General features: G+C 73.7%; 98 protein-coding genes and 1 riboswitch (1 of these 99 cut by a window edge). Of the genes, 28 read left to right on the forward strand and 70 right to left on the reverse strand.

What is annotated here, in order from left to right:
* Positions 1-173 precede the first annotated feature (173 nt).
* Positions 174-1,859 carry a ribonuclease J gene (locus tag V1L54_RS20550; protein WP_330119540.1) on the reverse strand — a complete coding sequence of 562 codons (1,686 nt, stop codon included), beginning with the start codon at positions 1,857-1,859 and terminating at the stop codon, positions 174-176.
* A gap of 103 nt (positions 1,860-1,962) precedes the next feature.
* A complete protein-coding gene (gene dapA / locus V1L54_RS20555) occupies positions 1,963-2,862 on the reverse strand; it encodes a 4-hydroxy-tetrahydrodipicolinate synthase (protein WP_330119541.1) in 900 nt (299 codons plus the stop codon).
* Between the two features lie 417 nt (positions 2,863-3,279).
* Here dapA and V1L54_RS20560 point away from each other — a divergent pair, with 417 nt between their 5' ends.
* Positions 3,280-3,831 carry an SCO5741 family PH domain-containing membrane protein gene (locus V1L54_RS20560; RefSeq protein ID WP_330119638.1) on the forward strand — a complete coding sequence of 184 codons (552 nt, stop codon included), beginning with the start codon at positions 3,280-3,282 and terminating at the stop codon, positions 3,829-3,831.
* A gap of 275 nt (positions 3,832-4,106) precedes the next feature.
* On the opposite strand, the gene V1L54_RS20565 is transcribed toward V1L54_RS20560, so the two are convergent.
* The 6 genes from V1L54_RS20565 to eccD form a co-directional block, all read right to left on the reverse strand.
* Positions 4,107-4,577 carry a tetratricopeptide repeat protein gene (locus V1L54_RS20565; RefSeq protein WP_330119542.1) on the reverse strand — a complete coding sequence of 157 codons (471 nt, stop codon included), beginning with the start codon at positions 4,575-4,577 and terminating at the stop codon, positions 4,107-4,109.
* 17 nt (positions 4,578-4,594) lie between these two features.
* Positions 4,595-5,347, reverse strand: coding sequence for a 4-hydroxy-tetrahydrodipicolinate reductase (dapB, locus tag V1L54_RS20570; protein WP_330119543.1), 753 nt, complete (start codon positions 5,345-5,347; stop codon positions 4,595-4,597).
* A gap of 60 nt (positions 5,348-5,407) precedes the next feature.
* A complete protein-coding gene (locus tag V1L54_RS20575; RefSeq protein ID WP_330119544.1) occupies positions 5,408-6,838 on the reverse strand; it encodes a M16 family metallopeptidase in 1,431 nt (476 codons plus the stop codon).
* Positions 6,835-9,081 (reverse strand): polyribonucleotide nucleotidyltransferase, encoded by a 2,247-nt coding sequence (locus V1L54_RS20580; RefSeq protein ID WP_330119545.1) that lies wholly within the window; start codon positions 9,079-9,081, stop codon positions 6,835-6,837. The genes V1L54_RS20575 and V1L54_RS20580 overlap by 4 nt, the downstream gene beginning before the upstream one ends.
* Before the next feature lie 284 nt (positions 9,082-9,365).
* Positions 9,366-9,653 (reverse strand): 30S ribosomal protein S15, encoded by a 288-nt coding sequence (rpsO, locus tag V1L54_RS20585; protein WP_330119546.1) that lies wholly within the window; start codon positions 9,651-9,653, stop codon positions 9,366-9,368.
* A 238-nt stretch (positions 9,654-9,891) separates the two neighbouring features.
* On the reverse strand, positions 9,892-11,370 hold the full coding sequence (gene eccD / locus V1L54_RS20590) for a type VII secretion integral membrane protein EccD (protein WP_330119547.1): 1,479 nt from the start codon (positions 11,368-11,370) through the stop codon (positions 9,892-9,894).
* A gap of 310 nt (positions 11,371-11,680) precedes the next feature.
* Here eccD and eccCa point away from each other — a divergent pair, with 310 nt between their 5' ends.
* A complete protein-coding gene (eccCa, locus tag V1L54_RS20595; protein WP_330119548.1) occupies positions 11,681-15,655 on the forward strand; it encodes a type VII secretion protein EccCa in 3,975 nt (1,324 codons plus the stop codon).
* Between the two features lie 213 nt (positions 15,656-15,868).
* Complete coding sequence (locus tag V1L54_RS20600; RefSeq protein ID WP_330119549.1) at positions 15,869-16,102, forward strand: DUF397 domain-containing protein; 234 nt, start codon at positions 15,869-15,871, stop codon at positions 16,100-16,102.
* 105 nt (positions 16,103-16,207) lie between these two features.
* On the opposite strand, the gene V1L54_RS20605 is transcribed toward V1L54_RS20600, so the two are convergent.
* The 7 genes from V1L54_RS20605 to eccB form a co-directional block, all read right to left on the reverse strand.
* Entirely contained in the window at positions 16,208-16,495 is a 288-nt protein-coding gene (locus tag V1L54_RS20605) for a WXG100 family type VII secretion target (RefSeq protein ID WP_330119550.1), read from the reverse strand.
* A gap of 30 nt (positions 16,496-16,525) precedes the next feature.
* Positions 16,526-16,897 (reverse strand): WXG100 family type VII secretion target, encoded by a 372-nt coding sequence (locus tag V1L54_RS20610; protein WP_330119551.1) that lies wholly within the window; start codon positions 16,895-16,897, stop codon positions 16,526-16,528.
* Positions 16,898-16,977: 80 nt separating this feature from the next.
* Positions 16,978-18,237, reverse strand: coding sequence for a S8 family serine peptidase (locus V1L54_RS20615; protein WP_330119552.1), 1,260 nt, complete (start codon positions 18,235-18,237; stop codon positions 16,978-16,980).
* A gap of 19 nt (positions 18,238-18,256) precedes the next feature.
* On the reverse strand, positions 18,257-19,903 hold the full coding sequence (locus V1L54_RS20620; protein WP_330119553.1) for a hypothetical protein: 1,647 nt from the start codon (positions 19,901-19,903) through the stop codon (positions 18,257-18,259).
* Between the two features lie 16 nt (positions 19,904-19,919).
* On the reverse strand, positions 19,920-20,345 hold the full coding sequence (locus V1L54_RS20625; protein WP_330119554.1) for a DUF2563 family protein: 426 nt from the start codon (positions 20,343-20,345) through the stop codon (positions 19,920-19,922).
* 316 nt (positions 20,346-20,661) lie between these two features.
* On the reverse strand, positions 20,662-21,951 hold the full coding sequence (gene mycP, locus V1L54_RS20630; protein ID WP_330119555.1) for a type VII secretion-associated serine protease mycosin: 1,290 nt from the start codon (positions 21,949-21,951) through the stop codon (positions 20,662-20,664).
* Between the two features lie 20 nt (positions 21,952-21,971).
* Positions 21,972-23,477 (reverse strand): type VII secretion protein EccB, encoded by a 1,506-nt coding sequence (gene eccB / locus V1L54_RS20635; protein WP_330119556.1) that lies wholly within the window; start codon positions 23,475-23,477, stop codon positions 21,972-21,974.
* Between the two features lie 203 nt (positions 23,478-23,680).
* Between eccB and eccE the strand changes: the two genes are divergently transcribed.
* The 3 genes from eccE (at position 23,681) to V1L54_RS20650 (ending at position 28,424) form a co-directional block, all read left to right on the forward strand.
* Complete coding sequence (gene eccE, locus V1L54_RS20640; protein ID WP_330119557.1) at positions 23,681-25,003, forward strand: type VII secretion protein EccE; 1,323 nt, start codon at positions 23,681-23,683, stop codon at positions 25,001-25,003.
* Entirely contained in the window at positions 25,003-25,740 is a 738-nt protein-coding gene (locus tag V1L54_RS20645; RefSeq protein WP_330119558.1) for a hypothetical protein, read from the forward strand. The genes eccE and V1L54_RS20645 overlap by 1 nt, the downstream gene beginning before the upstream one ends.
* A gap of 251 nt (positions 25,741-25,991) precedes the next feature.
* Positions 25,992-28,424 carry an SCO5717 family growth-regulating ATPase gene (locus tag V1L54_RS20650; protein ID WP_330119559.1) on the forward strand — a complete coding sequence of 811 codons (2,433 nt, stop codon included), beginning with the start codon at positions 25,992-25,994 and terminating at the stop codon, positions 28,422-28,424.
* Between the two features lie 83 nt (positions 28,425-28,507).
* On the opposite strand, the gene V1L54_RS20655 is transcribed toward V1L54_RS20650, so the two are convergent.
* The 8 genes from V1L54_RS20655 to rimP all read right to left on the reverse strand — a co-directional run bounded on the left by V1L54_RS20655 (position 28,508) and on the right by rimP (position 37,023).
* A complete protein-coding gene (locus V1L54_RS20655; protein ID WP_330119560.1) occupies positions 28,508-29,446 on the reverse strand; it encodes a bifunctional riboflavin kinase/FAD synthetase in 939 nt (312 codons plus the stop codon).
* Between the two features lie 339 nt (positions 29,447-29,785).
* The gene (truB, locus tag V1L54_RS20660) at positions 29,786-30,700 is read right to left on the reverse strand and encodes a tRNA pseudouridine(55) synthase TruB (protein WP_330119561.1); all 915 of its coding nucleotides are present in this window, start codon (positions 30,698-30,700) and stop codon (positions 29,786-29,788) included.
* Between the two features lie 3 nt (positions 30,701-30,703).
* Entirely contained in the window at positions 30,704-31,240 is a 537-nt protein-coding gene (gene rbfA, locus V1L54_RS20665; protein WP_330119562.1) for a 30S ribosome-binding factor RbfA, read from the reverse strand.
* A gap of 76 nt (positions 31,241-31,316) precedes the next feature.
* On the reverse strand, positions 31,317-31,610 hold the full coding sequence (locus V1L54_RS20670) for a DUF503 domain-containing protein (RefSeq protein ID WP_330119563.1): 294 nt from the start codon (positions 31,608-31,610) through the stop codon (positions 31,317-31,319).
* Between the two features lie 212 nt (positions 31,611-31,822).
* A complete protein-coding gene (gene infB, locus V1L54_RS20675; protein ID WP_330119564.1) occupies positions 31,823-34,906 on the reverse strand; it encodes a translation initiation factor IF-2 in 3,084 nt (1,027 codons plus the stop codon).
* A gap of 187 nt (positions 34,907-35,093) precedes the next feature.
* On the reverse strand, positions 35,094-35,369 hold the full coding sequence (locus V1L54_RS20680; protein WP_100201030.1) for a YlxR family protein: 276 nt from the start codon (positions 35,367-35,369) through the stop codon (positions 35,094-35,096).
* 71 nt (positions 35,370-35,440) lie between these two features.
* Complete coding sequence (gene nusA, locus V1L54_RS20685; RefSeq protein WP_330119565.1) at positions 35,441-36,457, reverse strand: transcription termination factor NusA; 1,017 nt, start codon at positions 36,455-36,457, stop codon at positions 35,441-35,443.
* A 2-nt stretch (positions 36,458-36,459) separates the two neighbouring features.
* Positions 36,460-37,023, reverse strand: a complete 564-nt coding sequence (rimP, locus tag V1L54_RS20690; protein ID WP_330119566.1) for a ribosome maturation factor RimP — start codon at positions 37,021-37,023, stop codon at positions 36,460-36,462.
* Positions 37,024-37,763: 740 nt separating this feature from the next.
* On the opposite strand from rimP, the gene V1L54_RS20695 reads away from it, so the two are divergent.
* Together V1L54_RS20695 and V1L54_RS20700 are read left to right on the forward strand one after the other, a co-directional pair.
* Positions 37,764-38,372 carry a ferritin-like domain-containing protein gene (locus V1L54_RS20695; RefSeq protein WP_443076725.1) on the forward strand — a complete coding sequence of 203 codons (609 nt, stop codon included), beginning with the start codon at positions 37,764-37,766 and terminating at the stop codon, positions 38,370-38,372.
* A gap of 96 nt (positions 38,373-38,468) precedes the next feature.
* Entirely contained in the window at positions 38,469-39,386 is a 918-nt protein-coding gene (locus V1L54_RS20700; protein WP_330119567.1) for an aminoglycoside phosphotransferase family protein, read from the forward strand.
* Positions 39,387-39,417: 31 nt separating this feature from the next.
* Here V1L54_RS20700 and V1L54_RS20705 read toward each other — a convergent pair whose 3' ends face one another.
* From V1L54_RS20705 to dxr, 6 genes are all read right to left on the reverse strand, one after another.
* Complete coding sequence (locus V1L54_RS20705; RefSeq protein WP_330119568.1) at positions 39,418-41,124, reverse strand: proline--tRNA ligase; 1,707 nt, start codon at positions 41,122-41,124, stop codon at positions 39,418-39,420.
* A 94-nt stretch (positions 41,125-41,218) separates the two neighbouring features.
* Positions 41,219-41,755, reverse strand: a complete 537-nt coding sequence (locus V1L54_RS20710; RefSeq protein WP_330119639.1) for a GNAT family N-acetyltransferase — start codon at positions 41,753-41,755, stop codon at positions 41,219-41,221.
* Between the two features lie 84 nt (positions 41,756-41,839).
* Positions 41,840-42,685, reverse strand: coding sequence for a GNAT family N-acetyltransferase (locus V1L54_RS20715; RefSeq protein ID WP_330119569.1), 846 nt, complete (start codon positions 42,683-42,685; stop codon positions 41,840-41,842).
* Positions 42,686-42,782: 97 nt separating this feature from the next.
* Positions 42,783-43,937 (reverse strand): flavodoxin-dependent (E)-4-hydroxy-3-methylbut-2-enyl-diphosphate synthase, encoded by a 1,155-nt coding sequence (gene ispG, locus V1L54_RS20720; RefSeq protein WP_330119570.1) that lies wholly within the window; start codon positions 43,935-43,937, stop codon positions 42,783-42,785.
* Positions 43,938-44,179: 242 nt separating this feature from the next.
* Complete coding sequence (locus tag V1L54_RS20725) at positions 44,180-45,484, reverse strand: M50 family metallopeptidase (RefSeq protein WP_330119571.1); 1,305 nt, start codon at positions 45,482-45,484, stop codon at positions 44,180-44,182.
* Positions 45,481-46,824, reverse strand: a complete 1,344-nt coding sequence (dxr, locus tag V1L54_RS20730; RefSeq protein ID WP_330119572.1) for a 1-deoxy-D-xylulose-5-phosphate reductoisomerase — start codon at positions 46,822-46,824, stop codon at positions 45,481-45,483. The genes V1L54_RS20725 and dxr overlap by 4 nt, the downstream gene beginning before the upstream one ends.
* Before the next feature lie 558 nt (positions 46,825-47,382).
* Here dxr and V1L54_RS20735 point away from each other — a divergent pair.
* Positions 47,383-47,910: a GNAT family N-acetyltransferase gene (locus tag V1L54_RS20735; RefSeq protein WP_330119573.1), complete on the forward strand. Its 528-nt coding sequence runs from the start codon at positions 47,383-47,385 to the stop codon at positions 47,908-47,910.
* Between the two features lie 42 nt (positions 47,911-47,952).
* Here V1L54_RS20735 and V1L54_RS20740 read toward each other — a convergent pair whose 3' ends face one another.
* The 4 genes from V1L54_RS20740 to V1L54_RS20755 form a co-directional block, all read right to left on the reverse strand.
* The gene (locus tag V1L54_RS20740) at positions 47,953-48,372 is read right to left on the reverse strand and encodes a PIN domain nuclease (RefSeq protein ID WP_330119574.1); all 420 of its coding nucleotides are present in this window, start codon (positions 48,370-48,372) and stop codon (positions 47,953-47,955) included.
* A complete protein-coding gene (locus tag V1L54_RS20745; RefSeq protein ID WP_330119640.1) occupies positions 48,369-48,578 on the reverse strand; it encodes a type II toxin-antitoxin system VapB family antitoxin in 210 nt (69 codons plus the stop codon). The genes V1L54_RS20740 and V1L54_RS20745 overlap by 4 nt, the downstream gene beginning before the upstream one ends.
* Positions 48,579-48,730: 152 nt before the next feature.
* Positions 48,731-49,372, reverse strand: coding sequence for an NAD(P)-dependent oxidoreductase (locus V1L54_RS20750; RefSeq protein ID WP_330119641.1), 642 nt, complete (start codon positions 49,370-49,372; stop codon positions 48,731-48,733).
* A gap of 14 nt (positions 49,373-49,386) precedes the next feature.
* Positions 49,387-50,301 carry an EamA family transporter gene (locus V1L54_RS20755; protein ID WP_330119575.1) on the reverse strand — a complete coding sequence of 305 codons (915 nt, stop codon included), beginning with the start codon at positions 50,299-50,301 and terminating at the stop codon, positions 49,387-49,389.
* A gap of 86 nt (positions 50,302-50,387) precedes the next feature.
* Between V1L54_RS20755 and V1L54_RS20760 the strand changes: the two genes are divergently transcribed.
* A complete protein-coding gene (locus tag V1L54_RS20760) occupies positions 50,388-50,885 on the forward strand; it encodes a MarR family winged helix-turn-helix transcriptional regulator (protein ID WP_330119576.1) in 498 nt (165 codons plus the stop codon).
* A 33-nt stretch (positions 50,886-50,918) separates the two neighbouring features.
* Here the strand turns inward: V1L54_RS20760 and V1L54_RS20765 are convergent, their stop codons facing one another.
* Positions 50,919-52,835, reverse strand: coding sequence for an acyl-CoA dehydrogenase family protein (locus V1L54_RS20765; RefSeq protein WP_330119577.1), 1,917 nt, complete (start codon positions 52,833-52,835; stop codon positions 50,919-50,921).
* A 230-nt stretch (positions 52,836-53,065) separates the two neighbouring features.
* Between V1L54_RS20765 and V1L54_RS20770 the strand changes: the two genes are divergently transcribed.
* From V1L54_RS20770 to V1L54_RS20785, 4 genes are all read left to right on the forward strand, one after another.
* On the forward strand, positions 53,066-54,079 hold the full coding sequence (locus V1L54_RS20770) for a LacI family DNA-binding transcriptional regulator (RefSeq protein WP_330119578.1): 1,014 nt from the start codon (positions 53,066-53,068) through the stop codon (positions 54,077-54,079).
* 146 nt (positions 54,080-54,225) lie between these two features.
* Entirely contained in the window at positions 54,226-56,250 is a 2,025-nt protein-coding gene (locus V1L54_RS20775; RefSeq protein ID WP_330119642.1) for a glycoside hydrolase family 31 protein, read from the forward strand.
* Between the two features lie 73 nt (positions 56,251-56,323).
* Complete coding sequence (locus V1L54_RS20780; protein WP_330119579.1) at positions 56,324-56,617, forward strand: ArsR/SmtB family transcription factor; 294 nt, start codon at positions 56,324-56,326, stop codon at positions 56,615-56,617.
* Positions 56,614-57,000, forward strand: a complete 387-nt coding sequence (locus tag V1L54_RS20785) for a VOC family protein (RefSeq protein WP_330119580.1) — start codon at positions 56,614-56,616, stop codon at positions 56,998-57,000. Before V1L54_RS20780 ends, V1L54_RS20785 begins: the two co-directional genes overlap by 4 nt.
* Here V1L54_RS20785 and V1L54_RS20790 read toward each other — a convergent pair.
* The 4 genes from V1L54_RS20790 to V1L54_RS20805 all read right to left on the reverse strand — a co-directional run bounded on the left by V1L54_RS20790 (position 56,991) and on the right by V1L54_RS20805 (position 62,853).
* Complete coding sequence (locus V1L54_RS20790) at positions 56,991-59,012, reverse strand: beta-galactosidase (protein ID WP_330119581.1); 2,022 nt, start codon at positions 59,010-59,012, stop codon at positions 56,991-56,993. The two genes, V1L54_RS20785 and V1L54_RS20790, sit on opposite strands and share 10 nt — an antisense overlap.
* 27 nt (positions 59,013-59,039) lie before the next feature.
* Positions 59,040-59,984 (reverse strand): carbohydrate ABC transporter permease, encoded by a 945-nt coding sequence (locus V1L54_RS20795; protein ID WP_330119582.1) that lies wholly within the window; start codon positions 59,982-59,984, stop codon positions 59,040-59,042.
* Positions 59,981-61,099 (reverse strand): ABC transporter permease, encoded by a 1,119-nt coding sequence (locus V1L54_RS20800; protein ID WP_330119583.1) that lies wholly within the window; start codon positions 61,097-61,099, stop codon positions 59,981-59,983. The genes V1L54_RS20795 and V1L54_RS20800 overlap by 4 nt, the downstream gene beginning before the upstream one ends.
* Before the next feature lie 74 nt (positions 61,100-61,173).
* Entirely contained in the window at positions 61,174-62,853 is a 1,680-nt protein-coding gene (locus V1L54_RS20805; protein ID WP_330119584.1) for an extracellular solute-binding protein, read from the reverse strand.
* Between the two features lie 357 nt (positions 62,854-63,210).
* Between V1L54_RS20805 and V1L54_RS20810 the strand changes: the two genes are divergently transcribed.
* Positions 63,211-66,123, forward strand: a complete 2,913-nt coding sequence (locus V1L54_RS20810; RefSeq protein WP_330119585.1) for a glycoside hydrolase family 3 C-terminal domain-containing protein — start codon at positions 63,211-63,213, stop codon at positions 66,121-66,123.
* A gap of 139 nt (positions 66,124-66,262) precedes the next feature.
* Positions 66,263-66,781, forward strand: coding sequence for a hypothetical protein (locus tag V1L54_RS20815; RefSeq protein ID WP_330119586.1), 519 nt, complete (start codon positions 66,263-66,265; stop codon positions 66,779-66,781).
* A gap of 75 nt (positions 66,782-66,856) precedes the next feature.
* Here the strand turns inward: V1L54_RS20815 and V1L54_RS20820 are convergent, their stop codons facing one another.
* The gene (locus V1L54_RS20820; RefSeq protein WP_330119587.1) at positions 66,857-68,311 is read right to left on the reverse strand and encodes an aldehyde dehydrogenase family protein; all 1,455 of its coding nucleotides are present in this window, start codon (positions 68,309-68,311) and stop codon (positions 66,857-66,859) included.
* Positions 68,312-68,643: 332 nt separating this feature from the next.
* Between V1L54_RS20820 and V1L54_RS20825 the strand changes: the two genes are divergently transcribed.
* Positions 68,644-69,984, forward strand: coding sequence for a M14 family metallopeptidase (locus tag V1L54_RS20825; RefSeq protein WP_330119588.1), 1,341 nt, complete (start codon positions 68,644-68,646; stop codon positions 69,982-69,984).
* Positions 69,985-70,020: 36 nt separating this feature from the next.
* Here V1L54_RS20825 and V1L54_RS20830 read toward each other — a convergent pair whose 3' ends face one another.
* Entirely contained in the window at positions 70,021-71,805 is a 1,785-nt protein-coding gene (locus V1L54_RS20830) for a PucR family transcriptional regulator (protein WP_330119589.1), read from the reverse strand.
* A 214-nt stretch (positions 71,806-72,019) separates the two neighbouring features.
* Positions 72,020-74,191 (reverse strand): ATP-binding protein, encoded by a 2,172-nt coding sequence (locus V1L54_RS20835; protein ID WP_443076721.1) that lies wholly within the window; start codon positions 74,189-74,191, stop codon positions 72,020-72,022.
* A gap of 296 nt (positions 74,192-74,487) precedes the next feature.
* On the opposite strand from V1L54_RS20835, the gene gabT reads away from it, so the two are divergent.
* From gabT to V1L54_RS20855, 4 genes are all read left to right on the forward strand, one after another.
* Positions 74,488-75,840 (forward strand): 4-aminobutyrate--2-oxoglutarate transaminase, encoded by a 1,353-nt coding sequence (gene gabT / locus V1L54_RS20840; protein ID WP_330119590.1) that lies wholly within the window; start codon positions 74,488-74,490, stop codon positions 75,838-75,840.
* A gap of 249 nt (positions 75,841-76,089) precedes the next feature.
* The gene (locus V1L54_RS20845) at positions 76,090-76,848 is read left to right on the forward strand and encodes a phosphatase PAP2 family protein (RefSeq protein ID WP_330119591.1); all 759 of its coding nucleotides are present in this window, start codon (positions 76,090-76,092) and stop codon (positions 76,846-76,848) included.
* A 63-nt stretch (positions 76,849-76,911) separates the two neighbouring features.
* Positions 76,912-77,985, forward strand: coding sequence for an adenosine deaminase (locus V1L54_RS20850; protein ID WP_330119592.1), 1,074 nt, complete (start codon positions 76,912-76,914; stop codon positions 77,983-77,985).
* The gene (locus tag V1L54_RS20855; protein ID WP_330119593.1) at positions 77,973-78,677 is read left to right on the forward strand and encodes a glycerophosphodiester phosphodiesterase; all 705 of its coding nucleotides are present in this window, start codon (positions 77,973-77,975) and stop codon (positions 78,675-78,677) included. Before V1L54_RS20850 ends, V1L54_RS20855 begins: the two co-directional genes overlap by 13 nt.
* Positions 78,678-78,723: 46 nt before the next feature.
* On the opposite strand, the gene V1L54_RS20860 is transcribed toward V1L54_RS20855, so the two are convergent.
* Positions 78,724-80,172 (reverse strand): gamma-aminobutyraldehyde dehydrogenase, encoded by a 1,449-nt coding sequence (locus V1L54_RS20860; RefSeq protein WP_330119594.1) that lies wholly within the window; start codon positions 80,170-80,172, stop codon positions 78,724-78,726.
* A gap of 272 nt (positions 80,173-80,444) precedes the next feature.
* Here V1L54_RS20860 and V1L54_RS20865 point away from each other — a divergent pair, with 272 nt between their 5' ends.
* The 3 genes from V1L54_RS20865 (at position 80,445) to V1L54_RS20875 (ending at position 82,930) form a co-directional block, all read left to right on the forward strand.
* Positions 80,445-80,888, forward strand: coding sequence for a hypothetical protein (locus V1L54_RS20865; RefSeq protein ID WP_330119644.1), 444 nt, complete (start codon positions 80,445-80,447; stop codon positions 80,886-80,888).
* Between the two features lie 150 nt (positions 80,889-81,038).
* Positions 81,039-81,815, forward strand: a complete 777-nt coding sequence (locus V1L54_RS20870) for an ABC transporter ATP-binding protein (RefSeq protein WP_330119645.1) — start codon at positions 81,039-81,041, stop codon at positions 81,813-81,815.
* The gene (locus tag V1L54_RS20875; protein ID WP_330119595.1) at positions 81,797-82,930 is read left to right on the forward strand and encodes a hypothetical protein; all 1,134 of its coding nucleotides are present in this window, start codon (positions 81,797-81,799) and stop codon (positions 82,928-82,930) included. Before V1L54_RS20870 ends, V1L54_RS20875 begins: the two co-directional genes overlap by 19 nt.
* Positions 82,931-82,944: 14 nt before the next feature.
* Here V1L54_RS20875 and V1L54_RS20880 read toward each other — a convergent pair whose 3' ends face one another.
* The 4 genes from V1L54_RS20880 to rlmN all read right to left on the reverse strand — a co-directional run bounded on the left by V1L54_RS20880 (position 82,945) and on the right by rlmN (position 88,131).
* The gene (locus tag V1L54_RS20880; protein ID WP_330119596.1) at positions 82,945-83,997 is read right to left on the reverse strand and encodes an ABC transporter ATP-binding protein; all 1,053 of its coding nucleotides are present in this window, start codon (positions 83,995-83,997) and stop codon (positions 82,945-82,947) included.
* 2 nt (positions 83,998-83,999) lie between these two features.
* Positions 84,000-85,739: an ABC transporter permease gene (locus tag V1L54_RS20885; RefSeq protein ID WP_443076722.1), complete on the reverse strand. Its 1,740-nt coding sequence runs from the start codon at positions 85,737-85,739 to the stop codon at positions 84,000-84,002.
* Positions 85,715-86,797 carry a thiamine ABC transporter substrate-binding protein gene (locus V1L54_RS20890; protein ID WP_330119597.1) on the reverse strand — a complete coding sequence of 361 codons (1,083 nt, stop codon included), beginning with the start codon at positions 86,795-86,797 and terminating at the stop codon, positions 85,715-85,717. The genes V1L54_RS20885 and V1L54_RS20890 overlap by 25 nt, the downstream gene beginning before the upstream one ends.
* Positions 86,792-86,925, reverse strand: a riboswitch (TPP riboswitch). It overlaps the preceding gene by 6 nt.
* Before the next feature lie 99 nt (positions 86,926-87,024).
* Positions 87,025-88,131 carry a dual-specificity RNA methyltransferase RlmN gene (rlmN, locus tag V1L54_RS20895; RefSeq protein WP_330119598.1) on the reverse strand — a complete coding sequence of 369 codons (1,107 nt, stop codon included), beginning with the start codon at positions 88,129-88,131 and terminating at the stop codon, positions 87,025-87,027.
* Positions 88,132-88,160: 29 nt separating this feature from the next.
* Here rlmN and V1L54_RS20900 point away from each other — a divergent pair, with 29 nt between their 5' ends.
* Together V1L54_RS20900 and V1L54_RS20905 are read left to right on the forward strand one after the other, a co-directional pair.
* A complete protein-coding gene (locus V1L54_RS20900) occupies positions 88,161-88,649 on the forward strand; it encodes a trypsin-like serine protease (RefSeq protein ID WP_330119599.1) in 489 nt (162 codons plus the stop codon).
* Entirely contained in the window at positions 88,646-90,016 is a 1,371-nt protein-coding gene (locus V1L54_RS20905) for an FG-GAP and VCBS repeat-containing protein (RefSeq protein WP_330119600.1), read from the forward strand. Before V1L54_RS20900 ends, V1L54_RS20905 begins: the two co-directional genes overlap by 4 nt.
* 149 nt (positions 90,017-90,165) lie before the next feature.
* On the opposite strand, the gene V1L54_RS20910 is transcribed toward V1L54_RS20905, so the two are convergent.
* The 5 genes from V1L54_RS20910 to rpsB all read right to left on the reverse strand — a co-directional run bounded on the left by V1L54_RS20910 (position 90,166) and on the right by rpsB (position 94,883).
* Positions 90,166-91,308 carry a phosphatidate cytidylyltransferase gene (locus V1L54_RS20910; RefSeq protein ID WP_443076723.1) on the reverse strand — a complete coding sequence of 381 codons (1,143 nt, stop codon included), beginning with the start codon at positions 91,306-91,308 and terminating at the stop codon, positions 90,166-90,168.
* Positions 91,309-91,322: 14 nt separating this feature from the next.
* The gene (frr, locus tag V1L54_RS20915) at positions 91,323-91,880 is read right to left on the reverse strand and encodes a ribosome recycling factor (RefSeq protein WP_330119648.1); all 558 of its coding nucleotides are present in this window, start codon (positions 91,878-91,880) and stop codon (positions 91,323-91,325) included.
* Positions 91,881-92,052: 172 nt separating this feature from the next.
* Positions 92,053-92,823, reverse strand: a complete 771-nt coding sequence (gene pyrH, locus V1L54_RS20920; protein ID WP_330119601.1) for a UMP kinase — start codon at positions 92,821-92,823, stop codon at positions 92,053-92,055.
* A 184-nt stretch (positions 92,824-93,007) separates the two neighbouring features.
* The gene (gene tsf / locus V1L54_RS20925) at positions 93,008-93,844 is read right to left on the reverse strand and encodes a translation elongation factor Ts (protein WP_330119602.1); all 837 of its coding nucleotides are present in this window, start codon (positions 93,842-93,844) and stop codon (positions 93,008-93,010) included.
* Positions 93,845-93,956: 112 nt separating this feature from the next.
* Complete coding sequence (gene rpsB / locus V1L54_RS20930; protein ID WP_330119603.1) at positions 93,957-94,883, reverse strand: 30S ribosomal protein S2; 927 nt, start codon at positions 94,881-94,883, stop codon at positions 93,957-93,959.
* 392 nt (positions 94,884-95,275) lie between these two features.
* Between rpsB and V1L54_RS20935 the strand changes: the two genes are divergently transcribed.
* The gene (locus tag V1L54_RS20935) at positions 95,276-95,992 is read left to right on the forward strand and encodes a murein hydrolase activator EnvC family protein (RefSeq protein WP_443076724.1); all 717 of its coding nucleotides are present in this window, start codon (positions 95,276-95,278) and stop codon (positions 95,990-95,992) included.
* A gap of 122 nt (positions 95,993-96,114) precedes the next feature.
* Here the strand turns inward: V1L54_RS20935 and V1L54_RS20940 are convergent, their stop codons facing one another.
* The 17 genes from V1L54_RS20940 to proS form a co-directional block, all read right to left on the reverse strand.
* Positions 96,115-96,672 carry a TetR/AcrR family transcriptional regulator gene (locus V1L54_RS20940; RefSeq protein WP_330119649.1) on the reverse strand — a complete coding sequence of 186 codons (558 nt, stop codon included), beginning with the start codon at positions 96,670-96,672 and terminating at the stop codon, positions 96,115-96,117.
* A gap of 54 nt (positions 96,673-96,726) precedes the next feature.
* Complete coding sequence (whiG, locus tag V1L54_RS20945; RefSeq protein WP_330119604.1) at positions 96,727-97,563, reverse strand: RNA polymerase sigma factor WhiG; 837 nt, start codon at positions 97,561-97,563, stop codon at positions 96,727-96,729.
* A 264-nt stretch (positions 97,564-97,827) separates the two neighbouring features.
* Entirely contained in the window at positions 97,828-98,958 is a 1,131-nt protein-coding gene (dprA, locus tag V1L54_RS20950) for a DNA-processing protein DprA (RefSeq protein WP_330119605.1), read from the reverse strand.
* A complete protein-coding gene (locus V1L54_RS20955) occupies positions 98,955-100,562 on the reverse strand; it encodes a YifB family Mg chelatase-like AAA ATPase (protein ID WP_330119606.1) in 1,608 nt (535 codons plus the stop codon). Before V1L54_RS20955 ends, dprA begins: the two co-directional genes overlap by 4 nt.
* Before the next feature lies 1 nt (position 100,563).
* The gene (locus V1L54_RS20960; protein WP_330119607.1) at positions 100,564-100,938 is read right to left on the reverse strand and encodes a YraN family protein; all 375 of its coding nucleotides are present in this window, start codon (positions 100,936-100,938) and stop codon (positions 100,564-100,566) included.
* 187 nt (positions 100,939-101,125) lie between these two features.
* A complete protein-coding gene (locus V1L54_RS20965; RefSeq protein ID WP_100201074.1) occupies positions 101,126-101,449 on the reverse strand; it encodes a DUF2469 domain-containing protein in 324 nt (107 codons plus the stop codon).
* A gap of 13 nt (positions 101,450-101,462) precedes the next feature.
* Entirely contained in the window at positions 101,463-102,212 is a 750-nt protein-coding gene (gene lepB, locus V1L54_RS20970; RefSeq protein WP_330119608.1) for a signal peptidase I, read from the reverse strand.
* Positions 102,213-102,282: 70 nt separating this feature from the next.
* A complete protein-coding gene (gene lepB / locus V1L54_RS20975) occupies positions 102,283-103,236 on the reverse strand; it encodes a signal peptidase I (RefSeq protein ID WP_330119609.1) in 954 nt (317 codons plus the stop codon).
* Complete coding sequence (gene lepB, locus V1L54_RS20980; RefSeq protein WP_330119610.1) at positions 103,160-104,209, reverse strand: signal peptidase I; 1,050 nt, start codon at positions 104,207-104,209, stop codon at positions 103,160-103,162. The genes lepB (V1L54_RS20975) and lepB (V1L54_RS20980) overlap by 77 nt, the downstream gene beginning before the upstream one ends.
* Positions 104,202-104,837 carry a signal peptidase I gene (gene lepB, locus V1L54_RS20985; protein WP_330119611.1) on the reverse strand — a complete coding sequence of 212 codons (636 nt, stop codon included), beginning with the start codon at positions 104,835-104,837 and terminating at the stop codon, positions 104,202-104,204. The genes lepB (V1L54_RS20980) and lepB (V1L54_RS20985) overlap by 8 nt, the downstream gene beginning before the upstream one ends.
* Before the next feature lie 92 nt (positions 104,838-104,929).
* Positions 104,930-105,277: a 50S ribosomal protein L19 gene (rplS, locus tag V1L54_RS20990; RefSeq protein WP_330119612.1), complete on the reverse strand. Its 348-nt coding sequence runs from the start codon at positions 105,275-105,277 to the stop codon at positions 104,930-104,932.
* A 132-nt stretch (positions 105,278-105,409) separates the two neighbouring features.
* On the reverse strand, positions 105,410-106,225 hold the full coding sequence (gene trmD / locus V1L54_RS20995) for a tRNA (guanosine(37)-N1)-methyltransferase TrmD (protein WP_330119613.1): 816 nt from the start codon (positions 106,223-106,225) through the stop codon (positions 105,410-105,412).
* On the reverse strand, positions 106,222-106,821 hold the full coding sequence (gene rimM / locus V1L54_RS21000) for a ribosome maturation factor RimM (RefSeq protein WP_330119614.1): 600 nt from the start codon (positions 106,819-106,821) through the stop codon (positions 106,222-106,224). The genes trmD and rimM overlap by 4 nt, the downstream gene beginning before the upstream one ends.
* Before the next feature lie 113 nt (positions 106,822-106,934).
* Positions 106,935-107,174 (reverse strand): RNA-binding protein, encoded by a 240-nt coding sequence (locus V1L54_RS21005; RefSeq protein WP_330119615.1) that lies wholly within the window; start codon positions 107,172-107,174, stop codon positions 106,935-106,937.
* A 2-nt stretch (positions 107,175-107,176) separates the two neighbouring features.
* Positions 107,177-107,623, reverse strand: coding sequence for a 30S ribosomal protein S16 (gene rpsP, locus V1L54_RS21010; protein WP_330119616.1), 447 nt, complete (start codon positions 107,621-107,623; stop codon positions 107,177-107,179).
* 206 nt (positions 107,624-107,829) lie between these two features.
* The gene (locus V1L54_RS21015) at positions 107,830-108,420 is read right to left on the reverse strand and encodes a hypothetical protein (RefSeq protein ID WP_330119617.1); all 591 of its coding nucleotides are present in this window, start codon (positions 108,418-108,420) and stop codon (positions 107,830-107,832) included.
* Between the two features lie 232 nt (positions 108,421-108,652).
* Positions 108,653-110,068, reverse strand: coding sequence for a proline--tRNA ligase (gene proS / locus V1L54_RS21020; protein WP_330119618.1), 1,416 nt, complete (start codon positions 110,066-110,068; stop codon positions 108,653-108,655).
* A gap of 217 nt (positions 110,069-110,285) precedes the next feature.
* Between proS and V1L54_RS21025 the strand changes: the two genes are divergently transcribed.
* Positions 110,286-111,095, forward strand: a complete 810-nt coding sequence (locus V1L54_RS21025; RefSeq protein WP_100201084.1) for a class I SAM-dependent methyltransferase — start codon at positions 110,286-110,288, stop codon at positions 111,093-111,095.
* A gap of 111 nt (positions 111,096-111,206) precedes the next feature.
* On the opposite strand, the gene ffh is transcribed toward V1L54_RS21025, so the two are convergent.
* Both ffh and V1L54_RS21035 read right to left on the reverse strand, forming a co-directional pair.
* Positions 111,207-112,769: a signal recognition particle protein gene (gene ffh, locus V1L54_RS21030; protein WP_330119619.1), complete on the reverse strand. Its 1,563-nt coding sequence runs from the start codon at positions 112,767-112,769 to the stop codon at positions 111,207-111,209.
* A 73-nt stretch (positions 112,770-112,842) separates the two neighbouring features.
* Positions 112,843-114,610: the 3' portion of a [protein-PII] uridylyltransferase gene (locus V1L54_RS21035; protein WP_330119620.1), read on the reverse strand. Its footprint extends 731 nt past the window's final position; only the last 1,768 of its 2,499 coding nucleotides appear in the window; the start codon falls outside the window, past its right edge — the gene reads right to left on this strand; it ends in the stop codon at positions 112,843-112,845.

Consider the following 114,610-nt stretch of genomic DNA (forward strand, 5'->3'; position numbering starts at 1 on the left):
TACTCCACCGTACCAGAGTCGTTTTCGGATCCGTTCCCGGCCCGTTTCCCGACTCCGGCACACAAGAGCGACCAGTGCATGAACTGCTTCTGGTTCCCCTGCGGCGGAGGCTTAAACGTACTGGAGCGAGGCGCCCAAGTGCAAATCCGGGCGCCCCGCTCGCGGTTGAGGCCTCAGACCTCCACGACCACGGGAAGGATCATGGGGCGGCGGCGGTAGTTGTCCGAGACCCACCTGCCCACCGCCCGGCGTACGAGCTGCTGCAGCTGATGGGGTTCGGAGACGCCGTCCTGAGCCGACTTCACCAGGGCTTCGTCGACCTTGGGGATCACCAGCTCGAAGTCGCTGTCGTCGATACCCGATCCCCGGGCCTGGATGTACGGACCGCCCACGATCTTGCCGGTACTGCTGTCCACCACCACGAAGACCGAGATGATGCCCTCCTCACCCAGGATGCGGCGGTCCTTCAGCGAGGTCTCGGTGATGTCCCCGACCGAGAGGCCGTCGACGTAGACGTATCCCGCCTGCACCTTGCCGACGATCTTGGCCCGGCCGTCGACCAGGTCGACCACCACACCATCCTCCGCGATCACGATGTGGTCCTTGGGTACTCCGGTCTGCGCGCCCAGCTCCGCGTTGGCCCGCAGATGGCGCCACTCGCCGTGGACCGGCATCAGGTTCTTCGGCTGGCAGATGTTGTAGAAGTACAGCAACTCGCCCGCCGAGGCGTGGCCCGAGACGTGGACCTTGGCGTTGCCCTTGTGGACGACGTCGGCGCCCCACCGGGTCAGGCCGTTGATCACCCGGTAGACCGCGTTCTCGTTGCCCGGGATCAGCGAGGAGGCGAGGATCACCGTGTCGCCGGGGACGATGCGGATCTGGTGATCCCGGTTGGCCATCCGCGACAGCGCCGCCATCGGCTCGCCCTGCGAGCCGGTGCAGACGAGCACCACCTCGTCGTCCGGCAGGTCGTCCAGCGTCTTCACGTCCACGACGAGGCCGGCGGGCACCTTGAGGTAGCCCAGGTCACGGGCGATGCCCATGTTGCGGACCATCGACCGGCCGACGAAGGCGACCCGGCGGCCGCGTTCGTGGGCCGCGTCGAGGACCTGCTGGATACGGTGGACGTGGCTGGCGAAGCTGGCCACGATGACGCGCTTCCGGGCGCCCGCGAAGACCTGGCGCAGCACCTGTGAGATGTCGCGCTCGTGCGGGGTGAAGCCGGGCACCTCGGCGTTGGTGGAGTCCGCCAGCAGCAGGTCGATGCCCTCCTCGCCCAGCCGTGCGAAGGCGCGCAGGTCGGTGAGACGGCGATCCAGCGGGAGCTGGTCCATCTTGAAGTCACCGGTGTGGACGACCAGGCCCGCGGGAGTGCGGATGGCGACCGCGAGCGCGTCCGGGATGGAGTGGTTGACCGCCACGAACTCGCAGTCGAAGGGCCCGATGCGCTCGCGGTGCCCCTCGGCCACCTCCAGGGTGTACGGCCTGATGCGGTGCTCCTGGAGCTTGGCCTCGATCAGGGCCAGCGTGAGCTTGGATCCGATCAGCGGGATGTCGGGCTTCTCCCGCAGCAGGAACGGGACACCGCCGATGTGGTCCTCGTGCCCGTGTGTCAGGACGATGCCGTCGATGTCCTCCAGCCGGTCCCGTACGGAGCTGAAGTCCGGGAGGATCAGGTCGACGCCGGGCTGCTCCTCCTCCGGGAAGAGGACGCCGCAGTCGACGATCAGCAGCCGGCCGCCGTATTCGAAGACGGTCATGTTGCGGCCGATCTCGCCGAGCCCGCCCAGCGGGGTGACGCGCATACCCCCCTCGGGCAGCGCCGGCGGGGAGCCGAGTTCGGGATGCGGATGGCTCAAAAGTCTCTCCTCACCACGCGCGCCACGCACCCTGACGGGGCACGTGGCGCGCGGTCGTCGTGCACTTGCGGTTGTCGGTCCTTATGTAGTTGTGAAGTCTGTTTCAGAGCTGTACCCCGCCCGCCGCGAGATCGCGCCTGAGCTGTTCCGTCTCCTCCGGGGACAGCTCGACGAGCGGCAGGCGCAGCGGTCCTCCCGGCAGGCCCTGGAGGGCGAGGGCCGCCTTGCTGGTGATCACGCCCTGGGTGCGGAACATCCCGGTGAAGACCGGCAGCAGCTTCTGGTGGATCTCCGTCGCCTTGGTGACGTCACCGCTCAGGTGGGCCTCCAGCATCGCCCGCAGCTCGGGGGTGACGACATGGCCGACGACCGAGACGAAACCGATGGCGCCGACGGACAGCAGCGGGAGGTTGAGCATGTCGTCGCCGCTGTACCAGGCGAGGCCGCTGGTGGCGATGGCCCAGCTGGCGCGTCCCAGGTCGCCCTTGGCGTCCTTGTTGGCGACGATCCGCGGGTGCTCGGCCAGCCGGACGATGGTCTCCGTGTTGATCGGGACACCGCTGCGCCCGGGGATGTCGTAGAGCATGACCGGCAGACCGGTGGCGTCGGCGATGGCGGTGAAGTGCCGGTACAGGCCCTCCTGCGGGGGCTTGCTGTAGTACGGCGTGACGGCCAGCAGACCGTGGGCGCCGGCCTGTTCGGCCGCGCGGGCCAGCTCGACGCTGTGCCGGGTGTCGTTGGTGCCGGCTCCGGCGACGACGTGGGCACGGTCGCCGACCGCCTCGACCACGGCCCGTACGAGCCGGGCTTTCTCTCCATCGCTGGTGGTCGGGGACTCGCCGGTGGTGCCGTTGACGACGATGCCGTCGTTGCCGGCGTCCACCAGCTGGGCGGCGAGCTGCTGCGCGCCGTCGAGGTCGAGGTCGCCGTCCGCGGTGAACGGCGTGACCATCGCGGTCAGAACCCGCCCGAAGGGCGTCTGCGGTGTCGAGGTCGGAGCCATGGGTCCCACGCTACTCGCAGCCTGCGGTGCGACGCTCCCTCGGGAGGCCGGTTGCGGAGCCCGACACTGCCCGCTCGGGGGTTCAGACAGTGCCGGGTCCGTAGAACGAGCCTAGACGAACCATGCTCAATGCCGCAATTCGGACAGAAGTCGAAGAGTGGCGCCCAGCCCGGCACGGCGCGGCTCCCCTTCCGCTCTCCCGCCGCGCCCGCACCCGGCTCCCCCCGGACACCGGACGGCGTTCCCACCGGGCCGACCGCGGCCGGCGGCCTCGTCGGTCCCCTGTCTCCGGGGGCACCCGCTCCGGAGACACCGGACCCGCGCGGTGGCGGGCCGGACCGGCCCGCCACCGCCGAAAGCCGCTGATAACCTCCTGCCTCACAGGCCCCACCGACCGTGCCCGTGAGCGAGGATCCCGTGCCCCTGCACTTTCTGACGGCCGACGGAGAACCGGACACCGCCCCCTCGGACGCGCCCCTGCCCCACGAGGAGCGCGAGCGGTGGCGGCGTCCGTACCGGCCCGGTCCCTGGCGGGTCGCCGGAGCGGCCCTGCTCCTGCTGCTCGCCTCCTACATGCTGCTCTCCACCCTGATCATCGCCATGGCCGGCACCCTCACGGCGGCGGGCGTGTCCGTGGCCGTCTCCGCGCTGGTCATCGCGTACGCACTGCGTCTGCTGCGGATGGGGGTGTGGGTCAGCGCCCGGGGAATACGCCAGGTCGGTCTGTTCACGACGGTGACGCTGGACTGGAAGGACGTGGCGGCCGTGCGGACCGTCCAGCAGCCGGTGAAGTGGCTGGGCACGCCGCGCTCCGTACAGGGCCAGGCGCTGGTCGTCGAGCCGCGGGGCCGTGAGACCCTGCGCACGGTCCTCACCGACCACAACGCCGACTTCCTGGCCCGGCCCGAAGCCTTCGACCGGGCCGCGGACGTGGTGGAGGGCTGGGCCGCGGAGTACCACCGCCCGTAGGGGCGGAAGGGCCCCGGTGGGGCGCCCCGGCCCTTCCCCGGACCCTCGGGACGTCCGGGGCGCCCGACGGGTGCCCCGGCGTTCCCCTCTCAGCGGCGCGCCGGGGGCACACCGGGGCGGTTGCGGGGCAGACCACGGGATCCCGGGGTCACGGCCCCCTCCGGTCGGCTCCGGCCCGGCCGACGGGTTCTCCGTCCGGCCCTGACTCTGCGAGCCCGGGCCTTCCTTGACCGGTCTCCGGCCAGGAGCTGGTCGGTTTCTGCCGGGGCCGTCGCTCAGGCGGCGGTCTTCCCGTTCTCGCGCACCGGTTTGCCGTCGTGCAGTGCGATGGCCCGCTGCATGGCCCGGCGGGCGCGCGGGGTGTCCCGGGCGTCGTGGTAGGCGACGGCCAGCCGGAACCAGCAGCGCCAGTCGTCCGGTGCCTCCTCCGTCTCCTTCCGGCGCCGGGCGAAGACCGCGTCCGCCGCCTCGCGGTCGACACGTCCGCCAGGGGTCCGGGGAAGGTCGTCCGCCGGCAGCCCGCCCTCCGCCTCCAGCTCCCTGACCAGCCGGCCCGCGTTCCGGGCGAACAGGGTGTTGTGCCACAGGAACCAGGCGCCGACGCACGGCAGCACGAGAGCCGCCACCCCCATTCCCACCCCGGCGGGCTCGCCGGTCCTCAGCAGCAGCACGCCCTGCACGGCCACCACCGCGAAGACGACCACCAGCGCGGTGGCGAGGAAGGCGTAGGTGATCTTTCCGCCCATGTCCGTCGGCCCGCCCGTCAGTCCAGGTCCAGGAAGTGCTCCAGCCCCACGGTGAGGCCGGGGGTGCCGACCACCCGCCGCACGCCCAGCAGGATGCCCGGCATGAAGCAGCTGTGGTGCAGCGAGTCGTGGCGGATGGTGAGGGTCTCCCCGGTGTCGCCGAGCAGCACCTCCTGGTGTGCGAGCAGCCCGCGCAGCCGCACCGCGTGCACCGGCACCCCGTCCACGTTCGCGCCTCGGGCGCCGTCGAGGGCGGAGGTGGTGGCGTCCGGCTGCGCGGGGCAACCTGCCTCGGCCCGCGCGGCGGCGATGAGCTGCGCGGTGCGGGTGGCGGTGCCCGACGGCGCGTCGGCCTTGCCGGGATGGTGCAGCTCGACGACCTCGGCGGACTCGAAGAAGCGGGCGGCCTGCCGCGCGAAGCGCATGGTGAGGACCGCTCCGATCGAGAAGTTCGGCGCGACCAGCACCCCGGTACCGGGCGAGTCCGCCAGCCAGCCGCGCAGCCGGTCGAAGCGCTCGTCGGTCCAGCCGGTGGTGCCGACGACGCCGTGGATGCCGTGGCCGACGCAGTACTCGAGGTTGCCCAGCACCGCGTCGGGGTGGGTGAGGTCCACCGCGACCTGGGCGCCCGCCCCGGTCAGCGCCTCCAGGCTGTCGTCCTTGTCCAGAGCCGCGACGAGCTCCAGGTCGTCGGCGCCCTCCACGGCGCGTACGGCCTCGGAGCCGATCCGGCCGCCGGCGCCGAGGACTGCTACGCGGAGCTTGCTCATGTGCGTGTTTCCTTCACGGGTGCGGAGGTTACGAGGGTACGGCCGGGCCGGACGGCGGCGTCAGACTACGGCCTCGTCCAGCCGGGCGGCCTGTTTGTCGGTCAGCGGGCCGATGACCGACAGCGAGGGCCGCTGGCCCAGGATCTCGCGGGCCACCGAGCAGACGTCGTCCGGGGTGACGGAGGCGATCCTCGCCAGCATGCCGTCCACCGACAGCTGCTCCCCCCAGCACAGCTCGCCCTTGCCGATGTGGTTCATCAGCGCCCCGGTGTCCTCCAGGCCCAGGACCGTGGAGCCGGAGAGCTGGCCCATGGCCCGCCGCAGTTCCTCGTCGTCCAGGCCGTGCTCGGCGACGTGGTCGAGCTCGTCGCGGCAGATCTTCAGCACGTCGTGCACCAGGTTCGGGCGGCAGCCCACGTACACGCCGAACAGGCCGCAGTCGGCGAAGCCGGAGGTGTAGGAGTACACGCTGTAGGCCAGTCCGCGCTTCTCCCGCACCTCCTGGAACAGCCGGGAGCTCATGCCGCCGCCGAGGGCCGCGCTGAGCACCCCGAGCGCCCAGCGGCGCTCGTCCGTGCGGGACAGCCCGGGCACGCCGAGGACCACGTGGGCCTGCTCGGTGCTCCGGTCCAGCAGATCGACGCGGCCCGCGGTGCGCACCCGGCGCGTGCCGGTGCGGGGGCCGACGGGCTCGGCGTCGGTGCGGGTCAGGGCGCCGGCCTCCTCGAAGGCCCGGTGCACCTGGCGTACGACCTCGTCGTGGTCGAGGTTGCCGGCGGCGGCGACGACCAGATGGGTCGGGTCGTAGTGGCGGCGGTAGAAGCGGGCGAGACGGTCGCGGGTGAGGGCGCCGACCGTCTCGTTCGTGCCCAGCACCGGGCGGCCCAGCGGGCTGTCGCCGAGCATGGTCTTCGCGAACAGGTCGTGGACGCAGTCGCCGGGATCGTCCTCGGTCATGGCGATCTCCTCCAGGACGACCCCGCGCTCGGCCTCGACGTCCTCGGCCCGGATCAGCGAGCCGGTCAGCATGTCGCAGACGACGTCGACGGCCAGCGGCAGGTCGGTGTCCAGGACCCGGGCGTAGTAGCAGGTGAACTCCTTCGCCGTGAAGGCGTTCATCTCGCCGCCGACCGCGTCGAGCTCCGCGGAGATGTCCAGGGCGCTGCGCCGTCTGGTGCCCTTGAACAGCAGGTGCTCCAGGTAGTGGGTGGCACCGCCCAGCGCGGGCGTCTCGTCCCGGGAGCCGACCCGGGCCCAGATGCCGAAGGTCGCGGAGCGGACGTCCGGCACGGACTGGGTGACGACGCGCAGGCCGCCGGGGAGCACGGTCCTGCGCACGGCTCCCGCGCCGCTCGCGGCCCCGGCCGGGACCGCGGTCCCTCCCCGGGCGCGGACGGCGGGGCCGGGGAGGCGGGAGGCGGGATGGTGATGGGCGACGGCCCGCCCCACCGTGGCGGTGGGGCGGGCCGTCGTACGGGGCGTACGCGTCACTTGGTCGCAGCGTCCTTCGCGTCGGCGGCCTCGGCGGACGTGCCGTCGGCGTCCTTGCCGTCTTCCTCGTCCAGCACGGGGATCAGCGAGAGCTTGCCCCGCTGGTCGATCTCGGCGATCTCGACCTGGACCTTCTGTCCGACTCCCAGCACGTCCTCGACGTTCTCCACGCGCTTGCCGCCGGCGAGCTTGCGGATCTGCGAGATGTGCAGCAGGCCGTCCTTGCCCGGCAGCAGGGAGACGAAGGCGCCGAAGGTCGTGGTCTTCACGACCGTGCCCAGGTAGCGCTCGCCGACCTCGGGCATCGTCGGGTTGGCGATGGCGTTGACGGCGGCACGGGCGGCCTCGGCGGACGTACCGTCGGCGGCACCGATGTAGATGGTGCCGTCGTCCTCGATGGTGATGTCGGCGCCGGTGTCCTCCTGGATCTGGTTGATCATCTTGCCCTTGGGGCCGATGACCTCGCCGATCTTGTCCACCGGGATCTTCACGGTGATGATCCGCGGCGCGTTGGGGGACATCTCGTCCGGGACGTCGATGGCCTCGCTCATCACGTCCAGGATGTGCAGCCGGGCGTCGCGGGCCTGCTTGAGGGCCGCGGCCAGCACGGAGGCCGGGATGCCGTCCAGCTTGGTGTCGAGCTGGAGGGCGGTGACGAACTGGCGGGTGCCGGCGACCTTGAAGTCCATGTCGCCGAAGGCGTCCTCCGCGCCGAGGATGTCGGTGAGGGTGACGTAGTGGGTCTCGCCCTCGATCTCCTGGGAGATCAGGCCCATGGCGATGCCGGCGACCGGTGCCTTGAGGGGCACACCGGCGTTCAGCAGCGACATGGTGGAGGCGCAGACCGACCCCATGGAGGTCGAGCCGTTGGAGCCCAGCGCCTCGGAGACCTGCCGGATGGCGTAGGGGAACTCCTCGCGCGCGGGCAGCACCGGGATGATCGCCCGCTCGGCCAGCGCGCCGTGGCCGATCTCGCGGCGCTTGGGGGAGCCGACGCGGCCGGTCTCACCGGTGGAGTACGGCGGGAAGTTGTAGTTGTGCATGTAGCGCTTGCGCGTCACCGGGGAGAGGGTGTCGAGCATCTGCTCCATGCGGAGCATGTTGAGGGTGGTGACGCCCAGGATCTGGGTCTCGCCGCGCTCGAACAGCGCCGAGCCGTGCACCCGCGGGATCGCCTCGACCTCGGCGGCCAGGGTGCGGATGTCGGTCAGGCCGCGGCCGTCGATGCGCTTCTTCTCCTTGATGACGCGCTCGCGCACCAGGGACTTCGTCAGCGCGCGGTAGGCGGCGGAGATCTCCTTCTCGCGGCCCTCGAACTGCGGCAGCAGCTTCTCGGCGGCCAGCGCCTTGACCCGGTCCAGCTCGCTCTCGCGCTCCTGCTTGGCGGCGATGGTGAGCGCCTGGGACAGCTCGTCGCGGACGGCCTGGGACAGCGCCTCGTACACGTCGTCCTGGTAGTCCAGGAAGATCGGGAACTCGCCGACCGGCTTGGCCGCCTTGGCGGCGAGGTCGGACTGGGCCCTGCACAGGGTCTTGATGAAGGGCTTGGCGGCCTCCAGGCCGGCGGCGACGACCTCCTCGGTCGGGGCCTCGGCACCGCCGGCGACCAGCTCGACGGTCTTCTCGGTCGCCTCGGCCTCGACCATCATGATCGCGACGTCTCCGTCGGGCAGGACCCGGCCGGCGACGACCATGTCGAAGACGGCCTCCTCCAGCTCGCTGTGGGTGGGGAAGGCCACCCACTGGCCGCGGATCAGGGCGACGCGGGTGCCGCCGATCGGGCCCGAGAAGGGCAGGCCGGCCAGCTGCGTGGAGCAGGAGGCGGCGTTGATCGCGACGACGTCGTACAGGTGGTCGGGGTTGAGCGCCATGATCGTCTCGACGATCTGGATCTCGTTGCGCAGACCCTTGCGGAAGGACGGGCGCAGCGGCCGGTCGATCAGGCGGCAGGTGAGGATGGCGTCCTCACTGGGGCGGCCCTCGCGGCGGAAGAAGGAGCCGGGGATCTTGCCGGCGGCGTACATCCGCTCCTCGACGTCGACCGTCAGGGGGAAGAAGTCCAGCTGCTCCTTGGGCTGCTTCGAGGCGGTGGTGGCCGACAGCACCATGGTGTCGTCGTCCAGGTAGGCCACGGCGGAGCCGGCGGCCTGGCGGGCCAGCCGGCCCGTCTCGAAGCGGATGGTGCGGGTGCCGAAGGAACCGTTGTCGATGACGGCCTCGGCGTAGTGGGTCTCGTTCTCCACCAGGAAAATCTCCTCGTCTGCGTCCCTGCCCGGGTGGCGGGGACGGTGGTGGTGGAGCGTCTTCCCGTACGGGCCGGTCTTCGATCGAAGCTCCCGGGACGGGTGCCCGGGGGCCACTACCGAGGACCGGCGGCGTGAAGGCGCTCCGCCTCGTCGGTATGTCGTTGTGGAACCAGACTACAAAGCTTCCGCCTGCCGTGGCTCCCGGTGAGTACGGCAGGTCTCCGGCGAGTACGGCAAAGGGAGCGGTCCCTTCTCCTGGGACCGCTCCCTCTCGCCGGGAACTACCGGGCGCCCGCGGCTCCGCGGCGGATGCCCAGCCGCTCGACCAGGGCGCGGAAGCGCTGGATGTCCTTGCGTGCCAGGTACTGCAGCAGGCGGCGGCGCTGGCCGACCAGGAGCAGCAGGCCCCGGCGGGAGTGGTGGTCGTGCTTGTGGGTCTTCAGGTGCTCGGTGAGGTCCGAGATGCGGCGGGAGAGCAGCGCGACCTGGACCTCCGGGGAGCCGGTGTCGCCCTCCTTGGTGGCGAACTCGGCCATGATCTGCTTCTTCGTAGCGGCGTCGAGCGACACGCGTACTCCTCTTGGTTCTTCTCGTCGATGCCACCGAGTGCCCCTGGTCCGCTGTGCAGGGGATCTTCCATGACTCGGGAGGCGGGGTCCGCTGGGCGCTGTTTCCAGTGGTGGTCCCGGCGCGGCCCCCTGGGGGCTCCCCGGGAGACCGGGGTGCGGTGCCACCGCGCTCCGGAAACGCGTACGCAAACGGCCGTCGGCCAGCCTATCAGCCCCGCGACGGCCCGCTCACCGCCGGTCAGCTGCTGGTCATGCTCCGGGCCGCGGTGTAGACGTCCAGCACGGCCAGGCACAGCGGGACCAGCGACAGGAGCACGAAGCCCTCGGCGATGTCCAGGAAACGGCCCCAGAAGGGGGTGACACCGCGCCGCGGCACGATCAGCCCGATGGCGGTGAACAGGGCCGCCGCGGCGGCGAGCGCGGCGGACAGCCAGATCGTCCGCAGGTCGAGGGCGCCGCCGCCCCCCGCCAGCAGCTTCTGCAGCAGTTCGGCGGGCGGGTTGAGAGCCAGTCCGAGGGCGAGCAGGGCGAGGGCGGCCAGACCCGCGCCGAGAGTGCACGCGACCTGGGCGGTGTACGGGAAGAGCCGGGCCCGCATCAGCATTCCCAGCCCCGCGGCCAGCGCCAGGAGCAGGCCCCAGCCCGAGTCGGAGAAGCCCAGGACGGCGGCCGCGGCGACGACGACGACCGCGCAGCCGCCGACGAGACCGAGCAGCGTCTCGTGCCCGCGGCGGGCCTGCGCGGCGATGCGGTCGGCGTCGACGGGGCCGCCGGTGTCGGGCGCGGCGTCCGGGTCCTCGTCGTAGCGCAGGGCGCCGGTGCGCGGCGCGGTGTAACCGACGGGCAGCCGGGCGAAGCGGGCCGACAGGCCCGGCAGGAAGGCCACGGCGCCGACCGCCACCGGTACGCACAGGGCCGCGGTCTCCACCGGGGAGAACTCGGCCAGGATGCCGGTGAAGGTGGCCAGGGTGCCCACGGTCGCGGCGAAGGCCGCGGCGACGAACGGGGCGTCGCCGCCGGGTGCGGCGGCGATCAGGGCGACGGAGGCGACCAGGACCGCCACGCAGCCGAGCAGGAACTGCAGCCTGCCGATGCCGCTCCCCTCCGCCAGGGGCAGCAGCCCGGCCCCGGCGATCATGACGTGCGGCAGGGCTGCCAGGCCGAGGGCGACCGCGCACGTCCGGTCGTCGTACACCCGGGCCCGTACGGCCGCGAAGGCGATCAGCAGCACCCCGGTCACGGCGGCGATGACGCCCGGCAGGCCGTGCATGTCGTGGCGGACCGGGTCGGCGAACCACAGCACGAAGGCCATCAGCACCAGCAGCACCACGCCGCCCAGCAGCCCGGCGCCGCGCATCAGGTCGTCGCTCCACATCCTGCGGTCGCGGCTGACGGCGGAGGCCACAGCGTCGGAGACGTCGTCGAAGACCGCCGGCGGCAGCGACTCGGCGAACGGGCGCAGGCTGAGGACCTCGCCGTCCAGGATGCGCTGGGCGGCGAAGGAGCGGGCGCTGTCCAGCACACCGCCGTCGCGGCGCACCAGGTGGTAGCCGACGGGCGCGCCCTCGGCGGGGGTCTGGCCGCTGAGCCGGAGGATCTCGGGGTAGAGATCGGCGACCGGGACGTCCTCGGGGAGGGCCACGTCGATACGGCTGTCGGGCGCGACGATGGTGACCCGGCAGAAGCCGGTGGCGGCAGCCGGTGCGGTCGTACTCACCTCGGTATCCCCCTTGTGTGCTGCTCACTGGTTCCACACCGCGCCGGGACCGCCGCACGGACCTTCCCCCGGCCCCGTGGCCCGCCGCGGTTTCCGCCTGCGGCCGTGTCCTCGCGGTCCTCGCGGTTCTCGCGGTCTTCGCGGTTTCCGCGGCCTTCTCGGTGCTCTCCCGGCTGCGCGTGTGTCGCGCGCCACCCTACCGCCCCCCGCCCGTCCGGTGGTCCCAGTAGGATCGCCCCCCGCGGACGGAGTCCGTCGCCACGGGGGCGTCGGCAGGAACTGTCCCGTCCATCCGAGGGATTGATGCGCCGTGAGTCAGATCGTCGTCAAGCGACCGCCACGGGTCCTGCCGCCCGGTGTGCCCAGCGAGGATCTGCAGCTTCAGCCTCCCCCCGAACTGCCGCGCGGGCAGCAGGAGGGCGTGCTGATGCAGCTGCTGCCGATGCTCGGCATGGGCGGTTCGGTGGTGTTCTTCTTCATGCCGAACGCCCATCCGTTCATGCGCATCATGGGCATGGTGATGATCGCCTCCACGATCGCCATGCTCATCGCCACCCTGGTGCGTTTCCGCAGGGGCACCCAGGGCGAGATGGCGCAGCTGCGCCGGGACTACCTCAAGTACCTGGCACAGATGCGCCGCAGGGTCCGCAGGACGGCGCACCGGCAGCGCGACGCCCAGTTCTACCTGCACCCCGCGCCGGACCAGCTGTGGGCCCTGGTCGCCGAAGGCAGCCGGGTGTGGGAGCGGCGCGCCGGCGACGACGACTTCGTGCACGTGCGCGTCGGGCTGGGCACCCAGCGGCTCGCCACCGCGCTGGTGGCGCCCGAGACGGCGCCGGTGGACGAACTGGAGCCGCTGACGGCCGGGGCGATGCACCAGTTCCTGCAGACGCACGGCACCGTCGACGGCCTGCCGATGGCGGTGTCGCTGCGTGCCTTCTACCACATGACGGTGAGTGGCGCGGCGGAGTCGGTGCACGGTGCCGTCCGCGCGATGGTGGCCTCCCTGGTGGCCCTGCACTCCCCCGACGACCTGGTGGTCGGGGTGGTGGCCGGGCGCGGGGCGGAGGAGCGCTGGGAATGGGCCAAGTGGCTGCCGCACGCGCAGGCCGCCGGGACCGCGGACGGCGCCGGCACCCGGCGGCTGATCACCGGTGACGTGGCGGAGCTGGAGGGGCTGCTGGGCGCGAAGCTGGAGGGCCGCCCGCGGTTCAACTCCGCCGGGCAGCCCCTGCTGGACCAGCCGCACGTGCTGATCGTGCTGGACGGCGGCGCGACGGTGCCCCCGGGCTCGATGCTGGCCTCCGCCGAGGGTCTGCAGAGCGTCACGGTCGTCGAGGTGGTGCCCGGCGAGATCGGCAGCCCGCGCGGCGGTCTGTCGGTGGTCGTCCACCCCGACCGGCTGCGACTGGAGTCGGGGCACGGCGCGGTGTACGAGGGCCGCCCCGACGCGCTGTCCCCCGAGGCGGCCGAGGCACTGGCCCGGCAGCTCGCCCCGCTGCGCATGGGGACGGGCGGCGACGGCGACGAACCGCTGCTGGCGAACCTGGAGTTCACCGATCTGCTGAACCTGGGCGACGCCGCGTCGGTCGACGTGCGCCGCACCTGGCGGCCGCGTTCGACGGCCGAGCGGCTGCGCGTCCCGATCGGGGTCGGCGAGGACGGCCAGCCGGTCATGCTGGACCTGAAGGAGGCCGCACAGGACGGCATGGGCCCGCACGGCCTGTGCGTCGGCGCGACCGGCTCCGGCAAGTCGGAGCTGCTGCGCACCCTGGTCCTGGGTCTGGCGGTCACCCACACTTCGGAGGCCCTGAACTTCGTGCTGGCGGACTTCAAGGGCGGCGCCACCTTCGCCGGGATGTCGCAGATGCCGCACGTGGCGGCCGTCATCACCAACCTGGCCGACGACCTCTCGCTGGTCGACCGCATGGGCGACTCGATCCGCGGCGAGCTCAACCGCCGCCAGGAGCTGCTGCGCGACGCGGGCAACTACGCCAACATCCACGACTACGAGCGGGCCCGCGCGGCGGGCGCGCCGCTGGTCCCGATCCCCTCGCTGGTGCTGGTCATCGACGAGTTCAGCGAACTGCTGACGGCCAAGCCCGACTTCATCGACATGTTCATCCAGATCGGCCGCATCGGCCGTTCGCTGGGCGTGCACCTGCTGCTGGCCTCGCAGCGGCTGGAGGAGGGACGGCTGCGCGGTCTGGAGACGTACCTGTCGTACCGCATCGGTCTGCGCACCTTCTCCGCCTCCGAGTCCCGCGCCGCGCTCGGCGTGCCGGACGCGTACCACCTGCCGTCGGTGCCCGGCTCGGGCTACCTGAAGTTCGGCACCGAGGAGATGCTCCGCTTCAAGGCCGCCTACGTCTCGGGCGTCTACCGCCCGAGCACCTCCGGGGCCGGCACCCCCGCCGGGCCGCTGCCCGCCGACCGCCACCCGGTGCTGTTCACGGCCGCTCCGGTTCCGGTGCGGCACGCCGAGCCCGCACGGCGGCCCGCTCCGGAACCGGAGCCCGCCGCCGGCCCGGACGACGACGCGCTGGCGGACACCGTCCTGGACGTCATCGTGCGCCGCCTGGAGAACCAGGGACCGGCCGCCCACCAGGTGTGGCTGCCGCCGCTGGACGAGGCGCCGCCGCTGGACGAGCTGCTGCCCGGTCTGACGGCCGTCCCCGACCGCGGTCTGACCCAGCCCGACTACCCGCACGCGGGTCGGCTGACCGTACCGCTGGGCCTGGTGGACAAGCCCTACGAGCAGCGGCGCGAGACGCTGCTGCGCGACTTCTCCGGCGCCGCGGGCCACATGCTGGTGGTCGGCGGCCCGCAGTCCGGCAAGTCCACCCTGCTGCGCACCCTGGTCTGCGCCTTCGCCCTCACCCACACCCCGCAGGAGGTCCAGTTCTACGGGCTGGACTTCGGCGGCGGCGGTCTGACCGCCGTGGCCGGTCTGCCGCACGTGGGCGGAATCGCCTCCCGGCTCGACCCGGAGCGGGTCCGGCGGACCGTGGCGGAGGTCGCCGGGATCCTCGCCCAGCGCGAGGAGTACTTCCGGGCGAACGGCATCGACTCCATCGCCACCTACCGGCGCCGCCGGGCCCGCGGGGAGATCACCGACCAGCCGTGGGGCGACGTCTTCCTCGTCGTCGACGGCTGGGGCGCCTTCCGGCAGGAGTACGACATGCTGGAGGAGACCGTCACCGCCGTCGCCGCGCGCGGTCTGGGCTACGGCATCCACGTCGTCATCAGCGTCGCCCGCTACATGGAGGTGCGCCCGGCGCTCAAGGACCAGCTGATGAACCGCCTGGAGCTGCGGCTCGGCGACACCTTGGACTCGGAGTTCGACCGCAAGGTCGCCGCGAACGTCCCGGCGGACACCGCCGGCCGCGGCCAGACGCCGGAGAAGCTCCACTTCATGACCGCGGTGCCGCGCATCGACGGCGTCTGTTCGGACGAGGAGCTCTCCGAGGCCACCGCCGCGCTGAACCGCGCGGTGGCCGACGCCTGGCACGGTCCGTCGGCGCCGCAGGTGCGGCTCCTGCCCCGCGAACTCCCCGCCCACCAGCTGCCCAAGGGGAGCGACTACCCGCAGCACGGCGTCGCGTTCGGCATCGACGAGAACACCCTGCAGCCCGTCTTCGTCGACTTCGAGACCGACCCGTTCTTCCTCGTCTTCGGCGAGAGCGAGTCCGGCAAGACCGCCCTGCTGCGGCTGCTGGCCAAGCAGATCACCGAGCGGTACACACCCGACGAGGCGCGCATCGTCGTCGCCGACTACCGGCGCGCCCTGCTGGGCAACATCCCGGACTCGCACCTGATCGTGTACGCGGCCATGTCGAACGCCATGGACTCGCACATGGCCGCGATGAAGGAGCTGATGGAGAAGCGCACCCCGCCGGAGGACGTCACCCCGCAGCAGCTGCGCGACCGCAGCTGGTGGGCCGGGCCGAAGATGTTCCTGATCGTGGACGACTACGAGCTGGTCTCCACCTCCAGCGGCAATCCGCTCGCCGCGTTCACCGAGCTGCTGCCCTTCGCCCGTGACATCGGGGTCTGCCTCATCATCGCCCGCAACTCCGCCGGTGCCTCCCGCAGCTCCTTCGAGCCCTTCATGCAGCGCGTCAAGGAGCTCGGCGCCCAGGGCGTGGTCCTCTCCGGCGACCCGTCCGAGGGCGACCTCCTCGGCAACGTCCGTCCCCGGCCCATGCCGCCGGGCCGCGGCTACTACGTCTCCCGCCGACGGGGGACGCCGCTGGTGCAGGTGGGCTGGCTGCCGGCGCGGTGAGACCCGCCGGGGGCGGTCGCGGCCGGCGCCGTCCACCGTCCCGATCCCCTGGGTCCAGGGCATCGGGACGGTGGACGGCCTCGTCCCTGTACGACGGGCATCTGAGTCACGACGGACTGTTATCTTGAGACCTCGGCAGACACGGAGCCGCACAGCCACCGTGCGGCACGGGAACGTCTCCGTCGCCGCCGGCCACGAAGGGGAGAATCGCTGATGGGGACTCAGCAGGAGAAGGACGAGCTCTACGCCATGGACATCTCCGGCGCCGTGTGGGAGAGCGCGCCCGGCGGCCCGGAGGACGAGCGGGTGGAGATCGCGCACCTGCCGGGCGGAGCCGTGGCCATGCGCAACTCCAAGGACCCGGACACCGTGCTGCGCTACACCGCCGCGGAGTGGCGGGCCTTCGTCCTCGGTGTGCGCGACGGGGAGTTCGACCTCAAGTCCTGAGGGCCCCGGCGCCGCAGGAGCACAGAAGCAGACGGGCGCCCGGCCGGTGAGCCGGGCGCCCGTCTGGCGCGTTCGGTGGGAGCTCGCTCCCGGGAGTCCGGGGACTCAGAACTGGAACTGCTGCGCCGCCTTGTTGTCCGTGCGCTTGTAGCCGGAGGCCGCGCCCTCCAGGCCCTGGGAGATCCTGATGAGCGTGTCGCGCAGACCGGTGACGTTGTCGCTCCAGCCCCGGTGCTTGGCGTAGAAGGCAGCCTTGGCCTCACCGTCCCAGGTGTCCACCGTGGCCTTGACCTTGCCCTCCAGTGCGTTCAGCTGGCTCTCCAGAGTGGTGGCGACCCCCCTGATGTCCTCCGCGGCGGCATGGACGGTCGCATACGTGATCTTGATGGTCATGTCTCCCCTTCCCTGTCTTCCGTGTGATCGTTACTTGGTGGTCGGGGTGACGCCCACGCCCGTGAAGTCGCTGATCGGGCTCGCCTTGGCGATCTGGTTGAAGCTCTCCATCTGGTCGATCTCGTTCGCGGTGAAGCCGTCCTTGCTCGCCCGGAGTGCCTCCTCCATCATCTGGAGCTTGCCGTCCAGGGCCCGCGCGAAGTCGTTGGCCTGACGCTGGAGGGTGTCGTAGGACCGGTGCGCCTCGCCCTTCCAGGCCCCCTCGATCGTGTCCACCACGGCGTTCAGGTTGGCGATCTTGGTCTTCAGCGTGGACTGCATCGACTGCACTTCAGAGATCAACTGCTGGAGTTGAGCATCATCTGACTGGAAGTTGCCGCCGCTGCCGCCTTCTCCGGACATACCTTTTTCTCCTTGTTGGATATGAGTTGCTGCTTTTCACGGACCGGCCTGCGTCGGGCGCACGTCGAACGCGCCACCCACTACGTGCGGCGCGTTCTCCGCACGAGGACGAAGGCGCCGACCGCCACCACGGCCGCCGCGGCACCCGCTCCCAGGTAGATCCACAGGTCGTTGTCGCTCTCTTCGGCCGCCGCCTCGGAACTCGCCTTTTCCACCCGGTCGTTGCCGGCCTTGTCACCGCTTTTCGCGTCGTTTCCCTCCGGGGAGGGTGACGCGGGCGGCGACGCGTCCAGTTCCACCGCCTCGATCGGGTTCTTGTCCGGGTCTCCCGGATCACCCTCGCCTTCGAGGAGGTGGATACGCGGCCGGACGGCACCGTAGCCGATGTACCTGCTGGCCACGTCTTTCTTGCCGTCCTTGCGTCCGGCGGTGTCGACCAGGACGCGGAGGACCTGGTTGGCCGTCCAGTCGGGGTGCTTCGACCAGATCAGGGCCGCGGAGGCGGAGGCGATGGCGGTGGCCATACTCGTGCCGCCGCTGTCAGTGCAGTACGACTGCAACTTCTCGTCGCACCACACAGGAATGTCGACCCCGGGTGCACTCAAGTCGACGTAGTCACCGGACTGGGAGAATTCTCCGACTTCCCCCTCCTTGTCGCTGGCGGCGACTCCGACAACCCCTGGATAACCGGCGGGGTAACTCGGCAGGTTGTCCCCTTTCCTGTCGTTTCCCACACCGGCGAAGACGAGTTTCCCCTTGGACAGGGCGTACTCGACCGCCTCCGCTGTGTCGGCGAAGGGCATACCGGCAAAGGAGAGGTTGAGAATCTGCGCGTCCGTGTCCGCGGCTGCCCGAATGGCGTCGCTCGACCTCTTGGTCGTCTTCTCCCACTCCTTGAAGCCGTCGAGGACCGCACGGACCGGGATGACCTTCGCTCCAGGGGCGAGCCCCTGGAGTCCGCCGTTCCTCCCCGTCCCCACGATGTACTCGGCGATGGTGGTGCCGTGTCCCGCGTAGTCGTCGGTGGCCTCCCCGGGCAGCCCGGTGGCGTCGATCCCCGGCAGGACCTGTCCTCGCAGGGAGTCCGTGGTGGAGTCGACTCCGGTGTCGACCACCGCGACCTTGATGCCCTTACCCGTGCTGACCTTCCACATCTTCTCGGCCTGCATGGCGTCCAGGTACCACTGCTGCGAGCGCGCGTCGTCCGCCCGGGCCACCGGGACCGGGCCCATCAGACAAGCGGTCAGCACTCCGGCCAACGCCGGTACCAGGAGCAGTCGCCGCCGCGCCATGTGCCACAGCGGCCACCCGCCCGGCCCAGGGTTGTGTCCTGCCGTCATCGTCGCTCTCTCGTGGGGGTCAGTCGATGACCGGGGGAACGGTGTTGTTCCTCCCGACGGTCCATGTCTCTTCGTCCTCGGTCAGATAGTCGGGGCGGCGGGACTCGTTCCTGGACTCCTCCCGGGGACCGGGTGATCCGGTACGCGCCGCCATGCCCGTCGGGTTCCGACCGCCGTCCGCCGTACCGCCCCGGGTGAGACCGGTACCACCAGGTGTGAACGGACGAGCCGTACCTCCCGGTGCGGGAGCCTGCCGGGGAGCGCCGGTGATACCGCCCGGTGCCGGGGCCGTCTGCTTGCGGCCGGGGTTGTTGTTTCCCGCGCCGATCGCGGACGCACCCGTGGCACCCGCCGGAGGACGGCCCGTCATTCCGTGCTCCGTTCCGACCACGGTCCCGCGCGGAAGGTGCGAGCTGCCGACCCCACCGCGCTGGGCCTGCGGGGTGCCGCCGAAGACACCGGTGTTCGGACGGCCGGCCGGTGGCTGTGAGCCCTGGGGGGCGCCGCTGACCGGTCCCGCGCCCGTGACGGGACGTGCCGGGCCGTTGCCGTTCCCGGGCGGGATGTTGGACGTGTTGCCCAACGGCCCCTGGGCGCCGCTACGGATCCCCTGGTACGGACCCGCGTTCCGGGGGCCTCCACCTCCGCCCGACCGGTTGTTGTTCAGCGGGCCGTTGTGGGTGAGGGGAAGGGGGGCCATTTGAGCGGGGCCGGTGCCGCCTCCGCCGGTCGTGGGAAACGGAGTACGCGGTCCGGGGTCGGTCGTCGGCGGGGCGACCAGAGCCACGGTGTTGAGGTCGGTCCGCACGTCCCGCCCGGGAGTGGTCCCGCCGTCCGGGACCAGCACGGTGTGCTTCCCCTCGGGCACCGTGCCCCGCACCACGGTGCTCTCACGGCGTTCCCCTGCCTGAGACACGGGTTCCGCCGCCCGGTACTCCTCCGCCGACCCGCGGGAGCTCTGCCGGGAGCTTCCGGAACCGTCCTGCCGCACCGGCCGCTCGGGAGGCACCCCGACCCTCGGCATCGGGCCGAACCTCGGCTCCTCCGCGGCCCGCATGTTGTCGTGCGAGACCGTGTAGTAGGAGGCCAGGCGGTTCATCTGGTTGATGGCCTCCTGGCGGTCCTCCTCCTTCTTCTTGGCGAGCCTGTACCGCTCGTTGGTCTCGACCCGCTCCTCGGCCGGGATCGCCTCCACCTTCGGGGCGCCCAGGACGCTCGCGTCGCGCTTGGGCATGGCGCTCCGCACCGTGGCGAGGCCGGCTCCGGCCGCCTTCAGGTGGATGCTCGCCTGTTCGGTGTAGTCGGCCAGGACGAGGGTGTTCTTGCTGAGATCGCGCCCCCACGCCCGGAAGTTGTCGCCGAACTCGCCCTCCCAGTCGACCCTGTCGATGTGCGTCCTGAGGTCGTCGCCGATCTCCTTGATCTTGCCCGCGGCGTCCCAGAGCGCGTTCGCGGCGTTCTCGATCTCCCCGGGCCTGGCGTCCTCGACCAGGTCGAGCATCTCCTCGAGGTCCTTGCCCTCGAAGTCCGTGGAGCCCATGACACCGGCGCGCATCGCGCCACCGAGGCCGAACGGGAGGAACATCCCGTTCCGCCGCAGGTCCGTGAAGACCAGCAGCGGAGCGACGTTCGGCTCGTCCGGTCTCTCCTGCTGCTCGTCGCTCATGGTCTCGCCTCCCCCGTCAGTAGGCCGTTCCGGTGGCGCCGTCCCTGGTTGGCTGTTTCTCCGTCTGTTGCTGGTCCTGCTCCCGCCGGTGCTGCTGTGCCTGGTGCTGGAGCTGCCAGAAGCGCCACTTCAGGTCGTCCTCCAGGTTGCCGAAGCCGACGTCGGCGCCGTGCACGGCGATGCTCATGGCCTCGATCTGGGCTCCCAGCACCCGGGAGAGCCCGGTCAGGTGGGTGTGGACCCGGGTGTACTCGCGGTAGACGCCGTCGGCCTCGGCGAACTCCCCGCCGAAGGCGGCCCGGCTGACCTCCTGCTGCCCGACCTTGGCCGGGGAGGCCGGGGACTTCTCCAGGTCGCCGAGGATCCCGTCGACCCGCTTCTTGAACTCCTTGAGGGATTCGAGTTCGCCCTTGAGTCCCCCGGAGTCGGCCGGCAGCACCATAAGGCTCCCCCTCCACCCGTCGGCCGTGTGCACGCTTCCTCGCGCACGGTCAACACTCTAGCCATCGCGTATGACGACACCAACTGTCATTCGGCCGAGGACGGTTGGAGCACGCCTCCGGAACGGTGCGCGGAACCGGCGGGAGCCTCCGTGTCAACCCGTCCTCCGCAACAGGAGTGCACCATCCCGCCCTCGTCCCGCCGGGCCGGCCGCCGCGGCGCGGCCCCGGGAGGCCCCGGGCGGGCGGTGCGTCCGGTTCCGGTGACCGTTGTAAGGGTTCTGCAACCGTCGGCCGGGTGGTGAACCCCGGACACCGTCACCGCATCGGCCACCGTGCGCGCCGGCGGCGCCAGTCCCGGTAGACCAGGGAACCGCCCGCGATCACCGACACCAGGACGCCCCCGCCGAGCACCGTGTACGTGCCCAGTCGCTCGTCGCGCTCCTGGGGCGTCTCACCGAGGTGGAGCTCCGCCGGGGTGGGCGGCTCGCCCCGGTCGATGCTCTCCGCCACCGGCTCGTCGATCGGCCGGTCGTCCTCGGTGAGGGCGCGGACGGGGTCGATGACCCCCCAGCCCACATGGCGGTCGTGCCCGGAGATGGAGCGCTCCGCCGTCTGCATGAGCTGGGCGGCGATCTGGTGCGGTTTCCAGTCCGGGTGCTCGGCCACCAGCAGCGCCGCGACACCCGCGACGTACGGGGCCGAGAAGCTGGTGCCGTTGTCGGCGCAGTGGCCGCCGCCGGGGACGGTGGAGATCATGTCGACGCCCGGGGCGGCGATGTCCACGAAGTCACCGGACTGGGAGAAGAGGGCCCGTTCGTTGTTGCGGTCGGAGGAGGCGACGGCGATGACGTTCTCGTACGAGGCCGGGTAGGTCTCCTTGACGTTGCCGCCGAGGCCGTCGTTGCCCGCCGAGGCCACGACGACCACTCCGGCCGCCACCGCCGCGTCGACCGCTCTCTCCAGCGCGGAGTCGGGGTTGAGGGCCTTGGCGGTGTCCTGGGAGATGTTGATGACCTTCGCCCCGGCGTCCACCGCGTACGCGATGGACTCGGCCAGGGTCTCCGCGGTGCCGTTGCCCTCCGCGTCGTTCTGCTGGATCGGGATGATGGTGGCCTCGGGAGCGATGCCGACGAAGCCGGTGCCGTCGGCCGGGCGCGCGGCGATGATGCCGGCGACCTTGGTGCCGTGGCCGACGACGTCCTCCGTGCCGTTCTTCGCCAGGGGCTCGGGTTTGTTGCCGTACTTGTCCTTCTTGGGGTCCGGCAGGGTCCTTCGGCCCAGCCCGGCGTCGACCGCGTCCTTCAGCTGGGGGTGGTCGTCGTCCACTCCGGTGTCGATGACCGCGACCTTGACCCCCTTGCCCCTGGTCTTCTCCCAGAGCTGGTCGAGGAGCACTCGTTTGAGTGACCACGGTCGGCCCTCGTAGGGCTTGGCGGGGAAGGTGCACTGGCCCGCCTCGGCCGCCGCCGGCGGGGCCCAGGCCAGGGGTACGGCGAGGGTGGCCAGGGCCGTCAGGCCGACCGCCGCGGCCGTGGGCGGCGCCGTCCACCCGCGGAGCCGGTCCGCGGCACGGACGCGCCGCGCGGTGGCTGTGACTGTCCTCATCGCGTGAGTCTCCCCCGTCGTCAGGAACCCTGCGGCTGCCTGGCCGCGCTCTCGCTCAGCCGCGGCCCCGTCGGCAGGAAGCCGGACCAGGTGGCGGGCACCGGCACGGGCCGGGCGTCCCGGTAGCCGAGCCGGATCTGCGCCCGGTTGCCCTCCTGCGCCTCCTCCTGCGGGTCCTTCTTGCCGTCCGTGCCGATCCCGGCGTCGTCCTGGCCGCTGTCGGTGTTCGCCTGCACCGCGTAGCGCAGGCCCGTGTCGGTCACCAGGAAGACGCCTCCGGAGCCGGTCTCCCGGCCCTTGATCTGCCGGAAGAGCAGTCCGGAGCCGGGAGTGACGTAGGAGTTGGTGGCCCTGTTGGGGAGGGTCGCGGGGTAGTCGTCGGCGGCCCAGGTGCTGAGCGTGGTGGTGCCCTTCTCCTCGTCCACGTCGCGCAGCACGCTGCACAGCGTGTCCCGGCCGCTGTCGGCGGTGTTGACCGGCCGGGCCTCCGCCTCGGGCCACTTCAGCTCGCTGCCGTAGAGGGCGTTCTCGGGCCGGATGGCGCCGGCGCTGACCTCCCTGGCCTTCCCCTGCTGGCCGAGCGTGGTGGCCTCCGGGGAGTTCAGCAGGAGCTTGGCCATGAAGTCGGTGACCGGCCGCACCGTGCCCTTGAGCACCACGTAGTGCTGGAGGCCGGTGCCGGAGGGCGCGCGCAGCACCATCCCGATCCGGTTGGCCTCGGCGTCCAGGTTGCCGGGCGCGCCGGCCGGGGTGCCGATGCCCTCGATGCCTCCGGGGAACTGGATCCTGCTGCCCGTCTTGAGGGTCTTCAGCCAGTCCTCGGTGACGTCCTGCGGCTCGGTGCTGCCGACGACGGTGCGCAGCAGTGTGTCGTCGGCCTCGATCTCGTAGGCGGTGCCGGTGCCGTCGACGATGTGGAGCTTTTCGCCGAGGCGCACGTACATCACGTCGCCGCCGCCGAGCCGGTTCTTCCCCTCGACCTTGTCCCTGTCCCGGTCGGCGAGGACGAACACGGCCTTCTGCGCCCCGTCGGCGCCGGGCCGGGTGCACACCGCCCAGCGCTTGGCCTTCACCGCCTCGTCGTCATCCGGCAGCCGGTCGGGGGCGTAGGGGATGCCGATGGTGGCGCCGTGCGGGATCTTCCCGCTGTCCAGGACCTTCTCGTCGACCTTGACGATCTTGAGCTTGCTGGGGTCGAGGAGGAGTTTGGCGGAGGCCAGGTTGAGCACCGGGTGGAGCTGCTTCTTCCCGTCGGTCTCCAGGACGACGTACCGCGTGGTGGAGTCGCTGGCGATGATGACCTTCTCGCCGGGGTTGTCCCAGCCCTTGGGGGCCTTCGGTTTGAACATGCCCCAGGCCCCGAAGCCCGCCAGGACCAGGACCCCGACGACCACACCGGGGAGCACCGCCCGCAACGGGCGCGGAGCTCCCTCCTCGGTGCCGCTCGGGGAAGGCTGGAGGAATGCCGAGACCAGCCTCTTCTTGGCGAAGGTGTAGGCGTTGAGCTCGTCCCGCCGTGATGCCATGACTCGATGCTTCTCCCCACTGGTCGGCACCGGTCAGCCCGTGTCCCCCCCGGAAAGGCCGGGCATCGCCGTCGGCGCCGATTGTCGGACCGGGCCCCTACTATGCCTGCTGAGGCTCACCCGCCGCCGCTCCGGTAGGGTGATCGCCCTGCCAACGCCCCGCCACGCCGGGGCGATTACGGACACAGGGGGATTTTCAGGGGATGGGGACCGCCACGCGGGCCCGGACCACCACGTCCGCGCCCGACAGCCCGGTGCCGGACGCCGGACGCCGGACGCCCGCCGGGCCGCTTCCGGCGCGTACGGCGGTGTTGCGCGCGGAGGCCCGTCGGCGTCGCCTGGGGCCTTTCCGACTGGGGCAGTTGGTGCTCGTCGAGCTGGCCGCCGCGGTGCTGGTGGCCGCCGCCGCCGTCGACCGGATGCTGGTGGTCCCGGCCGCCGTGGTGGCCGTCCTCCTGCTGCTGTGCGCGGTTCTGCGGCGGCGCGGCCGTCCGCTGTCCGAATGGCTGGGCACCGCGGTGGCCCTGCGCCGGCGCCGCCGGCGGGCCGCGGCCGAGGTCCTGCCGCCGGACACCGATCCGGGACTGGCACCGGCCGTCGAGTGCGAGCCCGCGCTGCGCAGCCTGTCCTACACCGACCGGGAGCGGCGCGGCATCGGGATGGTCGGGGACGGCACGTTCCTGACCGCCGTGCTGCGCGTCGAGCCCCGCCCCGCGGCGCTGCGCTCCGGCCCCGCCGAACGTCCGCTGCCGATGCGGCTGCTGGCCGACGTCCTGGAGGTGGACGGCATACGGCTGGAGTCGGTGCAGGCGGTGCAGTACACCCAGCCCGCGCCCGCCCCCCATCTGCCCGGGCGGTCGGTGGCCGCGACGAGTTACGGCCCCCTGCAGGCCACCAGCGGCACTCCCGCGGTACGGGTGACCTGGGTGGCGCTCAAGCTCGACCCGGAGCTGTGCCGGGAGGCGGTCCGGGCCCGCGGTGACGGTCTGGAGGGTGCCCAGCGATGCCTGGTGCGGACCGCGGACCAGTTGGCGAGCCGGCTGACCGGTGCGGGTTTCCGGGCGACACTGCTCTCGGAGCAGGAGCTGGTCACGGCGCTGGCGACGGCGTCCGGGGCCAGCCCCATGGCCACGGCACGGGCCGGGCGGCCCGACTCGGCGCCCGCACGGCGCACCGAGGAGCGGGCGCGTGCCTGGCGGTGCGACGACCGCTGGCACACCACGTACGGGGTGTCCCGCTGGCCCGAACTGGGGCCGGGTGCCACACCGCTGCCGTCGCTGGTGGCCCTGCTGACGGGGGTGCCCTCGCTGGCCACCGTGTTCAGCCTGACCCTGAGCCGGGGCGAGCGGCGTTCCGTGGCGGTGCGCGGGCATCTGCGGATCACCGCGCGCAGCGACGGTGAGCTGGTCGCGGCCCGGCACACCGTGGAGCGGCTGGCGCGCGAGCGGCGCACCGGGCTCGTACGGCTGGACCGCGAGCAGGTGCCCGGGGTGCTGGCGACGCTGCCGTTGGGAGGGACACACTGATGCCCGGTTCCGCGGACTCCGCGACCGCCGCCGTACGGCCGCGGCTGGGGTTCGGGCTGCGCGGGCCCCGGACGGCCCGTCAGATGCTGCCCGTCGAGCAGTTGGACGCGCTCGCGCTGCCGGTCGGTGACGACGGTGTGGTCGCCGGGGTGGATGTGCAGGAGCGCCCGGCGGTGCTCGGACTGCACCACCCGGTGCCGTACGACGTGGTACTGGTGGGCGGTCTGTGGACGGCCCAGGTGCTGGCGCTGCGCGCGGCCGGCACGGGGGCGCGGGTGGCCGTCGAGACCGGCCGTCCGCAGGTGTGGACGAACCTGGCCCGGGCCGCGGGCGGCGACCAGCAGTGCATGACGCTCCACGAGGTCGGCCGGGTACCGCCGATGGGCGCGACGGCGGTCTCCCCGGTGGTGGTGATACGGGACTGCGGGATGAAGCCGCCGCGCGGCCGGGTTTCCGCCGGGCCCTGGCAGTCGGTGCTGACCCTGCTGCCGTATCTGAGCCCGGTGGCGCCCCGGTTGCTGCGGGGCGCCTCGCTCGCGGGCGTCCAGCAGGTCTCCCCGGAGGAGGCCCGGCAGGTGGGGCGCATCCTGTCCCTGAACCGGCAGGAGACCGAGGCGCTGTCCACCCTCGCCGACGGTGTGACGCTGTGGTGCGCGGGGCGGGACCGGCAGTTCGTGCTGACCCGGCCCACCGACGCGGAGGCCGGCCTGCTGGGCACCGCCCGGCGGCTGGACTGATCCGCGCGCGCCCGGCCGCGCTCCGGCGTACTCCGTCCCGGTCGTCATCCGTCCGTTGCCCGAGTGGGACAGGCCCGGCATGCCGTATCCGCCCCCATGGCGATTAGGGTGGGTCTGCGCGCGTGCGGGAAAGTCCCGGGGAGAACCGGCCGGAGACCGTGGCGGCGGAGTGCCGGGCACCGGCGCCCCCGGGAGCGAGGACGGTCCGCGCGGCCTGACCGGGTTGCTCGACCAGATCAGCAGGAGGCATTGTGAACAGCGACCGGGACGAGGTCCGCGTCGACGGGATCCCACCCGGCGACGACCTGCCCGAGGACGAGCTCGACGCCACGGGCGAGTTCACCATCGACTACACGCCGCCTGCCTGGTACACGCGGAACGCCGAGCCCGCCGCGCAGCCGCCGACGACCGCCGGCGGTGCCGACACGGGTACGGGCGCCGGGGCGCCGCCCGCGTTCCCACCCTCGGTGCCCGCACCGGCGCCCGCGCCCGACGCGCCGTCAGCGGGCGGCCGGAGCGAGCACGGTGGGCCTCACGGGGAGCGGGAAACCAGGAACGACCAGGAGGACCAGTCCGGCAGCGGGGACGTGGTCAGTGGCGCCACCATGCGCTTCTCCGCCGCGGCACTGCGCCGGGAGTTCGCCGAGCGGGACGCCGCCCGGGCCGCGGAGGACGGGGCGGAAGACGGGGAGGCCGGCGCCGAGGAGACCGGTCGTGAGCCGTCCGGTGCCGTCCCGGACGGCGCGGAGGCTCCCGGGACACCCGCGGCCCACGACGAGCCCGGGGAGTCCGCCGGTCCCCCGGCGGCGCCGGGGCCGGACGGTGAGTCGCGCGGAGCCGGCCCGCAGCCGCCCGTTCCCCCGTCCTCGCCCGTGTCGCCGTCCGCCGCACCGCAGCAGCCGCCCACGCCTCCCCCGGCACCGTGGGCGCCCGTTCCGGAGAGCGGCACCCCGGCCGGACTGCCGCCGTTGCCGCCGCACTTCCAGCCCGCCGCACCGCCGGGAGCCCAGCAGCCTCCCGCACCGCCCGCACCGGACCCCGCCACGCCGCAGGGCGGCTACGGCTTCCCCCACAACCAGCCCCCGGCACACCCCCAGCACCCCCCGCAGCCGCAGCCGTCCGGGCCCGCCCAGGCGGGGGCTCCCCTGCCGCCGTCTCCGGCACCGCCCGCACCGGACCCCGCCACGCCGCAGGGCGGCTACGGCTTCCCCCACAACCAACCTCCGGCACACCCCCAGCCTCCCGCCGCACCGCAGCAGGCCCAGCAACCCCCGGTGCCACCCGTGCCCGAGGCCCCCGCACCGGACCCCGGCGCACCGCAGGGCGGCTACGGCTTCCCCCACAACCAGCCCCCGGCACACCCCCAGCACCCCCCGCAACCGCAGCCGCAGCAGCCGCCGGACCCGCGTTCCGGCTCCGGCTGGCCCGCCGACCCGCGGCAGCAGCCGCCGAGCCAGCCCGGCGCGCTGGGCTACAACGCGTCGGTGGAGCTGTCCTCGGACCGGCTGCTGAACCAGAAGCGCAAGCCGCGGCCGCAGAGCAGCCGGAGCGGCGGCGGTTCCCGGTTCCGGCTCGGCGCGCGGAAGGAGGAGGCCGAGCGGCAGCGGAAGCTGCAGCTCATCCGCACGCCGGTGCTGTCCTGTTACCGCATCGCGGTGATCAGCCTCAAGGGCGGTGTCGGCAAGACGACGACCACCACCGCCCTCGGCGCGACACTCGCCACCGAGCGGCAGGACAAGGTCATCGCGATCGACGCCAACCCGGACGCGGGCACGCTCGGCCGCCGGGTGCGGCGCGAGACGGGCGCGACGATCCGCGACCTGGTGTCGGCGATTCCGTACCTCAACAGCTACATGGACATCCGCCGGTTCACCTCGCAGGCGCCCTCCGGTCTGGAGATCCTCGCCAACGACGTCGACCCGGCGATCTCGACGACCTTCAACGACGAGGACTACCGCCGCGTCATCGGCGTACTGGGCCAGCAGTACCCGATCATCCTGACCGACTCGGGCACCGGTCTGCTCTACAGCGCGATGCGCGGCGTCCTCGATCTCGCCGATCAGCTGATCGTCATCTCCACCCCGTCCGTGGACGGCGCCAGCAGCGCCAGCACGACGCTGGACTGGCTGTCCGCGCACGGCTACGGCGATCTGGTGCAGCGCAGCGTCACGGTCATCTCCGGGGTTCGTGAGACCGGGAAAATGATCAAGGTGGACGACATCGTGGCGCACTTCAAGACCCGCTGCCGCGACGTGGTGGTGGTCCCGTTCGACGAGCATCTGGCCGCGGGCGCGGAGCTGGACCTCGACATGATGCGGCCCAGGACGCGGGAGGCGTACTTCAATCTCGCCGCGCTGATCGCCGAGGACTTCGCGCGCCACCAGCAGGAGCAGGGGCTGTGGTCGCCGGGCGGGAATCCGCCGCACGTGGCACCGCCGATGCCCGGCCAGTCCGCTCCGCCGCAGCCCCATCCCCAGCAGGCACAGCCCGGTGGGGTCCCGACGCAGGCTCCGTACCCGCCACAGCCGGGGCAGCCGTACGCGCAGCCTGGCCGGCCGCCTCACCCGGGGCAGCCCGGCCAGGCGCAGCCCGGCGGCTGGCAGCCCGCTCCGCCGCCCCCGCCCGCCGGGGCGCCGGCACCGCCCGCGCCCGGCCAGCAGTGGCAGCAGCAGCCCGGGCAGTGACGGCCGCATGACGCGGACGGCTGTCGGCCCCGGTCGTCATCCGACCGGGGCCGACAGCCGTCCGGGTGCCGGGCACCGGATACTCAGCCCAGCAGGCCCTTGGCCACCCGCACGTCCTCGGCCATGCGCTCCAGCAGCCCGTCCAGCGTGGCGAACTTCTCCTGGCCGCGGATGTAGGCCAGGAAGTCCACGGCGACGTGGAGCCCGTAGAGCTCCAGGTCCACCCGGTCGATGGCGTACGCCTCCACCGTCCGCTCGGTGCCGTCGAACTGCGGGTTGGTGCCGACGGAGACCGCGGCGGGCATCGACTCGCCCGCCACGACCAGCCACCCCGCGTAGACGCCGTCCGCCGGGACCGCGGTGTGCGGCAGGGTTTCGACGTTCGCCGTCGGATAGCCCAGCTCGCGCCCGCGCTGGGCGCCGCGCACGACCACGCCCTCCACCCGGTGCGGACGGCCCAGCACCTCCGCGGCACCCGCCACGTCGCCCTCGGCGACCAGCCTGCGGGTGAGGGTGGAGGAGAAGGGTTCGCCGCCGCCCGCCGCACCGCGTACGAACAGGTCGACGACCCGCACGTCGTAGTCGTACGTCCGGCCCAGCTCGGCCAGGGTCTCCACGGTGCCGGCGGCCCGGTGGCCGAAGCGGAAGTTGGGCCCCTCGACGACGGTGCGGGCATGCAGCCTGTCGACCAGCACCTTCACCACGAACTCGGCCGGTGACAGCCGGGAGAACTCCTCGGTGAAGGGAAGGACCAGGACCGCGTCCACCCCGAGTCCGGCCATCAGTTCCGCGCGCCGGTGGTGCGGGGCGAGCAGCGGCGGATGGCTGCCGGGCCGCACGACCTCGCTGGGGTGCGGGTCGAAGGTGACGACGACGGCGGGCAGGCCGAGTTCCCGGGCGCGCTCCACCGTCCTGCCGATGATCACCTGGTGCCCGCGGTGCACCCCGTCGTAGGAGCCGATGGTGACGACGCTGCGCCCCCAGTCCTCGGGGATGTCCTCCAAGCCACGCCAGCGCTGCACAGTGCCCGCTCCTCGCCGAATGCCAGTTGGATGGTGCCGGTCCAAGGGTGCCATGACACCCCCGGCTCCCCGCACGGGACCCGCGCCCGCCGGACGGGGTCCGGCCGTCGGGGGTACCGGAGCGGGCCGGCCGGGGAGGGCGCCGGGAACGGAGCGCTCCCGTGCGCGCCGTGGTTCACTCCGCGCGCCCGGGGGACGGAGTGAGTTCCGGTCCCCGAGTGGACAGGGAAACGGGTGCACACAGGAGGGGGATCGTGGGGCGCGCACCGGCCGAGTGCGCGCCCCACGGTGCGTCCGTCCCCGTGGTGACAGGTCCGCGGCGGACGGCCCGCGGCGTTCTCAGACGAAGACGGCCAGACTCCTCGCCCTGCCATCGCGTTCCTCGACCAGGGCCAGGAAGTCCCCGTCGGGGCCGAAGACGGCGACCGGGCCGGCCGGGCCGGTTCCGTCGCCGGGCGGCATGGCGATCCGCGCGCCGTTGGCCAGCAGCCGGGCCTGCTTCGCGGCCACGTCCCAGCGGGGGAAGGCGGCGGCCACCGCCTCGCCGATGGGCATGACCTCCAGTGCCTCCTGGTGCTGCTCCAGGGTGCGCGCCACGTCCAGTCCGTAGGGGCCCACCCGGGTGCGGCGCAGCGCGGTGAGATGGCCGCCGACCTCCAGTGCGGCGCCCAGATCGCGGGCGAGGGCCCGGATGTAGGTGCCCGAGGAGCAGACAACCGAGACCAGCAGGTCCGTCACGGGGGTGCCGTCCCCGGCGATCTCCTCGCGCACGTCGTGCACGGTGAAGGAGGAGACGGTCACCGGCCGGGCGGCCAGTTCGACGTCCTCCCCCTCGCGCACCCGGGCGTACGCCCGCTTCCCGTCGATCTTGACGGCGCTGACCTTGGACGGCACCTGGAGGATGTCACCGGTCAGCTCGGCGATCCGGGCGTCGATCGCCTCGCGCGGCAGGCCGCCGGCCGGGGTGGCGGCGGTGATCTCGCCCTCCGCGTCGTCGGTGACCGTGCTCTGGCCGAGGCGGATGGTCCCGACGTACTCCTTGTCGGTCAGCGCCAGGTGCCCGAGCAGCCGGGTCGCCCTGCCGACGCCCAGGACGAGAAGGCCGGTGGCCATCGGATCCAGCGTGCCCGCGTGCCCCACCCGGCGGGTGCGGGCGATGCCGCGCATCTTGGCGACGACATCGTGGGAGGTGAAGCCGGCGGGCTTGTCGACGAAGACCAGCCCACCGGGCTCTCGGTTGTCCGTGCGTGCCACAGGTCAGGCGTCCTTGCCGTCCGGGTCGCCCCCGGACTTCCCGGCCCCGTCGGCCCCTGCCGCGCCGGCCTCCGCCCCGTCGGTCCCGTGCTCGTCGGCCTCGTCGGCCTCGTCGGCCTCGTCGACGGGCTTGCGGTACGGGTCGGCGTCACCGGCGTAGGTGGCGCCCGAGGACACCTGGCGTACCTGGGCGTCCGACGCCCTGGCCTTCTCCAGCAGGTCGTCGATGGTCCGGGCGTTCTCCGGGAGGGCGTCCGGGACGAACGTCAGGGACGGCGTGAAGCGCACGCCGGTCTGCCGTCCGACCTCCGAGCGCAGTACGCCCTTGGCGCTCTCCAGCGCCGCGGCGGAGGCCTCCCGGTCCTCGTCGTCGCCGTAGACCGTGTAGAAGACGGTCGCCTCCCGCAGGTCGCCGGTGACCCGGGTGTCGGTGATCGTCACATAGCCGAGCCGCGGGTCCTTGATCCGCCGCTGGAGGGTCTCCGCGACCACGACCCGGATGCGGTCGGCGAGTTTGCGTGCCCGCGCGGTGTCGGTCATGTGTCTGCTTCTTTCTGTTTCGGGTGCGTTCGGTTCGGATGCTGCCCGGGACCGGCCGGGTGCGGTCCGGACGGGCTCAGTCCTCCTCGCCGTGGAACCGCCGCCGCACCGACAGCAGCTCCACCTCCGGCCGCCCGGCCACCAGCCGTTCGCACCGGTCGAGCACGTCCGTGACATGTGCCGCGTCCCCGGAGACCGCCGCGAGGCCGATCAGGGCCCTGCGGTGAAGGTTCTGTTCCCCCACCTCCGCGACGCTCACCGCGTACTTGCGCTGGAGCTCGGCGATGATGGGGCGGATGACCGACCGCTTCTCCTTGAGCGACCGTACGTCGCCGAGCAGCAGGTCGAAGGAGAGTGTGCCTACGTACATGCGTTGCGGGTCCAGCCGACCCGTGAGGCCTCGTCCGTGAGCCCTGCCGACGCCCGGCAGGGCCACGAGAACCGTACACGCAACGGCCCTCGCCGATCGACGGATATACCGGTGCGCGCGCGACCGCCCCGTCCGGCCCGGTGAACACGGCCGGGAGCCTCCCGCGAGCGGGAGGCTCCCTGTCCGTCACCGGCTGTGCTCACCGGCGGACATCAGGCGCGGGGCTTCTCCCGCATCTCGTACGTCGCGATGACGTCGTCGACCTTGATGTCGTTGAAGTTTCCGAGGTTGATACCGCCCTCGAAGCCCTCGCGGATCTCGGTGACATCGTCCTTGAAGCGACGCAGTCCCTCGATGTTGAGGTTCTCCGCCACGACCTTGCCGTCGCGGATGAGACGCGCCTTGGTGTTCCGCTTGACCAGGCCGGAGCGGATGAGGACACCCGCGATGTTGCCGAGCTTGGAGGAGCGGAAGACCTCGCGGATCTCCGCGGTGCCCAGCTCGACCTCCTCGTACTCCGGCTTGAGCATGCCCTTGAGGGCCGCCTCGATCTCCTCGATCACCTGGTAGATGACCGAGTAGTAGCGGACGTCCACGCCCTCGCGCTCGGCCAGCTGCGTGGCACGCCCCTCGGCGCGCACGTTGAAGCCGATGACGATGGCGTCGGAGCCGGTCGCCAGGTCGATGTCGGTCTCGGTGACCGCACCCACACCGCGGTGCAGGACGCGCAGGTCGACCTCCTCGCCGACGTCGAGCTGGAGCAGGGAGGACTCCAGGGCCTCCACCGAACCGGACGCGTCGCCCTTGATGATGAGGTTGAGCTGCTGCACCTCGCCCGCCTTGAGCACCTTGTCCAGGTCCTCCAGGGAGACCCGGCGGGTGCGCTTGGCGAAGGTGGCGTTGCGCTCCCGGGCGGCCCGCTTCTCGGCGATCTGGCGGGCCGTACGGTCCTCCTCGACCACCAGGAAGTTGTCGCCCGCGCCCGGGACACTGGTCAGACCCAGCACCTGGACGGGGGTCGACGGAGTCGCCTCCTGGATGTTGCCGCCCTTGTCGTCGAGCATCGCCCTGACCCGGCCGTACGCGTCGCCGACGACCATCGTGTCGCCGACCCGCAGCGTGCCGCGCTGGACCAGCACGGTGGCCACGGCGCCGCGGCCGCGGTCGAGGTGGGCCTCGATCGCGATGCCCTGGGCGGGCTGGTCCGGGTTGGCGCGCAGGTCGAGCGTGGCGTCCGCGGTCAGGACCACGGCCTCCAGCAGCTTGTCGATGTTCAGGCCGGGCTTGGCCGCCACGTCCACGAACATCGTGTCGCCGCCGTACTCCTCGGCCACCAGACCGTACTCGGTGAGCTGGCCGCGCACCTTCTGCGGGTCCGCACCCTCGACGTCGATCTTGTTGACCGCGACCACGATCGGCACCTCGGCGGCCTTGGCGTGGTTCAGCGCCTCGACCGTCTGGGGCATCACACCGTCGTTGGCCGCCACCACGAGGATCGCGATGTCGGTCGACTTGGCACCGCGGGCACGCATGGCGGTGAACGCCTCGTGACCGGGGGTGTCGATGAAGGTGATCCTGCGCTCTTCGTCGTTGACCTCGGTCGCGACCTGGTAGGCACCGATGTGCTGGGTGATGCCGCCGGCCTCGGTGTCGATGACGTTGGTCTTGCGGATCGCGTCCAGCAGACGCGTCTTTCCGTGGTCGACGTGACCCATGACGGTCACCACCGGCGGACGCGGTGCCAGGGCCTCGTCACCGCCCTCGTCCTCGCCGAACTCGATGTCGAAGGACTCGAGCAGCTCGCGGTCCTCCTCCTCCGGGCTGACGATCTGAACGGTGTAGTTCATCTCCTCACCGAGGAGGTGAAGTGTCTCGTCGGAGACCGACTGGGTCGCGGTGACCATCTCGCCCAGGTTGAACATGACCTGGACCAGCGACGCCGGGTTGGCGTTGATCTTCTCCGCAAAGTCGGTGAGCGACGCGCCGCGCGACAGCCGGACGGTCTCGCCCTTGCCGCGGGGCAGCATCACACCGCCGATGGACGGGGCCTGCATGGCCTCGTACTCCTGACGGCGCTGCCGCTTCGACTTGCGGCCGCGCCGGGCCGGACCGCCGGGACGGCCGAAGGCTCCCTGCGTACCGCCGCGGCCACCGGGGCCGCCGGGACGGCCGCCGAAACCGGGACGGCCGCCGAAGCCGCCGCCACCGCCGGGACGGCCGGCGAAGCCGCCGCCGCCACCGCCGCCACCACCGGGGCGGCCGGGACCACCCGGACGGCCGGCGAAGCCGCCACCGCCGCCGCCGGGACGCCCGGCACCGCCCGGACGGCCACCGCCGCCGGGACCGCGGCCACCGGGGCCCGGACGCGGGCCGGCCGCCGGACGCTGCGGCATCATGCCCGGGTTCGGACGGTTTCCGCCGCCCGGACGCGGGCCGGCCGAGCCGCCCTGGGCGCCCTGCGGGCGCGGCATGTTGCCCGGGCTGGGAGCACGGTTGCCGCCGGGGGCCTGCGGCCGGGGGCCGCCGCCCTGGGCGCCGCCGCGGCCACCGGGACCGCCGGGACCACCGGGGCCGCCGGGGCCCGGGCGCGGGGCGCCGCCCGGCCGGGGCGCCTGCGGGCGCGCCATGCCGGTGGAGCCGCCGGAGGTGAAGGGGTTGTTGCCCGGCCGCGGGCCGGCCGGACGGCCGCCCGGCTTGGGGGCGCCCGGACGGGAGCCGCCCTGGCCGCGGCCGCCGGCGCCCTGCTGTCCCGAGGGACCGGGGCGGGTGCCCGGCTTCGGGGCGCCCGGACGGGGCGCGCCCGGGCCTGCCGGGGGCGCGGTGAACTCCGGCTTGGCCGGAGCCGGAGGCTGCGCCGGTCCGGGCTTGGCCGGGGCCGGGCGCTGTCCGGGCGCCGGGGTGTTCCGGGCGGCGGGGCCCGGAGCGGGGGTGTTCCTGGGGGTGGGGGGCGCGCTCTTGGCCGCGTCGGCGGTCGGCTGGGCCGGCGAGGCCGGCGGCCTGGGGGCACCGGGCTTGGGGGCGCCCGGACGGGGCGCCGCGCCGGAGGCCGGCTTGGGGGCGCCCGGCTTGGGCGCCGCCTTCCGCGGCGCCGCGGGCTTCGCCGCGGAACGGCCGGCGCCGCCTGCGCCGTTGCCGTTGCCCGCGTCGAATGCGTTGGTCAGTTTGCGTACGACCGGCGCCTCGATGGTCGAGGATGCCGAACGGACGAATTCACCGAGTTCCTGGAGCTTGGCCATGACGACCTTGCTCTCGACTCCAAGCTCCTTGGCGAGCTCGTATACCCGGACCTTAGCCACTTCGCTCCTTACGGTCCGGGGGGATCGTCCGCCGGACCTTCGCTACTGCATGGGCGTACTCATCGCGTACTCATCGAGTGCTCATCGCAATCTCGACCTACTTCCGACTCGCGAGGTACCTCTCCCGCACGGCGGGCCGCCGTACGGGCCTTGTGCTTGCTTGCTGTCCTGCGTCGCTCACGTTCGCCTACGTCGCCCGCGGTACCGCCTGTCGCAGTTCCGCGGTGTCGAGCGGTCCCGGGACCCGGAAGGCCCTCTGGAACGCCCGGCGGCGAATTGCCAGGTCGACACAGGCCGGTACGGGGTGCAGATAAGCACCCCGGCCGGGCAGCGTACCGCGATGATCGGGAACACAGCGGTCCCCGGCCAACACCACACGCAGCAGACCGGCCTTGCCCGACCGCTCCCGGCAGCCCACGCAGGTGCGTTCAGGGCATGCGCGGGCATGTGTCCGGCCGGACATCCTTCAGTCTACCTCCTTGTGCCGGTCGCACCGTGGGCGGGTACGGACCGTGACCGGATCGCGGCCGGCCGTCAGCCGGGCTCGGCGCGCTGTTCGGTGCTCTGCTCGGCGCTCTGCTCGGTGTCCGGCCGGATGTCGATCCGCCAGCCGGTCAGCCGGGCGGCGAGCCGGGCGTTCTGCCCCTCCTTGCCGATCGCCAGCGACAGCTGGTAATCGGGCACGGTCACCCGCGCCGACCGGGCGGCGGCGTCCACGACGTCGACCCTGTTCACCCGGGCCGGGGAGAGGGCGTTGGCCACCATCTCGGCCGGGTCGTCCGACCAGTCCACGATGTCGATCTTCTCACCCTGCAGCTCGGCCATGACGTTGCGCACCCGGCCGCCCATCGGGCCGATGCACGCGCCCTTGGCGTTCAGTCCCGACCGGGTGGACCGTACCGCGATCTTGGTGCGGTGCCCGGCCTCCCGGGCGATGGCGGCGATCTCGACCGAGCCGTCCGCGATCTCCGGGACCTCCAGCGCGAAGAGCTTCTTCACCAGGTTGGGATGGGTGCGCGAGAGCGTCACCGACGGACCTCGCATGCCCTTGGCGACCCGGACCACATAGGTCCGCAGCCGGGTGCCGTGCGAGTAGTCCTCGCCCGGCACCTGCTCCTGCGGTGGCAGGATCGCCTCCAGCCTGCCGATGTCAACGAGAACGCTGCGCGGATCCTTCCCCTGCTGGACGACTCCGGTGACGATGTCGCCCTCCCGCCCGGCGTACTCGCCGAAGGTGACCTCCTCCTCGGCGTCCCGCAGCCGCTGCAGGATGACCTGCTTGGCGGTGGTCGCCGCGATCCGGCCGAAACCCGAGGGGGTGTCGTCGAACTCGCGCGGCTCGGCGCCCTCGGGCAGGTCGGCCGGGTCCTCCTTCGCCCACACCGTCACGTGCCCGGTGGAGCGGTCCAGCTCGACCCGGGCCTGGCGGCGGCTTCCCCCGGTGCGGTGGTAGGCGATCAGGAGGGCGGCCTCGATCGCCTCCACCAGCAGGTCGAAGGAGATCTCCTTCTCCCTCACCAGGCCCCGCAGGGCACTCATGTCGATGTCCACGGCTACGCCTCCTCCTGGCTCTCGTCGTCAGAGGCCACAGCCCGACGTGCCTCTCCGGTCTTCTCGGCGGCCTTCTCGGCGGCCTTGCGGTTGAACTCGACCTCCACCCGGGCCCGGGCGATCTCGCCGAAGGCGAGCCGACGGGTACTGGGCCTGCGGCCCTTGACGCCGGGCACCTCCACCTCCACGCCGTCCTCGTCCACGCCGAGGACCCGGGCGAGGAGCTCCCCGCCGCCGGCCTCCTCGGTCAGCTGCGCCTTCACCAGCCGGCCGGTGGCACGGCGGTAGTGCCGCGGCGCGGTCAGCGGACGGTCGGTGCCGGGCGAGGTCACCTCCAGCACGTACGGGGCGCCGCCCATCACGTCCGCGGCGTCCAGCGCCTCGGACGCCGCGCGGCTCAGCTCGGCGCAGGTGTCGAGCTGCACGCCCTCGTCGGAGTCCACCACAACGCGCAGGACGCGCCGCCTACCGGCCGGGGTCACGGTGACCTCTTCCAGATCCAGGCCCCTGTCGGTGACGAGCGGCTCCAGCAGTCCTCGCAGCCTCTCGCTCTGGGTGGTACTCATCCGGGTGACTCCTCGGCCGCGTGTGCTGTTGTGGGAAACATCCAGTCCGGTGGGTCCGGATGCCAAGCCTATCGTCTGCGGCGGACCGCGCCGACCGGATGATCCACGGGCGCTCCGCCGGGCGGCCGCCCCCCGTACGGGCCATGCGCGGGGCCCGGCGGCGCCCCGCCTCGGGGGACCTCGCGAACACAGGTACGCTCGCAGGGCGGTGATCCCGCTGTCCCCGCGTCACAGAACCATCTCCCCAGGGAGCATCCGTGCCCATCGACTCGCGCCCGCGCCGGCGGAGCCTGCTGGCCGGCGGGGTGACGGGAGCCGCCGCACTGCTGCTGACCGGCTGCTCCGACGGCCCCCGGGACGCCGCCGCGCGCGAGCGCGCCTCCCGTACGGCGCGGCTGCTGCGGCGCGCGGCCCGCGACAGCGCCCGGCTGCTGGACCGCTACGACCGGACCGGCGCCGCGCATCCCGCCCTCGCCGGACGGCTGGAGCCGCTCCGGTCGGACGTGGCCCGGCAGCTGGCGGCCTTCGGCGGCACCGGCAGCCCCGGCACCCCGGCGGGCCCGGGCACCGTACGGGCCGGTGGCGCGGACGTGCCCGCCGGGGCCGGGGCCGCGCTGAAGGTGCTGGCGGACGCCGAGCGCGCGGTGGCCGACGCCCGCACCCGCGCCCTTCCGGATGCCCCGCCCGAGGCGGCCCGGCTGCTCGCCTCGGTCGCGGCGGCGGGAGCGGCGCGTGTGTACCTGCTCACGGCTCCGCTCCCCCACCCGGCGGAGGAGCCTCCGGCCCGGCCGACGGGGCCCGGCCCGGGCGGGGCCCCGTCGGGGCGGGGCCCCTCGGGACAGGCCGAGGACGGCACGTGGTCCTCCCCGGGGAGGACCACGGCCCCCGCCGGTTCCGGCGGCGGTGCGCTCCCGGCCGTCCAGGCCGCGCTCGCCGCCGAGCACGCCGCCGTCTACGGCTACGGCGTCGTCGGCGCCCGCGCCGAGGAGGACCGGCGCGCCGAGGCACGCCAGGCGTACGACGCCCACCGCGCACGCCGGGAGGTCCTGCGCCGGGCGGTACGGAGGCTGGGCGGGGCACCCGAGCCCGCCGCCGCGGCGTACGCCCTGCCCTTCGAGGTCCCGGACGGCGCGGCCGCGGTGCGGCTCGCCGCGGAGCTGGAGGAGCGGGTGGCGGCCGTCTACGCCGACCTGGTCCGGGCCGGTACGGGCGAGCTGCGGCGGGACGCCGCGGGCGCGCTGCGGGAGGCGGCGGTCCGCGCGGTGCGCTGGCGCGGCACGGGCGTACCCTTCCCTGGTCTCGCCGAGCGCTCCGCGCAGGCGTCCCCCGGGCCCTCCCGGGACCGCTGACGGCGGGGCGCCGGAGAAAGGGACCGCGCAGGACCGCGGCAAACCGCCGAAGAACCGCCGGCGGACCGCTGACGCAAGGAAAGGCACGGCTCGGGCATGGCATCGGCTCCGCACCTCGAACCCCCGCAGCGGCTGGTGCGCGCCCTGGGCGCGGACTCCCCCTGGCTGGCGGCCCTCCCCTCCCTGGCGCGCGACGCCCTGGCCCGCTGGGAGCTGACGGCCGAGCGGGTGGTGGCCCCGGGCGGACGCGGCAGTCTGGTCGTCCTGGTGCGCCGGGCGGACGGCACTCCGGCCGCCCTGAAACTGCGCGCGGCCGGCGCCGGGGCGGAGGCGGCGGCCCTGGCCCGCTGGGACGGGCACGGCGCGGTGCGGCTGCTGGAGGCCGCGCCCGAGGCGGACGCGCTGCTGCTGGAACGGCTGCACGCGGAGGTGTCGCTGCGTTCGCTGCCGGAGGCGAAGGCCAATCTGGAGGCGGTCTCGGCGCTGCGCCGGCTGTGGGTGCCCCCGGAGGCCGGCTCCGCCCCACCGGTCCCCCCGCCGTTCACCACCGTGGAGCGGCACACCGGCCGGGCCGTGGACCGGATCCGCCGGCACACGCCGCCGCAGGCCCGCTCCCTGGCGGAGGAGGCGCTGGCGGTGCGCTCCGGGCTGCTGGCCGACGCTCCCGAGAACCTGCTGCTGCACGGCGACTTCCGGCAGGGCGCGGTGCTCTCGGCGGCCCCGGGGCGAGCGCACTGGCTGGCGGCCGGCCCGGATCCGCTGGTGGGCGAGCGGGCCTACGACCTGGCCCGGCTGGTCCGCGACCGGCTGCACGACCTGATGGCCGGCTCCGGCGGCGCCGCCCGGACCCGGCGCCGGATCGCCAAACTGGCGGACTCGCTGGAGGTGGACCGCGACCGGCTGCGCGGCTGGAGCCTGTACCGGGCGGTCGAGTCGGGCACCCGGCAGCTCGCCGCCGGCGACCGCGCGGACGGCGAGCTGCTGCTGGAGTTCGCGAGCTGGCTCCGGGACTGAGCTCCGGGACTGCGGGCCCGGGTCCGGGCCCTCAGCCGGCCAGCCGCTCCACCGCCGTCTCCGCCGGCACCTCCTCGCGCTCACCGGTGCGCCGGTCCCGCAGCTCCACCAGGCCCTGGGCCGCGCCCCGGCCCACCACCAGGATCCGCGGCACCCCGATCAGCTCGGCGTCGGTGAACTTCACCCCGGGCGAGACGCCCGTGCGGTCGTCCACCAGCACGCGCACCCCGGCCCCGGCCAGCCGGTCCGCCAGCCGAAGGGCCAGCTCCGTCTGGGCGCCCTTGCCCGCCGCGACGAGGTGGACGTCGGCCGGGGCGACCTCGTCCGGCCAGCACAGGCCCTTGTCGTCCGCCGTCTGCTCGGCGAGCGCGGCCACCGCGCGCGAGACGCCGATGCCGTAGGAGCCCATGGTGACGCGGACGGGCCTGCCGTCCCGGCCCAGCACGTCCAGTCCGAAGGCGTCGGCGTACTTGCGGCCGAGCTGGAAGATGTGGCCGATCTCGATGGCCCGGTCCAGCCGCAGCCCGGCGCCGCAGGACGGACAGGGGTCGCCCGGCTCGACGGTGGCCACGTCCAGGTACTCGTCGACCTCGAAGTCCCGGCCGCACACCACGTTGCGGGCGTGGGTGTCGGGCTTGTTGGCACCGGTGATCCAGGAGGTGCCGGGGGCCACCCGCGGGTCGGCGAGATAGCGGAAGGCGATCCCCGCCAGCCCCTGCGGGCCGACGTAGCCGCGCACCAGGGCGGGGCGGCCGGTGAAGTCCTCGGCGGTGACCAGCTCCACGGTGGCGGGCGCGAGGTGTTCGGCGAGCTTGCCCAGGTCCACCTCGCGGTCGCCGGGCACGCCGACCGCGGTGATCTCCCCGTCCACCTTGACCAGGAGGTTCTTCAAGGTGGCGGAGGCGGGTACGCCCAGGTGCTCGGCGAGGGTCTCGATGGTGGGGGTGCCGGGGGTGTCCAGCTCCTGGAGCGGGGGGTGGCCGAAGGGGTCCCCGGCCGGCTTCAGGGGGAAGGTGACGGCCTCGGTGTTGGCCGCGTAGCCGCAGGAGGGGCAGTCGGCGAAGGTGTCCTCGCCCGCGGCGGCCGGGGCGAGGAACTCCTCGGACGCCGAGCCGCCCATCGCGCCGGAGACGGCGGAGACGACCCGGTGGTCCAGGCCGAGCCGGGTGAAGATCCGCACGTACGCCTCGCGGTGCAGCCGGTAGGACTCGGCCAGTTCCTCGTCACCGGTGTCGAAGGAGTAGGAGTCCTTCATCAGGAACTCCCGGCCGCGCAGGATGCCCGAGCGCGGCCGGGCCTCGTCCCGGTACTTGGTCTGGATCTGGTAGAGCGTCACCGGCAGGTCCTTGTAGGAGGTGCACTGGTCCTTGACGACCTGGGTGAAGATCTCCTCGTGGGTGGGGCCGAGGAGGTAGTCGGCGCCCTTGCGGTCCGTCAGCCGGAACAGCAGCTCGCCGTACTCCGTCCAGCGCCCGGAGGTCTCGTAGGGCTCCTTCGGCAGCAGGGCCGGCAGCAGCACCTCCTGGGCGCCGATGGCGTCCATCTCCTCGCGGACGATCCGGGTGACGTTCTCCAGGACCTGCTTTCCCAGCGGCAGCCAGGTCCAGATGCCGGCCGCGGTGCGGCGGACGTAGCCGGCGCGGACCAGGAGGCGGTGGCTGAGGGTCTCGGCGTCGGCCGGATCCTCGCGCAGCGTCTTCAGCATCAGACGGGACATGCGCTGGAGGCGGGCTGCCATGGGGTTCTCCTGCGGGCGGAACGGTCGTACGGGGCGCGTGGGGGTGTGCGCACGCTCCCCGCGGGGTCTGGGTCTTCTCGGCCTGCGCAGGAGACTACCGGCGCCGCAGCGGCAGCGGCGCGCCCATCACCGCGTACGGGCTCGACGCGCTCGGGAACAGCACGTGGCGGGCCAGGTCGCGGTAGCCCAGCGAGCGGTACAGGCGGCGGGCCGGGCTCTCGGTGTCGATGGCGGACAGGAGCGAGCGCGGCTCGACGGCCTCGTCGGTGATCCTGGTGATCAGCTCCCGGCCGATGCCGCGCTTCTGGTACGCCGGGTGGACGTGCAGTTCGGTGATGACGAACGCGTCGTCGAGCCATCCCTGGTGTCCGCCCCGCCGCAGATACGGTTCGACGACCGTGGACCACCACTGGGTGCGGTCGTTGGGCATCCCGTACACGAAGCCCACCAGCCGTCCGTCCGGCGCGACGGCGCCCAGGGAGCGGGCGTCGGGGGAGGCCAGATGCCGCAGCACGATGTGGCGGCGTACGCCGACCTCGTCGTCGGTCAGCCCGAAGGCGACCGCCTGAACGGCCAGCGCCTCGTCGACCCGGGCGGTGAGGTCAAGGGGGCCGACCACGACGTCATCCATGGTCATCGACCCTACTGGAGAGCGGCGGAGGAGTCAGCGATCATCCCCGCGCCGGGTCGGCGGCCCGGTGCGGTGCGGTCCGGTTCAGAACAGCACGCTCATGAAGGCCCCGACCTCGCGGAAGCCCACCCGCCGGTACGCGGCGCGGGCCGCGGTGTTGTAGTCGTTGACGTAGAGGCTGACGACCGGGGAGACCTCGGTCAGCGCGTAGCGCAGCACCGCTGCCATGCCGGTGACGGACAGGCCCTCGCCGCGGCGCTCCGGCGCGACCCACACGCCCTGGATCTGGCACGCCTGCGGGGTGACGGCGCCGATCTCGGCCTTGAAGACCACCCGGCCGTCCTCGATGCGGGCGAAGGCCCGCCCGGCGCCGACCAGTTCGGCGACCCGGGCCTGATAGATCAGCCCGCCGTCCCCGGTGAGCGGGGAGACGCCGACCTCCTCGGTGAACATCGCCACGCAGGCCGGCATCAGCACGTCCATCTCGTCCTTGCGGACGCGCCGCACGTACGGGTCGGGGCGTATGCCCTCGGGCAGCCGGTCGGTGGCCATCAGCGGCTGGTGGGCGCGGATCTCGCGGGCGGGCCCCCAGTGCGGTTCCAGCCGGGCCCACAGGGCGGCGGTGGGTCCGGCGGGCCCGACGACGGACGAGCAGCGGCGGCCCTGGCGGCGGGCCCGCTCGGCGAAGGCCCGCACCGCCTCCGGGCCGGCGCAGACGGGGACCAGGTTGGCCCCGGAGTAGCACAGGGCCTCCAGCCGGCCGCGGTGGTACCAGCCCCACATCTCGCCGCCGAGCCGCCAGGGGTCCAGGCCGGAGCCCCGGACGCGGGCGGTGACGAAGGCGTTGTCGACGGGCTGGCGGTCGAGTACCGCGAGGGCGTCGTCGAGCTCATGGGGTCCGACGGCGCGGGTGGTGGTCGTCGTCAACACGTGGGGTGCCTCACCATGCGGCCTGGAGGAGTGCGGGAACGATTTCCCGACTGTACCTCCAGGCCGCCGCGGCGCCGGAACACCGGCGGAAGTCCGGTCAGCCGACGGAGACCTCCGGAGGCCCGGAGAGCGCGCCGTCCTTCTCCATCTGCTCGGCGATCTTCATCGCCTCGTCGATGAGGGTCTCGACGATCTTCGACTCGGGCACGGTCTTGATGACCTCGCCCTTGACGAAGATCTGGCCCTTGCCGTTGCCGGAGGCGACCCCGAGGTCGGCCTCCCGGGCCTCACCGGGGCCGTTGACGACACAGCCCATCACCGCCACCCGCAGCGGGACCTCCATGCCCTCCAGCCCCGCGGTGACCTCGTCGGCCAGCTTGTAGACATCCACCTGGGCCCGGCCGCAGGAGGGGCAGGAGACGATCTCCAGCCGCCGCTGCCGCAGCCCGAGGGACTCCAGGATCTGGATGCCGACCTTGATCTCCTCCACCGGCGGCGCCGACAGCGAGACCCGGATGGTGTCGCCGATGCCCTCGCTCAGCAGGGCGCCGAAGGCGACGGCCGACTTGATGGTGCCCTGGAAGGCCGGACCGGCCTCGGTCACGCCCAGGTGCAGGGGGTAGTCGCAGCGCGCCGCGAGCTGCCGGTAGGCGTTGACCATCACGACCGGGTCGTTGTGCTTGACCGAGATCTTGATGTCGCGGAAGCCGTGCTCCTCGAACAGCGAGCACTCCCACAGCGCGGACTCCACCAGCGCCTCGGGGGTGGCCTTGCCGTACTTGGCCAGCAGCCGCTTGTCCAGCGAGCCGGCGTTGACCCCGATGCGGATGGGGACGCCCGCGTCGGAGGCGGCCCTGGCGATCTCCTTGACCTTGTCGTCGAACTGCCGGATGTTGCCGGGGTTGACCCGCACCGCCGCGCAGCCGGCGTCGATGGCCGCGAAGACGTACTTGGGCTGGAAGTGGATGTCCGCGATCACCGGGATCTGGGACTTCTTCGCGATGACCGGCAGCGCGTCGGCGTCGTCCTGGGACGGGCAGGCCACCCGCACGATCTGGCAGCCCGAGGCGGTCAGCTCGGCGATCTGCTGGAGCGTGGCACCGACGTCCGCCGTGACCGTGGTGGTCATCGACTGCACCGAGACCGGGGCGTCCCCCCCGACGGCCACGGAACCGACCTGGATCTTCCGGCTGACCCGCCGTTCGGCCAGCTTCGTCGGTACGGACGGCATTCCGAGCGAAATCGCTGTCATCTGGTGTGCAACCCCAAGGTGTGGTTCGAGTGCCCCGACCGGCCGTGGGCTCCGGCCTCTGAGATTACGGCACCCGGCAGGGCCCGGGCACATCGTGGTCGCCGGGCGGTCCGCCGTGCCGGGAGGCGGTACGGCGGCGGGTGAACGGGCGGCGAAGGCGTGGCGGCGGGCCGGACGCCGCCGTGTGTCCGGACGTGCCCGGCCGCCGCCGCGGCCCCGCCGCCGGCCGCCCGGAGGGGCGGTCAGCCGGCGAGGCGGACCGGGTTGACGATGTCGGCGACCAGCACCAGCAGCGTGAAGCAGACGAAGACGCCCGCCACCACGTACGCCACCGGCATCAGCCTGGCCACGTCGAACGGGCCGGGGTCGGGGCGGCGCAGGACCCTGGCCAGGCCCCGCCGCACCGACTCCCACAGGGCGCCCGCGATGTGCCCGCCGTCCAGCGGCAGCAGCGGCAGCATGTTGAACAGGAACAGCGACAGGTTGAAGCCCGCCACCAGGTAGAGCATCACCGCCACCCGCTGCTCCGCCGGGATCTCCAGGGCGAAGACCTCGCCGCCGACCCGGGCCGCGCCGACCACGCCCATCGGGGAGTCCTGCTCGCGCTCGGCCCCGGCGAAGGCGGCGTTCCACAGGCCGGGGATCTTCTCCGGCAGCCGCAGCAGGGCCTCCACACCGCTGGCCATCATGTCGCCCATCCGGTCGACGGCCTGCGGGAAGGACTGCTGGACGACCCCGGTGGCCGGGGAGAAGCCGAGGAAGCCGGTGGTGACGTACTCGCCCTCGACGTAACCGCCGCGCCCGTCGGACTTGGCGACCTCGTTCCTCACCAGCTCCGCCCGGAGGTCCAGGCGCTCGCCGTCGCGCTCGACGGTGACGGTGGCCGGGCCGATGGTGTCGCGGATGCGCTGCTGGAGCTCACCCCACTCGGCGACCTCCTTGCCGTCGAACGCGACGATGGTGTCGCCGGGCCTGAGACCGGCGGCCTTGGCCGGGGAGTCCGGGGCGCCCCCGGGGCAGGTGTCGGTCCGCTCCGAGACCCTGATCACGCAGTCGGAGACGGTGGAGACGGTGGTGGTCGTGGTGTTGATGCCGAAGGTCATCAGCGTGGCGACGAAGATCACCACGGCCAGGATCAGGTTCATGAAGGGGCCGGCGAACATCACGATCACGCGCTTCCAGGGCTTGCGCGTGTAGAACAGCCGCTTCTCGTCGCCCGGCTTCAGCTCCTCGAAGGCCGCCGCGCGGGCGTCCTCGATCATGCCCCGGAAGGGCGAGGTGGAGCGCTGACGGATGGCGCCGTCCTCACCGGGCGGGAACATGCCGATCATGCGGATGTAGCCGCCGAGCGGGATCGCCTTGAGGCCGTACTCCGTCTCGCCCTTCCGCCGCGACCAGATGGTGGGACCGAAGCCGACCATGTACTGCGGGACGCGGACGCCGAACATCTTGGCCGTGGACAGGTGGCCCAGCTCGTGCCAGGCGATGGAGAACAGCAGGCCGAAGACGAAGACGACTATGCCGAGAAGGGTCATCACCGTCGTCATGCGCGTGCCTCCGCTGTCACCGTACTGCCTGCGCTGCCTGTGCTGCCTGTGCTGTCCGCCGCGTCCGTCCCGGATGCGGTACGTGCGGCGCGTGCCGCCAGTTCACGGGCCCGGGCGCGGGCCCAGTCCTCGGCGTCGAGGACCTCCTCCAGGGTCAGGTCGGTTCCCCTCGGGGTGCCGTGCTCCCCGACCACCGCGGCGACGGTGTCCACTATGCCGTTGAACGGCAGTCTGCCGGAGAGGAACGCCTCGACGCACTCCTCGTTGGCGGCGTTGAACACCGCCGGGGCGGTACCGCCCAGCGCGCCGACATGGCAGGCCAGCGGCACGGCGGGAAAGGCCTTCTCGTCCAGGGGGAAGAACTCCCAGCTCATCGCCTTCGACCAGTCGAAGACGGGGCCGGCCTCGGGCACCCGGTGCGGCCAGCCCAGGCCGAGCGCGATGGGCAGCCGCATGTCGGGCGGGCCGCACTGGGCGAGGGTGGAGCCGTCGGTGAACTCCACCATCGAGTGAATGTAGGACTGCGGGTGGACGACGACCTCGATGCGCTCGAAGGGGATGTCGTAGAGCAGATGGGCCTCGATGACCTCCAGGCCCTTGTTGACCAGGGTCGCCGAGTTGACGGTGATGACCGGGCCCATCGCCCAGGTGGGGTGGGCCAGGGCGGCGGCGGGGGTGACGTCGGCCAGCTCCTCGCGGGTACGGCCCCGGAAGGGGCCGCCGGAGGCGGTCACCAGCAGTCTGCGGACCTCGGTCCGGGCGCCGCCCATCAGCGCCTGGAACAGGGCCGAGTGCTCGGAGTCGACGGGGACGATCTGGCCGGGCCGGGCCAGGGCCCGCACCAGCGGGCCGCCGACGATCAGCGACTCCTTGTTGGCCAGCGCCAGGGCGCGGCCCGCCGCCAGCGCGGCGAGGGTGGGCCGCAGGCCGATGGAGCCGGTGATGCCGTTGAGGACGGTGTGGCACTCGGAGGCGGCCAGCTCGGCGGCCGCCTCCGGTCCGGCCAGCACCTCGGGCAGCGGCCGGCCCGCCCCGTACCGGGCGCGCAGCGCCTCGCGCAGCCCACCGGCCCGCGCCGGGTCGGAGACCGCGACGGTGGCCACGTCCAGCCGGTGGGCCTGCTCGGCCAGCAGCTCCACCCGGCCGCCCGCGGCGGACAGCCCGGTGACCCGGAAGCGGTCGGGATTGCTCAGCACCACGTCGACGGCCTGGGTGCCGATCGATCCGGTGGAGCCCAGGATGACGATGTCGCGCGGTCCGTCGGCGGGGGCGGCGCCGTCGGGAGCGTCGGCCGGACGGCTCAGATGCGGGTCGGCCAGCGGGGCGGGGCGTTCGGTCATCCCCCCATTGTGTCCGGTCCGCGGGACGGGCGGCGCCGCCCCCGCCCGTCCCGCGGTGGAGGGCGTCACCCGGTGCGCAGTTCCTCCACCGTCGCGGCGGAGCGCAGGAACAGCAGGGCGAGACCGGTCGCGGCCAGGACCAGCGCCAGCACGCCCGCGCCCCGTCCACGGCCTCGAAGTGGGCGCGCAGCGCCGCCGCGCCCGAACCGAAGACCACGCAGACCAGCAGCGCGGCCTGGGTGCGGCTGCCGTGCCAGGGGTCGGCGAGCAGCCGCCGGACGGCCAGCAGCGGGGCCGGGCGCCGGGCGAGGCGGTGCAGCACCCGGCCGGTGGTGTGGGAGATCCATCCGGCGCCGAGCACCACGCCCAGGGCGGCGACCACGCCGGGGCGCAGCCCCGGTTCCCGGAGGATCTGCTTGGTGTACCGGTCGTTCAGGGGGACGCCCGCGTCGGCCCGGGCCGCGGGCTGCGGGCTGCGGGCTGCGGGCTGCGGGCTGCGGGCTGCGGGCTGCGGGAAAACCCGTTGCCGCCCCGCCGGGGGCGCGCCAGACTGCCGCGGTGCTGATCCGACGAGAGACCCCCGACGACCTCCCCGCCGTACGCGCCGTGACCGGCGCGGCGTTCGCCGAGCGGGCCCGGACACCCGTCCCGGTGGAGGTCACCCTGCTGGACGAACTGCGCGGCTGCGACGGGTGGCTGCCCGCGCTGTCGCTGGTGGCCGAGGGTCCGGACGGCGAGGTGGCCGGACACGTGGTGTGCACCCGCGGCCGCGTCGGGGAGCGGCCCGCGCTGGGCCTGGGGCCGCTGAGCGTGCATCCCGGCCGGCAGGGGAGCGGCGTCGGCTCCGCGCTGGTGCACGCCGTGCTCGGCGCGGCCGACGCCCTCGGCGAACCGCTGGTGGCCCTGCTGGGCGAGCCCGCGTACTACGGCCGCTTCGGCTTCCGCGCCGCCGCGGAGTACGGCATCACCCCGCCCGACCCCGCCTGGGGGCGGTACTTCCAGGTCCGTACGCTGACCGCGTACGACCCCAAGGACCCCGCCCTGCGCGGCACCTTCGCCTACGCCGAGCCGTTCGACCGCGTGTGAACGCCACCGGGGCCGTTTCCGGCCCGGCGGCCGGCCGGGGTTTCAGAGCGAGCCGGGTGGAGCCAGCCACTGGGTGGGCTGACCGGTGATCCCGGCGATGGTCTCGAAGTCGCGGTCGTAGTGCAGCAGAGTCAGCCCCTGCAGTTCGGCCGTGGCCGCGATGAGCAGGTCCACCGCTCCGGCGGAGCGGTGCCTGCCGCTTTCTGTCAGCTCTCTCTGCACATCCCAGGCGCGGGCCACCGCGCGGTCGTCCAGCGGACTCCAGCCGAGGAGCGCGTCGAGGTCCGCCACCAACTCGGCACGGTCCTCGGCGTTGCGGGCGCTGTAGAGGAACTCGACCTCGGTCACCGGGCAGCGCGCGACGATGCCCTCTGCCAGAGGTTTCTCCCAGATGTCGCGCGTGGGCCGCCGGAGAACCCGCACCAGAGCACTGGTGTCGATGAGATAGACGGCGGCCGTCACGGGCGGTACTTCTCCTTCTCCAGGAGTTCGTCGAACGCGCCCGCGTCCGCTTTCGCCGCGAGCCGCGCGAGCGCCATGGCGCGTCGTTTGCGCTCGACTCCCTCGCGCAGAGCGGCGGCAACGGTGTCCTTCTTGGTCTTGGTGCCGAAGGCGATCGCGGCGTCGGCCAGCAGCTTCTCATCGATGTCGATCACGGTCTTGGCCATCTTCACCACCTCATAGGATATCCAGTATTCCTTTGAGTATATCGCCGGGCCCGCGCCGAACGCGCCGGGTCCGCCGGTCCGCCGGCGAGGGTTCCCGACTCGGGCAGTGGCCGGTACCCGGCTCCACTCCGGGCGAATACCGGTTCCCGGCGTCAGTACGCCACCGTGAACCGCGCCCGGCGGTGCCGGGGGTTCTCCGCCTCGTCCAGCAGGGCCACCGCCAGGTCCGCCACCGTGATGCGGGAGACGCCGTCGGCGTCGGTGAGCAGTTCGTCGGTGCCCAGCCGGCAGCGGCCGGTGCGCTCCCCCGGCTCCAGCCGGGCGGGCGGGCTGAGGTACGTCCAGTCGGCGCCGGAGGCGTCGGCGCGGCAGGCCGCCAGTTGCCCTGCGCCGGCCTCGGCGATGGCCCGCCAGTCGGGGCGGAGGTACCGCGGGTCGTCCAGGACGGTGCGGCCGCCGGCGCCGGGCACGGTCAGGCTGCCCGCGCCGCCGACGACCAGCAGCCGGGCGCCTGCTGCGGCCGCGCCCGCCAGCAGGGTCCGCGTGGTGGCGAGTTCACCCTCGCTGCCGGGTGCCGGGCGGGTGGCGCCGACCACCACGTCCTGGCCGGCGCTCAGTTCGGCCACCCTCTCGGCGCTGCGGACGTCGCCGGTCCGGCCCAGGGCGGCGGCGGGCAGCTCGGGCAGGCGGGCCGGGGTGCGGACGACGGCGGTGACCCGGTGGTCCCGGGCCGGCGCCTCGGCCACCACCCGGCCGCCCACGCTGCCGGTGGCTCCGAAGACGGTGATGTCCATGGTCCTCAACGCTTTCAGCTCCTCTGGGGTTCAGGGGTCTTGGCTTCGGTGGGTACGGCGGATTCTGCGGCGGCGCGGCGGGGCCGGACCTGGGCCACGACGAGGGAGGCCAGGACGGTGAGGGCGCCCGCCGTCTGCGCCCAGGTCAGGCGCTGGCCCAGCACCAGCCGGCCGAGCGCGGTGGCGACCAGCGGGCTGAGCAGGCCGAGGAAGGTGACGGCGGTGGGCGACAGGGCGCGGATCCCCCGGAACCACAGGGCGTAGGCGAGCGCCGCGCCGACGATCGACAGATAGCCGTAGCCGAGCAGGTTGCCCGCGGTCAGCCCGGCGGGCGGCGGCCCCTCGGCGGCCAGGGCGGCGGGGAGCAGCAGCAGCCCGCCCGCGACGAGCTGCCAGCCGGTGACGGCGAGCAGGGGCGCGGGCGCGGTCCACCGTTTGCTGAGGACGACGCCGGTGGCCATGACGGCCGCGCCGCCGAGCGCGGCGGCGACGCCGACCGCGTCCAGCCGCGCGTCGGCCCGCAGGACGAGCAGGCCGACCCCGGCCACGCCCGCCACCCCGGCGAGCACGGTACGGACGGTGAACCGCTCGCCCAGCACGGCGGCGGACAGTCCCGCGGCGATCAGGGGCTGGACCGCGCCGGCGGTGGCCGCGACACCGCCGGGGAGCCGGTAGGCGGCGACGAACAGCAGCGCGAGGAACACCCCGATGTTGAGGGCGCCCAGCACGGCCGCGCGCCACCACCACTGCCCGGTGGGCAGGCGCCGGGTGAGAGCGAGGAGGAGGAGCCCGGCGGGCAGGGCGCGCAGGACGGCGGCCAGCAGCGGGCGATCGGGCGGCAGAAGTTCGGTGGTGACGAGGTAGGTGGTGCCCCAGATGGCCGGGGCCAGGGCGGTGAGCAGCAGGACTCCGAGTCGATTCCTTAGCACTAAGGGAAAGTATCTCGTCACTAAGCAAAATGGCCACCGAGATGCGACACCTCTCTCAGCGCTAAGGCACCGAGTAAGGTGACGCCATGGCCGATCACGTCGACCGAGTGCTGGAGCAGTGGGCCCGCGAGCGCCCCGACCTGGACGTCTCCCCGATGGGGGTGATCGGGCGGCTGGGCCGGGCCATCCGGCTGATCGACGCCGAGCTGCGCCGTACGTTCGCCGCCCACGGCCTGGACGCCGCCTCGTTCGACGTCCTGGCCACCATGCGGCGCAGCGGGCCGCCGTACCGGCTGACCCCGGCCGAGCTGATGCGCCCGGCGATGGTCACCTCGGGGGCCGTCACCCAGCGCCTGGACCGGCTGGAGGCGCGCGGCCTGGTGACGCGCTCCCCCAGCGAGACGGACGGCCGCGTCGTGCACGTCACCCTCACCGACGAGGGCCGCGCCCTGATCGACCGGGTCCTGCCCGACCACCTCGCCACCGAGCACCGCGTCCTGGCCGGGCTCACCGACGCCCGGCGCGGCGAACTCGCCGGACTGCTGCGCGAGCTGCTGGAGTCGCTCGGGGACCGGGTGGACTGAGCCCCGCCCCGTCCCGGCTGCCCGGGCGGCCCGTCAGCCGATGCGGCGGTGGACGTCCGGGGCGGTGGACGGGCCCGGAGCGGCCTCGGCGATCCAGGGGCCGGGGGTGGAGGGGTCCAGGACGCCCTCCTCCAGCCAGGTGTAGACACCGCCGAGCACACCGCGGACGACCTCGCGGTCGATGTCGTCGGTGTTGTTCCACAGCCGGCCGAAGAGCTCCTCGGCACGGAGGCGGGCCTGGCGGCAGAAGGCGTCGGCGAGCTGGTAGGCGGCACGGCCGTCGGAGCCGTCGGCGCGCAGCATCTCCGCCCGCACACAGGCGGCGCTCATCGCGAACAGTTCGGCGCCGATGTCCACGATCCGCCCCAGGAAGGCCTGTTTGCGCTCCAGACCGCCCTGCCAGCGGGCCATCCCGGCGAAGGTGGCACGGGCCAGCCGGCGGCCGGCACGCTCCACGTAGCGCAGATGGACCGCCAGGTCGGGGTGGCCGGCCGGGTGGAAGTCCCGGTAGGTGCCGGGCAGCTGTCCCGGGCCGGCGAGCAGCTTCGGCAGCCAGCGGGCGTAGAAGCCGCCGGCCCGGGCGGCCGCCCGGCCCTTGTCGGCCGTGGACGCGTCCGGGTCGACCAGGTCGCCCGCGACCGACAGATGGGCGTCGACGGCCTCCCGGGCGATCAGCAGGTGCATGATCTCCGTCGACCCCTCGAAGATCCGGTTGATGCGCAGATCGCGCAGCAGCTGCTCGGCCGGCACGCCCCGCTCGCCCCGGGCGGCGAGGGAGTCGGCGGTCTCGAAGCCGCGTCCGCCGCGGATCTGGACCAGTTCGTCGGCCATCCGGTAGGCCATCTCCGAGGCGTAGAGCTTGGCGAGCGCGGCCTCGATGCGGATGTCGTTGCGGTCGTCGTCGGCCAGCTGGGAGGACAGGTCGAGGACGGCCTCCAGGGCGAAGGTGGTCGCGGCGATGAAGGAGATCTTGGTGCCGACGGCCTCGTGGCGGGCGATCGGCTTCCCCCACTGCTCGCGGGCGGCCGACCACTCGCGGGCGATCTTCAGACACCACTTGCCCGCACCCGCGCACATCGCGGGCAGGGAGAGGCGCCCGGTGTTGAGGGTGGTCAGCGCGATCCTCAGGCCGGCGCCCTCGGGGCCGATGCGGTGGGCGGCCGGGACGCGGACCCGGTGGAAGCGGGTGACGCCGTTCTCGATGCCGCGCAGGCCCATGAAGGCGTTGCGGTTCTCCACGGTGATGCCGGGGGAGTCGGCCTCGACGACGAAGGCGGTGATGCCGCCGGGGTGGCCCTCGGACGCCGGGACGCGCGCCATGACGACGAGCAGGTCGGCGATGACGCCGTTGGTGGTCCACAGCTTCACGCCGTCCAGGACGTAGGAGTCGCCGTCGGGCACGGCGGTGGTGGCCAGCCGGGCCGGGTCGGAGCCGACGTCCGGCTCGGTGAGCAGGAAGGCCGAGATGTCGGTGGTGGCGCAGCGCGGCAGGAAGGCCTCCTTCTGCTCCTCGGTGCCGAACCGCTCCAGCGGCTGGGGGACGCCGATGGACTGGTGCGCCGAGAGCAGCGCGCCGAGGGCGGGGCTGGCGGAGGCGACCAGGGCCAGCGCCCGGTTGTAGTGGAGCTGGCTCAGGCCCAGACCGCCGTAGCGCCGGTCGATCTTCATGCCGAGTGCGCCGATGGCCTTGAGTCCCTTGACCACCTCGTCGGGGACGCGGCCCTCGCGTTCGATGCGGAGGCCGTCCACCGAGGTCTCGCAGAACTCCCGCAGTCTGGCGAGGAACTCCTCGCCCCGGCTGACGGCCCCGGCCCCGGGCCGGGGGTGGGGGTGCACCAGGTCGAGGCGGAGACGCCCCAGGAACAGCTCCCTGGCGAAGCTCGGCCTGCGCCAGTGCTGTTCCCGTGCGGCCTCGGCCACCTGTCGTGACTCACGCTCGGAGACGGTCATCGCGGGCTCACCTCGCACTGCCGACGGGTGCTGGGCAGCCCTGCGTACCCGTTTGTAGTGCTGTGTAACGTATGCCGTTTCTCCTGAAGTTGTTTGCTACCGGCCAGTTGAAGCGCTTCGATTGCCCGGCGTGCGGCATCTGGACAGCTTGTGAGGTCCGGTCTAGGGTCGGTCCGCAGATTCATCGTCGAAGCGCTTCACCAACCGCTCCCGCACCGCCTGGAGGACCCGTGGTCACTCTCGCCGAGGTCGCCCGGCACGCCGGGGTCTCCGCCAGCACCGTGAGCTACGTCCTCAGCGGCAAGCGTTCCATCTCCGCCGCCACCCGGGAGCGGGTCGAGGAGAGCATCAGGGAGCTGGGCTACCACCCCAACGCGGGCGCGCGGGCGCTGGCCAGCAGCAGGTCGAACATCATCGCGCTGATGATGCCACTGCGCACCGACATGTACGTGCCGGTGATGATGGAGATCGCGCTGGCCGTCGCCACCACCGCCCGCTCCCACGACCACGACGTGCTGCTGCTGACCGGCGAGGAGGGCCCGGCGGCGGTGCGCCGGGTGGTGGGCAGCGGGCTGGCCGACGCGATGATCCTGATGGACGTCGAGCTGGACGACGCCCGGCTGCCGCTGCTGCGCGAGACCGGGCGGCCGGCCGTGCTGATCGGCGTCCCCGCCGACCCCACCGGGCTCACCTGCGTCGATCTGGACTTCACCGCCACCGGCGCGCTGTGCGTGGAGCACCTGGCCGAACTGGGCCACCGCGATGTCGCGGTCGTCGGCGAGGCGGCCGCCGTCTACGAGCGGCACACCGGCTTCGCCGAGCGGACCCGGGACGGGCTGCGCACCCGCGCCGCCGAACTGGGCGTACGGCTGCTGCACCGCCCCTGCGAGGGCAGCTACGCGGCGATGGCCGGGACTCTCGCCCGCATCCTCGACGAGCGGCCCGGCACCACCGGCTTCGTCGTGCAGAACGAGGCCGCCATCGACCCGCTGCTGAGCCTACTGCGCCGGCAGGGCAGGGCCGTCCCCGAGGACGTCTCGGTGGTCGCCGTCTGCCCCGACCAGGTGGCCGCGCAGGCGTCCGTACGGCTGACCTCGGTGGCCATACCGGCTCAGGAGATGGGGCGCCGGGCGGTGGAGCTGGTGATGGCCAAGGTGCGCGGCGAGCGGGGGGAGCGGCTCGACCTGCTGCCGCCCCGGCTGACCGTACGGGCCAGCTCGGGCCCGGCCCCCGTCCGGCACTGACCCCCGTCCGGCACGTCCCGTCCTCTCCCACGAGCCACAGGAGCACCGTGTCCGTCTCCCCGCCCCCCTCCCCCTCCCCCTCCCCCGCTTCCCCCGCCGGCGCCTCCCCCGCCCCGTCCGCCGCGTTCGTCCCGCCGCCCTCCTCCCTGGCGCAGCCCTCCCCCACCCGCGGCACCTTCCGGGTGCGCGACGGCGCGCTGGAGTGGCGCGGGCGGCAGGAGACACTGCGGCTGGAGCCCTGGGGTCCGGACGCCGTACGGGTACGAGCCCGGCTGGGCGGCCCCGTCCTGGCCGGGCTGCCGGGTGCGCTGCTGGAGGAGCCGCCGCCGGGGGCCGCGGCCGAGATCCGGACCGAGGCCGGGTACGCCGTGCTGACCTGCGGCGCGATCACCGCCGTGGTGAGCGCCGAGGGCATGGTCCGCTTCCTGCGCACCGACGGCGGCACCGAGCTCCTGGCGGAGGACCGGGCCCACTTCTGGTGGCCCGGCTCCCGGCTGCACACCGCCACCGGCAACGGCTACCACCGGCTGGAGCAGCGTTTCGCCGCGTACGAGGGCGAGCGGCTGTACGGCCTGGGCCAGCACCAGCACGGGCTGCTGGACCAGAAGGGCACGGTGCTCGACCTCGTCCAGCGCAACGCCGAGGTCTCCATCCCGGTGCTGACCTCGTCCCGCGGCTACACCCTGCTGTGGAACAGCCCGGCCGTCGGCCGGGTGGAGCTGGCCCGCAACGGCACCCGCTGGGTCGCCGACTCCGCCCGCCAGATCGACTACTGGATCACCGCCGGGAACCCGGCCGACGCCCAGCGCCGCTACTCCGCGGCCACCGGCCGCACCCCGATGCTGCCGGAGTGGGCGGCCGGTTTCTGGCAGTGCAAGCTGCGCTACCGCACCCAGGAGGAGCTGCTGTCGGTGGCCCGCGAGTACCGGCGGCGCGGCCTGCCGCTCTCGGCGATCGTCTGCGACTTCTTCCACTGGACGCACCTGGGCGAGTGGCGGTTCGACCCGGAGCAGTGGCCCGATCCGGCGGCGATGGTCAAGGAACTGGACGAGCTGGGGGTCAAGCTGGTGGTCTCGGTGTGGCCGTCGGTCTCCCCGCTGAGCGAGAACCACGGGCCGATGGAGCACGCCGGGCTGTTCATCGGCACCGAGTACGGGCCGCTGGCCCACGCCGACTGGCCCGACAAGGGGGTGGCCGAGCCCGTGCAGGTCGCCTTCTACGACGCCACCAACCCCGAGGCCCGCGACTTCGTGTGGTCCCGCATCCGGGAGAACTACCTCGCGCACGGCATCACGGCCTTCTGGCTGGACGCCGGGGAGCCGGAGCTGCGGCCCGGCTTCGCCGCCAACCTGCGCTACCACGCCGGCCCGGGCCCGGAGGTGGGCAACCTCTACCCGCGCGAGAACGCCCGTACCGTCCACGACGGCCTGGCCGCCGAGGGCGTCACGGAGATCATCACCCTCAACCGGTCGGTGTGGGCCGGGGCCCAGCGCTACGGCGCCGCCCTGTGGTCCGGTGACATCGGCACCGACTTCGCCACCCTGCGCCGCCAGCTCGCGGCCGGGCTCAACACCGCGCTGTCCGGCATCCCCTGGTGGAACACCGACATCGGCGGCTTCCACGGCGGCGACCCGGCCGACCCGGCGTACCGCGAGGTGATGGTGCGCTGGTTCCAGTTCGGCGCGCTCTCCCCGCTGATGCGGCTGCACGGCTTCCGCGAGCCCGGCATGCCGCTGGGCCCGGGGATGACGGGCGGCCCCAACGAGGTGTGGTCCTACGGGGCGGAGGCCGGGGAGATCATGGCGGCGTACCTGCGGCTGCGCGAGCGGCTCCGGCCGTATGTGCTGGCGCAGATGCGCACCGCGCACACCGAGGGGCTGCCGCCGATGCGGCCGCTGTTCCTGGAGTTCCCCGGCGACCCGGCCGCCTGGGAGGTGGCCGACGCCTTCCTGCTCGGGCCGGACCTGCTGGTGGCGCCGGTGCTGGAGGCGGGCGCCCGGGAACGCGCCGTCCACCTCCCCGCGGGCGCGGCGTGGACGGACGCCTGGACCGGCGAGGCGCACCCGGGGGGCGGAACCGTCACCGTGCCCGCCCCGCTGGAGCGGATCCCGCTGTTCCTGCGGGACGGCGCGGAGCTGCCGGTCCGGGAGGAGCCGCCGGCGCGGGGCTAGGCGCGCTGTCCGCGGGGCTGCGCGAGGACACCCGGATTGACAGGCAAGTATTCACTTGCCTATTGTGGGGGTCGTGGCGGACGATGTCTTCAAGGCGCTGGCCGACCCCACCCGTCGGCGCATCCTCGACGAGCTGGTGGAACGGGACGGCCAGTCGCTGTTCGAGATCTGTACACGGCTGGCGGCCAGGCACGGCCTGGGACTCTCCCGCCAGGCGGTCAGCCAGCACCTCGCCGTGCTGGAGGCCGCGGACCTGGTCCGCACCCGGCGCCAGGGCCGCTACAAGTTCCACGACCTGAACACCGAACCGCTTGAGCGCATCGTGACGCGGTGGCTCAGGCCCGACGCGCCGGAGAACACCCGATGAGGATCCACCTGTCCAGCATCCACGTCGACGACCAGGACAAGGCCCTGCGCTTCTACACGGAGGTGCTGGGCTTCCGGAAGAAGACCGAGGTCCCGCTCGGCGAGCACCGGTGGCTGACCGTGGTCTCACCGGAGGACCCCGACGGCACCGAGCTGGTGCTGGAGCCCGACGACCATCCCGCCGTCGGGCCGTACAAGGCGGCGCTGGCCGACGACGGCATCCCGGTCACCTCCTTCGCCGTGGACGACGTGCACGCCGAGTTCGACCGCCTGCGGGGGCTCGGGGTGCACTTCACCCAGGAACCGCTGGAGACGGGGCCGGTCACCACCGCGGTGCTGGACGACACCTGCGGCAACCTGATCCAGCTCGCCCACTACGCGTAGGCCCCGTCCCCGCCGCCGGGCGGCGCGGTGCGCAGGACGGCGGCGCCGTGGCGGGCGAGCGGCACCCGGCGCCCGTACCGCCGTCCGGTCAGCAGGTCGGTGGCCGGGGCGGGCAGGGGGACGGCGGCCGGGTCCCGGCCGTGGTTGAGGAGGAACAGCAGCCCGCCGCGGCGTACGGCCTCCACCCCGGCGGGCAGGCCGGGCAGCGGCGGCCGCAGTCCCGCCTCTCCGGCGGCGCGGCCCAGCAGGGCCCGGAGCGCGGCGGGGTCGGGGAGGGTGGTCAGATACCAGGCGGTGCCGGCGCCGAAGGAGTGGCGGGTGACGGCGGGACGGCCGTCGAGCTCGCCGCCCCGGTAGGCGGCGACGGTGGTGGCGCCGGCCGTCTCGGCGTCCTCGCGCCACAGGGCGGCGGTGCTCTGCCCGTCCCCCAGGGGTGTGAGGTGCTGGAGCTCGCCCTCGGCGAGCGGCCACCACTCGTGGACGAGGCCGATGCCCAGCACCTCGCGCAGCCGGGCGGCCATGCCGCCCGGGCGGATCCGGTCGTCGGCGTCGGCGACGCCGGTGAAGAAGCCGCACACCAGTGTGCCGCCGCCGCGTACGTGACCGGCGAGGTTGTCCAGCGCGGCGTCGGTGAGCAGGTACAGCTGGGGGACGGCGACCAGCGCGTAGCCGGACAGGTCCGCCTCGGGGTGGGCGAGGTCACAGGTCAGGTTGAGCTCCCACAGGGCGCGGTGCCAGGCGCGCAGCGGCTGCTCCTGGGTGAACCGGTCCGAGGGGCGGCCCGGCTGGAGGGTGGCCCACCAGGAGTGCCAGTCGTGCAGGACGGCGATCCGCGCGGGGACGGCGGTGCCGGTGACTCCGCCCAGCTTCCCCAGTTCGGCGCCCAGTTCGCGCACCCGGCCGAAGAGCCGGGAGCGCGGCCCGGCGTGCGGGAGCATCGCGGAGTGGAACTTCTCGCTGCCCTGCCGGGACTGGCGCCACTGGAAGAAGCAGATCCCGTCCGCGCCCCGGGCCACGGCCTGCAGCGACCACAGCCGCAGCAGCCCCTCCGGTTTGGGCTGGTTGACGCCGCGCCAGTTGACGGCCCCGGCGGCCTGTTCCGTCAGCAGCCAGGGGCCGTGGGCCTGGGAGCGGGTGAGGTCCTGCACCAGCGCCCCGTACGCGGCGCCGTCCGGGCCGCCGGGGTCGGGGTAGAGGTCGACGGAGACCACGTCCTCCTCCGCCGCCCAGGCCCAGCCGTCCTGCCCGGCGGACAGCGGCATGAAGTTGGTGGTGACGGGGATGTGCGGGGTGCGGCTCCGCAGTGCGTCGCGTTCGGCGGTGAAGCACTCCAGCAGGGCGTCGCTGGTGAAGCGGTGGAAGTCCAGCGACTGGGCGGGATTGGGCAGGTACTGGGTGCGGCGCGGCGGGAGGACCTCCGCCCAGGAGCCGTAGCGCTGGCTCCAGAAGGCGGTGCCCCATGCCTCGTTGAGGGCGTCGAGGTCGCCGTGGCGCCTGCGCAGCCAGGCGCGGAAGTGGCGGGCGGTGGTGTCGCACCGGCAGACGGTGCCGTACTCGTTGTTCACGTGCCACAGCCGCAGCGCGGGGTGGCCGCCGTAGCGGTCGGCGAGGTCGGCGGTGATGCGCAGGGCGTGCTCGCGGTAGACGGGCGAGGAGGCGCAGAAGTGGTTGCGCGAGCCGTACCAGACCACCGCCCCGGTCTCGTCGCGCGGCAGGGTCCCGGGGTGGCGGGCGCCCAGCCAGGGCGGCGGGGAGGCGGTGGGGGTGGCCAGGCAGACGCCGACGCCGCCGGCGTGGAGGAGGTCCAGGACCCGGTCCAGCCAGCCGAAGTCCCGCTCCCCGGGACGGGGTTCGAGCCGGGCCCAGGAGAAGACGCCGACGGTGACCAGGTTGACCCCGGCCTCGCGCATCAGCGCCACGTCCTCGGCCCAGACCTCCTCGGGCCACTGCTCGGGGTTGTAGTCGCCGCCGTACAGCAGCCGGCCGCGGGTGACGTCGTTCAGCGTGGGCATCGTGGGAGGTCTCCGTTGCGGTGGCGGTCAGCCCTTGACGGCGCCGATGAGCATGCCCTTGCGGAAGTGCTTCTGGACGAAGGGCGAGAGCACGGCGACCGGCAGCAGGGCCAGCACCATGACCGCCGTCTGCACCGACAGGGCGTGGATCTGGCCGGTGTTGACGGTCTGGGACATGCCCACCGGCCGCTGGCCCTCCAGGACGATCTGGTTGAGCACCACCTGGAGCGGCATCCTGGTCTGGTCGTTGAGGTAGATGGAGGCGTTGAACCAGGCACTCCAGTAGCCGACCGCGTAGAACAGCGAGATCACCGCCAGCACGGGCCGGGACAGCGGCATCACGATCGTCCACAGGATGCGCAGGTCACCCGCGCCGTCGATACGGGCGCTGTCGGTCAGCTCCGGTGCGGTGCCCATGAAGAACGCCCGCAGCACCAGGATGTTGAACACGCTCACCGCGCTGGGCAGGATCAGCGAGGCGTAGGTGTCGATCAGCCCGAGGGACTGCACCAGCAGATAGGTGGGGATCAGCCCGGCGCCGAAGAACATCGTCGCCAGCAGTGTCATCAGCATCGGCCGGTGGCCGAGGGAGCCGGGGCGGGAGAGGCCGTAGGCGCACAGCACCGACACCGTCATGCTGAACAGCGTCCCGACGGCGGTGACGCAGACGCTGACGACCGTGGCCCGGGTGACCTGGCCGCCGGAGAGCAGTTCGCGGTACGCCTCGAAGGTGATCCCGTCGGGCACCAGCACCAGGCCGCCCGCCGCGCGGATGGTCCCGGGCGGCGACAGGCTGGTGACGACGACGATCCACAGCGGGAACAGGATCGCCAGACAGGCCACGGCCAGCACCGCGCCCCGGGCGGCGAGGCCCACGCGGCCGGGCGGCTCCTCCCAGGGCGGGCGGCGCGCCGGTGTCCGGCGGCGGCCGGCCGTACGCTCCCCAGCGCGGTCTCCGGTCAGCACGCTCATCTCCGGTACACCCCCTGCTCGCCCAGCAGGTGGGCGGTCTTGTTGGCGGCCAGTACCAGGGCCAGTCCGAAGACGCCCTTGACGATGCCGACGGCCGCCGCGTAGCCGAAGTCGCCGTTCTCCAGGCCGACGTTCCACACGTAGGTGTCCAGCACCTCGCTCGCACCGGTGCCGACGGCCCTGCGCTGGAGCAGGATCTGCTCGAAGCCGACGGTGAGGGCGTCGCCGACGCGCAGCACCAGCAGCAGGGCGATCACCGGGCGCAGCGCGGGCAGGGTGACGTGCCACATGCGGCGCCACCGGTTCGCGCCGTCCATGGCGGCGGCCTCGTACAGGTCGGGGCTGACGGCGGCCAGGGCGGCGAGGAAGACGATGATGCCCCAGCCCGCGTCCTTCCAGATCGCCTGGAGGGTGACGAGGAACGGGAAGAAACCCGGGTCGGTCATCAGGTCGAAGCCGCCCCAGCCCCTCTCGCGCAGGGTCTGGGCGATGATCCCGGCACCGCCGAGGATCTGCTGGAAGACGGTGATGACCAGCACCCAGGAGAAGAAGTGCGGCAGGTACAGCACGCCCTGGATCCAGGCGCGCAGCCGCGGGTTGATGAGGCCGTTGACCAGCAGGGCCAGTACGACGGGCACGGGGAAGAAGAACACCAGCTGGATGACGAAGATCACCAGGGTGTTCTCGACGGCCGCCCAGAAGTACGGGTCCTCCCACATCCGCCGGAAGTTCTCGCCCCCCACCCAGGGACTGAGGGTGAAGCTCTCGGTGAAGGACTCGCCGATGTAGGGGTCGAACTCCTTGAAGGCGACCGCGTTGCCCAGCAGCGGCACATAGGCGAACACCAGGACCAGCGCCAGCGCGGGCAGCGTCATCAGGATCAGGACACGGTCGCGGCGCAGCCGGTGCCGCCGGGTGACGCCGCCGGGCGGCACCCCGTCCGGCCCGGCCCGCCTCCGCCGCCCCGGCCGCCGGCCGGTGCCCGCGCCGGGCGGGGCGCCGTCCGCGGTGGGCGAGCCGGCGGGGGCGGCGGGGGCGAGGTGGGGCGCCGGGGCCATACCGGTGGGGCCGGTGCCGCCGGCCGGTGCCTCACCGGGGGCCGTGCTGTGGGACACGGGTCTCTCCTCGTCGGCTGGGCGCGGTGCTCTCGGGCACGGGACGCGCGGGTACGGGTGCTCCCGGGCGGTGCTCAGGCGGCGGACTCGCCGACCTCGTCGATCAGCTCCCGGTACCAGTCGCGCAGTTCGTCGCCGCCCGCGCCGCGCCAGTCCTCGACGGCCCGCCGCATGTCCGCGATCGGCCTGCGGCCGCGTACGACGTCGTCCTCCAGGTCCTCGAACTGGTCGGTGAGGTTGGCCCACCGGTTGGGCTCGCGGACCTGCATCCCGTACAGCAGGGGCTCGGTCATGAAGGCGCCCATCCGCCGCTGCCAGGCGCACCAGTCCCGCACGACCCGCGGGTGGTCGGGGAAGGCGGCCACGGCCTCGGCGCCGGCGGTGAAGAAGTAGGTGTCCTGGACCTCGGCGACGCCCTGCTCGGTCTTGGTGGGCACACCGTCCTCGATGGTGTGGTGGGTGCCCTCCACCCCGTACCGGACCAGGCGGTTCTCCCTCGTGCCGTAGGGGGCGGCGGCGAAGTTGGCGATGGCCAGGCACTCCCCGACCTTCTCCTTCGACGCCTTCGCGCTGATGAACGCCCAGATCCCGGCGGGGTTGGCGAAGTACAGCCGCGGGTCGCCGCCGTCGTGGCCGAAGATGTCCATGCCCTGGACGCGGAAGTCCGGGTTCTGCCCGCTCTGCTCGAAGGTCCAGCCGTACCACTTGGCGTTGCCGTCGTTGGTGATCAGCGACTGGCCGGCGGTGAAGCGGGTGCCGGCGTCACCGCGGACGGCCATGGCGTCGGGGTGGACGACCCCGGCGGCGTACAGCTTGCGGGTCCACTCCAGCGCCTCCAGATAGGCGTCCGTCTCGACGCGGTGGACCAGCCTGTCCCCCCGCCGCTCCCAGCAGTACGGCTTCTCCGGCAGGACGCCGAAGACGTTGAACGCCGTCCACTTCATGTCCTCGCAGGCCCACACCTTGGCCTTCGGCGCGGTGATCTCCCGGGCGAGGTCCATGAACTCCCGGGCGCTGGTGGGCGGCTCCCAGCCCTTGGCCTCGAAGACGTCCTGGCGGTAGTAGGGGATGATGATGTCCACCGCGCCGGACGGCAGCGGCAGCCCCCGCAGCTTCCCGCCGAAGATGGACATCCGCCAGGCCTCGGTCGGGACGGCGGCGAGGTTGGGGTACTTCCGCACCCTCTCGCCCGACAGGTACGGGCCGAGGTCGGCGAAACGGCTGTCGATGGCGCTGCGGATCCGCCCCTGCATCTCCCAGCTGGGGATCACCACCATGTCGGGGATGCCGCTGGAGGCGAGGACCGCGCCGAGCTTCTCGCCGTAGGTGTTGCCGTCCTGGGTCTGCCAGGCCACCTGGACCCCGATCGCCGCGTCGACGGCCCGGTAGTAGGCGCAGTCCTTCTCCGGCGGGGTGCCCCACAGCGGGCTGGTGATGGTGACGGTGCCGCCCCGGCCCAGCTTCTCCGGGACCGAGGCGGGCAGCTCCCCGTACGGCAGGGCCTTGCCGGTGAAGCCGGGGCGGGAGCCGTTCTCACTGGGGATGTCCGGCTCGACGACCCGTGCGGCCTCGTGGGCCGGCAGGAGCTTCGCCGCTTCCTTCCTCGTCGTGGTGCCCTCTTTCCGGCCCCCGCCGCCCCCGGAGGAGCACGCCGACAGCAGCGGGGCGCCGCCGGCCGCGGCGGCGGTGGCGGCCGTGGCGGCGAGGAACGTCCTCCGGCTCGGTCTGCGGGACGGCGGCGGGATCTCGGGCATGGCGGCAACCCTTCGTGACGGCACGTCGGTGGGGGGCGTCGGCAGGTGCGTCGCGGTGGTGCGGGATGGTGCGGGATGGCGCGGGGTGACGAGAGCGGAGACGACGGCGGTCCACCGACCGGGCATGGCGGTCGAAGCGCTTCGATATTGCGCCGAGATTAGGTGGGAGGGGTGCACCGCGCAAGAGTCGCGGCGGAGAAACGCCGGACCCTCAGATGCCTTGCCAAGCCAGGCAGTTGAGCGGCACCGCCGGTTGCTCCCGTCCGGTGTCTTGACACCCGCCCTCACCCGTTACAGCATCGAAGCGCTTCGAATAGTGGACCGCTCAATCGCTGCGCCCGGAGGGATCCGCCACCAGTGAGCACCCACCCGCCGCTCTTCCGCGACCCCCGGGCGCCCGTCCGCGAGCGCGCCCGGGACCTGCTGGAGCGGCTCGCTCCGGACGAGCGCGTCGCGATGCTGCACCAGTTCGCCCCCGCGGTGGAACGCCTCGGCCTGGCCGCCTTCCGCACCGGCCAGGAGGCACTGCACGGAGTGGCCTGGATGGGTCCGGCGACGGTCTTCCCGCAGGCGGTGGGGCTGGGCGCGACCTGGAACGACGAGCTGGTGCGGCGGGTCGGCGAGGCGGTGGGCCGCGAGGCGCGCGCGATGCGGGCCCGCGATCCGCGCGTCGGGCTCAACCTCTGGTCCCCCACCGTCAACCTGCTGCGCCATCCGCTGTGGGGCCGCAACGAGGAGGGCTACTCCGAGGACCCGCGCCTGACCGCCGCGCTGGCCACCGCGTACACCCGCGGCCTGCGCGGCGACGACCCGGTGCGCTGGCGCACCGCCCCGGTGCTCAAGCACTGGCTGGCGCACAACAACGAGACCGACCGGGACACCTGCTCGGTGTCGGTGCGGTCCCGGGTGCTGCACGAGTACGAGCTGCCCGCCTTCCGCGGCCCGGTCGCCGCGGGCGCGGTGGCCGGGGTGATGCCCGCGTACAACCTGGTCAACGGCCGGCCCAACCACCTCTCCCCGCTGCTGGCCGAGCAGCTGCGCACCTGGTGCGACCACGACCTGGTGGTCTGCTCGGACGCGGGCGCCCCCAGCAACCTGGCCGGCTCCCAGGGGTACTGCGACACCCACGAGGAGGCCGTCGCCGCCGCCCTGCGCGCCGGGGTGGACAGCTTCACCGACCACGGCGAGGACCCGGCCCCCACCCTCGCCCGGGTGCGCGGCGCGCTGGAGCGCGGGCTGCTGAAGCAGGAGGACGTCGACACGGCGGTGCTGCGGCTGCTGGCGATGCGCTGCGCGCTGGGCGAGTTCGACCCGGAGCCGCCCGGCGCCGAGGACACCGGGGCCGCGTTCGACACCCCCGGGCACCGGGCGCTGGCCCGCGAGGCCGCCGAACAGGCGGTCGTCCTGCTGAAGAACGACGGTCTGCTGCCCCTGGCCGGGGGCGTCCGGGTGGCGGTCGTCGGGCTGCTGGCCGACGAGTGCAAGCTGGACTGGTACAGCGGCGCCCTGCTGCGCCGCTCCACCCCGCTGGACGGGCTGCGCGAGCGGTTCGGCGCCGGCCGGGTGACGTATGCCGAGGGCACCGACCGGGTGCGGCTGCGCTGCCGGGACGGCTGGCTGTCCGTACCGCCGTCCCCTCCGGGCGGCCCAGGCGGGGACGGGGGCGGCGGCACGGCGGCTGGGGCGCTGGACCCGGCGCTGCTGCGGGGCCGCACCGATCTGCCGCCCCTGACGGTGACCGCCGAGCCCGGGGCGGCCGCGGAGTTCGCCCTGGCGGACTGGGGCGGCGGGGTGCTGACCCTGCGCGCGGCGGACGGCCGCTACCTGTCGGTCGCCGACGACGGCCTGCTGCGCGCCTCGGCGGAGCAGCCGGGCGGCTGGGTGGTCCGGGAGACCTTCGAGCTGCGCCCGTACCGCGGCGGGCGACTGCTGTGGCACCGGGGCACGGGCCGGTACGTGACGGCCCCCGCGGACGGTGCCCGCCTCGCCCGGGACCACGAGGCGGGCACCACCTTCACCCTGGAGACCGTCGAGCGCGGCACGGACGCGGTGGCGGACGCCGCCCGGGACGCCGACGTGGTGGTCGTCGTCGCGGGCAACGACCCGCACATCGGCGGCCGGGAGACCGAGGACCGCACCACCCTCGCCCTCCCACCGCACCAGGAACGGCTCTGGCGGGCGGCCCGCGCCGCCAACCCGCGCACCGCCCTGGTGCTCGTCTCCTCCTACCCGTACGCGGTGCGGGAGGCCGACGCCGCCCTGCCCGCCCTGCTGTGGACGGCCCACGGCGGGCAGGCCGCGGGGCAGGCCCTGGCCGCCGTACTGGCCGGCGACGTCCCACCGGGCGGGCGGCTGCCGCAGACCTGGTACGCCTGTGACGCCGACCTGCCCGGGCTGCTGGACTACGACGTCATCGGCGCCCGCACCACCTACCTGTACTTCGACGGCGCCCCGCTGTACCCCTTCGGCCACGGCCTGTCGTACACCTCCTTCGCCTACGGACCGCTGACGGCCGGGCACGACGGCGGGACGCTGACCGCCCGCTGCACGGTGACCAACACCGGGCGCACGGCCGGCGACGAGGTCGTCCAGCTCTACGCCCGGGCGATCGGGGTGGCCGGACCCGAAATCCCCCGCCCCCGCCGCGCCCTGGCCGCCCACCGCCGGATCCGCCTGGCCCCCGGACAGACGGCACAGGTGGAGTTCGCCGTCCCGCTCGCCGAGGCGCTCGGCTGCTGGGACGTCGCCCACGACCGCTGGACGGTGACCCCGGGCACCTACGGGATCGACGCCGGCTCCTCCAGCACCGACCTGCGCACCACGGCGGTCGTCCGGGTGGGCGGCGAGCCGCCGCGGCCGCGTGCGGTGGGGAGCCTGCGGGCCGCCGACTACGACGAGCAGCACGGCACCGAACTGGTGGACCTGACCCGGGAGCGCGGCGACGCGGTCGCCACGGCCGGCCCGGGTCCGGGCGAACTGGTCTTCCACGCTTGCGACTTCCGCGCCCGCCCCACCACCGTCACCGTGACGGCCGCCCGCGCGGAGCCGGGCGAGGCCGAAATCGTCCTGCACCTGGACGACCCGGGCGGCGACCGGCTGCTGGCCTCGCTCACCGTCCCCGCCACCGGCGACCGCTACACGTACACCACCGTGCGGGCCGAGCTGCCCGAGCCCCCCGCGGGCGTACGCGGCCTGCTGGCCGTCCTGCACGGCCCCGTCAGACTGGCCCGCCTGGGCTTCGGCGGTCCCTCGTCCGCCGAATCCACCTGACGACAGGCGGACCACGCCGCGTCCCGGCCCGGTGGGGGCCGGCCGGGCCGCGGCGGCCTCCCCGGGCACGCCGCGCGCCCCGTTGTCACACCGGCCGGATACGGTTCCGGGCACCGTCCGCCACTCCGTGGAGGTGCCCATGAGCTGGGACGTCCTTCTGCTGCCCGTGCCCGCGCGCTTCGGTTCGCTCGCCGGGCTGCCCGACGGCTGGTCGCCCGGCCCGGTCGGCGGCAGGGACCGGGTCCTGGCGGCCGTACGGCAGGCCGCGCCGGAGACGGACCTGTCCGGTCCCTCCTGGGGTCTCCTGACCGGGCCCGCCTGGTCCGTCGAGCTGAACATCGGGGAACAGGACCCGGTGGAGTCGGTCATGCTGCACGTACGCGGCGGCGGGGACGGTGTGCTGCCGGTGATCCACCGTCTGGCCGCCGCCCTGGGGCGCCGGGCGATCGACTGCTCCGGCGGGGAGTTCCTGACCGAGGGCGACACCGGGAACCGGCACGCCTTCCAGGAGTTCCGCGACCGCGTCCTGGCGGATCCGCCCGGCACCGCACCACACGGGAACGGGCCCGGTGGGCGGGGCCTTCGCGGCCCTGGCGGTGGGCCTGGCCGGCACGGCCTCGGCGGGGCGGCCCCGGCCCGCTCCCGCCACGCCGGCTGACCGCGGGCGCGCGGGCCGGGAGCGGCGCAGCGCGTTCCCGGCCCGCCCGTCAGGACCCCGCCGCGACGCGCGCCGTCACAGCTCCAGGCCGGTGAGGACCATCACCCGCTCGTAGGTGTAGTCCTCCATGGCGAACCGCACGCCCTCGCGTCCGGTGCCGGACTCCTTGGTGCCGCCGTAGGGCATCTGGTCCGCGCGGTAGGAGGGCACGTCGCCGATGATCACGCCGCCGACCTCCAGGGCGCGGTGGGCCCGGAAGGCGGCCCGCACGTCGTGGGTGAACACGCCCGCCTGCAGGCCGTACTTCGAGTCGTTGACCGCCGCGAAGGCGGCCGCCTCGTCCTCGGCGGAGGCGAGGGTCAGCACCGGGCCGAAGACCTCCTCGCAGGAGACCTTCACGCCGGCGGGCACACCGGCGAGGACGGTGGGCGCGTACGTGGCGCCGTCCCGCTTGCCGCCGGTCAGCAGCTTCGCCCCGGCGGCGACCGCCTCGTCCACCCAGGACTCCACCCGCCGGGCGGCGTCCTCGCTGATCAGCGGGCCGACGTCGGTGGCGTCGTCCGAGGGGTCGCCGGTGACCTGCGCCTCGACCGCCTCGATCACCCTGGGCACCAGCCGGTCGTACACCGAGGCGTCGGCGATGACGCGCTGGACGGAGATGCAGGACTGGCCGCCCTGGTAGTTGGAGAAGGCGGCGATGCGCCGCGCGGCGAAGTCCAGGTCCTCGTCGGAGGACCAGTCGGCCAGCACCACGGCCGCGCCGTTGCCGCCCAGTTCCAGGGTGACGCGCTTGCGGGGCACGGAGTCCAGGATGGACCAGCCGACCGGCCCGGAGCCGGTGAAGGAGATCACCGGCAGCCGCTCGTCGGCCACCAGGGACGGCATGCGGTCGTTGGGGACGGGCAGCACCGACCAGGAGCCGGCGGGCAGGTCGGTCTCGGCCAGCAGTTCGCCGATGAGCAGCCCGGACAGCGGGGTGGCCGGGGCGGGCTTGAGGATGATCGGCGTGCCGACGGCGATGGCCGGGGCGACCTTGTGGGCGCACAGGTTGAGGGGGAAGTTGAACGGCGCGATGCCCAGCACCGGTCCGCGCGGGAAGCGGCGGGTCAGGGCGAGGCGGCCGGTGCCGCCCGCGTCGGAGTCCAGCCGCTGGGCGGTGCCGCCGTTGAAGCGGCGGGCCTCCTCGGCGGCCCAGCGGAAGACCGAGACGCAGCGGCCGACCTCGCCGCGGGCCCACTTGACGGGCTTGCCGTTCTCGGCGGAGATCAGCCGCGCGATCTCCTCGGTGCGCTCGGTCAGCCGCCGCATGACGTGGTCCAGGGCCGCGGCGCGTACATGGGCGGGGGTGGCGGCGAACTCGGCGGCCACCGAGGCGGCGGCGGCCACGGCCTGCTCGACCTGGTCCCCGGTGGGGACGGCGACGGTGCCGACGGTGCGGCCGTCCCAGGGCGAGGTGACCGTGAGGGTCTCGTCGCCGGTCGCCTCGCGGCCGGCGAGCCAGAACGCGTGCGGAGAGGTGGCTGTGGTCACTGCGTGTCCCGGCCCTTCCGAAGTGGTGGTCCGACGTGGTGGAGCGGCGAAGGTGTGGAGGTGTGCGGCGGATGCGCGGTACGGAGGTGCGTGGTCGGGACGCGCCGGGGACCGGCGGTGGCGCGGTCGGCGCTCCCGTCTCCACCGTAGGGGCCGTACCGGCACGGGGCTGTTGTCCAGCGTGTAGCAGTGGGGTGTTTCCCCGCTACGTTTCGGCGGGTCGGGACGCCGGCGGCTCCTGCGGGCGCCATTGCCGTCGGCCCGTCTTGCCACGATCATGACACGGCAGTACGCAACCCCCACCCGTCGGACTGGACACCCCAGGAGACGCGATGCGCATACGTACCAGAGGCCGGCGGTTCACCACCGCGGCCGTCCTCCTCACCCTCGCACTGGCCGTTCCGCTCGGGGCACAGGCCACCGCCGCGCCCGGCGACGACGGCCCGCGGGCCGCCACCGGCACCGCGGGCGAACGGCAGTACGAGATCACCGGTGTCACCGGTGCCCCGCAGCGCACGGCCATCGCCCGCACCGGCGCGTCCGTGGACGCCGTGCGCGAGCACTCGGTGGTGGTCACCGCCGACGCCGCCCAGGCCGAGCGGCTCCGGAAGACCGGCCACCGCCTGACCGCGCTGCCCGCTCCCCCGGCACACGCGCCCGGGAAGGAGGGGACGGGCGTCCTGGACTTCCCGCCCAGGGACTCCCGCTACCACAACTACGCCGAGATGACGGCCGCCATCGACGGCTATGTCGCCGAGTTCCCGGACCTGATGAGCAAGCAGGTCATCGGCACCTCCCACGAGGGCCGCGACATCGTCGCCGTCAAGATCAGCGACAACGTCCGCACCGACGAGGAAGAGCCGGAGGTGCTGTTCACCCACCACCAGCACGCCCGTGAGCACCTGACCGTCGAGATGGCGCTCTACCTCGTCCGGGAGTTCGGCAAGCGGTACGGCTCGGACCCCCGCATCACCGGGATGCTCGACGAACGCGAGGTGTGGATCCTCCCGGACCTCAACCCCGACGGCGGCGAGTACGACATCGCGACCGGCAGCTACCGAAGCTGGCGCAAGAACCGCCAGCCCACCCCCGGCTCCCGGTACGTCGGCACCGACCTCAACCGGAACTGGCCCTACAAGTGGGGTTGCTGCGGCGGGTCCTCGGACAGCCCCTCCGCCATCACCTACCGCGGTCCGTCCGCCGCCTCCGCCCCCGAGGTGCGCACCGTGATGGACTTCGTCGACGGCCGGGTCGTGGGCGGTGAGCAGCAGATCACCGCGCACATCGACTTCCACACCTACAGCGAACTGGTGCTGTGGCCGTACGGCTACACCTACGACGACACCGCCCCCGGGCTCACCCGCGACGACCACGAGGCCTTCGCGGCCGTGGGCCGGGCGATGGCCGACAGCAACGGCTACACCCCGCAGCAGTCCAGCGACCTGTACATCACCGACGGGAGCGTCAACGACTGGATGTGGGGCGAGCACGGCATCTTCAGCTACACCTTCGAGATGTACCCCGGGCCCAACGGCTCGGAGGGCTTCTACCCGCCCGACGAGGTGATCGAGCGGGAGACCGCCCGCAACGAGGACGCGGTGCTCCTGCTGCTGGAGAACGCCGACTGCATGTACCGCTCGATCGGCAAGGAGGAGCAGTACTGCGCCGCGTGAGCGGCACCGCCGGCCGGTGAGGCCGGTCCGGCGGGGTCAGGTCCGCGCCGCCCGGTCCGCTCCCCCGGCGGGCCGGGCCGGCGGTACGGCCGCCGTCGCCTTGAGCGCCAGCCACAGCTCCATCCGCGCGTCCGGATCGTCCAGCGACCGGCCGAGGATCTCCTCGACCCGCCGCATCCGGTAGCGGAGGGTGTGCCGGTGGACGCCGAGGTCGGCGGCGGCCGCGTCCCACTGCCCGTGCCGGGAGAGCCAGGCGTGCAGTGAGGCGACCAGATCGCCGCGGCCGTGCGCGTCGTGCTCGCGCAGCGCCCGCAGCATGCCGTCCGCGAAGGCCCGTACGGCGTCGTCGGCCAGCAGCGGGAGCACCGAGCCGGAGGCGACGTCCTCGTGCTCGACGAGTGTCCGGCCGCGGCGACGGGCCACCGACAGCGCCTGCTCGGCCTGTTTGAGGGCGACGGCCACGGCGGCCAGTCCGGCGGGGGCCGAGAGGCCGATGACCACCCCGTGCTCCGGGCCGCCCGCCGCCTCGCTCCCGCCGGCGGTGCCGGCCTCGGCGGCGAAGTCCGCACAGGCGGCGGCCGCGGCCCCGCCGTCGGTCACCAGTCCCACCAGCCGGTCGCCGTCCGGGACCAGCAGGACCGATTCCCCGGCCCGGGCCGCGGCCGCCTCGGTCCTGGCCGCCAGGGCCTCCACCGCCGGGGGCAGCCCGGTGTCCGCCGCCGCGGGCGGCGGTGGCGGACCGCCCGTGCCGCCCTCCGCCCGGTCCCGGGTGCCGGACGGCCGCCGGCCCGCCGGTGCGGGTATGTCCTCCGCCACCACCACCCGCAGCGGCGCGTCCAGCAGTCCGCCGTAGAGGGTGCCCGCGACCGCCCGGGCGTGGTCGGCCTCCCCCGCCATCAGCATCCGCAGCACCGCGGCGCCCAGCCGCTGCTCGGCCTCCCGCAGGGCGCGCGACCGCTCGGTGACCAGGGTCAGCAGGGCGACGGCGGAGTTGACGGCGTAGCGCTCGGCGGTGCCCGGCGGGGCGTCCGTGCCGACGGCGAGCACGGCCCGCGCCCGCCGCCCGGAGCCGATCGACTGCAGTTCCACCCGGTCGGCCGCCGGACTCCCGGGTCCGCCGGTTCCGTCCTCCGGGCCGCCGTCCGGCCGGCCGGCCGCGCCGGCGGGCGGGCCGGCGGGCGGGCCGCCCACCACGGCGCTGGCGGGTGCGGGCCGGTCGCGCAGCCGCTCCACGTCCCCGGTCAGCCGCGCGGCGCGGCGGGCCGCCCAGGGCGGGGCGGCGGCGACCAGCGCGCCGGAGGCGTCGTAGAGGGCGGCCCAGCCGTCGACGTGGGCGGCCAGCTTCGCCAGCAGGGCGGCCGGGCCGCGCGCGGACTGCGCGGCCCGGGTCAGCTCGCGCTGGGCCTCGAAGCCCGCGGTGACCGCGCGGTACTGCTCGGCGGCGTTGGCCGCCGAGACCGCCTTGCTGATCGCCAGGAACGGGGTGCGCCGGGGCACCTCCAGCAGCGGGAAACCGGCCTCCCGGGCGGCCGTGAGCAGCGCCTGGGGCACCGTCTCGTAGGCGACCCCGGCGGCGAAGCCCAGGCCGACCACCCCGGCGTCCTTCAGCCGCCCGACGTAGCGGCGCATCGCGTCGCCGTCCTCGACGTCCAGCTTCATCGCCGTGACCAGCAGCAGCTCCCCGCCCTCCAGATAGGGCACGGGGTCGGCCAGTTCGCTCACATGCGCCCAGCGCACGGGCACGTCCAGCCGGTCCTCGCCCGTGCGGACGACGAGCTTCAGCGAGGAGTGCTGGACCAGCGAGGCGAGGGTGAGCGGCATGGCTGATCGGAAGCCCTTTCCGGCGGCCGGCCGCTTCGTCGGCGGTTTCCGGCAGACGGGGTGGTGACGCGGGACGGCGGTTTTTGGCCATACGGTAGTAACAGCAGGGCCGCACCGTTACCAACCGTACAGCCGGATGCGCCGTGGTGCGCCGCCCTGTCCGGTTCCTCCCGCGTGTTTCCCCGGGGCCCCGGCTCTCCGGAGAGGGGCGCCGTCACTCCCCGAGTCTGGTCAGCACCGGCGGGCTCGTCTCGCCGCGGACCGTGGTGAGCGACACCACCGCGTGGCCCGGCGGCACCTTGTGGGCGAGGTCGGAGGCGGACCACCGCTCCCGCTGGACGGTGCGCACGGTCACCGACCTCGTGGTCGCCCGCACCCCCGTGAACAGGGTGCGCACCCCCCGCGCGGCGCGCCGGAGCGGTCCGCCGGAGAAGTCGGGGTTGTGGGTGACGTCCTCGGTCTTGACCCACTCCCGGCCCCAGGCCTGCGCGAACACCTCGCCGTCCCAGGTGCTCACCCCGGACAGCACCACCCGGCAGCCGACCGCCCCGACGGCCGCCGCGCGCAGCGGCTCGGGCAGGTCGTCCAGGCTGCGCAGCGCCAGCACCACGCCCGCGTTGGCGGTCCGCAGCCGCTGCACGGCCCGCACCGAGGCGGGGGTGAGGGTCTGCTCGGCGTCGTCGAGCACCAGGCAGGCGAACAGCGAGCGCTCGTCACGGGTGCGGGCACCGGCGGTGAACTGGGCGAGCAGCAGCCGGGCGAGCAGCCGGGACGCCTCGGCGTGCCCGCGCTCGGGCAGGTCGATCCGCACCCGCAGCGGATGCTCCAGATCGCGCATGGCGAAGGGGCGGGTGGTGCCGCCGGTGTCGAAGAACCCGGCGAACGCGGGCCGGTCCAGCAGCGCGATCCGGTCGGCCAGCAGCGGGCCGGGGTCGCCGGGGCGCCCCGACTGGCGCTCGCGGGCGTCCAGTTCGCGCAGGGCGGCGCCGTCCCCGGCCGCCTCGCACGCCTGGCGCAGCGCGGCGAGCGCCACCGGCACCCCGTCCAGCAGTTCGCGCAACTCGGGCACGGACGGGAAGCGGCCGTGCGCCGCCCGGTGGGGGCCGATCAGCTGGGCGAGGACGGTGGCGGCACGGCGCGTGTCGGCCTCGCTGCCGGGGACGCCGGGGCCGCCGGGCGCGTCCCCGACCAGCGCCTCGGCCAGTACGGCGGCGGCCTCGTCGGGATCCTCGGTGCCGCCGTAGAGGTCGAGGTCGTGGGCGGAGCCGGGACTGCCGAGCCGGATCACCACGTCGTAGGCCTCGTCGGGACCGAGCCCGGCGCCCGGCGCGCCCACGGCGACCACCGCGGCCCGCCCGGCGAGCGCCTGGAGCGCGAGGGACTCCACCGCCGGCCGCACCACCCGGCTGGTCTTACCCGCCGCGGACGGCCCCACCACCAGCAGGGACGTGCTCAGCAGCGCCGGTTCGAGAGCGAGGGAGACACCCCGGTAGGCGTACGGGTTGCGCTCCCCGTCGGGCGCGGCGCCCAGCCGTACCTGGCCGGTCAGCAGGTCGTGGCGGGCCGCCCGTACGGGCAGGTCGCGGGCCCCGGAGGGGTGGGTGAAGGCGGCGGCGCCCCGCTCGAGCACCTCCCGGACGAACTCCGGCCGCCGGGCGGGCTCGGCCCGCACCGACTGCCAGGCGCGGTCGATCCGGGCGTAGTCCACGTCGGTCATCCGCCCGGCGTGGATCTCGGCGGTCAGCCGGTCGGCGGCGGCGTGCTCGCCGGCGGCCCGCAGCCGGGGCCACAGGACCGGGTCGGCGGGGCCGCCCTCGGGCACGGCCGCGGGGGCGGGCCGTCCGGCACCGCCGTCCCGGCCCGCCAGCCGGGGGCGGACGTAGCGCCGCCAGACCTCGTCCCAGCGGCCGAGGCGGCCGAAGACGTACACCAGCACGAGGGCGAGCACGACCCGGTAGACGTGGATGAGGTTGACGGCCTTCCCGGTGCCCCGCCAGGAATCGGGCATGATCCAGCCCAGCGGCCACATCAGCGGGGGGAGATAGCCGTTGTAGGCCAGCGACCAGACCAGCAGCCCGCCCAGCAGCGCCAGCGCCGCGCCGCCCAGCAACTGCCGGTCGTCCAGCCGGTCGGGGTCCTCCGGGGGTCTGGGCCGGTGCCCGTACCGCCAGACGCCCGGCTCCGCCTCGGGGCGCGCGGTGCGCAGCCACTCCGTCAGGGCGGGCCCGGCGGCGGGTGCCTGACGCGGCATCGGGGGCACCGGCGGGGGCGGCGGCATCGCCGGTGCGGCCTCCGGGCCGCCGTGCGCCCACCGCAGCTCCCGCGGGTCCCGCGGGTCCCGCGGGTCCCGCGCGTCCCATGCCCCGTGCGTCCCGTCGCCCACCATGCCCCGCTCTGCTCCTCGTCCGGCACGCCCTCGCCCGTCCACCGCACCAATCTAGTGCCCGGTCCGGGCGGTCCGCCGCCCCGCGGAGCCGGTCCTGTCCACCGCGGCCAACACGACACGGCCACTTCTCCGCGGCGGTGCATGTCCGCCTCCCTCTCCGCCCCCTAGCCTGCGAGGAGCGGCACCGCCCTTTCGTACCGGTTTCCCACCGAATTCCGCGCCGCCGCCGCGCCGGCCCCGCACCGGACCACACCGAGACACACCGAGACACACCGAGACACACCGAGGAGCCCGACATGACCGGACCGTCCCGAGGCCCCGCCCTCCCCCAGGAACGCCGTCTCGTCACCGAGATCCCCGGGCCCAGGTCCCGGGAGCTGATGGCCCGCAAGCAGGCGGCCGTGGCGCAGGGGGTGGGGACCGTCATGCCCGTGTTCGCGGCCCGCGCCGGGGGCGGGGTGCTGCAGGACGTGGACGGCAACTCCTTCATCGACCTCGGCTCCGGCATCGCCGTGACCACGGTCGGCAACAGCGCCGAGGCCGTGGTGCGCCGCGCCGCGGAGCAGCTGGAGCGGTTCACCCACACCTGCGCGATGGTGACCCCGTACGAGGGGTACGTGGAGGTCTGCGAGGAGCTGGCGCGGCTGACCCCCGGCGACCACGAGAAGCGGTCGGTGCTGCTCAACTCGGGCGCCGAGGCGGTCGAGAACGCCGTGAAGATCGCCCGCGCGTACACCGGGCGGCAGGCCGTGGTCGTCTTCGACCACGCGTACCACGGCCGCACCAACCTCACCATGGCGCTGACCGCGAAGAACATGCCGTACAAGCACGGCTTCGGGCCGTTCGCGCCGGAGGTCTACCGGGTGCCGGTGGCCTACCCCTTCCGCTGGCCGACCGGCCCGGACAACTGCGCCGAGGAGGCCGCGGCCCAGGTGATCGACCAGATCACCAAGCAGGTCGGCGCGGACAACGTCGCCGCGGTCGTCATCGAGCCGATCCTGGGCGAGGGCGGGTTCATCGAGCCGGCGAAGGGCTTCCTGCCGCGCGTCGAGCGGTTCGCGAGGGACAACGGCATCGTCCTCGTCGCGGACGAGATCCAGTCCGGCTTCTGCCGCACCGGCCAGTGGTTCGCCTGCGAGGACGAGGGCGTCGTCCCGGACCTGATCACCACCGCCAAGGGCATCGCGGGCGGTCTGCCGCTGGCGGCCGTCACCGGCCGGGCCGAGATCATGGACGCCGTGCACTCCGGCGGGCTGGGCGGCACCTACGGCGGCAACCCGGTGGCGTGCGCCGCCGCGCTGGGCGCCATCGAGACGATGCGCGAGCTGGACCTGAACGCGCGGGCCCGCCGCATCGAGGAGGTCATGAAGGGCCGGCTGACCGCGCTGCGGGAGAAGTTCGGCGTCATCGGCGAGGTCCGCGGCCGGGGGGCGATGCTCGCCGTCGAGCTGGTGCGGCCGGGCACGAAGGAGCCCGACCCCGAGTCCACCGCCGCCGTCGCGCGCCACTGCCACCGCTCCGGTGTGCTGGTGCTGACCACCGGCACCTACGGCAACGTGGTCCGCTTCCTTCCGCCGCTGGTCATCGGCGAGGATCTGCTGAACGAGGGCCTGGACGTACTGGCGGAGGCCTTCGCCGGGCTCGGCTGAGCGGAGGACGGGTGAGGGCGTGGGGAGCGGCGTGAAGAATGTGTGCGAGGGCCATGGCCTTGCGGTGACACGGCTGTCCGCCGCCCGGAGCCTGCCGTACGGTCTTTCTCGGAAGAACGCAGTACCCGTCCCGCGGGCGACCGCGGACGGTGCCGAGCCGGTGATTCCCCTCATCCGGCCCGGTGGTGCCCTCGCGCACACTCCTCACCGATCGGACGGCCGCCCGCCCCACACCCCCCGGGGCGCGCGGTGACCGGTCGTCACGGCGGCCCCGGAACTCTCCCCCCTGTTCCGGGGTCGCCGTCTCGCTTTCCCCGGCTCGCCCGGTTCGCCCGGCTTCCCGGGCACCTCCGGGACGTCCGCCGTCCCGCCGCCGCCCGGGCCGTCTCCGCCGCGCTGCTCCTGCCGCTGCTGCTCCTGGCCGTCCTCTCCTGGCAGGTGACGGTCGGCGGGCCGACGGCGGCGGCGGACGGGCGGCTGGCCCGGGCGCTGCGGGCGAACGCCCCGCCGGCCGGTCTCGCCGAGTTCCTCGCCGACCTGGGCAACGCGGAGGTGGCGCTGCCCGTCCTGGCGGCGGCGCTGGGGTACGCGTGGCTGCGCGGCCGCCGGCGCCGCCCGCGCCCGGCAGCGGTGCCGGCGGCGGTGCTGGCGATGGCCGCCGTACCGGCCGCGGTGGTGCCGCTGAAGGCACTGACCGACCGGCCCGGACCGCTCGGCGGCACGGGGTACTTCCCGTCCGGTCACGCGGTCACGGCCCTGGTCGCCTACGGTGCCGCCGCGCTGCTGGTGCTGCCGTACGTCCGCGCGGCAGCGCGCCGCGCGCTGACCGCGGCCGCCGCGCTGGTGTGCGCCGGGGTCGGCGCGGGACTGGTGTGGCGGGGCTACCACTGGCCGCTGGACGTGCTGGGCGGCTGGTGTCTGGGGGTGCCGCTGCTGGCCGCCGTCCGGTGGGCCGCCCGCCGCGCGCCCGGGCCGCCGGACCCGCGGCGGGGACGGGCCCGCCGGTGACCCGGGTGCGCGCCGCTCCCGGCACGCCTACGATGGCCGCGCATCCGTCCGACTGGAGGAATCTTGTCTGTTTCCGGAACTGGTTCCGGATCCGTCTCCGGGGGCCGGTCCGGCTCCGGCGACCTGTCCGCCTTCATCGCCGGTCTTCCCAAGGCCGAACTGCACGTCCACCACGTCGGCTCCGCGTCCCCGCGCATCGTCGCCGAGCTGGCCGCCCGGCACCCGGACTCGTCCGTCCCGGCCGACGCCGACGCGCTCGCGGAGTACTTCACCTTCCGTGACTTCGCGCACTTCATCGAGGTCTACCTGTCCGTGGTGGACCTGATCCGCGACGCCGGGGACGTCCGGCTGCTGACGTACGAGATCGCCCGGGACATGGCCCGGCAGAACATCCGCTACGCCGAGCTGACCGTCACCCCCTACAGCTCGACGCGGCGCGGCATCCCCGCCGAGGCCTTCATGGAGGCCATCGAGGACGCCCGCCGGGCCGCTTCCGCCGAGCTGGGCGTCACCCTGCGGTGGTGCTTCGACATCCCCGGCGAGGCGGGTCTGGAATCCGCCGAGGAGACCTGCCGGATGGCCTGCGAGCTGCGCCCGGAGGGGCTGGTCTCCTTCGGGCTGGGCGGCCCGGAGATCGGGGTGCCGCGTCCCCGGTTCAAGCCGTACTTCGACCGGGCGATCGCCGAGGGCCTGCACAGCGTCCCGCACGCCGGCGAGACCACCGGCCCGGAGACGATCTGGGACGCCCTGACCTCGCTGCGCGCCGAGCGCATCGGCCACGGCACCAGCGCCACGCGCGACGCGCGGCTGCTGGAGCACCTGGTGGAGCGCCGGATCCCGCTGGAGGTCTGCCCGACCTCCAATCTGGCCACCCGCGCGGTGGCCGCCCTGGAGGAGCACCCGGTCGTGGAGATGGCCAAGGCGGGGGTCCTGGTCACCATCAACAGCGACGACCCGCCGATGTTCGGCACCGACCTGTGCGCCGAGTACGGGATCGCCGCCCGGCTGCTGGGCCTGGACGCGGCCGGGGTGGCGGACCTGGCGCGCAACGCCGTGACCGCCTCCTTCGCCCCCGACCGGGTCAGAGCGGAGCTGCTCGCCGGGATCGACGCCCACCTGGCCGCGTGGTCGTCCTGAACCGGCCCGCGTCCCCGCACGGCGTCACGGCGGTCGCCCACCGCGGCCATCCGTACCGGGAGCGGGAGAACACCCTCGCCTCCGTCCGCGCGGCGCTCGCGGCGGGCGCGGACGCGGTGGAGGTGGACGTCCGGCTCACCGCCGACGGCACTCCGGTGCTGCTCCACGACGCGACGCTGGAGCGCCTGTGGGGGGTGGACCGCCCGCTGGCCGCCGTCCGCGACCGCGAGCTCCCGGCGGGCGTCCCCGCGCTGGGCGAGGCACTGGCGGCGGTGGCCACCGCGCCGGGCACCCGGCTGCTGGTCGACCTGCCGGACCCGGCGGCCGTCCCCGCCGCCGTGGCCGAGGTCCGTGCGGCGGGCGCGCCGGAGCGCGTGTACTGGTGCGGCGGCCCGGCGGCGCTGCTCGCCGTCCGGGCGGCGGAGCCCGGCGCGGAGCTCGCCCTGACCTGGCAGCGGGCGGCCCCCGTCCGTCCCACCCTGCTGGCGGCCCTGCGCCCGGCCTGGCTCAACTACCGCTTCGGACTGCTGGGCCCGGCCCTGGTGGCACGGGCGCGCCGGGACGGGGCGCGGGTGTCGTGCTGGACGCCGGACACCGGCCGCACCATGCGGCGGCTGGTCGCGCTGGGCGTGGACTCGGTCACCACCAACCGCGTCGACGTCCTGCGCGCGGTGCTGGACCGGCGGCGCTGAGCGCCGCCCGGCGGACGGGGCCGGGCGGCGCACGGCGGTCACGGCGTCACAGCGCCGTCATCACGTGCTTGACGCGGGTGTAGTCCTCCAGGCCGTAGGCGGAGAGGTCCTTGCCGTAGCCGGACTTCTTGAAGCCGCCGTGCGGCATCTCGGCGACCAGCGGGATGTGGGTGTTGATCCACACGCAGCCGAAGTCCAGCGCCCGGGACATGCGCATGGCGCGGGCGTGGTCCTTCGTCCACACCGAGGACGCCAGACCGTACTCGACGCCGTTGGCCCAGGCGAGGGCCTGTTCCTCGGCCGCGAACCGCTGGACGGTGATGACCGGGCCGAAGACCTCGTTCTGCACGATCTCGTCGTCCTGCCGCAGACCGGAGACGACGGTCGGGGCGAAGAACCAGCCCCGCTCGCCGACCCGGTGGCCGCCGGTCTCCACCTTGGCGTGGCCGGGCAGTCGCTCGATGAAGCCGGTGACCTTCGCCAGGTGGGCGGCGCTGTTCAGCGGCCCGTAGAAGCAGTCCTCGTCGCCGAGGTCGCCGGTCCGCACCTCGGCGGCGGCCTTGGTGAGGGCCGCGACGAACTCGTCGTGGACCGACTCGTGCACCAGCACACGGGTGGCGGCGGTGCAGTCCTGGCCCGCGTTGAAGAAGCCGCCGTCGCGGATGCCCTCGACCGCCGCGGCGATGTCGGCGTCCTCGAAGACCACGCAGGGGGCCTTGCCGCCCAGCTCCAGATGGACCCGTTTGACGTCCCTGGCGGCGCTGCCGGCGACCTCCGTGCCCGCGCGGACCGAGCCGGTGATGGAGGCCATGGCCGGGACGGGGTGCTCGACCAGCAGCCGGCCGGTGTCGCGGTCGCCGCAGACGACGTTGAGGATCCCGGCGGGCAGGTCCATCTCCGCCAGCACCCCGCCGATGATCTCCGCCAGCAGCACGGTGGAGGCCGGAGTGGTGTCCGAGGGCTTGAGGACGACGGTGTTGCCCGCGGCCAGGGCCGGGGCGAACTTCCACACCGCCATCATCATCGGGTAGTTCCAGGGGGTCACCTGGGCGCAGACGCCGACCGGCTCGCGCCGCACGAAGGACGTCATGCCCGCCATGTACTCGCCCGCGGAGCGGCCCTCCAGCAGCCGGGCGGCGCCCGCGAAGAAGCGCACCTGGTCGATCATCACCGGCAGTTCCTCCTGCCGGGTCAGCTCCAGCGGCTTGCCGGTGTTCTCGCACTCGGCCGCCAGCAGTTCCCCGCCGCGCCGCTCCATCGCGTCGGCCACCTTCAGCAGGAGGGTCTGCCGGGTGCCGGGGGTGGCGTCGCGCCAGACGGGGAAGGCGGACTCGGCGGCGGCCATGGCCGCGTCGACGTCGGCGGCGGCCGACAGCGGGGCGGTCGCGTACGCCTCACCGGTCGCCGGGTTGACGACCTCGGTGGTACGTCCGTCGGCGGCGTCCCGGTACTCCCCGCCGATGTGGTTGCGGAGCCGGCGCAGTTCGGTGGCCACTTCGCACCCTCCTGCTCTGTTGTCCGATGGATGAGACACCCACCCTAACCACCGGAGAACCTGTTGGACACACCCGCCTGCCCGGTATTTCTTCCTGTCCGTGCACCCGAACGGCGTAAAACCCGGCGCGCTTCTCGGCGGGAATCCTCGCGGGAACTCCCGCGCCGCGGCATGGCGCGGGCCCGGCCGCGCCCACGGCCCGCCGTCGCACCCGGCCCGGACGGGGCGCTTGACCTCAAGCGCGGTCGAGGTGTCGGGCTCGGGCCGTGACCATGACCACACAGGACGACACGACCCTCCTCTTCCGCAACACCATGCGCATCGCCGACGGCCACTCGAAGGACTTCCGCGCCGCTGTCGTCCGGGCCGTGGAGTTCGCGCGGCGGCACGGACCGCAGCTGATGGTGGAGACCTTCGTGGACGAGGAGCGGATGCTCGCGCACAGCTTCCAGCTCTACCGGGACTCCGACGCGGTCCGCACGCACTGGAGACTCGCGGACCCGTACATCCGGGAGGTGATGGAGCACTGCCGGGTGGAGCGCTTCGAGGTCTTCGGCGAGCCGGACGCCGGGGTGGTGGCGGGCGTGCGCGCGGCACTCGGCGAGCAGTGCCCGCTCACCCTCGCCCCCCCGGGCCGCCGGTTTCGTGCGCTTCGCCGCGGCGTCCCGGGGGTAGCCGGCGCGCCCGCGGGCCGGGGGTTCCCGGACCGGCGCTGAGGACCATTCGGAGGAAACCGCGCGGCACCGGCCTTCGGTGCCGCCCGTGCCGCGACCGGGGTCCGTACCGTGCCAGTGACCGATGTCCCCGGTGCTCGTTCCCCGTCGGGGAAGGCACGATCCCGGACGCGAGCGGAGGTGCCCGTCATGATGGACGCACCCGAGGACCTCCTCTGGGCGCGCGGACTGCACTACGAGCACGAGGGGTCGCCCGCGCTGCTGGACGTCTCCGTCGGGGTCCGCGAGGGCGAGGTCCTGGCCGTCACCGGAGCACGCGGCTGCGGCAAGTCCACTCTGCTGGACTGTCTGTCGGGACGGCTGGTGCCCGGCCGCGGCGAGGTGTGGTTCGACGGCGTCCCCCTGCACACCCTGCCCGCCGCCGCCCGCGAACGGCTGCGCCGCCGCCGCTTCGGCTGGGTCGGCGGCGAGCCGCGGCTCCTGCCGGAGCTGACCGCCTGGGAGAACGCGGCGCTGCCGCTGCTGCTGGCGGGCCGCGGGCGCCGCGCCGCCCGCCGCGCCGCGTACGAGTGGCTGGACCGGCTGGACGTCGGCGGCTGCGCCCGCAGCCTGCCGGGCGCGCTGCCGCAGTCGCAGCGGCAGCGGGTGGCCGTCGCGCGGGCCCTGGCGCACTCCCCGGCCGTGGTCTTCGCCGACGAGCCGACCGCGCCGCTGCACCGGGCCGACCGGGCGCAGGTGCTGCGCGCCCTGACCGCCGCGGCCCGCACCCACCGGATCGCCGTCGTGCTGGCCGGCGACGAGCAGACCGCCCGGGTGGCGGACCGCCGGATCGCGCTGGTGGACGGCCGTCGGGTGGACGACGGGGCGCCGGCCGGGGAGCCGGCCGGCGCACCGGCCGGGGCGTTCGGCGGCCCGGCGTCCGGGGCCGCGGGACCGGAGGGCAGGACGGCGTGCTCGCTCTCCGTCTAGTGCGCACCGCCGGCCCGGCGGCCCTGGGGCGCCGGGCCCTGGTGGCCGCGGTCGCCGGGGCCGTGGGGCTGCTGCTGCTGGGTGCCCTGGAGTACGCCGCCGCGCGTCCCGGGGACCCGGGGGCGGCGCTGGTCCGGCTGCTGTGGTGCGCGGCACCGCTGGCCGCCGGGACGCAGCTCGCCGTCGCGGCGGCCCGTATCGACCCGTGCGCGCGGCCCCGCGCTGGGCTCGACGCGGTCGGGGTGGGCCCGGCGCGGCTGGCGCGGCTGGCCGCGGTGTGCACGGCACTGTGCTGCACGGCGGGCAGCGTGCTGGCCCTGGCGGTCTTCCTCCAGTTGCGCGGCGGCACGGCCGACGGGCTGCCGTTGGCCGCCGCGCTGACCCTGCTGGCGCTGCCGCCACTGGCCGCGACCGGGGCGAGCGCGGTGTCGCTGCGGCGGCGCGGCCGTACCGCACCGGGCACCGGCCCGGCGGCGTTCCCCCACCGGCCGCCGCCCCTGTCGGCGGAGCTGCCGTGGGGGGTGGCGGTCACCGCGGTCGGGCTGACCGTGGTGGCCTACGCCGCCGACCGTACCGGCGGCGCGGGCGGCGGCCGGGTGCCGCTGCCCGGCTCACCGGACGGCCCGGCCCCGGGTGTGCTCGGCGGCTGGCTGGTCGTCGCCCTGGGTCTGGCACTGGCCGGTCCCGGGCTGGTGCAGCTGTGCGGGCTGCTGCTGGCGACGGGACGGCCGGGCGCGCTGCGGCTGCTGGCCGGCCGGGTGCTGCGGGCCCAGGCGCCGCAGCTGGGCCGGCCGCTGGGGGTCCTGTGCGCGGTGACGGCGGTCGCGCTGGCGGCGGGGCGGCTGTACGCGCCCGGCGCCGGGGAGCCGGGCGGCGGGCCGGCGGTGGCGCTGGGCACCGCGGTGGTCCTGGTGTGCGCGGTGGGCAGCGCACTGGGTTCGGCGGCGGAGGCCGGCGCCGTCCGCGCCCCGCTCACCGACGGTCTGCGCCGGCTGGGCGTCTCCGCCGGACAGCTGCGCGCCGTGGCGGCGCTGCGGGTGGCGGCGCTGCTGGCCGTGCTGGGCCCGCTGGTGTGGCTGGTCGCGGAACTGGCCGTGCTGCCACTGACCCGGTGAGTGCCCGGCGCACCTCACTCCGGTCCCGTACCGGCCCCCAGGACGACCACCTCGCCGGGATCGAAGGAGACGCCGACGGCCGTACCCGGCTCCGGCGCCGCGGGCAGCGGGCAGGACGCCTCCAGGTCCGGTCCGGAGCCGGGCCGCAGCAGCAGCGCGAGTTCCGAGGAACCGCCGCCGCGCAGGGTGCGGGCGACCACGGTCCAGGGCAGGCCCCGGGCCGGGGCGGGGGTCAGCCGCACCCCGGCGGGCCGGATCAGCAGGGTGTGCGCGCCGGGCGGGGTGCCGGGCGGCACGGGCACCGTCCCCCAGGGGGTGTCGGCGGCCGTGCCGCGCACGGTCGCGGCGGCGATGTTGGTGAAGCCCAGGAAGCGGGCGACGGACTCGGAGGCGGGACGCCGCCACACCGCCACCGGGCTGCCGGTCTGGGCGACGCGTCCTTCCTCCATCACCACCACCCGGTCGGCCAGCGCGAACGCCTCGCCCTGGTCGTGGGTGACCGCCAGCACGGTGGTGCCCAGCCGGCGGAAGAGCTGCCGCAGCTCGACCACCAGCCGCTCGCGCAGGGACCGGTCGAGCTGGCCGAGCGGCTCGTCCAGCATCAGCAGCCCGGGACTGGGGGCGAGCGCGCGGGCGAGCGCGACGCGCTGCTGCTCGCCGCCGGAGAGCTCGGTCACCCGGCGTCGGGCGGCGCCGGGCAGTCCGACGAGGTCCAGCAGTCCGGTGACCCGCTCCTCGGTCCGCGCGCGGGACTCGCCGCGCATCCGCGGGCCGAAGGCGATGTTGCCCCCGACGTCGCGGGTGGGGAAGAGCTGGTGGTCCTGGAACATCAGGCCCACCCCGCGCCGGTGCGGCGCCACCCCCCGCTGGTCGCGGCCGGCGAGCAGCACCCGTCCGGCGTCCGGCTCCGTCAGCCCGGCGACGGTCCGCAGCAGGGTGGACTTGCCGCTGCCGGAGGGGCCCAGCACGCAGACGATCTCGTGCTCGGCGACGTCCAGGTCGACGGCGTCCAGGGCGGTGCGGCCGCCGAACCGGACGGTGACCGACTCCAGGCGCAGCGCGGCCATCCCTACAGCTCCCCGTGTCGTTCGGTGCGGATGCCCTCCAGGGCCAGCAGGACGGCCGCGCACACCACCATCAGGATGGTGCTGAGGGCCATCGCCTGGCCGTAGTTGTCCGGACCGGCCCGGCCCAGCAGCCGGGCGACGGCGACGGGCAGGGTGGGGGCGTCGGCGCGGGCGATGAAGACGGTGGCGCCGAACTCCCCGAGGGAGACGGCGAACGCGAAGCCCGCCGCGACCAGCAGCGACCGCCGTACCAGCGGCAGGTCGACCTCCCGCCACACCCGGGCCGGCGAGGCGCCCAGCACGGCCGCGGCCTCGCGCAGCCGGTGGTCCACGGCCCGCAGCACCGGAAGCAGGCCCCGCACCACGAACGGCACCCCGACCAGCGCCTGGGCCAGCGGGACCAGGATCCACGAGGAGCGCAGGTCCAGCGGGGGCTCGTCCAGGGCGATCAGGAAGCCGAAGCCGACGGTGACCGCCGAGGTGCCCAGCGGCAGCATCAGCAGCGCGTCCAGGCCGCGCACCAGGTGCCCGGCGCGCCCGCCCGGTCCGCGCAGGGTGAGCGCGACGGCGGCCGGGACGCCGACGGCCAGGGCGATCGCGGTGGCGACGGCGGCGTAGGACAGGGAGTTGCCGACCGCCTCCAGGGGGGCGACGGTGAAGGTGCCGCCGGAGGCGTCGGCCGAGGCCAGGGCGCGGTAGTGGGCCAGTCCATAGCCGTCGGGCCCGCTCAGGGAGCGCTCGACGAGCACGGCGAGCGGGGTGAGGAGCAGTACGGCGACCTGGGTCACCACGGCGGCGAGCAGCGTCCACTGGCGCGGCCCGCGCGGACGGCGGGCGGTGCCGGCGGCGTCGACCAGCCCCGAGGTGCCCCGGTGGCGGCGTACGGTGCGGGCGTGGACGGCCAGCAGGGCGGCGACGGCGGCGAACTGCAGCAGGGTCAGCACGGCGGCGGTGGGCAGGTCCAGCAGCTGGGCGGTCTGCCGGTAGATCTCCACCTCCAGGGTGGCGTAGCGGGGGCCGCCGAGGATCTGGACGACCCCGAAGGAGGTGAAGGTGAACAGGAAGACCATCAGCGCGGCGGCGGCCACGGCCGGGGCGAGCGCCGGGAGCGTCACGGTGCGCCAGGCCGCGAGGCGGCCCGCGCCCAGCACCCGGGCGGCCTCCTCCTGGCGGGGGTCGAGCTGCGCCCACAGCCCGCCGACGATCCGGACCACCACGGCGTAGTTGAAGAAGACGTGGGCGAGCAGGATCGCGGTGGGGCCGGTGACCGGCGGCACGCCCCACTGGGCCAGCAGTCCGCCGCGGCCCAGCAGTCCCAGGAACGCGGAGCCGACGACGACGGTGGGCAGCACGAACGGCACGGTGACCGCCGCGCGCAGCAGCCGCCGGCCGGGGAAGTCGTACCGGGCCAGGACGTAGGCGCCGGGCAGCGCCAGCAGCAGGGTCAGGACGGTGGAGGCCGCCGCCTGCCACAGGGTGAACCACAGCACGCCCAGGACGCCGGGGTCGGTGAGCACCTCGGCGAACCGCTCCGGGTGCCACCGCCCGCCCTCGTACAGGCCGCGGGCGGTGATGGCGGCGACCGGGTAGGCGAAGAACAGCGCGAGGAAGACGGCGGGCGGGACCGTCAGGGCGAGCCGCAGCGCCGCCGCCCGGCGGGCGCCGCTTCCCCTTCCCGTCTTCCTCGCCCCCCTTGCCTCCCCGGCCTCGCGGCGGGTCACCTCACGACGAGCGAGGTCCACGTGTCGATCCACGCCTCGCGGTTCTCGGCGATCCGCTCGGGGGCCATGGTGTACGGCTCCTCGATCCGCTCGCCGTACTTCGTGAACACCTCGGGCAGTTCGGTGCCCTCACGGACGGGGTTGACGAACATCTGCAGCGGCATGTCCTCCTGGAAGGTCTCGCTCACCAGGAAGTCCAGCAGCGCCCTGCCGCCCTCGGGGTTGTCCGCGCCCTTGAGCAGCCCGGCGAACTCGATCTGCCGGAAGCAGGTGCCGGCCGCCACCCCGGTGGGGGCCCGCTCGGGCGCGGGATCGGCGTCGAGGACCTCGGCGGGCGGGCTGGAGGCGTAGGAGACGACCAGCGGCCGGTCGCCGCCGCCCTCGCCGCCGGCGGAGCCGGAGAAGCGGTCGTAGTAGGCCTGCTCCCAGCCGTCGACGACCTCGACCCCGTTGGCGTCGAGCTTCTTCCAGTACTCGTCCCACTCGTCGCCGTACTCGGCGACGGTGGCCAGCAGGAAGCCCAGACCGGGTGAGGAGGAGGCGGCGTTCTCGGTGACCAGCAGGCCCTTGTAGCGGGGCTCGGCCAGATCGTCCAGGGTCTCCGGCGGCTCGATGTCCCGCTCGGCGAACCAGGCGCGGTCGTAGTTGACGCAGACGTCGCCGGTGTCGACGGGGGTGACGCGGTGCTTCTCGCCGTCCAGCCGGTACTCGGCGGGTATCCTCTCCAGCCCCTGTGCCTCGTAGGGCGTGAACAGGTCGTTGTCCAGGGCGCGGGAGAGCAGGGTGTTGTCGACGCCGAAGAAGACGTCGCCCTGCGGGTTGTCCTTGGACAGGACGGCCTGGTTGAGGGCCGACCCGGCGTCGCCGCCGCGCAGCACCTCCACCTTGTGGCCGGTCCGCTCGGTGAACTCCTCGAGCACCTCGTCGGAGGCCGCGAAGGAGTCGTGGCTGACCAGGGTGACGGTGGTGTCCTTCGTCCCGTCCCCGTCCCCGCCGCCGGAACCGCCGCAGGCGGCCAGGGCTGCGGTGAGCGTGCCGAGGACGGCCGCGCCGAGGGCACGCCGGAATGTGGTGACCATGCTGTGCTGACTCCCTACGCCGGTACTAACCGGATCAGGTTCGAGGGTCTGCGGCCCACCGGCCGGGCTCCTCGCCCGGGCGGCGGCACCGCACTCTCAGCGCTGTGCGCGCTCCCCTGTCGGTACGTGCTGTTCCGTTGTCCGCTGTTCGACCGCTCCGGCACCGTGTGCGGAAGCCGCGGCCGTCGCCACGGTACCAGCGCCGCCCGGGCCGCCGGCGGCCGGTGTCAGCGCTCGGTGGCGGCGAGCTGCCCGCAGGCTCCGTCGATCTCCTGCCCCCGGGTGTCGCGGACGGTGACCGGCACGCCGTGGGCCTCCAGGGCGGCGACGAAGGCGCGCTCGTCCTCGGGCCGGGAGGCGGTCCACTTGGAGCCGGGGGTGGGGTTGAGGGGGATGAGGTTGACGTGCGCCCGCTTTCCGGCCAGCAGCCGTCCCAGCAGGTCGCCGCGCCACGCCTGGTCGTTGATGTCGCGGATCATGGCGTACTCGATCGAGACCCGGCGCCCGGACCGCTCGGTGTACTCCCAGGCGGCGTCGAGGACCTCGCGGACCTTCCACCGGGTGTTGACCGGCACCAGGGTGTCGCGCAGCTCGTCGTCGGGGGCGTGCAGGGAGACCGCCAGCCGGCACTTGAGGCCCTCGTCGGCGAGGCGGCGCATCGCCGGCACCAGGCCCACGGTGGAGACGGTGATGCCGCGCTGGGACAGGCCCAGCCCGTCGGGCTCGGGGTCGGTGAGGCGGCGGACGGCGCCGATGACCCGGTTGTAGTTGGCCAGTGGCTCGCCCATGCCCATGAACACGATGTTCGACAGCCTGGCCGGGCCCCCGGGCACCTCACCGTCGCGCAGGGCGCGCATGCCCTCGACGATCTGGTGGACGATCTCGGCGGTGGACAGGTTGCGGTCCAGTCCGGCCTGCCCGGTCGCGCAGAAGGGGCAGTTCATGCCGCAGCCGGCCTGCGAACTGACGCACATGGTGACCCGGTCCGGGTAGCGCATCAGCACGGACTCCACCAGCGTCCCGTCGTGCAGCCGCCACAGGGTCTTGCGGGTGGCGCCGTCGTCGCAGGTGACGTGCCGCACCACGGTCATCAGCTCGGGCAGCAGCGCGTCCGCGAGCCTGCCGCGCGCGGCGGCCGGGATGTCGGTCCAGGCGGCCGGTTCGGCGGCGTACCGGGCGAAGTAGTGCCGGGAAAGCTGCTGGGCGCGGAACGGCTTCTCGCCGATCGCGGCGACCGCCTCCCGCCGCTCGGCGGGGTCGAGGTCGGCGAGGTGCCGGGGCGGCTTCGCGGCTCCGCGCGGCGCGACAAAGGTGAGTTCTCCGGGTGCAGGCATAACCCGTCCAGTGTCGCAGACCGGCGGCGGTGGCCGGTGACGACACCCGCCCCTTCACCGCCAAGATCACCATCGGTGACCACCAGAGGGGCTGCACCGGTGCCCTCGTCGCCCCGTCCTGGCTGCTGACCGCCGCCTGCTTCGCCGAGCGCCCCGAGACCGAACTTGCCGTCCCGCCGGGCGTTCCCGAACAGGCCACCACCGCGACCGTCGACGGGGAGCAGCGGCGCGTCGTCGCGGTGCACGCCGCCGGCGACGGGCAGGACGCGGCCCTGGTCCGCCTGGACCGCCCGGTGACCGGCTCCGCACCGATCGCCCTCGCCGCCGCGGCCCCCGCCGAGGGCGACACCCTCACCGTCACCGGCTACGGCCGTACCGCCACCGACTGGGCACCCGTCAGCCCGCACACCGGTTCGTTCACCGCCGGTGCTCCCACCGCCGGGGAGCTGCCCATGGCCGGGAGCGACGGCGCGTCGGTGTGCCCCGGCGACGCCGGGGCCCCGTCACCACCGGTGTGAACGACCAGGTCCGCCTGGTCGGCATCGCCTCCCGCTCCCATGCCGCGGGCTGCTTCGGCACGGACGAGGAGCAGACCTCCCACGCGGCGGTCGCCACCCGCGCCGACACTCTTGCCGCCTGGGTGAACGAGACCGTCAGCGCCCCGCCCGTCGTCGACTTCAACGGCGACGGCGCCCAGGACACCGCCGTCGCCGACCCCAGGGCCACCGTGGGCGGCAACGCCGAGGCCGGTCTCGTGCGCGTCGTCTACGGCCGGGGCGGGGGGACCCAGCAGGTCGACCAGGACATGGCCACGGTGCCCGGCGGCGCCGAGCCCGGTGACCGCTTCGGCGAGTCGCTGGCCACGGTCGACTACAACCTCGACGGATACACCGACCTCGTCGTCGGCATCCCGTACGAGGACCTGGCCGGGGAGAAGGACGCGGGCATGGTCACGGTCCTGTTCGGCTCCCGCGAGGGTGTCGCCAAACAAGGCGAGGCACCGTTCGCGCACTTCGAGCAGGGCACGGGGGACGGCGTCATAGGGGGGTCGGCCTCCGAGGCCGGCGACCTGATGGGCTTCGCACTGGCCGCGGGCACCAACCGCGCGGGCGAACCGTACCTGTACATCACCCTGCCCGGCGAGGACCTGGGGTCGGTGAAGGACGCCGGGTCGAGCGTGTTCGTCCGCCGGGGCGGGAACGTCGGCCTCAACCAGGGCTCCGGGATGCCCGGCGCACGCGAGGCGGGCGACAGAGTCGGCTTCTCCGCGGACGGGGACTCCAACCACATCGCCGTCGGCCTGCCGTATGAGGACGTCGGGAACAGCTCCGGGGCGAACGCCGCCGACGCCGGGGCCGTCTACCTCCTCGACGTGAACGACATCGGCCCGGACGGCCGCCCCCGTCTGGTGGCGGACATCAGCCAGGAGGCTGCGGGCGTCTCCGGAGGCGCCGAGACGGGCGACAACTTCGGCGCCGCCCTCAGCACGGTCAACACCGATCCGGCCGCCGTGAGCGGTCCGGCCACGATGCGTCTGGCGGTCGGGGTGCCCGGCGAGGCATGGGAGTCCGTCTCCGGGGCCGGCGCGGTGCAGACCTTCTCCCTCCTCGGCGCTCCCGGCGACTCCGACGCGTGGGTGGCTCCCGGGAACGTCGGGCTTCCCGGCGCTCCGGCCGCGGGTGAACGCTTCGGACGGTCGCTGACCGCCGCTCCCCAGGGGCTGTACCCCGGCCGTCCGGACGGGCCCTCCCCCTTCGGCCAGGTCCACGTCCTGCCGTGGGCGAACGTCACCGCCGGGCAGGAAAACCGGCCCGTCACCACGTTCGAACCCGGTTCCGGTGGTCTGCCGGCCGCCGGATCGGCCTTCGGATTCGTCATCCGGTAGCCTCCGCACGTCCTGGGAGGGCCGCCCGTCCGCGGGCGGCCCTCTTCCCTTCCCGCGTGCGGGGCCCGTCGGCGGGTTCCCCGCGAACGGCGAGGGCACGGCCTTCCCGGCCGCGGGCGTGGCCGTCCTGCGTGCCCCGGGCGGGCCGGTCAGCCCGTGCCGGTGAAGACGGCCAGCAGCAGCCAGACCACGGGGGCGGTCGGCAGCAGGGAGTCGAGGCGGTCCATGATGCCGCCGTGGCCGGGCAGCAGGCTGCCCATGTCCTTGATGCCCAGATCGCGCTTGATCACGGACTCGCCGAGGTCGCCCAGGGTGGCGCTGACGGCCACGGCCAGTCCCAGCAGCAGGCCCTGCCACCAGGCACCGCCGTCGATGAGGAAGTGCACGGACAGCGCGCCGGCGGCCATGGCGAAGACGACCGCCCCCAGCAGTCCCTCACGGGTCTTGCCGGGGCTGATGCGCGGGGCGAGCTTGCGCCGCCCGAAGCGCCAGCCGACGGCGTACGCCCCGGTGTCGCTGACGACGGTGAGCAGCAGGAAGACCAGCACCCGCCACGGGCCGTCGTCGGCCGCGAGCATCATGGTCACGAAGGTGGCCAGGAAGGGGACGTAGAAGGCGGCGAAGACGCCCGCCGTGGCGTCCCGCAGGTACTCCCGGGGGTCGTCCGTCATCCGCCACACCAGTACGGCCAGCGCGGTGAGGGACATCGCCACCCAGGCGCCCTCGGCGCCGCGGACGTACCCGGCGACGACCATGGCCGCGCCGCCGACGGCCAGCGGCACCAGGGGCACCCGGATCTGCTTGCGCTCGGCGAGCCGGGAGGTCAGCTCCCAGAGCCCGACCACGACCGCGACCACGACCACGCCGACGAAGACGGGCTTGTAGACGAACAGGGAGAGGACGACGGTGGCGCCCAGGGCCAGGCCGACCCCTATCGCGGCGCGCAGGTCGCGGCCCGCCCGCTTCCGGCCCGCCGCGCGGCCCCGCCGGCCGGGGACGGCCGGTGCTCCGGGCGGTTCGGCGCCGGGGGGCAAGGGACCGCCGGACGGGCGCCGGTCCGCCCGGCCGTCGCGGTCGTCCTGGTCACCGCCGGAGCTGTCGGGCACGTTGGGCATGTGCCGAGTCTGCGACGCGGCGCCGCCCTCGTACACGTAACCCGCCGGGGCCGGGGGCACCTCCGCACGGAGCGGGGAGGGGAAGCCCTGCACGGGAGGGTCCCAGTGGCCGGTGTGGCCGGTATGGCCGGGGTGTCCGACGCCCGGCGGCGGCGTTCCCCAGGATGAGTCGTTCACGGGAATCGCAGCCTCTAGACCTCGAGCAGCTCGGCTTCCTTGTGCTTGAGCAGTTCGTCCACCTGCGCCACGTACTTGGCGGTGGTGTCGTCGAGCTCCTTCTCGGCGCGGCGTCCCTCGTCCTCGCCGATGTCGCCGTCCTTGATGGCCTTGTCGATGGCCTCCTTGGCCTTGCGGCGGACGCTGCGGATGGAGATCTTGGCGTCCTCGGCCTTGCTCTTGGCGACCTTGATGTACTCCCTGCGGCGCTCCTCGGTCAGCTCCGGGAAGACCACCCGGATGATGTTGCCGTCGTTGGAGGGGTTGACGCCGAGGTCGGAGTCGCGGATGGCCTGCTCGATGTTGCGCAGCGCGCTCTTGTCGAAGGGGGTGACCACGGCCATGCGCGGCTCGGGCACCGAGAACGACGCGAGCTGGTTGATCGGGGTCATCGCGCCGTAGTAGTCGGCCACGATCTTGTTGAACATCGCCGGGTGCGCACGGCCGGTGCGGATCGCGGCGAAGTCCTCCTTGGCGACGACGACCGCCTTCTCCATCTTCTCCTCGGCTTCGAGGAGGGTCTCTTCGATCACCACGTGCTCCTGGTTAGATGAATTGAGCCGGAAAGCCCTGGTTCCTGCACGGTGTCCGACCGGCAGGCCGTTGTCCATCCCCGTGCCGTGCCCTTCGTGCGGCACGGTGTTGCCGTACGGCGTCCGCGCCGGGGCGCGCGTACCCGGACACCGTGTCGTGCCGGTGAGAGCCTCAGGTGCGGGAGCCCTGATCGCTCACGAGCGTGCCGATCTTCTCACCCTTCACCGCTCGTGCGATATTCCCCTCGACCAGCAGCTCGAAGACGAGGATCGGGAGTTTGTTGTCGCGGCAGAGGGTGATGGCGGTGGCGTCGGCCACCCGCAGGTCGCGGGCGATGACCTCGCCGTACTCCAGGGCGTCGAACTTCACCGCGTCGGGGTTCCGCGCCGGGTCGGAGTCGTAGACGCCGTCGACCCCGTTCTTGCCCATCAGCAGCGCCTCGGCGTCGATCTCCAGGGCGCGCTGGGCGGCGGTGGTGTCGGTGGAGAAGTAGGGCATGCCCATGCCGGCGCCGAAGATGACCACCCGGCCCTTCTCCAGGTGCCGTACCGCCCGCAGCGGAATGTAGGGCTCGGCGACCTGGCCCATGGTGATGGCGGTCTGGACCCGGGAGTCGATGCCCTCCTTCTCCAGGAAGTCCTGGAGCGCGAGGCAGTTCATGACCGTGCCGAGCATTCCCATGTAGTCGGAGCGGGCCCGGTCCATGCCGCGCTGCTGGAGTTCCGCGCCGCGGAAGAAGTTGCCGCCGCCGATGACGACGGCGATCTCGGCGCCGCCCCGGACCACCGCGGCGATCTCACGGGCGACCTTGTGCACGACGTCGGGATCGACACCGAGCCCTCCGCCGCCGGCGAACGCCTCGCCGGAGAGCTTCAGCAGGAAGCGGCGGCGGTCGCGGTGTTTCCCGGAGGCACTGCCTCCGGAGTCGGTGCCCTGTTTCATGCGGATCTCCTCGTGCACATGCGGAGGAGGCCATCGCCGGTGGTCCCTCGCGGTCCCCGAAAGCGGCAATGGCCTCCTCGTCACAACTGCGGTCGTCCGGTCCGTGCGGCGACGGCCCGGGACGGCCCCCGTACCCGACCCTAGCCGGGCATCGCCGGTCCGCCGTGGAAGTACGGCGGACGGGTCAGGCGCCGACGCGGAAGCGGGCGAAGTGCCTCAGCGTGACACCGGCCTCGTCCAGCACCTTCTTGACGGTCTTCTTGTTGTCCTTCGCGAAGGGCTGGTCCAGGAGGCAGTTCTCCTTGAAGAAGCCGTTCACGCGGCCCTCGACGATCTTCGGGAGGGCCTGCTCGGGCTTGCCCTCCTCGCGCGCGGTGGCCTCGGCGACCCGGCGCTCGTTCTCGACCGTCTCGGCGGGGACGTCCTCACGGGAGAGGAACTTCGGGCCGAACGCGGCGATGTGCTGCGCGACGTCCTTGGCGACCTCGGCGTTCTCCTGCTCCAGCTCGACCAGGACGCCGACCTGCGGGGGCAGGTCCGGGCTGGTGCGGTGCATGTAGGCGGCCACGTAGCCGCCGGAGAACTGCGCGAAGCGGTCGAGGACGATCTTCTCGCCGAGAGTGGCGTTGGCCTCGTCCACGTACGCCTGGACGGTCTTGCCGGACTCGAGCTCGGAGGCCAGCAGCGCCTCGATGTCGGCCGGGGAGGTGGCGGCGACATGGGCGGCGATGGTGTCGGCGACGGCGAGGAACTTCTCGCCCTTGGCGACGAAGTCGGTCTCGCACTTGAGCTCGACCAGCACACCGGACTTGTGGTCGTCGGCGAGCAGGGAGACGACGGCGCCGTTCTCGGCGGTGCGGGACTCGCGCTTGGCGACGCCCTTCTGGCCCTTGATCCGCAGGATCTCGACGGCCTTGTCGACGTTGCCCTCGGCCTCGTCCAGCGCCTTCTTGCAGTCCATCATGCCGGCGCCGGTGAGCTCACGGAGCTTCTTGACGTCGGCGGCGGTGTAGTTCGCCATGGTCGGTGAATCTCTTCTCGGAAGGTCGGTGAGGAATGGGTCGGTCGGCGGGTGCGCGGCCGGGGGCGGCGCTCCTGGCACCGCCCCCGGCCGTACCCGTCGTGCGGCTCTCTCAGGCCTGCTGCTCGGCCGGCTTCTCGCCCTCGGCGGGGGCGGCGGCCTGCTCCTCGGCGGGGGCCGGGGTCTCGGCGGCGGCCGGGGCCTCGGGCGCCTCCTCGGCGGCCGGGGCCTCGGACGTCGTCCCCTTGGCCTCGGCGGCCTTCTGGGCGTCGCCCTCGAGCAGCTCGCGCTCCCACTCGGCGAGCGGCTCGCCCGCGGTCTTCTCGCCCTTGCCCTCGCCGGCGCCGCCGGAGCGGGCGATGAGGCCCTCGGCGACCGCGTCCGCGATCACCCGGGTGAGGAGGGTGACGGAGCGGATCGCGTCGTCGTTGCCCGGGATCTTGTAGTCGACCTCGTCCGGGTCACAGTTGGTGTCCAGGATCGCGACGACCGGGATGTTGAGCTTGCGCGCCTCACCGACGGCGATGTGCTCCTTCTTGGTGTCCACGATCCAGACGGCGCTGGGCACCTTCTGCATGTCGCGGATACCGCCGAGCGTCTTCTCCAGCTTGGCCTTCTCGCGGGAGAGGACCAGCAGCTCCTTCTTGGTGAGGCCGGAGGCGGCCACGTCCTCGAAGTCGATCTGCTCGAGTTCCTTCAGACGCTGAAGGCGCTTGTGGACGGTCGAGAAGTTGGTCAGCATGCCGCCGAGCCAGCGCTGGTTCACGTAGGGCATGCCCACGCGTGTGGCCTGCTCGGCGATGGCCTCCTGGGCCTGCTTCTTGGTGCCGACGAACATGACGGAGCCGCCGTGGGCGACGGTCTCCTTGACGAACTCGTAGGCGCGGTCGATGTACGACAGCGACTGGAGCAGGTCGATGATGTAGATGCCATTGCGCTCGGTGAAGATGAAGCGCTTCATCTTCGGGTTCCAGCGGCGGGTCTGGTGCCCGAAGTGGACGCCGCTCTCCAGCAGCTCCCGCATCGTGACGACGGCCATGGCCGTATCTCCTCGGGGTACTCGGTTGTACGCGGTGGCCGGACGGCCGCCGCTCCTGACGCCCCGGCGCGCTGTGCCTGCGAAGTACCGGCCTGGGGACGGTGTCTTCGAGGACCGAGGTGCGCGGCCACCGGTGAGGGTGGCGGGGCGTGCGAAGTCGATCCGGTGACCCGGATCGCACCAGAAGTGTACGGGACCGGGGAACCGGCAGGCGACACGCACGGTGCCGGCGGCGGCCGTACGGGCCCCGCCCGGTGGCGGGCCGCCGCAAGCCGCCGGGCGGGGTGGGCGGAACGGCCCGTCGGGTGACGGACTTGTCCACAACCGGCCGGTAGTCCACAGTTTCCGGCCCGGATCCCCGCCTCGTCCCCTCCTCCGGTCACTCTGTGCCCGTGAACCGCCGACTCCTCGCCCTGCTGCTGTGCTGTCCGTCGTTTCTCGTCCCGGTCGCCGCCCCGGCCCGGGCCGCCCCGGGGGACGGCCCGGACGGTGGCCGGCCACCCGCCGCCCGGGTCCGGCCGGTGCCGGGGGCGGTGGAGCACGGCTGGAAGCCGCCGCCCGCGCGGTGGGCGGCCGGTCACCGCGGTGTGGACCTGGCGGCCCGGCCGGGGGATCCGGTGCGGGCGGTGGCGCCGGGGCGGATCTCGTTCGCCGGGACGGTCGCCGGGCGCGGGGTGGTCTCGGTGGAGCTGACGGGTACGGGCGTCCCGCCGCTGCGCACCACGTACGAGCCGGTCAGGGCCCGGGTCCGGGAGGGCGACCGGGTCGCGGCGGGGGATGTGGTGGGGGTGCTGGAGGCGGGCGGTTCCCACTGCCCGGCCGGGTGCCTGCACTGGGGGCTGCGCCGCGGCGAGGTCTATCTGGACCCGCTCTCCCTGCTGGGGCCGGGCCGCTCCCGGTTGCTTCCGGTGCTGGGCGTTCCGCTTCCGCGCGGGCCGGAGCCGGGGAGCGGCCCGGTGGACACGGTGCGGTCGGCGCCGGTGGCAGCCACCGGGAGGCCGGCCGCGGAGGAGGCCGCCGCGGGAGCCGTGGCGCTGGTCCTGACGGCGGCCGCGGTCTGGGCCCACCGCCGCCATGTCCGGTCACGCACCGGACGGGCGGCCGGGTAGCCGGGGCCGTCCGGTGCGCGGACCGAAGGCGGCGCGGTGACGCGGTGGGCGGAACCCGGCGCCCCGGGCGCGAGGACCGTACGTCGGCGGGAGGGGGTGGGGGTGGGGAGGGGGGAGGGGGGTCACCCCCCGACGCCGTGAAGCGCCATGGCCACGGCGGCCTGTGCGATCTTCTCCGGATCCTCCGCGGCCCCCAGTTCGATACGGCGGACCGCCGCGTCCACGACACCCTGCAGCAGGGTGGCCGTCAGCCGGGGCTCGTCGTGGCCAAGAGCCCCGAGGGCGTCCACGACCATGGTGATCAGCCCGCCGTGGGCGGCGCGGATCTTCTCCCGGGCGCCTGTGTCCAGCTCGCCGGCCGAGATGGCGACGACGGCCCGGTGACGGCGGTCTCCGGCCAGGGCCAGCTGTCGCCGCACGTATGCCTCGACCTTCGCCTCGGGGGTGCCGGCCCGCTCCATGGCGCTCTCCACCTCGGCCGCCCAGACGGGGAAGTCGACGGCGCACAGTTCCTCGACGACGGCGGCGCGGGAGCGGAAGTACTCGTAGACGGAGGAGCGTGCCAGCCCCGTGCGTGCGGCCAGGGCGGGGAAGGTCAGCGCCTCCGTGCCGCCCTCGGACAGCAGGGACCGTGCCGCCTCCAGCAGGGCGTCGCGCTGCATCGTACGGTGTTCGGCCACCGAGGCCGCTCGAATCCTGGGCACGTGTCCCACTGTAGGGAGGACGGCGCCGGTTCAGCGACCCACATCGGCAAGCTTGGTCCTCAGCTGCAGTACCGACTTGGTGTGGATCTGGCTGACCCGGCTCTCGGTGACTCCGAGCACCTGCCCGATCTCGGCGAGGGTGAGCCCCTCGTAGTAGTAGAGGATCACCACGGTCTTCTCCCGCTCCGGCAGGGTGTTGACCGCGCGGGCCAGCAGCCGCCGCAGCTCACGGTCCTCGGCGACCTCGACGGGATTGTCGGCGGCGGTGTCCTCCAGGGTGTCCACGAGGCGGTCCCCGCCGTCACCACCGGCGTGGAGCACCTCCTCCAGGGCGACCATGTTGGTCAGGGGCAGCTGGCTGAAGATGCCGTGGAGCTCCTCCAGGGGGATGCCCATCTCATCCGCGACCTCGGCCTCCGACGGGGTGCGCCGCAGCGTGGCCTCCAGGGCGGCATGGGCCCTCTCGAACGCCCGGGCCTTCTGCCGCACGGAGCGGGGAATCCAGTCCAGCGCCCGCAGTTCGTCGATCATGGCTCCGCGGATGCGGGTGATGGCGTATGTCTCGAACTTGATCGAGCGGTCCGGGTCGAACTTCTCGATGGCGTCGATCAGGCCGAAGACCCCGGAGGAGACGAAGTCCGCCTGCTCCACGTTGGCGGGCAGACCGACGCTGACCCGCCCGGCCACGTATTTGACCAGGGGCGAGTAGTGGAGGATCAGTTGTTCCCGCAGCCGCTCGTCACCCGTGCACTTGTACGACCGCCACAGTTCGTCGAGCGATCTGGGCGGGGCAGGGCGTGCAGCGGCGTCGGCTGCAATCGGTTCTGCCGTGGCCATGCGGTCGGGCCCGGAGGTGTGGTGGGGCATGCGTCGTCTTGAGCCGTTCTGCCGTGGTCTGTGCGCTGACGCTGGTGGGACCGGTGGGACCGGAATCCTTGGGAGCGTAGCGTGACTGGGGCATCGCTCAGTGCGAGGAGCGGTCGATCAGATATACGCAGATACGTTCCGCTGGCCGCACCCCGGGGTTACCCCGGAGGTCGGGCCGGGGCGGCCGCGCGGCGCGGGGCGGACCGCTCGGTGCGCCCGCCCGCCGTCCTTTCACCCGATCGCCCCGGGGCGGGAATCGCGCCGTCACCTGTTGGGGTGCTGGTTCGTGTAGCGCGCCGGCCGCCAGCGGCCGCCGTCGTGTTCGACGAAACCGAGCGACCGGAGTTCCCGGAGACGGGCGAGTGCCCGGTCCTCCGTGAGGGCGGCGGCCCGTGCCGCCGCGGCGGTGTCGAACCCGCCGCCGGCGGGCAGCCCCTCCAGAACGCGCGCCGCCTCCGGTGTCAGCAGGTCACGCGGCAGTATCGGCCCGCGCCGTTCGGGGGCGAGTTCCCCGATACTGCCGACCAGTTCGATGATCTCGGCCGCGTCGGTGACGACGAGGCCCTCCCCGCGCAGAAGCTGGTGGACGCCCGCGGACAGTCCGCTGGTCACCGGCCCGGGCACTCCCATGGTGACCCTGCCGAGCGAGATCGCCCGCCGGGCGGTCACCAGCGAGCCGCTGCGCAACTCCGCCTCCACCACGACGGTGCCGCGGGTGAGGGCCGCGATCACCCGGTTGCGCAGTACGAACCGGCTGCGGGTCGGGTGGTCGCCGGGCGGCAGTTCGGCCACCAGCAGTCCCTGCTCCCCGATGCGCCGGATCAGTGCCCTGTTGCCCGGCGGATAGGCGACGTCGACTCCGCACGCCAGGACACCGACGGTCGTCCCCTCCACCGCGAGGCTGCCGTTGTGGGCGGCGGCATCCACGCCGTAAGCCGCGCCGGAGACCACTGTCCAGCCGCGTACGGCCAGGCTGGAGCCGAGCGCCGCCGCGACGTGGGAGCCGTAGTCCGTGCAGGCCCGGGCACCCACGAGGGCGACGGAGCGCAGTGCCCACAACCGCAGTGAGGCCCGTCCTCTCACCCACAGCCCGACGGGACGGCCGTCTCCCAGATCGTCCAGCTGGCTCGGCCACTCGGCGTCCCCGGGGCAGACGAAGCGCCCGCCCAGTTCGGCGACGGCCGCCAGATCGGCCTCGGGGGCGAGGCCGCGGGCGCGCTGCCGCAACCCGGCCCAGCGGGCCGGGGAGGCGCCGGGCAGCGGGGGGCCGGAGCAGAGGGCCCGGAGGGTCTCCACGGCCCCGTACCGGTCGATCCATCTGTTCATCGCCTCGTCACCCGGCTCCCCGACCCTGGTGAGCGCCGCTCTGGCCGTGCGCTCCTCCTGGCCGGTCATGCCCGGCCGCCGGTGAGTGCCGTGCCGCGACGCACACCGGTGCGCAGCTCCAGCGCGCCGTCCACGTCTTCGGCGGTGGGCCTGCCGTGTCCGGCGAGGTCGGCCAGTGTCCAGGCGACCCGCAGGACGCGGTCCAGGCCGCGTGCGGTGAGCAGTCCGCACTCCATGTCCTCCTCGGCCCGGCCCAGCGCGCCGGGCGTTGCCGGCCATCTGGTCCGCAGTTCGTGTCCGGGAACCTCGCTGTTGGTGTGCCAGGGTGTGCCGGCGTACCGGGCGGCGGCACGTTCCCGGGCGGCGCGTACGCGTGCCGCCACGGTGGCGGTGGTCTCGGAGGCGGTGCCGGGGGTGACCAGCTCGGAGCGGGTGACGGGCTCGACGGTGACTCTCAGGTCGACGCGGTCCAGCAGCGGGCCGGAGAGGCGTGCGCGGTAGCGCCTGACCGAGGAGGGCCGGCACTCGCAGCCGCCGCTCCGGGAGCCGTGCCGGCCGCAGGGACACGGATTGGCGGCGAGGACGAGCAGGAAGCGGGCGGGCATGCGCATCATGCCCTGCGCCCGGGCCACCACGACCTGCCCGGATTCCAGTGGCTGGCGCAGCGCGTCGAGCACCCGGGCGCTGCACTCGGCCGCCTCGTCCAGGAAGAGCACCCCGTGGTGGGCGAGGGAGACGGCTCCCGGCCGGGGCAGCCCGGTGCCGCCGCCGACGAGGGAGGCCATGGTGGCCGAGTGGTGGGGCGCGCAGTAGGGGGGCCGTTCGACCAGCGGCTGCCCGGGCGGCAGCACTCCCGCCACGGAGTGGACGGCGCTGACCTCCAGTGCCTCCTGGGGGGTGAGCGGCGGCAGCAGTCCGGGGAGCCGCTCGGCGAGCATGGTCTTGCCCGCGCCGGGCGGGCCCTTGAGGAAGATGTGGTGGCGTCCCGCGGAGGCGACCTCCAGGGCACGCCGGGCCGCGGTCTGGCCGGCGACCTCGCACAGGTCGACGGCGCGCTCGCCGCCGATTCCCGTGATTCCTCCCCCGGCTCCGGGGACGGTGAGTCCGGCGAGCATCGCGGCCGTGGTGCCGTCCTCGGCCGGGTCCTCGTCGGGGACGGGCTCATCGGTCAGGACGGCGACGAGCTGCCGCAGGGAGCGGACGCCGAGAACGGAGACGCCGGGGACCAGGGCGGCCTCGGCGGCGGTCTGCTCGGCGACGACGACCTGCCGGTATCCGGCGTCGGCGGCGGCCAGGACGGCGGGCAGGACACCGCGGACCGGCCGGACGCGGCCGTCGAGTCCCAGTTCGCCGATCATGACCAGCTCGGTGAGCTCGCGGGGGTCGATCCGCTCCGCGGCGCCGAGGACGGCGCAGGCCACGGCCAGGTCGAAACCGCTGCCGCTCTTGGGCACCGAGGCGGGGCTGAGTCCCACGGTGAGTTTCTTCTGCGGCCAGTCGATGCCGGAGTTGACGACGGCGGCCCGGACCCGGTCGCGGCTCTCGACCAGGCTCTTGTCGGGCAGTCCCACCAGGGTGAAGGTGGCCACTCCCGGTTCGAGGTCGGCCTGGACCTCGACGACCACGCCCTCGACGCCGACGAGCGCGACCGAGCAGGTGCGGGCGAACCCCATGTCAGGCCACCCCCCGGAGGTGCTCCACCCGGGGCGCGCCGCGCTCGGGCAGGACGATGCCGACGAGGTCGATGCGGACTCCGCCGGTGGGCGGGCGGCCGTACCGGGCGATCCAGCGTTCGGTGAGCCAGTGGGAGGCGAGCCTGCGCAGTCGTTCGGCCTTGCGCGGGGTGATGGCCGCCGCCGGGTGCCCGTAGGGACCGGCTCTGCGGGTCTTGACCTCGCAGACGACGAGTGCGTCGGCGTCCCGGGCGACGATGTCGATCTCGCCGTCCCGGCAGCGCCAGTTGCGTTCCAGGACGGCCATGCCGGCCTGGCGCAACCGCCTGGCGGCCAGGTCCTCGCCGTAGCGTCCGAGTGCGTCTCTGCAGTTCATCGGTACCACCTCCGGGTCCGACTCTGACGGCTGCGGAGGCGGTCGGCCGATCATGGTCCGTTTCTGTGGACGGCAGGCCGGTTGTGGATATCTCGCTCACTCGTGCGGGTGAGGCCCGGGGTGGCCGCGCACGCGGAGCCCACCGCTCCCGGCTCCTCCCGGGGCCGGTCCGGGCCGGGCCCCGGGCTCACCGCTTGAAGCCGGAGTCCTCGGGCAGGTCGAGATCGCTCTTGTTGAGCTCCTCGATGTTCACGTCCTTGAAGGTGAGCACTCTGACCTGCTTGACGAAGCGGGCCGGGCGGTACATGTCCCACACCCAGGCGTCGGCCATCGAGACCTCGAAGAACACCTCGCCCTGGACGGAGTGCACCTGCATCTCGTAGTCGTTGGTGAGGTAGAAACGCCGTTCGGTCTCGATCACGTACTTGAACAGGCCGACGACGTCCCGGTACTCCCGGTAGAGCTTCAGCTCCATCTCGGTCTCGTACTTCTCCAGGTCCTCGGCGCTCATGACGTGTTCCCCTTCAGGCGTGCGTCCCCCCATTGTGCGCCAGGCTTCTGCGCCGTTCGCGGAGCGCGGCGAGGGGGTCGTACGCTGCGCCGCCGAGGATAAGCGCGGCTCCGGCCGCGATCGCCGCCAGGAGGGGCCCCAGCGGGCCGGGCCGGGAGATCCCGCCGGGGAGGTCCGCGAAGCTTCCGGGGCGGTCCACCATGCCCGCGCCGGACAGCGGCCACACGGTGGCGTCGACCCGGCCGGTCACCGCGTCCCGGTCCACCGAGCCGCTGTTGGCGTCCTGCAGATGTGTCCGGGAGTCGAGCGACTCGGAGCGGTGGTCGCCGAGGAGGAAGAGCCGGCCCTCGGGCACGGTCGTCTCGAAGGCGGTGAGGGAGGCCCGGTCCTGCCCCCGCACGTACGGCTCGTCGACCGGCGTGCCGTTGACGGTCAGTCTTCCCCGGTCGTCGCAGCACTCGACGGTGTCGCCGCCGACGCCGACGACCCGCTTGGTCACCGGCAGCCCACCCCACACCGAGTCCCGGAAGACGACTATGTCACCGCGTCTGACCTGGTCGCCGTCGATGCGCTGGGCCAGCACCCGGTCCCCGGCGTCCACCGTGGGAGCCATGGAGCCGGTCGGCACGGTGTAGGGCCGGTAGAGAACGGCCGCCCAGACGAAACCGCCGAGAAAGAGCACGCAGCCGGTGGCCGTGGCCACCGACGACAGGACGTGGCCCAGCCGGCCGCGGCCTCCTCCGGTACGTCCCGCTCTGCTCACTGCGCGCTCTCCGGAAGGTCTGGTTCCACCGATGGCCTGGCCGCACCCTACCTCCGGGGAGGCCCGCCGGTCAGCCCGCGTCCCGTCGGGCCGTTCCCCCGGGAGCGCCGCCCGCTCCCGGTGCCCGCAGCCGCCGGCGCAGCAGCACGAGCGGCACCGCGCCCGCCAGCCCCAGGGCGGCCGGTGCCATGGCCAGGCCCTGCTTCTCGAAGGTGTCCGGCACCGGCAGGGTGCCCCAGCGGTCGATCGGCCATGCCCTGACGACGGCCCGTCCCACGACCTCGTCCACGGGAACCGTCCCCTGGCCGGGGAGTTCCTGGTGGAATCGGGAGTCCAGGGAGTTCTGACGGTTGTCGCCCATCACCCACAGCCGCCCCTCGGGGACCTCGACCGGACCGAAGCCCTCACTGCCGCACGGGGTGCTCCCGGGGTAGATGTAGGACTCCTCGTCCAGGGCCTTGCCGTTGACCGTGACCGGGCCGTTCTTCTCGCAGGCCACGGTGTCGCCGCCGACCGCGATGACCCGTTTGATCAGGTCCTGCTCCTCCGCGGAGGGCAGCAGGCCGATGAAACTCATGAATTCCTGGAAGGCGGCGCCGATCCCGCCGGAGTCGTCCGGCGCCTCGTCCAGCCAGCCCCCCGGATCGCCGAAGACGACGACCTCGCCGCGTTCGGGTTCGGCCCCGAACCAGGGGGTCAGTTTGTCCACCAGGACCCGGTCGCCGCGCTGCAGGGTGTTCTGCATCGAGTCGGAGGGGATGGAGAACGCCTGGATCAGGAAAGTCTTGATCAGCAGCGCCAGGATCAGTGCGATTCCGACCAGCAGGGGGAGTTCCTTCAGGAAGGAGCGCTGTTTCTTGCGTGTCACCCTCTCCCCGCCGTCCGGGCTCCCGTCGTCCGGATTCCCGCCGTCCGGGCTCTCGCTGTCCGGTTCGGCGGCCGACTTCTCACCCTGCTCCTCGTGCGCCTTGTCGGTCCGCCGCCTGTCCGGCCCGTCCGCGTCGGAGCGCGCTCCGATCGCCACGTCCCCCACATCCACTCCTCACACTGCTCGTACGGTGCCGTCGCCCGCGCCTCAGCCGCCGCAGGCCCACAACACCCATAACGAGCGGGAGTTCCACAGGGCTCGGGAACTGCACCATGTCATTGTCGCCGCCCGCGGCCGCCGAGGCGGGCTCGCCGCGCGGATCCGGTACCGACGCGTAGGTCTCGGGCTCCTCCAGTCGCCGCCAGTGGGAGTACGGCCAGGCGATCACCACGGCCTTGCCCACCACGAGGTCCTCCGGAATGGTTCCCTTCCCCGGTTCCTCCAGGTGGTAACGGGAGTCTGCGGAGTTGGCCCGGTGGTCGCCCATCACGAAGATCCGGTTCTGGGGGACCCGCACCTCGAAGGTCATCTGTGAGGGGGCGTTCCCGGGGTGGAGGTACGGCTCGTTCAGCGGTGTGCCGTTGACCGTCACCCGGCCGTCCTCGTCACAGCACCTGACGGTGTCGCCGCCCACCGCGATGACCCGCTTGATCAGGTCCTGCTCGTCGTCCGAGGGCAGCAGGCCGATGAACGTCAGCAGCTGCCTGCCCTGCTTGATCCCCACCGGGTCGTTCCGGTCCGGCTTGTCCTCGGGCGGCAGCCAGCCGCCGGGGTCCTTGAAGACGACCACGTCGCCGCGTTCGGGGCGGGCGCCGAACCAGGGGGTCAGTTTGTCCACCAGGACCCGGTCGTCGATCCGGATCGTCTGCTCCATCGAACCGGAGGGGATGACGAACGCCTGGACCAGGAAGGTCTTGAGGACCAGGGCGATGAGCAGCGCCACACCCACCAGGATGGGTATCTCCTTGGTCACCGACAGCCGGCGCCGGCGCCTGATCCGCCGGGCCGCGCGCCGCCGGTCCGCCCGTCCCTCGCCGGGGCCGCGCAGCGTCGTCCGGGACTCCTGGTACGTGTACGCGTACGCGCCGCCCGCCCGGCCGCCGCCCCGGGGCCGCCCTCGTCTACCCATGGCGGCCCCGCAGGGAGGTCCAGCGGCCGGCCGGCCAGACGATCCGGTCGGCCCGGCCGATCACCCGGTCCACCGGCACGGTGCCGCCGCCGGGGCTGCCCAGGTGGTCCCGCGAGTCCCGGGAGCGGGAGCGGCGGTCGCCCATCACCCACAGCCGCCCCTCGGGGACCTCGATGTCGAACGGCACGGCCGAGGGCCGGTCGTCGGGATGCAGGTATGTCTCGTCCACCGGTTGGCCGTTCACCTCGATCCTTCCCCGCGCGTCGCAGCACCTGACCCTGTCCCCGCCGACTCCGACGATCCGTTTGACGTAGTCGGTGCCGTCCCGCGTTCCCCGGTCGAAGGAACCCGCGCCGTCGAACACCACAACGTCCCCGCGCCGCGGATGGTTGCCGAAACGGTAGGCCAGCTTGTTCACCAGTACACGGTCGCCGACTTCGAGCGTGTTCCCCATGGAGTCGCTGGAGATGCGGAAGGGTTCCGCCACGAACGCCTCGGCCGCCGGCAGGGCCAGGAGCACCGCGGCGACCGCCGCCCCCGCCATACGCACGGAGCGCGACCGGCGTTCCCGCCCCGTGCGAGGGGTGGGAACGCGGTCGCGCTCCGTGGGCTGTGCGTCGGTGTCCATCGAGCCGAGAGCCTAACCCGACGGCCCGGTGCTCCGCGGCGAAGGCGGTACGGACCCGGCGTCGCGGGCCGTCCCGCGGCCCCGGCCGCGGATCAGCGCTCGCGCTTCTCCTTGATCTTCGCGGCCTTGCCGCGCAGCTCGCGCAGGTAGTACAGCTTGGCGCGGCGGACGTCACCGCGGGTGACGACCTCGATCTTCTCGACGACCGGGGTGTGCACCGGGAAGGTGCGCTCCACACCGACGCCGAAGCTGACCTTGCGGACGGTGAAGGTCTCGCGGATGCCCGCGCCCTGGCGGCGGATGACGACGCCCTTGAACTGCTGCACTCGGGAGCGGTTGCCCTCGATGACGCGCACGTGGACGTTGACGGTGTCGCCCGGGCGGAAGGCCGGGATGTCGCTGCGCAGCGAGGCGGCGTCGACGCTGTCGAGCAGGTGCATGACGGTCTGCTTTCCTCGCCGATGCCACAGGTCATCGGCGGAACGATTCGTTGGGTGGTCCTGGCGGCCCCGGTGCCGGGCCGGCGTCGGTCCCCCTGTGGCAGGGTCGCGGGCCGGGCGCGGGGCAGCGGCCTATTCTTCCACGCCTCCGGCGGTGCGCCCAAATCGGCCGTCCGGCAGCTCGGTCCAGCCCAGTTCCGCGAGGAGTTCGCGGTCCTCGGCCTCCAGTGCCGCGGGATCGCAGCGTTCGACGAGGTCCGGCCGGTACCGCGCGGTGCGGCGGAGCGCCTGGTCGCGGCGCCAGCGGGCGATCCGCCCGTGGTGGCCGCTGAGCAGCACCTCCGGGATGCCCCGGCCGCGCCACAGCGGCGGCTTGGTGTAGACGGGCCCCTCCAGGAGGTCGGCCATGGCACCGGGGGCGAAGGAGTCGTCGCGGTGGGACTCGGCGTTGCCCAGGACCCCGGGCAGCAGCCGGGCGACGGCCTCGACCATGACCAGGACGGGGGCCTCTCCCCCGGCCAGCACGTAGTCGCCGATGGACAGCTCGCGCACCCGCAGGCGCTCGCCGTACTCCTCGATGACGCGGCGGTCGATGCCCTCGTAGCGGGCGGGGGTGAAGACCAGCCAGGGTTCGGCCGCCAGCTCGACGGCCGTCCGCTGGGTGAAGGGGCTGCCGCTGGGGGTGGGGACGACGAGGACCGGTTCTCTCCCGTCCTCGTCCGAGGCGAGGATCGTGTCCAGCGCCTCGCCCCATGGTTCGGGCTTCATCACCATGCCGGGACCGCCGCCGTAGGGGGTGTCGTCGACGGTGTTGTGCCGGTCGTGCGTCCAGTGCCGCAGGTCGTGGACGCGTACGTCGAGCACGCCGCGGGCGCGCGCCTTGCCGACGAGGGAGACGTTCAGCGGCTCCAGGTACTCGGGGAAGATCGTGACGATGTCCAGCCTCACCGGGCCGTGCCCCCGTCGCCGCCGCCGTCGTCGTCACCGTCACCGTCGTCACCGGAAACCCGCGGGGTCCGGCCCGCGGTCTCGGCCCGGTCGTCCAGCAGGCCCGGCGGGGGATCGACCACCGCCCGCTGCGCCGCCAGGTCGACCTCCGGCACGATCTCTCCGACGAAGGGGATCAGCGCCTCGCCGCCGTCCGTCCTGCGCACCACCAGCAGGTCCTGGTACGGCAGGTGGGCGATCTCCTCGATCCGCCCGACGGCCGTCCCGTCCCGGGTGACGACCTCGAGGTCGATCAGCTGGTGGTCGTAGTACTCGTCGGGGTCCTCGGGACTCTCCTCCGGATCCACCTCGGCGATCAGCAGGGTGTTCCGCAGCGCCTCGGCGGCCGTGCGGTCCCGCACCCCCTCGAAGCGCAGGAGCAGCCGCCCGCTGTGGACGCGGCCGTCGGCGACGGTCAGCGGGCCCGCGGAGGCCGGGTCGGTGGCCAGGACGGCGCCGGGGGCGAGCCGTACCTCGGGCTCGTCCGTGCGCACCTCCACCGTGACCTCGCCCCTGATGCCGTGTGCGCGGCCGACGCGCGCGACTACCAGCTGCACTGCTCACAAACTCCAGATGGTCCGGTCACCGGCACGGGCCGGGGGCGGTGGGATGCCGCCCCCGGCCCGTGCCGGTGTCTCGTGCTGTCTGCCGCCGTCCCCGGCGGACCCGGTCAGCGGATCTGGTCCGCGTCGACGAGGTCGACGCGGACACCCCGGCCGCCGAGAGCGCCCACGACGGTGCGAAGCGCGCGTGCCGTCCGGCCGTTGCGGCCGATGACCTTGCCGAGGTCGTCGGGGTGCACCCGGACCTCCAGCACACGTCCGCGGCGCAGGTTGCGGGAGGCGACCTCCACCTCGTCGGGGTGATCGACGATGCCCTTCACCAGATGGTCGAGGGCTTCTTCCAGCATGGTCACGCCTCGGTCGACCCGGCGGCGCCGGCCTCGGCCCCGTCCGTCTTCTTGTCGGCCTTGTCGGCCTTCTTGGCCTTCGGGGTGATGGCCTCACCCGCGGGCTCGTCCGCCGACTCCTTGGCGGCGGCCTCGAAGACGGCGCGCTTGTCGGCCTTGGGCTCGGGGACCTTCATCGGCTCCGGGGCCGGCAGACCCTTGAACTTCTGCCAGTCGCCGGTGACCTTCAGGATGGCCAGCACCGGCTCGGTCGGCTGCGCACCGACACCCAGCCAGTACTGGACGCGCTCCGAGTCGACCTCGATGCGCGAGGGGTTCTGCACCGGGTGGTACAGACCGATCTCCTCGATGGCCCGGCCGTCGCGACGGGTACGGGAGTCGGCGACGATGATGCGGTAGTGAGGCGAACGGATCTTGCCCAGTCGCTTCAGCTTGATCTTGACTGCCACGGCTGTGGTGTCTCCTGGTCTCTGACGTGGTGGGACACGGCGGGATGCCACGTGGGGTTGTGGTACCCGGGTGCCCGATGGACGCGTCAGCCGGAGGAGAGAGGGGTCCTGTGCGGCTGCCGAGTACAGCCGCCCATTGTGCCACACCTCGCCGGGGGAACCGGTCTCCCCCCGATTCCCCCGGCTCTCCGGTCGGCCGTGTCCCTTCAACCCACCGCGACCACCTCCGGGATGCGGAACGGCTGTCCGCAGGCCCCGCACATGATCGGCGCCTGCGCCAGCACGGACGGGACGACCCGGACGTTGCGCCCGCAGTCGCAGACCGCCTTGACCCGCACTCCTCCCCCCGAGGAGCCGTGCCGCGCGGCGGGCCCGCGGAAGGTGTGCGAGGTGTCGGTGGCGGTGGCGGCGCTGTGGGCGCGCAGGGCCCGCTGCAGCCGCTCGATCGTGGGCCGGTAGCGCTTTCTGGCCTCGGGCGTCATGAAGACCAGCGAGAAGCCGCTGCTGGGGTGTGGTTCTTCGGAGTGCTCCAGCCCCAGCTCCTCGGCGATCGCCAGGAAACGGCGGTTGTGGTAGCGGCCCGCGCGCGAGGTGTCCCGGACGCCGCGGGCGGCGGCGATCCCGTGGACGGCCTCGTGCAGCAGCCGTTCGAAGGAGAGCTCGGCGCCGCAGGCGGACGACGACTCCCCGATCAGCGATTCGGGCGCGGCCAGGTCGGGCAGCTCGGGGTGGTGCCGTTGAATGTCGGCCCACGCGAGCGCCAGTTCGGCGGCAAGAACAGGTGGTGTCGTGCTCACGTCGTACACAACGAGCCGGGGTGTCCCGGTGTTCCGATTCCGGGGCATCCCAAATAATTTGCGCCTACTCGTCAGTTGCCGGTCGTTGTCGCCCCGACAGGGGCGGGTGGGGCCGATCCGGGGAGGACCGGTCCCACCCGCCCCAAGCCGGGACGTACTGACCCGTCAGTACGCTCTTTCCGCGCTCCCGGCCGCGGCCCGGCGGGCCCGCACCACGGGACGGGACCGCGGTTCAGTAGGCGCGGGCGACCACGGCCACCGTGCCCGGAGCGTCGTCGGCCTGCGGCACCGATCCGTCCTCGGCCACCAGGCACCGCACGGTGGCGGCCTGCTCGGCCAGCGCCGCCTCGCCCTCCGGGCCGAGGTCGGCCCACGGGATGCGGGCCCAGTTCCCGGCGGCGGCCGCCTCGGCCGCCTCGGCGGTGGTCCGCACCTCCACGGTGCGGGACTCGCGGCGCTCACGGGACTGGCGCAGCAGCAGCGCATGGTCCTCCTCCAGCAGTCCGGGGCACAGCCCGGGCAGCGCGTCGAGCGCCACCGGCTCCTTGCCTCCGGCGATACGGCGGACCAGCATCGCGGTGCCGTTCTCCAGGTCGCGCGGGCCGATCTCGACGCGCAGCGGCACGCCCTTGAGCTCCCAGTCCACCGCGCGGCGGCCGAAGGGGGTGTCGGTGCGGTCGTCCACCTTCACCCGGACCCCGGCGGCGGCCAGCTTCTCGCCGGTCTCGCGGACCTTGGCCAGCACCGCGTCGTCGCCCTTGATCGCCAGGACGACGGCCTGGACGGGCGCCAGCCGCGGCGGGACGCGCAGACCGCTGTCGTCGCCGTGCGTCATGATCAGGCCGCCGACCATCCGGGTGGAGGTGCCCCAGGAGGTCTGCCAGACCAGTTCCCGCTCGCCGTCCTTCGACAGGTAGCGGGTGTCGAAGGCCTTGGCGAAGTTCTGTCCCAGTTCGTGGCTGGTGCCCATCTGGAGCGCCTTGCCGTCGCCCATCATGCCCTCCAGGGTGAGGGTGTTGATGGCGCCCGCGAAGCGCTCCCGGGGGGTCTTGCGGCCCAGGACGACGTCCATGGCCAGGACGTTCACCATGAAGTCGGCGTAGACCTCCCGGTGGATCCGGGCGGCGTAGTCGCGCGCGTCCTCGTAGGTGGCGTGGGCGGTGTGCCCCTCCTGCCACAGGAACTCACTCGTTCGCAGGAAGACACGCGGACGCATTTCCCAGCGCACCACGTTGGCCCACTGGTTGATCAGCAGGGGCAGGTCCCGGTAGCTCTGCACCCACTTGGAGAAGTAGTCGTTGATGATCGTCTCGGAGGTCGGCCGGACGACCACCGGCTCCTCCAGCTCCTTGCCGCCGCCGTGCGTGACCACGGCCAGTTCGGGGGCGAAGCCCTCGACGTGCTCGGCCTCCCTGGTCAGGTAGGACTGCGGGATGAACAGGGGAAAGTAGGCGTTGTCGGCGCCCGCGGCCTTGATCCGGGCGTCCATCTCCCGCTGCATCCGCTCCCAGAGCCCGTACCCGTACGGCCGGATGACCATGGTGCCGCGCACCGGTCCGTTGTCGGCCAGTTCGGCCTTGCTGATCACGTCCTGGTACCAGCGCGGGAAGTCGTCCGCCCGGGGGGTGAGTACGGGAGCCTTTGCCATGTCGCGCATGTTACGGCGCCCTGCTGCGGATGCGTGAATCAGGTTGTCGGGAGAACGTAGGAGTGCGCTCGGCGGACGCGGATGTGAACACTCCGGTCCGCCCTCTGGACTCGGGGACAGAAGCGCAGTTCCCTGGCATTCGGGGACTTTGGACCTCTCGGGGGACGAGACGGCGGCCGGGTATCCGGCGATCCTTCCACGGAATGGGGATGTTGCGATGGCACCCACGCTCGCACAGCGGCACCTCCCGCGGCCCGCCCGGGACTGGGCGGAGATTCAGGAACGGATGCTGGTTCCGCTCTACGAGGCGGTCTACGAGCGGTTCGAGGTCGGACGGCACGCGCACGTCCTGGGCCTGGGCTGCGGTTCGGGGCTGGCGCTGGTGCTGGCCGCCGCCCGCGGCGCGACCGTCACGGGGACGGACAGCGACGAGGCCCGCCTGGAACTGGCCCGGCAGCGGCTGCTGCCGGAGCCGCAGTGGGGTGCGCGGCACTGGGCCGCGCGGGTGCTGCCGAGCGAGCCGGACGGCGGGCCGGACGCCGCCGCCCTGCGCGAGGGGCCGCCGCCGACCCTGGTGACCGCCTTCGACGCCCTGCCCGACGCCGCCGTGCTCACCCGGGTGGCCCAGGTGACCGGGCGGGGCACTCCGGTGGTGCTGGCGGGCTGGGGGCCGGTCGAGCGCTGTGCCGCCGCCCCCGCGCTGCGGGTGGCCGAGCGGCTGGCCGAACCGCGGCTCCCGGTGGGCCGGTGCTGGCGGCCGGGCGGCCGGGACGATCTGGAGGACCTGGCCCGGCGGGCCGGCCTGCGGCTGGACGGCTCGGGGCGGGTGGCGTGCCCCTTCGGGTACGCCGACCTGGAGAGCGCGGTGCGGGGTCTGGTCTCCACGGGGCTGTACGACGCGGCCGTCCGGGCGACGGACGAGGGGCAGGTCACCAAGGAGCTGACGGAGGCGCTGCGTCCCCATGTGCGCCCCGACGGCACGGTGTGGATGCAGAACCTGTTCCGCTACGTGGTCGCCATGACGTGACGGTGCCGCCCGCTCCCGGCCCGGCCGGCGCGGCACTGCGCCCCGGCCGGGCCGGGACGGCGGTGCGCGCCCGCCGGTCCGGCCGGGGGCGGCGGCCGGGTCACTTCCGGGTCACTTCGGGGGCAGCAGGTCCCGGAACTCCTGGGGCAGCTCGAAGTCCTCCGCGTCCGCTCCCGCGCCGGGCAGCCCGAAGGCGCCGCCCTGGCCCGCGGCGCGGCGCTCGGCGAGAGCCTGCTCCTCGGCCCTGCGCTTCATCGGGTTGCCCGAGCGCTGCTTGCCCTTGCCCTTCTTCTGCTGCTTGCCCTTCTTCCGGCTGCCGCCGCCCGCCCCGGGCATGCCCGGCATTCCGGGCATCCCCGGCATGCCGCCGCCCTGGGCCATCTTCGACATCATCTTGCGGGCCTCGAAGAAGCGCTCCACGAGGTTCTTCACCGCGCTGACGTCCACGCCCGAACCGCGGGCGATACGGGCCCGCCGCGAGCCGTTGATGATCGTGGGATCGGTGCGCTCGGCCGGGGTCATCGACTTGATGATCGCGGCGGTACGGTCCACGTCGCGCTCGTCGATGCTGTTGATCTGCTCCCGGATCTGCCCCATGCCGGGCATCATCCCTAGCAGTTTGGAGAGGGAGCCCATCTTGCGGACCTGCTCCATCTGGGCCAGGAAGTCGTCGAGGGTGAACTCCTTGGGCCCCTTCGCCAGCTTCTCGGCCATCTTCTCGGCCTCTTGCCGGCTGAAGGTCTGCTCGGCCTTCTCGATGAGGCTGAGGACGTCGCCCATGCCCAGGATGCGGGACGCCATGCGGTCCGGGTGGAACGCGTCGAAGTCGTCCAGCTTCTCGCCGTTGGAGGCGAACATGATCTGGCGTCCGGTGACGTGCGCGACCGACAGGGCCGCGCCGCCGCGGGCGTCGCCGTCGAGCTTGGAGAGCACCACACCGTCGAAGCCGACGCCGTCGCGGAACGCCTCGGCGGTGTTGACCGCGTCCTGGCCGATCATGGCGTCCACGACGAAGAGGGTCTCGTGGGGGCGGACCGCGTCGCGGATGTCGGCGGCCTGCCGCATCATCTCCTCGTCGATGCCCAGCCGGCCGGCGGTGTCGACGATGACCACGTCGTACTGCTTGGTACGGGCGTGGTCGATGGAGTCGCGGGCGACCTTGACCGGGTCACCGGTGCCGTTGCCCGGCTCGGGCGCGTAGATCCCGACGCCCGCGCGCTCGGCGACGACGGTGAGCTGGTTGACGGCGTTGGGGCGCTGCAGGTCGCAGGCGACCAGCAGCGGGGTGTGGCCCTGGGTCTTGAGCCAGCGGCCCAGCTTGCCCGCCAGGGTGGTCTTGCCCGCGCCCTGCAGGCCGGCCAGCATGATCACCGTCGGCGGGTTCTTGGCGAACCGCAGCCGGCGGGTTTCGCCGCCGAGGATGCCGACGAGTTCCTCGTTGACGATCTTGACGACCTGCTGGGCGGGGTTCAGCGCCTTGGAGACCTCGGCGCCGAGGGCGCGCTCCTTGACCTGCTTGATGAAGGCCCGCACCACGGGCAGCGCGACATCCGCCTCCAGCAGGGCGATGCGGATCTCGCGCGCCGTGGCGTCGATGTCCGCCTCGCTCAGCCGGCCCTTGCCCCTGAGGTTCTTGAACGTCGCCGTGAGGCGATCGGAGAGAGTGTCGAACACGTCGGTCGCGGATCCTTCGCGTTGGCGGCGGTGGCGGTCGACCTCCAAGAGTATCCGCCCGCCGCCGCCGCGGTCAGCCGCCCAGGGTCCGCTCCAGGTCCCGGGCGAGCCCGGCGGCCTCCTCCTCCGGCAGCGGGGTGCCGTCGGGCCCGGTGACGTAGAAGGCGTCCACCGCGTTGGCGCCGAGTGTGCTGACGTGCGCGCTGCGCACGGCGACACCCGCGTCCTCCAGTGCCCGCCCGATGCGGTAGAGCAGGCCGGGGGCGTCCTGGGCGCGCACCTCCAGCACGGTGGCCAGCCGCGATCCCGCCGGGGCGACCGTCACCCGCGGCGGCGGGGCCCCGGCGCCGCGGCGGTGGCGGGGCGTGCCGCGGTAGGCCCGCTCCCGCTCGGCGAGCCGGGCGGGAATGTCGAGGGAGCCGTCCAGGGCGCGTACCAGGTCGGCGCGGAGCCGGGCGGCCTGCGGCAGCGAACCGTACTCGGCGGCGACCCGCCAGCTGAGCAGCAGGACGGCACCCGCGCCGGACGGGCCCGTGCCGGGCGGGACCACGGCACGCAGGTCGGCGGTGCGCACGGTGAGCCGGTGCAGGGCCAGGACGCCGGCGGCGGCGGGCAGGACACCGGGCTGGTCGGGCAGGGCGATGAGGAGTTCGACGCCGACCGGTTCCGGGTCCGTCTCCGGGACCGCGTCCACGGCTGCGTCCGCGGAGCCGGTGCCGGGGGACGCCGGCTCGGTCCGGGTGCGCAGGGACAGCACCGGGCCGCCGGTGCGCCGGGCCTCGGCGGCCAGCCGTTCGGCCTCGGCGGTGGGTCGGAAGGCGTCCCGCTCCGGGCCGCCGTCCTCGCCCGCCAGCACCGCGCCGACCCGTTCGACCAGGTCGGACACCAGCCCCGCGCGCCATGCCGACCAGGCGGCGGGACCGGTGGCCCGCGCGTCGGCCTCGGTGAGGGCGTGGAGCAGTTCCAGGGTGCCCGCGCCGCGGACGGCCCCGGCCACCGCGGCCACGGTCGCCGGGTCGTCCAGATCGCGCCGGGTGGCGGTCTCGACCAGCAGCAGATGGTGGCGCACCAGGGTGGCGAGGGTGTCGGCGTCCTCGGCGCCGAAGCCCATCCGGGCGGCCATGTCGCGGGCGATGGTCTCGCCGGTGACGCTGTGGTCGCCGGGCCAGCCCTTGCCGATGTCGTGCAGCAGCGCTCCGGCCAGCAGCAGGTCGGGGCGTTTGACCCGGCGCAGGTGGGCACGGGCCCGCACCACTGTCTCGATCAGATGGCGGTCCACCGTCCAGCGGTGCACGGCGTTGCGCTGCGGGCGGCAGCGCACCCGCTCCCAGTCCGGCAGCAGCGCGGTGACCAGGCCCTCGGCCTCCAGCGCCTCCCACACCCCGATCAGGGGCTCGCCGGCGCCGAGCAGCGTGACGAACGCCTCACGGGCCTCGGCGGGCCAGGGCACCGGCAGCGGCGGTACGTCGGCGGCCATCCTCCGCACCGCCGGCCGGGCCAGCGGCAGCCCGGCCTGGGCCGCGGCCGCCGCGGCGCGCAGCGTCAGGACGGGGTCGCGTCCGGGGCGGGCGGTGCGGGCGAGCACCACCTCGCCGTCCTGCTCGACGACGTTCTCGGCGAGCGGGGTGCGCGGACCGGGACGGGCGGCGGGGCGGGCGCGCGAGCGCAGCACCCGGCCGACCTCGCGCCAGGTGACGTCACCGGCGTAGGAGATCACCCGGGCGGCCTCGTACACCCGGCGCAGCAGGGCGTCCGCGTCGGGCAGCGCGAGGTCTTCGGCGATCTGGTCCTGCTCCTGCAGGGCCAGCCGGTCGGTGGCGCGGCCGGTGGCCAGCTGGAGG

This window comes from Streptomyces rubellus (assembly GCF_036323805.1).
Taxonomy (GTDB): Bacteria; Actinomycetota; Actinomycetes; order Streptomycetales; family Streptomycetaceae; genus Streptomyces.

What these genes read in the sequence shown, in the direction of transcription:
- dapA (WP_330119541.1), bottom strand. Translation starts at nt 2,862, where the DNA reads ATGGCTCCGACCTCGACACCGCAGACGCCCTTCGGGCGGGTTCTGACC.
- V1L54_RS20565 (WP_330119542.1), bottom strand. Translation starts at nt 4,577, where the DNA reads ATGGGCGGAAAGATCACCTACGCCTTCCTCGCCACCGCGCTGGTGGTC.
- dapB (WP_330119543.1), bottom strand. Translation starts at nt 5,347, where the DNA reads ATGAGCAAGCTCCGCGTAGCAGTCCTCGGCGCCGGCGGCCGGATCGGC.
- V1L54_RS20600 (WP_330119549.1), top strand. Translation starts at nt 15,869, where the DNA reads ATGGGGACTCAGCAGGAGAAGGACGAGCTCTACGCCATGGACATCTCC.
- V1L54_RS20605 (WP_330119550.1), bottom strand. Translation starts at nt 16,495, where the DNA reads ATGACCATCAAGATCACGTATGCGACCGTCCATGCCGCCGCGGAGGAC.
- V1L54_RS20610 (WP_330119551.1), bottom strand. Translation starts at nt 16,897, where the DNA reads ATGTCCGGAGAAGGCGGCAGCGGCGGCAACTTCCAGTCAGATGATGCT.
- V1L54_RS20615 (WP_330119552.1), bottom strand. Translation starts at nt 18,237, where the DNA reads ATGACGGCAGGACACAACCCTGGGCCGGGCGGGTGGCCGCTGTGGCAC.
- V1L54_RS20620 (WP_330119553.1), bottom strand. Translation starts at nt 19,903, where the DNA reads ATGAGCGACGAGCAGCAGGAGAGACCGGACGAGCCGAACGTCGCTCCG.
- V1L54_RS20625 (WP_330119554.1), bottom strand. Translation starts at nt 20,345, where the DNA reads ATGGTGCTGCCGGCCGACTCCGGGGGACTCAAGGGCGAACTCGAATCC.
- mycP (WP_330119555.1), bottom strand. Translation starts at nt 21,951, where the DNA reads ATGAGGACAGTCACAGCCACCGCGCGGCGCGTCCGTGCCGCGGACCGG.
- eccB (WP_330119556.1), bottom strand. Translation starts at nt 23,477, where the DNA reads ATGGCATCACGGCGGGACGAGCTCAACGCCTACACCTTCGCCAAGAAG.
- eccE (WP_330119557.1), top strand. Translation starts at nt 23,681, where the DNA reads ATGGGGACCGCCACGCGGGCCCGGACCACCACGTCCGCGCCCGACAGC.
- V1L54_RS20645 (WP_330119558.1), top strand. Translation starts at nt 25,003, where the DNA reads ATGCCCGGTTCCGCGGACTCCGCGACCGCCGCCGTACGGCCGCGGCTG.
- rbfA (WP_330119562.1), bottom strand. Translation starts at nt 31,240, where the DNA reads ATGACCGACACCGCGCGGGCACGCAAACTCGCCGACCGCATCCGGGTC.
- V1L54_RS20670 (WP_330119563.1), bottom strand. Translation starts at nt 31,610, where the DNA reads ATGTACGTAGGCACACTCTCCTTCGACCTGCTGCTCGGCGACGTACGG.
- V1L54_RS20680 (WP_100201030.1), bottom strand. Translation starts at nt 35,369, where the DNA reads ATGTCCGGCCGGACACATGCCCGCGCATGCCCTGAACGCACCTGCGTG.
- rimP (WP_330119566.1), bottom strand. Translation starts at nt 37,023, where the DNA reads ATGAGTACCACCCAGAGCGAGAGGCTGCGAGGACTGCTGGAGCCGCTC.
- V1L54_RS20700 (WP_330119567.1), top strand. Translation starts at nt 38,469, where the DNA reads ATGGCATCGGCTCCGCACCTCGAACCCCCGCAGCGGCTGGTGCGCGCC.
- V1L54_RS20705 (WP_330119568.1), bottom strand. Translation starts at nt 41,124, where the DNA reads ATGGCAGCCCGCCTCCAGCGCATGTCCCGTCTGATGCTGAAGACGCTG.
- V1L54_RS20710 (WP_330119639.1), bottom strand. Translation starts at nt 41,755, where the DNA reads ATGGATGACGTCGTGGTCGGCCCCCTTGACCTCACCGCCCGGGTCGAC.
- ispG (WP_330119570.1), bottom strand. Translation starts at nt 43,937, where the DNA reads ATGACAGCGATTTCGCTCGGAATGCCGTCCGTACCGACGAAGCTGGCC.
- V1L54_RS20725 (WP_330119571.1), bottom strand. Translation starts at nt 45,484, where the DNA reads ATGACGACGGTGATGACCCTTCTCGGCATAGTCGTCTTCGTCTTCGGC.
- dxr (WP_330119572.1), bottom strand. Translation starts at nt 46,824, where the DNA reads ATGACCGAACGCCCCGCCCCGCTGGCCGACCCGCATCTGAGCCGTCCG.
- V1L54_RS20745 (WP_330119640.1), bottom strand. Translation starts at nt 48,578, where the DNA reads ATGGCCAAGACCGTGATCGACATCGATGAGAAGCTGCTGGCCGACGCC.
- V1L54_RS20750 (WP_330119641.1), bottom strand. Translation starts at nt 49,372, where the DNA reads ATGGACATCACCGTCTTCGGAGCCACCGGCAGCGTGGGCGGCCGGGTG.
- V1L54_RS20760 (WP_330119576.1), top strand. Translation starts at nt 50,388, where the DNA reads ATGGCCGATCACGTCGACCGAGTGCTGGAGCAGTGGGCCCGCGAGCGC.
- V1L54_RS20765 (WP_330119577.1), bottom strand. Translation starts at nt 52,835, where the DNA reads ATGACCGTCTCCGAGCGTGAGTCACGACAGGTGGCCGAGGCCGCACGG.
- V1L54_RS20785 (WP_330119580.1), top strand. Translation starts at nt 56,614, where the DNA reads ATGAGGATCCACCTGTCCAGCATCCACGTCGACGACCAGGACAAGGCC.
- V1L54_RS20790 (WP_330119581.1), bottom strand. Translation starts at nt 59,012, where the DNA reads ATGCCCACGCTGAACGACGTCACCCGCGGCCGGCTGCTGTACGGCGGC.
- V1L54_RS20795 (WP_330119582.1), bottom strand. Translation starts at nt 59,984, where the DNA reads ATGAGCGTGCTGACCGGAGACCGCGCTGGGGAGCGTACGGCCGGCCGC.
- V1L54_RS20805 (WP_330119584.1), bottom strand. Translation starts at nt 62,853, where the DNA reads ATGCCCGAGATCCCGCCGCCGTCCCGCAGACCGAGCCGGAGGACGTTC.
- V1L54_RS20815 (WP_330119586.1), top strand. Translation starts at nt 66,263, where the DNA reads ATGAGCTGGGACGTCCTTCTGCTGCCCGTGCCCGCGCGCTTCGGTTCG.
- V1L54_RS20825 (WP_330119588.1), top strand. Translation starts at nt 68,644, where the DNA reads ATGCGCATACGTACCAGAGGCCGGCGGTTCACCACCGCGGCCGTCCTC.
- V1L54_RS20830 (WP_330119589.1), bottom strand. Translation starts at nt 71,805, where the DNA reads ATGCCGCTCACCCTCGCCTCGCTGGTCCAGCACTCCTCGCTGAAGCTC.
- V1L54_RS20835 (WP_443076721.1), bottom strand. Translation starts at nt 74,191, where the DNA reads ATGGTGGGCGACGGGACGCACGGGGCATGGGACGCGCGGGACCCGCGG.
- gabT (WP_330119590.1), top strand. Translation starts at nt 74,488, where the DNA reads ATGACCGGACCGTCCCGAGGCCCCGCCCTCCCCCAGGAACGCCGTCTC.
- V1L54_RS20865 (WP_330119644.1), top strand. Translation starts at nt 80,445, where the DNA reads ATGACCACACAGGACGACACGACCCTCCTCTTCCGCAACACCATGCGC.
- V1L54_RS20870 (WP_330119645.1), top strand. Translation starts at nt 81,039, where the DNA reads ATGGACGCACCCGAGGACCTCCTCTGGGCGCGCGGACTGCACTACGAG.
- V1L54_RS20880 (WP_330119596.1), bottom strand. Translation starts at nt 83,997, where the DNA reads ATGGCCGCGCTGCGCCTGGAGTCGGTCACCGTCCGGTTCGGCGGCCGC.
- V1L54_RS20890 (WP_330119597.1), bottom strand. Translation starts at nt 86,797, where the DNA reads ATGGTCACCACATTCCGGCGTGCCCTCGGCGCGGCCGTCCTCGGCACG.
- rlmN (WP_330119598.1), bottom strand. Translation starts at nt 88,131, where the DNA reads ATGCCTGCACCCGGAGAACTCACCTTTGTCGCGCCGCGCGGAGCCGCG.
- pyrH (WP_330119601.1), bottom strand. Translation starts at nt 92,823, where the DNA reads ATGAAACAGGGCACCGACTCCGGAGGCAGTGCCTCCGGGAAACACCGC.
- tsf (WP_330119602.1), bottom strand. Translation starts at nt 93,844, where the DNA reads ATGGCGAACTACACCGCCGCCGACGTCAAGAAGCTCCGTGAGCTCACC.
- rpsB (WP_330119603.1), bottom strand. Translation starts at nt 94,883, where the DNA reads ATGGCCGTCGTCACGATGCGGGAGCTGCTGGAGAGCGGCGTCCACTTC.
- whiG (WP_330119604.1), bottom strand. Translation starts at nt 97,563, where the DNA reads ATGCCCCACCACACCTCCGGGCCCGACCGCATGGCCACGGCAGAACCG.
- dprA (WP_330119605.1), bottom strand. Translation starts at nt 98,958, where the DNA reads ATGACCGGCCAGGAGGAGCGCACGGCCAGAGCGGCGCTCACCAGGGTC.
- V1L54_RS20955 (WP_330119606.1), bottom strand. Translation starts at nt 100,562, where the DNA reads ATGGGGTTCGCCCGCACCTGCTCGGTCGCGCTCGTCGGCGTCGAGGGC.
- V1L54_RS20960 (WP_330119607.1), bottom strand. Translation starts at nt 100,938, where the DNA reads ATGAACTGCAGAGACGCACTCGGACGCTACGGCGAGGACCTGGCCGCC.
- V1L54_RS20965 (WP_100201074.1), bottom strand. Translation starts at nt 101,449, where the DNA reads ATGAGCGCCGAGGACCTGGAGAAGTACGAGACCGAGATGGAGCTGAAG.
- lepB (WP_330119610.1), bottom strand. Translation starts at nt 104,209, where the DNA reads ATGGGTAGACGAGGGCGGCCCCGGGGCGGCGGCCGGGCGGGCGGCGCG.
- lepB (WP_330119611.1), bottom strand. Translation starts at nt 104,837, where the DNA reads ATGGACACCGACGCACAGCCCACGGAGCGCGACCGCGTTCCCACCCCT.
- rplS (WP_330119612.1), bottom strand. Translation starts at nt 105,277, where the DNA reads ATGCACCTGCTCGACAGCGTCGACGCCGCCTCGCTGCGCAGCGACATC.
- V1L54_RS21005 (WP_330119615.1), bottom strand. Translation starts at nt 107,174, where the DNA reads ATGCTGGAAGAAGCCCTCGACCATCTGGTGAAGGGCATCGTCGATCAC.
- proS (WP_330119618.1), bottom strand. Translation starts at nt 110,068, where the DNA reads ATGGCAAAGGCTCCCGTACTCACCCCCCGGGCGGACGACTTCCCGCGC.
- V1L54_RS21025 (WP_100201084.1), top strand. Translation starts at nt 110,286, where the DNA reads ATGGCACCCACGCTCGCACAGCGGCACCTCCCGCGGCCCGCCCGGGAC.